This is a genomic window from Pseudomonas citrullilanati (genome assembly GCF_030580855.1).
Classification (GTDB): domain Bacteria; phylum Pseudomonadota; class Gammaproteobacteria; order Pseudomonadales; family Pseudomonadaceae; genus Aquipseudomonas; species Aquipseudomonas citrulli.
The window spans coordinates 1-112189 of record NZ_JAUQOP010000010.1; the positions used below are offsets into that span (position 1 = coordinate 1).

Annotated in this window: 111 protein-coding genes, 1 tRNA gene and 2 pseudogenes (1 of these 114 cut by a window edge); 61 read left to right on the forward strand and 53 right to left on the reverse strand. The window is 62.3% G+C overall.

The window, feature by feature from the left end; translation table 11 throughout:
* Positions 1 to 252 precede the first annotated feature (252 nt).
* Positions 253 to 1275, forward strand: a complete 1023-nt coding sequence (locus Q6A48_RS09495; protein ID WP_304553813.1) for a transporter — start codon at positions 253 to 255, stop codon at positions 1273 to 1275.
* 87 nt (positions 1276 to 1362) lie between these two features.
* Here the strand turns inward: Q6A48_RS09495 and Q6A48_RS26030 are convergent, their stop codons facing one another.
* Both Q6A48_RS26030 and Q6A48_RS26035 read right to left on the reverse strand, forming a co-directional pair.
* Positions 1363 to 2130 carry a methyl-accepting chemotaxis protein gene (locus tag Q6A48_RS26030; protein WP_369811680.1) on the reverse strand — a complete coding sequence of 256 codons (768 nt, stop codon included), beginning with the start codon at positions 2128 to 2130 and terminating at the stop codon, positions 1363 to 1365.
* Between the two features lie 165 nt (positions 2131 to 2295).
* Positions 2296 to 2988, reverse strand: a pseudogene (locus Q6A48_RS26035) (methyl-accepting chemotaxis protein); the annotation flags it as partial.
* Positions 2989 to 3308: 320 nt separating this feature from the next.
* On the opposite strand from Q6A48_RS26035, the gene Q6A48_RS09505 reads away from it, so the two are divergent.
* From Q6A48_RS09505 to Q6A48_RS09515, 3 genes are all read left to right on the forward strand, one after another.
* Positions 3309 to 3452 (forward strand): hypothetical protein, encoded by a 144-nt coding sequence (locus tag Q6A48_RS09505; RefSeq protein ID WP_304553816.1) that lies wholly within the window; start codon positions 3309 to 3311, stop codon positions 3450 to 3452.
* A gap of 36 nt (positions 3453 to 3488) precedes the next feature.
* On the forward strand, positions 3489 to 3719 hold the full coding sequence (locus Q6A48_RS09510) for a hypothetical protein (RefSeq protein WP_304553818.1): 231 nt from the start codon (positions 3489 to 3491) through the stop codon (positions 3717 to 3719).
* A 101-nt stretch (positions 3720 to 3820) separates the two neighbouring features.
* Positions 3821 to 5011 carry an MFS transporter gene (locus Q6A48_RS09515; protein ID WP_304553820.1) on the forward strand — a complete coding sequence of 397 codons (1191 nt, stop codon included), beginning with the start codon at positions 3821 to 3823 and terminating at the stop codon, positions 5009 to 5011.
* Here the strand turns inward: Q6A48_RS09515 and arfB are convergent.
* Positions 5008 to 5421, reverse strand: a complete 414-nt coding sequence (gene arfB, locus Q6A48_RS09520) for an alternative ribosome rescue aminoacyl-tRNA hydrolase ArfB (RefSeq protein ID WP_304553821.1) — start codon at positions 5419 to 5421, stop codon at positions 5008 to 5010. The two genes, Q6A48_RS09515 and arfB, sit on opposite strands and share 4 nt — an antisense overlap.
* A 220-nt stretch (positions 5422 to 5641) precedes the next feature.
* Positions 5642 to 7060 (reverse strand): amino acid permease, encoded by a 1419-nt coding sequence (locus Q6A48_RS09525; RefSeq protein ID WP_304553823.1) that lies wholly within the window; start codon positions 7058 to 7060, stop codon positions 5642 to 5644.
* A 758-nt stretch (positions 7061 to 7818) separates the two neighbouring features.
* Between Q6A48_RS09525 and Q6A48_RS09530 the strand changes: the two genes are divergently transcribed.
* Positions 7819 to 7956, forward strand: a complete 138-nt coding sequence (locus Q6A48_RS09530; protein WP_003178782.1) for a hypothetical protein — start codon at positions 7819 to 7821, stop codon at positions 7954 to 7956.
* Positions 7957 to 8045: 89 nt separating this feature from the next.
* Positions 8046 to 9011 carry a M29 family metallopeptidase gene (locus Q6A48_RS09535; protein WP_304553840.1) on the forward strand — a complete coding sequence of 322 codons (966 nt, stop codon included), beginning with the start codon at positions 8046 to 8048 and terminating at the stop codon, positions 9009 to 9011.
* A gap of 275 nt (positions 9012 to 9286) precedes the next feature.
* Here the strand turns inward: Q6A48_RS09535 and rluB are convergent, their stop codons facing one another.
* The 5 genes from rluB to Q6A48_RS09560 all read right to left on the reverse strand — a co-directional run bounded on the left by rluB (position 9287) and on the right by Q6A48_RS09560 (position 14119).
* A complete protein-coding gene (gene rluB / locus Q6A48_RS09540) occupies positions 9287 to 10522 on the reverse strand; it encodes a 23S rRNA pseudouridine(2605) synthase RluB (protein WP_304553841.1) in 1236 nt (411 codons plus the stop codon).
* Between the two features lie 315 nt (positions 10523 to 10837).
* The gene (gene scpB / locus Q6A48_RS09545; RefSeq protein WP_304553843.1) at positions 10838 to 11770 is read right to left on the reverse strand and encodes an SMC-Scp complex subunit ScpB; all 933 of its coding nucleotides are present in this window, start codon (positions 11768 to 11770) and stop codon (positions 10838 to 10840) included.
* Between the two features lie 11 nt (positions 11771 to 11781).
* Positions 11782 to 12612 carry a segregation and condensation protein A gene (locus tag Q6A48_RS09550; protein WP_501991674.1) on the reverse strand — a complete coding sequence of 277 codons (831 nt, stop codon included), beginning with the start codon at positions 12610 to 12612 and terminating at the stop codon, positions 11782 to 11784.
* Entirely contained in the window at positions 12613 to 13242 is a 630-nt protein-coding gene (locus Q6A48_RS09555; RefSeq protein WP_042729509.1) for an L-threonylcarbamoyladenylate synthase, read from the reverse strand.
* A 13-nt stretch (positions 13243 to 13255) separates the two neighbouring features.
* Positions 13256 to 14119 (reverse strand): PHP domain-containing protein, encoded by an 864-nt coding sequence (locus tag Q6A48_RS09560; protein WP_304553846.1) that lies wholly within the window; start codon positions 14117 to 14119, stop codon positions 13256 to 13258.
* Positions 14120 to 14206: 87 nt separating this feature from the next.
* Here Q6A48_RS09560 and Q6A48_RS09565 point away from each other — a divergent pair, with 87 nt between their 5' ends.
* From Q6A48_RS09565 to Q6A48_RS09615, 11 genes are all read left to right on the forward strand, one after another.
* On the forward strand, positions 14207 to 14803 hold the full coding sequence (locus tag Q6A48_RS09565) for a septation protein A (RefSeq protein WP_304553848.1): 597 nt from the start codon (positions 14207 to 14209) through the stop codon (positions 14801 to 14803).
* Position 14804: 1 nt separating this feature from the next.
* A complete protein-coding gene (locus Q6A48_RS09570; protein ID WP_304553850.1) occupies positions 14805 to 15104 on the forward strand; it encodes a YciI family protein in 300 nt (99 codons plus the stop codon).
* Positions 15105 to 15211: 107 nt separating this feature from the next.
* Positions 15212 to 15622: an SH3 domain-containing protein gene (locus tag Q6A48_RS09575; protein ID WP_304553852.1), complete on the forward strand. Its 411-nt coding sequence runs from the start codon at positions 15212 to 15214 to the stop codon at positions 15620 to 15622.
* A gap of 7 nt (positions 15623 to 15629) precedes the next feature.
* A complete protein-coding gene (locus Q6A48_RS09580) occupies positions 15630 to 16307 on the forward strand; it encodes a response regulator transcription factor (protein WP_304553853.1) in 678 nt (225 codons plus the stop codon).
* A 265-nt stretch (positions 16308 to 16572) separates the two neighbouring features.
* On the forward strand, positions 16573 to 17010 hold the full coding sequence (locus tag Q6A48_RS09585) for a Spy/CpxP family protein refolding chaperone (RefSeq protein ID WP_304553854.1): 438 nt from the start codon (positions 16573 to 16575) through the stop codon (positions 17008 to 17010).
* A 66-nt stretch (positions 17011 to 17076) separates the two neighbouring features.
* Positions 17077 to 18417, forward strand: coding sequence for a sensor histidine kinase (locus Q6A48_RS09590; protein ID WP_304553856.1), 1341 nt, complete (start codon positions 17077 to 17079; stop codon positions 18415 to 18417).
* Positions 18418 to 18645: 228 nt separating this feature from the next.
* A complete protein-coding gene (locus tag Q6A48_RS09595; RefSeq protein ID WP_304553858.1) occupies positions 18646 to 20073 on the forward strand; it encodes a di-heme oxidoreductase family protein in 1428 nt (475 codons plus the stop codon).
* Positions 20074 to 20099: 26 nt separating this feature from the next.
* Complete coding sequence (locus Q6A48_RS09600) at positions 20100 to 21164, forward strand: imelysin family protein (RefSeq protein ID WP_304553859.1); 1065 nt, start codon at positions 20100 to 20102, stop codon at positions 21162 to 21164.
* Between the two features lie 2 nt (positions 21165 to 21166).
* Positions 21167 to 22264 carry a DUF1513 domain-containing protein gene (locus Q6A48_RS09605; RefSeq protein ID WP_304553860.1) on the forward strand — a complete coding sequence of 366 codons (1098 nt, stop codon included), beginning with the start codon at positions 21167 to 21169 and terminating at the stop codon, positions 22262 to 22264.
* Between the two features lie 153 nt (positions 22265 to 22417).
* Positions 22418 to 23566 carry an efflux RND transporter periplasmic adaptor subunit gene (locus tag Q6A48_RS09610; RefSeq protein WP_304553861.1) on the forward strand — a complete coding sequence of 383 codons (1149 nt, stop codon included), beginning with the start codon at positions 22418 to 22420 and terminating at the stop codon, positions 23564 to 23566.
* A gap of 13 nt (positions 23567 to 23579) precedes the next feature.
* Complete coding sequence (locus Q6A48_RS09615) at positions 23580 to 26606, forward strand: multidrug efflux RND transporter permease subunit (RefSeq protein WP_304553862.1); 3027 nt, start codon at positions 23580 to 23582, stop codon at positions 26604 to 26606.
* Positions 26607 to 26731: 125 nt separating this feature from the next.
* Here Q6A48_RS09615 and Q6A48_RS09620 read toward each other — a convergent pair whose 3' ends face one another.
* From Q6A48_RS09620 to colR, 5 genes are all read right to left on the reverse strand, one after another.
* Entirely contained in the window at positions 26732 to 26959 is a 228-nt protein-coding gene (locus Q6A48_RS09620) for a hypothetical protein (RefSeq protein ID WP_304553863.1), read from the reverse strand.
* Positions 26960 to 26961: 2 nt separating this feature from the next.
* Entirely contained in the window at positions 26962 to 27672 is a 711-nt protein-coding gene (locus Q6A48_RS09625; protein ID WP_304553864.1) for a lipopolysaccharide kinase InaA family protein, read from the reverse strand.
* 4 nt (positions 27673 to 27676) lie between these two features.
* Positions 27677 to 28345, reverse strand: a complete 669-nt coding sequence (locus tag Q6A48_RS09630) for a class I SAM-dependent methyltransferase (RefSeq protein WP_304553865.1) — start codon at positions 28343 to 28345, stop codon at positions 27677 to 27679.
* A gap of 109 nt (positions 28346 to 28454) precedes the next feature.
* Entirely contained in the window at positions 28455 to 29738 is a 1284-nt protein-coding gene (locus Q6A48_RS09635) for a sensor histidine kinase (RefSeq protein ID WP_304553866.1), read from the reverse strand.
* Positions 29728 to 30411: a two-component system response regulator ColR gene (gene colR, locus Q6A48_RS09640; RefSeq protein WP_025215158.1), complete on the reverse strand. Its 684-nt coding sequence runs from the start codon at positions 30409 to 30411 to the stop codon at positions 29728 to 29730. The genes Q6A48_RS09635 and colR overlap by 11 nt, the downstream gene beginning before the upstream one ends.
* A 209-nt stretch (positions 30412 to 30620) precedes the next feature.
* On the opposite strand from colR, the gene Q6A48_RS09645 reads away from it, so the two are divergent.
* Together Q6A48_RS09645 and Q6A48_RS09650 are read left to right on the forward strand one after the other, a co-directional pair.
* Positions 30621 to 32570: an LTA synthase family protein gene (locus Q6A48_RS09645; protein ID WP_304553867.1), complete on the forward strand. Its 1950-nt coding sequence runs from the start codon at positions 30621 to 30623 to the stop codon at positions 32568 to 32570.
* A gap of 51 nt (positions 32571 to 32621) precedes the next feature.
* The gene (locus Q6A48_RS09650; protein WP_304553868.1) at positions 32622 to 33365 is read left to right on the forward strand and encodes a phosphatase PAP2 family protein; all 744 of its coding nucleotides are present in this window, start codon (positions 32622 to 32624) and stop codon (positions 33363 to 33365) included.
* 261 nt (positions 33366 to 33626) lie between these two features.
* Here the strand turns inward: Q6A48_RS09650 and groL are convergent, their stop codons facing one another.
* From groL to Q6A48_RS09670, 4 genes are all read right to left on the reverse strand, one after another.
* Positions 33627 to 35273, reverse strand: coding sequence for a chaperonin GroEL (groL, locus tag Q6A48_RS09655; RefSeq protein WP_304553869.1), 1647 nt, complete (start codon positions 35271 to 35273; stop codon positions 33627 to 33629).
* Between the two features lie 51 nt (positions 35274 to 35324).
* Positions 35325 to 35618, reverse strand: a complete 294-nt coding sequence (locus Q6A48_RS09660) for a co-chaperone GroES (RefSeq protein ID WP_042729366.1) — start codon at positions 35616 to 35618, stop codon at positions 35325 to 35327.
* Positions 35619 to 35859: 241 nt separating this feature from the next.
* Positions 35860 to 36336 carry an FxsA family protein gene (locus Q6A48_RS09665; protein ID WP_304553870.1) on the reverse strand — a complete coding sequence of 159 codons (477 nt, stop codon included), beginning with the start codon at positions 36334 to 36336 and terminating at the stop codon, positions 35860 to 35862.
* A gap of 66 nt (positions 36337 to 36402) precedes the next feature.
* Positions 36403 to 37134, reverse strand: coding sequence for a HugZ family pyridoxamine 5'-phosphate oxidase (locus Q6A48_RS09670; RefSeq protein WP_304553871.1), 732 nt, complete (start codon positions 37132 to 37134; stop codon positions 36403 to 36405).
* Between the two features lie 161 nt (positions 37135 to 37295).
* Between Q6A48_RS09670 and Q6A48_RS09675 the strand changes: the two genes are divergently transcribed.
* Entirely contained in the window at positions 37296 to 38054 is a 759-nt protein-coding gene (locus tag Q6A48_RS09675; RefSeq protein WP_304553872.1) for an SDR family oxidoreductase, read from the forward strand.
* A gap of 158 nt (positions 38055 to 38212) precedes the next feature.
* On the opposite strand, the gene apbC is transcribed toward Q6A48_RS09675, so the two are convergent.
* The gene (apbC, locus tag Q6A48_RS09680) at positions 38213 to 39307 is read right to left on the reverse strand and encodes an iron-sulfur cluster carrier protein ApbC (RefSeq protein ID WP_304553873.1); all 1095 of its coding nucleotides are present in this window, start codon (positions 39305 to 39307) and stop codon (positions 38213 to 38215) included.
* 334 nt (positions 39308 to 39641) lie between these two features.
* Here apbC and metG point away from each other — a divergent pair, with 334 nt between their 5' ends.
* The 8 genes from metG to Q6A48_RS09720 all read left to right on the forward strand — a co-directional run bounded on the left by metG (position 39642) and on the right by Q6A48_RS09720 (position 46441).
* Positions 39642 to 41687, forward strand: coding sequence for a methionine--tRNA ligase (gene metG, locus Q6A48_RS09685; RefSeq protein ID WP_304553874.1), 2046 nt, complete (start codon positions 39642 to 39644; stop codon positions 41685 to 41687).
* 130 nt (positions 41688 to 41817) lie between these two features.
* Positions 41818 to 42390: an Rnf-Nqr domain containing protein gene (locus Q6A48_RS09690; RefSeq protein WP_304553875.1), complete on the forward strand. Its 573-nt coding sequence runs from the start codon at positions 41818 to 41820 to the stop codon at positions 42388 to 42390.
* The gene (gene rsxB / locus Q6A48_RS09695) at positions 42387 to 43412 is read left to right on the forward strand and encodes an electron transport complex subunit RsxB (RefSeq protein WP_304553876.1); all 1026 of its coding nucleotides are present in this window, start codon (positions 42387 to 42389) and stop codon (positions 43410 to 43412) included. The genes Q6A48_RS09690 and rsxB overlap by 4 nt, the downstream gene beginning before the upstream one ends.
* Complete coding sequence (locus tag Q6A48_RS09700; protein WP_304553877.1) at positions 43399 to 44385, forward strand: RnfABCDGE type electron transport complex subunit D; 987 nt, start codon at positions 43399 to 43401, stop codon at positions 44383 to 44385. The genes rsxB and Q6A48_RS09700 overlap by 14 nt, the downstream gene beginning before the upstream one ends.
* Entirely contained in the window at positions 44382 to 44990 is a 609-nt protein-coding gene (locus Q6A48_RS09705) for an RnfABCDGE type electron transport complex subunit G (RefSeq protein WP_304553878.1), read from the forward strand. The genes Q6A48_RS09700 and Q6A48_RS09705 overlap by 4 nt, the downstream gene beginning before the upstream one ends.
* A complete protein-coding gene (locus tag Q6A48_RS09710) occupies positions 44983 to 45516 on the forward strand; it encodes an Rnf-Nqr domain containing protein (protein WP_304553879.1) in 534 nt (177 codons plus the stop codon). Before Q6A48_RS09705 ends, Q6A48_RS09710 begins: the two co-directional genes overlap by 8 nt.
* Entirely contained in the window at positions 45513 to 46151 is a 639-nt protein-coding gene (gene nth, locus Q6A48_RS09715; protein ID WP_304553880.1) for an endonuclease III, read from the forward strand. The genes Q6A48_RS09710 and nth overlap by 4 nt, the downstream gene beginning before the upstream one ends.
* Before the next feature lie 107 nt (positions 46152 to 46258).
* Positions 46259 to 46441, forward strand: a complete 183-nt coding sequence (locus tag Q6A48_RS09720) for a PA3496 family putative envelope integrity protein (RefSeq protein ID WP_304553881.1) — start codon at positions 46259 to 46261, stop codon at positions 46439 to 46441.
* A 63-nt stretch (positions 46442 to 46504) separates the two neighbouring features.
* On the opposite strand, the gene Q6A48_RS09725 is transcribed toward Q6A48_RS09720, so the two are convergent.
* Positions 46505 to 47131, reverse strand: a complete 627-nt coding sequence (locus tag Q6A48_RS09725) for a response regulator transcription factor (protein WP_304553882.1) — start codon at positions 47129 to 47131, stop codon at positions 46505 to 46507.
* Positions 47132 to 47582: 451 nt separating this feature from the next.
* Between Q6A48_RS09725 and Q6A48_RS09730 the strand changes: the two are divergent.
* Positions 47583 to 47906, forward strand: a pseudogene (locus Q6A48_RS09730) (hypothetical protein); the annotation flags it as partial.
* Between the two features lie 215 nt (positions 47907 to 48121).
* On the opposite strand, the gene Q6A48_RS09735 reads toward Q6A48_RS09730, so the two are convergent.
* Together Q6A48_RS09735 and Q6A48_RS09740 are read right to left on the reverse strand one after the other, a co-directional pair.
* Complete coding sequence (locus Q6A48_RS09735; protein ID WP_024779511.1) at positions 48122 to 49339, reverse strand: argininosuccinate synthase; 1218 nt, start codon at positions 49337 to 49339, stop codon at positions 48122 to 48124.
* A 127-nt stretch (positions 49340 to 49466) separates the two neighbouring features.
* On the reverse strand, positions 49467 to 50459 hold the full coding sequence (locus Q6A48_RS09740) for a flagellar protein MotY (protein WP_304553883.1): 993 nt from the start codon (positions 50457 to 50459) through the stop codon (positions 49467 to 49469).
* 190 nt (positions 50460 to 50649) lie between these two features.
* Here Q6A48_RS09740 and pyrC point away from each other — a divergent pair, with 190 nt between their 5' ends.
* Together pyrC and rnt are read left to right on the forward strand one after the other, a co-directional pair.
* Entirely contained in the window at positions 50650 to 51696 is a 1047-nt protein-coding gene (gene pyrC / locus Q6A48_RS09745; RefSeq protein WP_304553884.1) for a dihydroorotase, read from the forward strand.
* A complete protein-coding gene (gene rnt, locus Q6A48_RS09750) occupies positions 51693 to 52370 on the forward strand; it encodes a ribonuclease T (protein WP_304553885.1) in 678 nt (225 codons plus the stop codon). Before pyrC ends, rnt begins: the two co-directional genes overlap by 4 nt.
* Before the next feature lie 219 nt (positions 52371 to 52589).
* On the opposite strand, the gene Q6A48_RS09755 is transcribed toward rnt, so the two are convergent.
* The gene (locus Q6A48_RS09755) at positions 52590 to 53192 is read right to left on the reverse strand and encodes a peroxiredoxin (RefSeq protein WP_304553886.1); all 603 of its coding nucleotides are present in this window, start codon (positions 53190 to 53192) and stop codon (positions 52590 to 52592) included.
* Positions 53193 to 53507: 315 nt separating this feature from the next.
* On the opposite strand from Q6A48_RS09755, the gene Q6A48_RS09760 reads away from it, so the two are divergent.
* The gene (locus Q6A48_RS09760; RefSeq protein ID WP_042729348.1) at positions 53508 to 53726 is read left to right on the forward strand and encodes a bacterioferritin-associated ferredoxin; all 219 of its coding nucleotides are present in this window, start codon (positions 53508 to 53510) and stop codon (positions 53724 to 53726) included.
* A 198-nt stretch (positions 53727 to 53924) separates the two neighbouring features.
* Positions 53925 to 54398, forward strand: coding sequence for a bacterioferritin (gene bfr, locus Q6A48_RS09765; RefSeq protein WP_003178701.1), 474 nt, complete (start codon positions 53925 to 53927; stop codon positions 54396 to 54398).
* A 134-nt stretch (positions 54399 to 54532) separates the two neighbouring features.
* Here the strand turns inward: bfr and grxD are convergent, their stop codons facing one another.
* From grxD to plzR, 3 genes are all read right to left on the reverse strand, one after another.
* Positions 54533 to 54874 carry a Grx4 family monothiol glutaredoxin gene (gene grxD, locus Q6A48_RS09770; RefSeq protein WP_304553887.1) on the reverse strand — a complete coding sequence of 114 codons (342 nt, stop codon included), beginning with the start codon at positions 54872 to 54874 and terminating at the stop codon, positions 54533 to 54535.
* Between the two features lie 91 nt (positions 54875 to 54965).
* Complete coding sequence (locus tag Q6A48_RS09775) at positions 54966 to 57074, reverse strand: molybdopterin oxidoreductase family protein (RefSeq protein ID WP_304553888.1); 2109 nt, start codon at positions 57072 to 57074, stop codon at positions 54966 to 54968.
* Positions 57075 to 57205: 131 nt separating this feature from the next.
* Positions 57206 to 57493: a PlzR type 4 pili assembly inhibitor gene (gene plzR, locus Q6A48_RS09780; protein WP_304553889.1), complete on the reverse strand. Its 288-nt coding sequence runs from the start codon at positions 57491 to 57493 to the stop codon at positions 57206 to 57208.
* Positions 57494 to 57898: 405 nt separating this feature from the next.
* Here plzR and argF point away from each other — a divergent pair, with 405 nt between their 5' ends.
* Together argF and Q6A48_RS09790 are read left to right on the forward strand one after the other, a co-directional pair.
* Positions 57899 to 58819 (forward strand): ornithine carbamoyltransferase, encoded by a 921-nt coding sequence (gene argF / locus Q6A48_RS09785; protein ID WP_304553890.1) that lies wholly within the window; start codon positions 57899 to 57901, stop codon positions 58817 to 58819.
* A complete protein-coding gene (locus tag Q6A48_RS09790; RefSeq protein WP_304553891.1) occupies positions 58816 to 59925 on the forward strand; it encodes an ABC transporter ATP-binding protein in 1110 nt (369 codons plus the stop codon). Before argF ends, Q6A48_RS09790 begins: the two co-directional genes overlap by 4 nt.
* Before the next feature lie 74 nt (positions 59926 to 59999).
* Here the strand turns inward: Q6A48_RS09790 and Q6A48_RS09795 are convergent, their stop codons facing one another.
* Both Q6A48_RS09795 and ybaK read right to left on the reverse strand, forming a co-directional pair.
* Positions 60000 to 60782: a PhzF family phenazine biosynthesis protein gene (locus tag Q6A48_RS09795; protein WP_304553892.1), complete on the reverse strand. Its 783-nt coding sequence runs from the start codon at positions 60780 to 60782 to the stop codon at positions 60000 to 60002.
* Between the two features lie 106 nt (positions 60783 to 60888).
* Positions 60889 to 61359 (reverse strand): Cys-tRNA(Pro) deacylase, encoded by a 471-nt coding sequence (gene ybaK / locus Q6A48_RS09800; protein ID WP_304553893.1) that lies wholly within the window; start codon positions 61357 to 61359, stop codon positions 60889 to 60891.
* Between the two features lie 321 nt (positions 61360 to 61680).
* Here ybaK and Q6A48_RS09805 point away from each other — a divergent pair, with 321 nt between their 5' ends.
* The 12 genes from Q6A48_RS09805 (at position 61681) to Q6A48_RS09860 (ending at position 74815) form a co-directional block, all read left to right on the forward strand.
* Positions 61681 to 62532: an MIP/aquaporin family protein gene (locus Q6A48_RS09805; protein ID WP_304553894.1), complete on the forward strand. Its 852-nt coding sequence runs from the start codon at positions 61681 to 61683 to the stop codon at positions 62530 to 62532.
* 77 nt (positions 62533 to 62609) lie between these two features.
* A complete protein-coding gene (gene glpK, locus Q6A48_RS09810) occupies positions 62610 to 64115 on the forward strand; it encodes a glycerol kinase GlpK (RefSeq protein WP_304553895.1) in 1506 nt (501 codons plus the stop codon).
* A gap of 85 nt (positions 64116 to 64200) precedes the next feature.
* Complete coding sequence (locus Q6A48_RS09815; RefSeq protein WP_304553896.1) at positions 64201 to 64956, forward strand: DeoR/GlpR family transcriptional regulator; 756 nt, start codon at positions 64201 to 64203, stop codon at positions 64954 to 64956.
* 315 nt (positions 64957 to 65271) lie between these two features.
* Entirely contained in the window at positions 65272 to 66810 is a 1539-nt protein-coding gene (glpD, locus tag Q6A48_RS09820) for a glycerol-3-phosphate dehydrogenase (RefSeq protein WP_304553897.1), read from the forward strand.
* A gap of 168 nt (positions 66811 to 66978) precedes the next feature.
* On the forward strand, positions 66979 to 67374 hold the full coding sequence (locus tag Q6A48_RS09825; RefSeq protein ID WP_304553898.1) for a hypothetical protein: 396 nt from the start codon (positions 66979 to 66981) through the stop codon (positions 67372 to 67374).
* Between the two features lie 435 nt (positions 67375 to 67809).
* Positions 67810 to 68724: a glutamate/aspartate ABC transporter substrate-binding protein gene (locus tag Q6A48_RS09830; protein WP_042730392.1), complete on the forward strand. Its 915-nt coding sequence runs from the start codon at positions 67810 to 67812 to the stop codon at positions 68722 to 68724.
* 195 nt (positions 68725 to 68919) lie between these two features.
* Complete coding sequence (locus Q6A48_RS09835) at positions 68920 to 69666, forward strand: amino acid ABC transporter permease (RefSeq protein WP_047701169.1); 747 nt, start codon at positions 68920 to 68922, stop codon at positions 69664 to 69666.
* Entirely contained in the window at positions 69666 to 70337 is a 672-nt protein-coding gene (locus Q6A48_RS09840) for an amino acid ABC transporter permease (protein WP_304553981.1), read from the forward strand. Before Q6A48_RS09835 ends, Q6A48_RS09840 begins: the two co-directional genes overlap by 1 nt.
* Positions 70334 to 71068, forward strand: coding sequence for an amino acid ABC transporter ATP-binding protein (locus tag Q6A48_RS09845; RefSeq protein ID WP_003204983.1), 735 nt, complete (start codon positions 70334 to 70336; stop codon positions 71066 to 71068). The genes Q6A48_RS09840 and Q6A48_RS09845 overlap by 4 nt, the downstream gene beginning before the upstream one ends.
* A gap of 163 nt (positions 71069 to 71231) precedes the next feature.
* The gene (gene aauS, locus Q6A48_RS09850) at positions 71232 to 73133 is read left to right on the forward strand and encodes a two-component sensor histidine kinase AauS (RefSeq protein ID WP_304553904.1); all 1902 of its coding nucleotides are present in this window, start codon (positions 71232 to 71234) and stop codon (positions 73131 to 73133) included.
* Positions 73130 to 74458, forward strand: coding sequence for a two-component response regulator AauR (gene aauR, locus Q6A48_RS09855; protein ID WP_304553906.1), 1329 nt, complete (start codon positions 73130 to 73132; stop codon positions 74456 to 74458). The genes aauS and aauR overlap by 4 nt, the downstream gene beginning before the upstream one ends.
* A 27-nt stretch (positions 74459 to 74485) precedes the next feature.
* On the forward strand, positions 74486 to 74815 hold the full coding sequence (locus tag Q6A48_RS09860; protein WP_304553982.1) for a GlpM family protein: 330 nt from the start codon (positions 74486 to 74488) through the stop codon (positions 74813 to 74815).
* Between the two features lie 21 nt (positions 74816 to 74836).
* Here Q6A48_RS09860 and Q6A48_RS09865 read toward each other — a convergent pair whose 3' ends face one another.
* Together Q6A48_RS09865 and Q6A48_RS09870 are read right to left on the reverse strand one after the other, a co-directional pair.
* Positions 74837 to 75451: an NAD(P)-dependent oxidoreductase gene (locus Q6A48_RS09865; protein ID WP_304553907.1), complete on the reverse strand. Its 615-nt coding sequence runs from the start codon at positions 75449 to 75451 to the stop codon at positions 74837 to 74839.
* A gap of 195 nt (positions 75452 to 75646) precedes the next feature.
* Complete coding sequence (locus tag Q6A48_RS09870) at positions 75647 to 76525, reverse strand: MBL fold metallo-hydrolase (RefSeq protein ID WP_304553908.1); 879 nt, start codon at positions 76523 to 76525, stop codon at positions 75647 to 75649.
* Between the two features lie 112 nt (positions 76526 to 76637).
* Between Q6A48_RS09870 and Q6A48_RS09875 the strand changes: the two genes are divergently transcribed.
* The 8 genes from Q6A48_RS09875 (at position 76638) to Q6A48_RS09910 (ending at position 86879) form a co-directional block, all read left to right on the forward strand.
* Positions 76638 to 77543 carry a LysR family transcriptional regulator gene (locus Q6A48_RS09875; RefSeq protein ID WP_304553909.1) on the forward strand — a complete coding sequence of 302 codons (906 nt, stop codon included), beginning with the start codon at positions 76638 to 76640 and terminating at the stop codon, positions 77541 to 77543.
* 208 nt (positions 77544 to 77751) lie between these two features.
* A complete protein-coding gene (gene gcsR / locus Q6A48_RS09880; RefSeq protein WP_304553910.1) occupies positions 77752 to 79260 on the forward strand; it encodes a transcriptional regulator GcsR in 1509 nt (502 codons plus the stop codon).
* Between the two features lie 427 nt (positions 79261 to 79687).
* Positions 79688 to 80071: a glycine cleavage system protein GcvH gene (gene gcvH, locus Q6A48_RS09885; protein ID WP_304553912.1), complete on the forward strand. Its 384-nt coding sequence runs from the start codon at positions 79688 to 79690 to the stop codon at positions 80069 to 80071.
* Between the two features lie 10 nt (positions 80072 to 80081).
* Complete coding sequence (gene gcvP / locus Q6A48_RS09890; protein WP_304553913.1) at positions 80082 to 82931, forward strand: aminomethyl-transferring glycine dehydrogenase; 2850 nt, start codon at positions 80082 to 80084, stop codon at positions 82929 to 82931.
* 229 nt (positions 82932 to 83160) lie between these two features.
* Positions 83161 to 84537: an L-serine ammonia-lyase gene (locus Q6A48_RS09895; protein WP_304553914.1), complete on the forward strand. Its 1377-nt coding sequence runs from the start codon at positions 83161 to 83163 to the stop codon at positions 84535 to 84537.
* Between the two features lie 31 nt (positions 84538 to 84568).
* The gene (gene gcvT, locus Q6A48_RS09900; RefSeq protein WP_304553915.1) at positions 84569 to 85693 is read left to right on the forward strand and encodes a glycine cleavage system aminomethyltransferase GcvT; all 1125 of its coding nucleotides are present in this window, start codon (positions 84569 to 84571) and stop codon (positions 85691 to 85693) included.
* Between the two features lie 392 nt (positions 85694 to 86085).
* A complete protein-coding gene (locus Q6A48_RS09905; RefSeq protein WP_304553917.1) occupies positions 86086 to 86298 on the forward strand; it encodes a cold-shock protein in 213 nt (70 codons plus the stop codon).
* 92 nt (positions 86299 to 86390) lie between these two features.
* Entirely contained in the window at positions 86391 to 86879 is a 489-nt protein-coding gene (locus Q6A48_RS09910) for an RDD family protein (RefSeq protein WP_304553918.1), read from the forward strand.
* Between the two features lie 166 nt (positions 86880 to 87045).
* Here Q6A48_RS09910 and nadA read toward each other — a convergent pair whose 3' ends face one another.
* Complete coding sequence (nadA, locus tag Q6A48_RS09915; RefSeq protein ID WP_304553919.1) at positions 87046 to 88104, reverse strand: quinolinate synthase NadA; 1059 nt, start codon at positions 88102 to 88104, stop codon at positions 87046 to 87048.
* Positions 88105 to 88388: 284 nt separating this feature from the next.
* On the opposite strand from nadA, the gene Q6A48_RS09920 reads away from it, so the two are divergent.
* Together Q6A48_RS09920 and Q6A48_RS09925 are read left to right on the forward strand one after the other, a co-directional pair.
* Positions 88389 to 89576 (forward strand): cyanate transporter, encoded by a 1188-nt coding sequence (locus tag Q6A48_RS09920; protein ID WP_304553921.1) that lies wholly within the window; start codon positions 88389 to 88391, stop codon positions 89574 to 89576.
* Between the two features lie 94 nt (positions 89577 to 89670).
* Positions 89671 to 91104: a hypothetical protein gene (locus Q6A48_RS09925; RefSeq protein WP_304553922.1), complete on the forward strand. Its 1434-nt coding sequence runs from the start codon at positions 89671 to 89673 to the stop codon at positions 91102 to 91104.
* Positions 91105 to 91269: 165 nt separating this feature from the next.
* Here the strand turns inward: Q6A48_RS09925 and Q6A48_RS09930 are convergent.
* From Q6A48_RS09930 to Q6A48_RS10015, 18 genes are all read right to left on the reverse strand, one after another.
* Positions 91270 to 91345: transfer RNA gene (locus Q6A48_RS09930), tRNA-Lys, on the reverse strand.
* Positions 91346 to 91408: 63 nt separating this feature from the next.
* On the reverse strand, positions 91409 to 92083 hold the full coding sequence (gene queC, locus Q6A48_RS09935; RefSeq protein ID WP_304553983.1) for a 7-cyano-7-deazaguanine synthase QueC: 675 nt from the start codon (positions 92081 to 92083) through the stop codon (positions 91409 to 91411).
* Positions 92084 to 92102: 19 nt separating this feature from the next.
* Complete coding sequence (gene queE / locus Q6A48_RS09940) at positions 92103 to 92750, reverse strand: 7-carboxy-7-deazaguanine synthase QueE (RefSeq protein WP_304553924.1); 648 nt, start codon at positions 92748 to 92750, stop codon at positions 92103 to 92105.
* 167 nt (positions 92751 to 92917) lie between these two features.
* The gene (ybgF, locus tag Q6A48_RS09945; protein WP_304553926.1) at positions 92918 to 93757 is read right to left on the reverse strand and encodes a tol-pal system protein YbgF; all 840 of its coding nucleotides are present in this window, start codon (positions 93755 to 93757) and stop codon (positions 92918 to 92920) included.
* A 6-nt stretch (positions 93758 to 93763) separates the two neighbouring features.
* Complete coding sequence (gene pal / locus Q6A48_RS09950; protein WP_003178634.1) at positions 93764 to 94261, reverse strand: peptidoglycan-associated lipoprotein Pal; 498 nt, start codon at positions 94259 to 94261, stop codon at positions 93764 to 93766.
* A 52-nt stretch (positions 94262 to 94313) separates the two neighbouring features.
* Positions 94314 to 95564 carry a Tol-Pal system beta propeller repeat protein TolB gene (gene tolB, locus Q6A48_RS09955; RefSeq protein WP_369811681.1) on the reverse strand — a complete coding sequence of 417 codons (1251 nt, stop codon included), beginning with the start codon at positions 95562 to 95564 and terminating at the stop codon, positions 94314 to 94316.
* A gap of 47 nt (positions 95565 to 95611) precedes the next feature.
* The gene (tolA, locus tag Q6A48_RS09960; protein ID WP_304553958.1) at positions 95612 to 96673 is read right to left on the reverse strand and encodes a cell envelope integrity protein TolA; all 1062 of its coding nucleotides are present in this window, start codon (positions 96671 to 96673) and stop codon (positions 95612 to 95614) included.
* Complete coding sequence (gene tolR, locus Q6A48_RS09965; RefSeq protein ID WP_161796096.1) at positions 96673 to 97125, reverse strand: protein TolR; 453 nt, start codon at positions 97123 to 97125, stop codon at positions 96673 to 96675. Before tolR ends, tolA begins: the two co-directional genes overlap by 1 nt.
* Before the next feature lie 23 nt (positions 97126 to 97148).
* Positions 97149 to 97844 carry a protein TolQ gene (gene tolQ, locus Q6A48_RS09970; protein ID WP_042728759.1) on the reverse strand — a complete coding sequence of 232 codons (696 nt, stop codon included), beginning with the start codon at positions 97842 to 97844 and terminating at the stop codon, positions 97149 to 97151.
* Positions 97834 to 98301: a tol-pal system-associated acyl-CoA thioesterase gene (ybgC, locus tag Q6A48_RS09975; RefSeq protein WP_003205037.1), complete on the reverse strand. Its 468-nt coding sequence runs from the start codon at positions 98299 to 98301 to the stop codon at positions 97834 to 97836. The genes tolQ and ybgC overlap by 11 nt, the downstream gene beginning before the upstream one ends.
* A gap of 127 nt (positions 98302 to 98428) precedes the next feature.
* Positions 98429 to 99490, reverse strand: a complete 1062-nt coding sequence (gene ruvB / locus Q6A48_RS09980; protein WP_304553959.1) for a Holliday junction branch migration DNA helicase RuvB — start codon at positions 99488 to 99490, stop codon at positions 98429 to 98431.
* Entirely contained in the window at positions 99491 to 100099 is a 609-nt protein-coding gene (gene ruvA / locus Q6A48_RS09985) for a Holliday junction branch migration protein RuvA (protein WP_042728757.1), read from the reverse strand. It lies immediately after the preceding gene.
* A gap of 112 nt (positions 100100 to 100211) precedes the next feature.
* Complete coding sequence (gene ruvC / locus Q6A48_RS09990) at positions 100212 to 100736, reverse strand: crossover junction endodeoxyribonuclease RuvC (RefSeq protein ID WP_024776477.1); 525 nt, start codon at positions 100734 to 100736, stop codon at positions 100212 to 100214.
* Between the two features lie 153 nt (positions 100737 to 100889).
* Complete coding sequence (locus Q6A48_RS09995; RefSeq protein WP_018614256.1) at positions 100890 to 101636, reverse strand: YebC/PmpR family DNA-binding transcriptional regulator; 747 nt, start codon at positions 101634 to 101636, stop codon at positions 100890 to 100892.
* 118 nt (positions 101637 to 101754) lie between these two features.
* Positions 101755 to 103530 (reverse strand): aspartate--tRNA ligase, encoded by a 1776-nt coding sequence (aspS, locus tag Q6A48_RS10000; RefSeq protein ID WP_304553960.1) that lies wholly within the window; start codon positions 103528 to 103530, stop codon positions 101755 to 101757.
* 75 nt (positions 103531 to 103605) lie between these two features.
* Positions 103606 to 103827: an FmdB family zinc ribbon protein gene (locus Q6A48_RS10005; protein WP_024776474.1), complete on the reverse strand. Its 222-nt coding sequence runs from the start codon at positions 103825 to 103827 to the stop codon at positions 103606 to 103608.
* Positions 103828 to 103970: 143 nt separating this feature from the next.
* Complete coding sequence (locus Q6A48_RS10010) at positions 103971 to 104315, reverse strand: ribbon-helix-helix domain-containing protein (protein WP_304553961.1); 345 nt, start codon at positions 104313 to 104315, stop codon at positions 103971 to 103973.
* A gap of 218 nt (positions 104316 to 104533) precedes the next feature.
* Complete coding sequence (locus tag Q6A48_RS10015; RefSeq protein ID WP_304553962.1) at positions 104534 to 105007, reverse strand: Dps family protein; 474 nt, start codon at positions 105005 to 105007, stop codon at positions 104534 to 104536.
* Positions 105008 to 105398: 391 nt separating this feature from the next.
* Here Q6A48_RS10015 and Q6A48_RS10020 point away from each other — a divergent pair, with 391 nt between their 5' ends.
* Positions 105399 to 106004, forward strand: a complete 606-nt coding sequence (locus Q6A48_RS10020) for a cold-shock protein (protein ID WP_304553963.1) — start codon at positions 105399 to 105401, stop codon at positions 106002 to 106004.
* Between the two features lie 70 nt (positions 106005 to 106074).
* Here the strand turns inward: Q6A48_RS10020 and Q6A48_RS10025 are convergent, their stop codons facing one another.
* Together Q6A48_RS10025 and Q6A48_RS10030 are read right to left on the reverse strand one after the other, a co-directional pair.
* Positions 106075 to 106281 carry a SlyX family protein gene (locus Q6A48_RS10025; protein ID WP_042728752.1) on the reverse strand — a complete coding sequence of 69 codons (207 nt, stop codon included), beginning with the start codon at positions 106279 to 106281 and terminating at the stop codon, positions 106075 to 106077.
* A gap of 4 nt (positions 106282 to 106285) precedes the next feature.
* Positions 106286 to 106711: an HIT domain-containing protein gene (locus Q6A48_RS10030; RefSeq protein ID WP_304553984.1), complete on the reverse strand. Its 426-nt coding sequence runs from the start codon at positions 106709 to 106711 to the stop codon at positions 106286 to 106288.
* Positions 106712 to 107601: 890 nt separating this feature from the next.
* On the opposite strand from Q6A48_RS10030, the gene Q6A48_RS10035 reads away from it, so the two are divergent.
* Positions 107602 to 108930, forward strand: a complete 1329-nt coding sequence (locus Q6A48_RS10035) for an OprD family porin (protein ID WP_304553964.1) — start codon at positions 107602 to 107604, stop codon at positions 108928 to 108930.
* Positions 108931 to 109024: 94 nt separating this feature from the next.
* On the opposite strand, the gene Q6A48_RS10040 is transcribed toward Q6A48_RS10035, so the two are convergent.
* Entirely contained in the window at positions 109025 to 109858 is an 834-nt protein-coding gene (locus Q6A48_RS10040) for a mechanosensitive ion channel family protein (protein WP_304553965.1), read from the reverse strand.
* 191 nt (positions 109859 to 110049) lie between these two features.
* A complete protein-coding gene (locus Q6A48_RS10045) occupies positions 110050 to 110535 on the reverse strand; it encodes a YajQ family cyclic di-GMP-binding protein (RefSeq protein ID WP_042728748.1) in 486 nt (161 codons plus the stop codon).
* 141 nt (positions 110536 to 110676) lie between these two features.
* On the opposite strand from Q6A48_RS10045, the gene Q6A48_RS10050 reads away from it, so the two are divergent.
* Both Q6A48_RS10050 and Q6A48_RS10055 read left to right on the forward strand, forming a co-directional pair.
* Positions 110677 to 111594 (forward strand): putative 2-dehydropantoate 2-reductase, encoded by a 918-nt coding sequence (locus Q6A48_RS10050; protein ID WP_304553966.1) that lies wholly within the window; start codon positions 110677 to 110679, stop codon positions 111592 to 111594.
* A 45-nt stretch (positions 111595 to 111639) separates the two neighbouring features.
* Positions 111640 to 112189, forward strand: the 5' end (the start) of a protein-coding gene (locus tag Q6A48_RS10055; RefSeq protein ID WP_304553967.1) for a sensor histidine kinase. The gene runs 1487 nt beyond the window's last position; 550 of the gene's 2037 nt are visible here — the first part of the coding sequence; it begins with the start codon at positions 111640 to 111642; its stop codon lies beyond the right edge, outside the window.

A 112189-nucleotide genomic window follows, 5' to 3' on the forward strand; every position in this document is an offset into this window, starting at 1 on the left:
AAAAAGGAAGGAAAGTATTAATATCGCGCATAAGAACGCCGGTTTGTTAGATGTGTTTGCTCGCACGAACATCATCAACCAAATCGGCGTTCTTGTTTCTGTGTTTCCCGGGATTCCGTGAAGAACCTTTTTTTTGCCTGGAAGAAACCCGGCCGCCACCCACACCTGTCACAAAAGCATCAAGAAAGCTTGCGATGATGCCACCCAAGTGAACCTGTAGCCGCGACAGGCACTTGCCGCCAGCGAGCCTTCATGAATCACAGCATCGATCAAAGCCACCGCGATCCGGACCTGTTCGGCCTGCTCTACGGGTTTCGTTTCCGCCCCGGCGAGCGAGGGCAGGAAATCGATTCGGCCCAAGCCCTGCGAAGCCTGCAACAACCGCAAAACGCCGATGAGTTTCTCTGGCTGCACCTGAACCTGGCCCATGCCGCGTGCGAACGCTGGATGAAAAGTCACCTGGCGTTGCCGCAGGAATTCTTCGAAGCCTTGCACGAAGGCTCGCGCTCGACCCGCATCGAACACGTGGATTCAGCACTGCTGGCGGTGGTCAACGATGTGGTGTTCAACCTGAGCAACCTGGTGTCCTCGGACGTCTCCACGTTGTGGGTGTGCGTCCACAGTCGGTTGATCGTCAGTGCGCGCCTGCAACCGTTGCACTCGGTCGATAAGTTGCGCTCGTCGGTCAAGGCCGGCGAATGCTTTCGCTCGCCGTTGGAATTGCTCGTGCACCTGCTGCGCGACCAGGGCGAGGTGCTGACCCAGATCGTGCGCAAGACCAGCCTCAGCGTCGATCAGATCGAAGACCAATTGCTCTCTTCGCGGCTGTCCACCAACCGCGCCGAGCTGGGCAGCCAGCGCCGCGTGCTGGTGCGCCTGCAACGGTTGCTGGCGCTGGAGCCGGGCTCGCTGCTGCGCCTGCTCAACCGTCCGCCGCAATGGTTGCAGAAAGAAGACGTCAAGGAGCTGCGCAAATCCACTGAGGAATTCGCCCTGATCATCAACGACCTGACCGCGCTGGGCGAACGGATCAAGCTGTTGCAGGAAGAAATCGCCGCCAACCTCAACGAACAAAGCAACCGCACCCTGTTCACCCTGACGGTGGTCACGGTGCTGGCCTTGCCCATCAACATCATTGCCGGGTTCTTCGGCATGAACGTTGGCGGCGTGCCCTTGGCCACCGACCCCGAGGGCTTCTGGATCCTCGTGGCACTGGTGGCGACCTTCACCCTGATTGCCGGCCGCTGGGCGTTTCGCAAGCGGCGCGATTATTGAGCCAAGGTTCGCTGGAAAACAGAATGTTCGTGGCGAGGCAGCTTTCTGCCTCGCCACAGGTTCAACGATCAGTCCCTTCGCCTGGTATCAGGCGCTCAAGCGCGCCGTCACTTCATTCAACTGCCCCGACAAGCCGTGCAGGTCGCGACTGGCCGCTTCGGTGCGTTGCACGTTCTCCTGGTTGGTGCTGGCGATGCAGGTGATTTCGGTCAGGTTGCGCGAAATGTCCTCGGCCACCGACGTCTGCTCCTCCGCCGCCGTGGCGATCTGGCGGTTCATGTCGCGGATCGCTTCGACAGCCTGGGTGATGCGTTCGAGCATCGCGCCGGCCTGGGTCACTTGCTCCACGCTCTCTTCGCTGCGCGACTGACCGCTCTCGATGGCCTGGGCCGCGTCCACCGCGCCGGTTTGCACGGTCTGGATGATCTGGTTGATCTCGATGATGGACGAAGCCGTGCGCTGGGCCAGACTGCGCACTTCATCGGCCACCACGGCGAACCCGCGCCCTGCCTCGCCGGCCCGGGCGGCTTCGATGGCGGCGTTGAGGGCCAGCAGGTTGGTCTGTTCGGCGATCCCGCGGATCACTTCCAGCACCTTGCCGATACGACCGCTGTCGGTTTCCAGGCGGCGAATCACCGTGGCCGTGTTGGCGATTTCACCGCGCATCCGGGTGATGGTGTGGATGGTCCCCTGCATGACTTTCTCGCCCTGTTGGGCCGAGTGGTCGGCGTCATCGGCCGCCCGCGCCGCGTCGGCGGCATGGCGCGCGACTTCCTGGGCCGTGGCGGACATTTCGTTCATCGCCGTCGCCACCTGGTCAGTCCGTTCGAACTGTTCGTGGGTGCCCTGGCTCATCAGGCTGGCGATGGCATTGAGTTCACCGCTGGCGCTGTCCAGCTCAGTGGCGCTGCGTTGCAGGCGGGTGAAGGTTTCGGCGAGGAAATCCCGCAGGGTATTGGCCGCGAGAGCCAGGTCACCCAATTCGTCCCGGCGATGGCTCACCACCCGATCGGCGAAACGCCCGCGGCTCAGTTGGGTGACATATTGGATAAGGCTGCGGATCGGCTGCACCAGGTTGCGATTGACCAGCCACAGGCTGAGCAACCCGATCACCAGGCCCGACACCAGCATGATCGCGATGCCCGACAGGATCGTGCGATCGGCACCGGCACTGATCAGCAGCGATTGCTCGTCGCCCTGCTTATGCAGGTCCAGCACCAGTTCGCTCATTTGCTCACTGGTCGCGCGGTCGACGCCCTTGACCGCCGAGTCGCCCGCCGTGGCATCGCCACCGGCGGCCACGAAGGCATCGCGCCCTTTCTGGTAAGCGGCGCCCAACTGGCGGTGCTCGTCGCGCAGGCGTTCGATGCGAGCCCTGAACGAGGCGGAAAGGTCTTTTTGGCCGACCAGCCGGCCCAGGATGTCCTGGACATCGCGCTGGCGCTCCTCGAACTGCGCCCAGTACTTGTCCCGGTCCGCCGGCTGCTTGCCACGCAGCAGGACGTTCTTCCATTCCTGGACTTGCACCTTGAATTGCAGGTTGGCCTCGTCGATCAATTGCGAAGCGCGCAACGGACCGTCGATCAGGCTGCGATAGTTCTGCACGCCTTGGGAAAGGAAATGAAACGAGGCCAGGGCAATCAACAGCATGGCCAGCAAGCTGGCACCGAGCAGGGCAAGAATCTGCGCACGCAAGGATTTTTGTAGAAACATGGGAGAAGTCTCACGGCTATGAAAAGGAGGCGACACGCGTCACGGTACGAACGGACTTCCCTGTTCAGCGTCGCAATCAAATGCGGGCGATACCTAACCCATCGGCCCTGGGCAGGCCTTCTTGAGCCGGTTCGACGATCGGTAATCCGGCCCGCAGTCACCACCGGCCGGCACTGTCCATGACCTGTCCAGACAACCCCTTTTGTCGCCCCGGCGGGATTTAAAAGTCTGTTTGTCATTTCTCTTGGGGTATCCTGCGCCTGCTTTGTTAAAGCGCGGATCTACCAGATCTACCCCACAGACCTTGCGAGGAGCGCGATATGCACGAGATTCCCAATCTCCCCTTCCCAAGCCTGCACAACACTGAGCAGACGTCCACGCTACAAGCCGGGGGGCAGGCAAACGCCCGACAACCCGAACCGAAAGAAGCCACTGAACGCCGCCAGGCCGACAGCGAAGACTGACCCACCGCGTAACCAGACCGTGTGGAAAGCGCTAAGATGCGCTTTCCACACTGCCTGAATGCCGAGCCCCCGATGACCGATGACACCTCCCCCTTCAACGAAGCCCAGGCCAGCGTCCTGATCGGCACGGCCGAGAAAATGGTCGAGATCTGGACTCGCCTGTCGCCCGAGAAACAAGCCACGCTGCTGGCCCGTTTCGGGACCGAGGAAAACGCCCTGGCCGCCCTGGTCACCAGCCACCTGGTCAGCGGACAAGCCACTGACTGAGCCGCCGTTCGGCAAATAGTTTTACTTTTCCACGCCTTGCCCCACGGTCGCCGTTATCATAAGCAGCCTATCTATTACTGCTGCTCCGCGGACCCTTCCCCATGCCAGATTCCCAGCGCCCCTTGGCGGTCACGCTGCAAGTTGTTTCCATCGTCCTGTTCACGTTCATTGGCTACCTGAATGTCGGTATTCCACTGGCCGTACTGCCCGGGTACGTCCATGGCGAGCTGGGTTTCGGCGCGGTCATCGCCGGGCTGGTGATCAGCGTCCAGTACCTCGCTACCCTGCTCAGCCGCCCCTATGCGGGCAGGATCATCGATAACCTGGGGAGCAAGCGGGCGGTCATGATCGGCCTCGCCGGCTGCGGCCTGAGTGGTGTGTTCATGCTGGTGTCGGCCTGGACGCCGAGCCTGCCGATGCTCAGCCTGGCCAGCCTATTCATCGGCCGCCTGGTGCTGGGCAGCGCGGAAAGCCTCGTTGGCTCGGGCTCCATCGGCTGGGGCATCGGCCGGGTTGGCGCGGCGAACACCGCCAAGGTCATTTCCTGGAACGGCATCGCCAGCTACGGTGCACTGGCGATCGGCGCACCGCTGGGGGTGTGGCTGGTGAATACGCTGGGGCTGTGGAGCATGGGTGCCGGCATCATCCTGCTGGCCTCGTTGGGCCTCGCGCTGGCCTGGCCGAAACTGGCCGCGCCCATCGTCGCCGGCGAGCGCTTGCCGTTCATGCACGTGCTGGGGCGCGTCCTGCCTCATGGCTGCGGCCTGGCCCTGGGTTCCATCGGCTTCGGCACCATCGCCACCTTCATCACCCTGTACTACGCCACCCAGCACTGGGAAAACGCCGTGCTGTGCCTGAGCCTGTTCGGCGCCAGCTTCATCGGCGCGCGGTTGCTGTTCGGCAACCTGATCAACCGCCTGGGTGGCTTTCGCGTGGCGATCGCCTGCCTGTCGGTGGAAGTGCTCGGCCTGTTGCTGCTGTGGCTGGCGCCCGATGCCCATTGGGCCCTGGCGGGCGCGGCGTTGAGCGGTTTCGGCTTTTCCCTGGTGTTCCCGGCGCTGGGCGTGGAGGCGGTCAACCTGGTGCCCGCATCCAGTCGCGGCGCGGCGGTGGGGGCCTATTCCCTGTTCATCGATCTTTCCCTGGGCATCACCGGGCCGCTGGCCGGCGCGATTGCCGCAGGCTTCGGCTTCGCCTCGATCTTCCTGTTCGCGGCCTTGGCAGCCTTGGGCGGATTGGCGTTGAGCGTGTACCTGTACCGCCAGGCGCCGAAGTCCCGCGAGGCGCGCTAGAAATCCACCTTGCCGCGCCCCGCCTTGATCGAGCCGCGCTTGGTCTTGGACTCCAGGCGGCGCTTTTTCGAGCCCAGGGTCGGCTTGGTCGGGCGACGCTTCTTCTCGACCTTGGTGGCGCCCTGGATCAGCTCGACCAGGCGCTCCAGGGCGTCGGCCCGATTCTGTTCCTGGGTGCGGTACTGCTGGGCCTTGATGATCAACACGCCGTCGCCGGTGATGCGACTGTCACGCAGGGCCAGCAAGCGCTCCTTGTAGAACTCGGGCAATGACGAGGCCGGGATATCGAAGCGCAGGTGCACGGCGCTGGACACCTTGTTGACGTTTTGCCCCCCGGCCCCCTGGGCGCGGATGGCCGTCAGCTCGATCTCGGCGTCCGGGATGTGCACAGTGTTGGAAATCGCCAGCATGGGAAAGGGTCCGCTATCAGGCCCCACAGGATACCGCGAATCCCTGCACAACCCCCATTCCCTGTGGGAGCGAGCCTGTTCGCGATAGCGGTGTGTCAGTCGTTAAGATATTGGCTGTGGAGCCGCCATCGCGAGCAAGCTCGCTCCCACAGAGGAATACTGTCTTGCCTGAAATACGACAAACCCGGCACTCGGCCGGGTTGTCGTAGTCCAACAGGGCTTACTTGGCAGCTGCCGCCACGGCCAGTTCCTGCCGTGCACTGCGCTTGTTCTTGATCACGTAGCACACCGCCATGAACGCCAGCCACACCGGGATCGCGTACACCGAGACCTGGATGCCGGGGATCAGCAACATCACGCCGAGGATGAACACCACGAACCCCAGGCAGAGGTAGTTGCCGTAGGGATACCACAGCGCCTTGAACAACGGCACCTGGCCGGTCTGGTTCATGTGCTGGCGGAACTTGAAGTGCGAGTAGCTGATCATCGCCCAGTTGATCACCAGGGTCGCGACCACCAGCGACATCAGCAGCTCCAGCGCATGCTGCGGGATCAGGTAGTTCAACAGCACCGCCACCAGCGTGATCGCGGCCGAGGCCAGGATCGAGCGGACCGGCACGCCGCGCTTGTCGATCTTGGCCAGGGCCCGCGGCGCATCGCCCTGCTCGGCCATGCCCAGCAGCATGCGGCTGTTGCAGTAGGTGCCGCTGTTGTACACCGACAATGCAGCGGTCAGGACCACGAAGTTGAGGATGTGCGCGGCCGTGTTGCTGCCCAGCATCGAGAACACCTGCACGAACGGGCTGCCGCTGTAGGCGTCGCCGGAGGCATTGAGGGTGTTCAGCAAGCTGTCCCATGGAGTCAGGGACAACAGCACCACCAGGGCGCCGATGTAGAAAATCAGGATCCGGTAGATCACCTGGTTGATGGCCTTGGGAATCACGGTCTTCGGCTTGTCGGCCTCGGCGGCGGTGAAGCCGAGCATTTCCAGGCCACCGAAGGAAAACATGATGATCGCCATGGCCATGACCAGGCCGCTGACGCCATTGGGGAAGAAACCACCGTGTGACCACAGGTTGGTCACCGACGCCTGCGGCCCGCCATGGCCGCTGACCAGCAGGTAGCTGCCCAGGGCGATCATGCCAACAATCGCCACGACCTTGATGATCGCGAACCAGAACTCGGCTTCACCGAAGACTTTGACGTTGGCCAGGTTGATGGCGTTGATCAGGATGAAGAACGCCGCCGCCGAGGCCCAGGTCGGGATGTCCGGTGCCCAGTAGTGAATGTACTTGCCCACGGCGGTCAGCTCGGACATGCCCACCAGGATGTAGAGAATCCAGCAGTTCCAACCGGACAGGAAGCCGGCGAAACCGCCCCAGTACTTGTGGGCAAAGTGACTGAAGGACCCGGCCACCGGCTCTTCGACGATCATTTCGCCCAGCTGGCGCATGATCATGAAGGCGATGAAGCCGCAGATGGCGTAGCCGAGGATCATCGACGGGCCGGCCGACTTCAGCACCCCCGCCGACCCCAGGAACAGCCCGGTACCGATGGCGCCGCCGAGGGCGATCAATTGGATGTGGCGATTTTTCAGGCCGCGTTTCAGCTCGCCTGAATGCGAGTTTGGTCCACTCATGAAAAGGGTCTCACGCAAGGTTTGATGATGTTCGTAGGACGTTGCCGCTCAAATGGATTTCAAGCAGCGCCCATCAAACCCCAGCGCAGGCACCAGGAATTCAGCGTATTTACAACAGTCATGCGTCACCTGTTTGTTTTTATCTGTGACGAAATCGAACCCGACACGCTTGTGACGTGGCGGAATGAGCAAGGCGGATAGCCTTGAGGGTGCGTGGGTACGCGAAGGGTCACAGTAAAACGCGGCGCATTGTACACCGCCGACCTTTTGCCGCCAGACACCCTCCCAAGGCATGGCAGGCATCTGAACCTGACCAGAAGGCGGATACAAGCCGCTCCATCGCCTCGAAAAACACCGTTTGAGGGCTCTATTGGAAGCTTTTTCTTACATCTGCCGGGAGGTGCGCCTGAGGTCGAATCGCTCGCCGGGTTTCGTAAATATTTCTTTACGACGCGTAACGGGTTTTTTCCATGTAGGAATTTTCTGTCATCCGTCTGGAAATTGACGGTAGGAAGCTAGCTAATGAATAAACCCCACAGCCATTTGTTTTTCATGAGCAAAAAATCCCGCCAGAAATGGAACAAAAAGTTCATCTGAAAAAATAAAAATTATTTTTTGCATTCCAAAAAACCCTCGACTAGGTTTTCACCGACTTGCCCAGGCATCGTGCCGACAAGTTTTGCGGGATCGTTTCCGGCCAGTTTTCCACTCGCCAACCGGCCCGCTCATTTCCGTAAAAGTCCTCTAGGAGATTCACTATGCAAGCACTGGACAAAGACTTGGAAACCGAACTGCAACTGGACGAATGGTTTGAAGCGCCAACCCATGAAGCCGCTGTTGAAATGATGCAAGCCGACGCGGTCGTTCCGTTCGGCACGGCGATGTGGCCTCTGTAGGCACAGCCCGGCGGGGTCGGTCCGGCCGGTCGACTCCGCCACTTTTGCCGTTGTCAGGGAAGCCAACCATTTGTCAGGGAAGAACAAGCATGGACACACAACGAGCCATCTCACATTTCCTTTACTACCTCGAACACCATCCCGCCCTGGCCGGCATCCAGCCCGCCAAGGTACTGCTGGGCCATACCGCCGACTACGAGGCACTGACCGGCGCCATCGCCGAACAGGCTGGCAGCGGTTCGCCCTTCCGGTTCAGCGCCATGCGCCTGGACCTCGAATCCACGGAGCGCCTGTCCAAGGCCATTGCCGACAGCGACCTGTACATTTTCTTCTACGATTCCTCCACCCTGCCCCATCCTCGCCCGGACGGCCCGGACTTCGTTCGCGCCCTGCAAGGGGTGATGGCGGACAACTGGAAGAAATCGCTGCTGTTCAAGGACTACGGCGATTATTTCTACGACACCTTCAGTGTCATCCCCCAGCGGATCGCCGGGCTCAACAGCCACCTGATCCGGCGCATGTCCCAGGCCACGACCTTGAGTTTCCAGGATGAGCACGGTTCATATTTCGACACGCCCCTCGACAGCGTGAAGAAATGGACCGACATCAACGGCGTCGGCAACTATGACCTGGCCCCCGGTGAAATCGCCACCCATAGCGACACGATCAATGGCCGGGTCAAATTCGTCGGCACGTTCCTCAGCACCATCCCGTTTGCACGCAAGTACGGCGTGCTGCAATCGCCGCTGGAGTTGTGGATCGAAGACTCCACCATCCAGAAAATCGCCACCGACGTGCCGGGCCTGGAACACGACTTCAACAAATACCTGGACGCCAATCCGTCGAACCGACGCATCGAGGAACTGGGGATCGGCACCAACGAAGGGGTCAAGAGCCTGTACGCCCGCAACGCCGGCTTCGAAGAACGCCATTGCGGCCTGCACCTGGGGCTGGGCGGCGGGGCCAAGGGCAGCCATCACCTGGACCTGATCTTCGAGAAGGGATTGTTGGCGCTGGACAATGAGCCGGTGTTCGATGGGCGGTTTGTGCTTTAGAGGCAGCTTCAAGTTGCGAGCTTCAAGCGGCAAGAAAGAGATGGGTAACCTTCCGATAGCGAGTGGGATCACCGGCCTCTTCGCGAGCAGGCTCGCTCCCACAGTTGATCTTCAGTGAATGGGCGGTAGCTGTTCGGCGCGGCTCCATTGTGGGAGCGAGCCTGCTCGCGAAGGCGGACTCACCAACACCGCATCCATTAAAGCCAGACAAAAAAACGCCAACCCAACGGTTGGCGTTTTTTCTTGCAGCTTGCAGCTAGAAACTCACAGCTGCCTCACTCCGGCTTGCGACGCCCAAACCCCGGACGCTGGCCCGAACCGGCCGGCGCGCCACGACGCTTGTCCGAAGGTGCATCACGGTCCACCAGGGAAATGCCCGGGCGTTTCTTCGGCGCCGGCTTGGCCGGACGCTTGGTGTCGGCCGGGCGATCGGCGACTGGCGTGCCACGCCCGGCGGGAGCGCCACGGCCTTCGCCGCGCTCAGTCCGACCGTTGGCCGGACGCGGGCTGCGTGGGCCGCGTTCGCCGTCCTGGCGTGGCGCCGGCTTGCGGGCCGGGCGCTCGCCTTCGATCTGCGGCTCGCGCGAGGGACGTGGGCCAGGCGCCGCGCCCTCGACAGGCGGACGCAGGGTACGCACGCGCTCGGTCTTGGCCATCGGGCGCGAGGACTTGCGCTGCATCCGCTCCAGCTTGTCCTTGCTCTTGGCGGTCATCTGCGGCATCGCCACGGGCGCGAGGCCCACTTCGGCGGCCAGGATGTCAACTTCGTACTGGCTCATTTCGCGCCAGCGGCCCATCGGCAGGTCGGAGTTGAGGAACACCGGGCCGAAACGCACGCGTTTCAGGCGACTGACCACCAACCCCTGGGATTCCCACAGGCGGCGCACTTCACGGTTACGGCCTTCCATCACCACGCAGTGGTACCAATGGTTGAACCCTTCGCCGCCGGGCGCCTGCTTGATGTCGGTGAAACGCGCCGGGCCGTCTTCCAGCACGACGCCGGCCTTCAGGCGCTCGATCATCTCGTCATCGACTTCACCGCGCACACGCACGGCGTATTCGCGGTCCATCTCGTAGGACGGGTGCATCAAGCGGTTGGCCAGCTCACCGTCGGTGGTGAACATCAGCAGGCCGGTGGTGTTGATGTCGAGGCGACCGATGTTGATCCAGCGGCCTTCCTTCGGACGCGGCATCTTGTCGAACACGGTCGGACGGCCTTCCGGGTCGTCACGGGTGCAGATCTCGCCGTCGGGCTTGTTGTACATGATCACGCGGCGCACCGTTTCGGCGGCCTCTTCGCGCTTGATCACCTTGCCATCAATGGTGATCGCGTCGTGCATGTCGACGCGCAGGCCCAAGGTGGCGTCTTTGCCGTTAACCTTGATGCGGCCCTGGGTGATCCAGGTTTCCACGTCGCGGCGCGAACCGACGCCGATACGAGCGAGGACTTTTTGCAGTTTCTCGCCGGCTGGACGGATATCCTGGCTATCGTTCTGGTCTTGGTCTTTCATTCTGGGCACCTCCCGGTGTGGTCGGCCAGGCGTGGCCTGACGCTTTGAAAACGGGCCTATGGCGAAGGGATCGCCAAAGGGTCGCGAATCATACGCCTGTTGAGGCGGTTGCGCATCAGAGACTAGCCGATCGATGCACGCCCGGCGGTTTTTCCGCCGACCGGTGAGGCCTATGACCGCCGCAGATCCATTGTGGGAGCGAGCTTGCTCGCGATGGCGTCCTTGCATTCAATATTTCTGTCGACTGACACACCGCTATCGCGAGCAAGCTCGCTCCCACAGGGGATCGAGGCGTGTCCGCGATATTTCAGCGAGTCAGTCGTCCCACTGGCGCCGTTCGTTCTCGATCGCCTCGGCCAGCGCCCGGGCTTCAGCCTCTTCGTCGCTCAGTTCGGGCACCGGCGGCTCGAGGGCGGCGACGGCGGCCAGCAGTTTTTCCCGGGCTTCGGCTACGCCGAGGATGTCGTCTTCAGGTTCGGCCTCGGCCGCCGGTTCAACGTCAGTCTCGGGCATCTCGTCGACGGGCGCCGGACCTTCGCGCAGCAGGTCGTCGAAATCGGTCTTCAGGCCTTCTTCCATGGTGTCCAGTTCCAGCAACAGCGAATGGAAACTGGTCTCTTCCTTGGGCTCTTGCGGCTCGACGCTGGCATCGGCCAGGTCCTGCAAGCGCTGGGGCACCGGTGCATCGTCGAACCCCAGCACCGGCTCGGGCTCGATCTCGCGCAGTTCGGCCAAGGGCGGCAGGTCATCCAGGTTCTTCAGGTTGAAATGGTCGAGGAAAGCCTTGGTGGTGGCGAACATCGCCGGCTTGCCCGGCACGTCGCGATAGCCGACCACGCGGATCCACTCACGCTCGAGCAGCGTCTTGACGATGTGGCTGTTGACCGCCACGCCCCGCACGTCCTCGATCTCGCCACGGGTGATGGGCTGGCGATAGGCGATCAGCGCCATGGTTTCGAGCATGGCCCGGGAATAGCGCTGCGGCCGTTCTTCCCACAGGCGCCCGACCCAGGGGGCGAACTTCTCACGGATCTGCAGGCGATAACCGGACGCCACTTCCTTGAGCTCGAAGGCCCGCCCTTCGCAGGATTTACCCAGCAGCGCCAAGGCTTTCTTGAACACGGCCGGCTCAGGTCGCTCGCCTTCCTCGAAAAGCTCGAACAGGCGCTCCATCGATTGCGGCTTTCCCGAAGCCAACAGGAAAGCTTCAAGCAAGGGGACCAGCTCGCGGGGTTCAGTCAGATTCATTGATTTGCTCGTTATTCGGCTCGTGCCCGCACGTGGATCGCTGCGAACGGCTCATTCTGTACCAGCTCGACCAAGGATTCCTTGACCAATTCCAACACCGCCATGAACGTCACCACCACGCCCAGCCGTCCTTCCTCGGCGGTGAACAGCTCGACGAACGGCACGAAGCTGCCGCCCTTGAGCCGTTCCAGCACGTCGCTCATGCGCTCGCGGGTGGACAACGCTTCGCGGCTGACCTGGTGACTTTCAAACATGTCGCCCCGGCGCAGGACCTCCGCCATGGACATCAACAGCTCTTCCAGGCTGACATCCGGCAACAACTTGCGCGCCCGCGCCTCGGGCGCATCGAGCTTGGGCACCACCACATCTCGGCCGACGCGGCTCAAGCCGTCGATGCCTTCCGCCGCGACCTTGAAGCGTTCGTATTCCTGCAAGCGCCGGATCAGCTCGGCGCGCGGGTCATCCTCTTCATCCTCGACCTCCGCCGAACGCGGCAGCAGCATCCGCGACTTGATCTCCGCGAGCATGGCCGCCATCACCAGGTACTCGGCCGCCAGCTCCAGGCGCACCGACTGCATCAACTCGACATAGCCCATGTACTGGCGAGTGATTTCCGCCACCGGGATGTCGAGGATGTTGATGTTCTGTTTGCGGATCAGGTACAGCAGCAGGTCGAGCGGCCCCTCGAAAGCCTCGAGGAACACTTCCAGCGCATCCGGCGGAATGTACAGGTCCAGGGGCATTTCCATGACCGCCTGGCCGTAGACCATGGCGAACGGCAGCTCCTGCTGCGCACCGGCCTGGCTGTCGACGCCTTCCACAGGGGTTTGCACCGCGGACATTCAGGCCTCGGCCATGAACGGGGCCGGGTCGCCGCAACCGACGCGCACCACCTGGGGCTCGCCGTCGGCCAGGTTGATCACGGTGGACGCCTTCATGCCGCCGAAACCGCCGTCGATGATCAATTCGACCTGGTGTTCGAGCAACTGGCGAATCTCGTACGGATCGGTCATCGGCTCGGTGTCACCCGGCATGATCAGCGTCACGCTCATCAGCGGCTCACCCAGCTCCGCCAGCAGCGCCAGGGCGATGGGGTGGCTCGGCACCCGCAGGCCGATGGTGCGCTTCTTCGGGTGCAGCAACAGCCGCGGGACTTCCCGCGTGGCGTTGAGAATGAAGGTATAGGGCCCCGGCAGGTGGGCCTTGAGCAGGCGGAAGGTGCCGGTGTCGATCTTGGCGAACAGGCCCAGTTGGGACAGGTCGCTGCAGATCAGCGCAAAGTTGTGCTTGTCGTCGAGCTGGCGCAGGCGCCGGACGCGCTCGACGGCATTCTTGTCGCCGATCTGGCAACCGATGGCGTAGGCCGAGTCGGTGGGATAGACCACCACGCCGCCGCTACGGATGATCTCGACGGCCTGCTTGATCAGGCGCGGTTGCGGGTTTTCCGGATGAATCTGGAAAAATTGACTCACGTGTTCTACCTGTTCAGACGGCGGCGGTAACGGGATCATGTTTGAATCTACACCATAGTGGTGGCAGATCTTCCGGCAACGGGCGATATTCGCCGATCTCGGACCAGCCCCCAGGGCCATGGAAATCACTTCCGGCGGTCACCAGCAGACCGAACTCACGGGCCAGGATCGCCAGGCTGCCGACCTGCTCGGCCGGTTGGTGGCCATTGACCACCTCGATGGCATGGCCCCCTGCTTGAATATAGTCGGCCACCAGCCGGCGGCGCTTGCTGCGAGTGAAATCATAGTGCCAAGGATGCGCCAGGCTGACCCAGGCATCCGCCGCCCGCAGGGTCTGGACGGTCTCCTCCAGGGTCGGCCAGTGCTGCTTGACGTCCCCCAGCTTGCCGGCACCCAGCCACTTGCGGAACGCTTCGGCGCGGTCCTTGACGAACCCTTCGCGCACCATCCAGTCGGCGAAGTGCGGCCGGGCCGGGGCGTTGCCGCTGTCGCCCAGTTCCTGCTGGATCTGCCGGGCGCCCTCCAGCGCACCGGGCATGCCCTTGAGGGCCAGCTTGCGGCCGATTTCTTCGGCCCGCAGCCAACGGCCGTCACGCAGTTGCGCGATGGCCTGGACCAGCGCCGGCGCATTCACATCGAAACCATAGCCCAGCACGTGAATGGTCGCCCCGCCCCAGGTACAGGACAACTCGACCCCATTGACCAGTTGCATGCCCAGCGCCGTGGCGGCGCCACGGGCCTCGTCGAGGCCTTCGAGGGTGTCATGGTCGGTCAGGGCCAGGACTCGCACGCCGTGCTCGAACGCCCGCGCCACCAGAATCGCAGGCGCCAGGGCGCCATCGGAGGCCGTGCTGTGGCAGTGCAAATCGACATTCACGAGAGTTTGTTACCTCAAATCAGCTGGCCCTATCGCGGCCAAGGATGTTTGTTATTATGCCGCCACATCCCGCTCCTGGCTGCCACTGTGAAACAATTCATCGATTTCATCCCGCTGCTGCTGTTTTTCGTCGTCTACAAACTTGATCCCCGGAGCGTCGACATCGCCGGTCATTCCTTGACTGTAGGCGGTATCTACAGCGCCACCGCCGTGCTGATCATCAGTTCCCTGGTGGTGTACGGCGCGCTGTTCGTGTCCCAGCGCAAACTGGAGAAGAGCCAGTGGCTGACCCTGATCGCCTGCCTGGTGTTCGGCAGCCTGACCCTGGCATTCCACAGCGAGACCTTCCTTAAATGGAAGGCCCCGGTGGTCAACTGGCTGTTCGCCCTGGCCTTCATCGGCAGCCACTTCATCGGCGACCGCCTGCTGATCAAGCGCATCATGGGCCATGCCCTGAGCCTGCCGGAGGTGATCTGGACCCGCTTGAACATCGCCTGGATCGCCTTCTTCCTGTTCTGCGGGGCAGCCAACCTGTTCGTCGCGTTCACGTTCCAGGATTACTGGGTCGACTTCAAAGTCTTCGGCAGCCTGGGCATGACCCTGTTGTTCCTGATTGGCCAGGGCATCTACCTGTCTCGTCACCTGCACGATACCGACACCACCACGCCAAAAACCGAGGACTGACATGCTCTACGCAATCATTGCCACCGACGTCGCCAACTCCCTGGAAAAACGCCTGGCCACGCGCCCCGCGCACCTGGAACGCCTGCAAAAGCTCCAGGCCGAAGGCCGCGTGGTGCTGGCGGGCCCGCATCCGGCGGTCGACAGCGATGATCCGGGCGCCGCGGGGTTCAGCGGCAGCCTGATGGTGCTCGAGTTCGATTCCCTGGCCGAGGCGCAGGCCTGGGCCGAGGCCGACCCCTTCGTGGCGGCGGGCGTCTACGCCAATGTCGTGGTCAAGCCATTCAAGCAATCCATGCCGTAATCCCCCTGGGCGCGATGAGCCTGCACGGCTCATTGCGCTCAATTGCTCATTGTTCTCGTTTGCCTGCCGACAACCTGTCCAATCTCGATTGGAATTCAGGAGTTGCAATGCGCAAAGGTCCGTTGTGCCTGTTGTGGGTCACGTTGGCGATCGGGGCTCCCGCCCATGGCGAGGAAAGCACCGAGGGCAGTCATTCGGCGCCCTTGTCCCTGAGCGCCGGCAGCCAGATCGCCGAATTGCAGCAACGCTTGAAAGACAGCGAGCGCCAGCGCGAAGAACTGAGCAAACAACTGCAGAACGCCGACGGCGAGCGCGAAAGTGCCTTGCTGGGCCGATTGCGCCAGGAGAACCAGCGCCTGAAGCTGCAACTCAAGGAAGCCCAGGCCAGTCCCCTGCCACGCCTGTTGACCGAACAGCAGCAATGGTTCGTGGTGGGCGCCGGGGTAGCGCTATTGGCCCTGCTCTGCGGTATCTTTGCCAGCGGTGGACGTAGACGACGTCGGCAATGGCTAAATTGAGTGAGTCATGAGCGAGCTGTTACTGATAGATGATGACCAGGAGCTGTGCGAGCTCCTGGTGAGCTGGCTGGGCCAGGAAGGTTTCCAGGTCCGGGCCTGCCATGATGGCCAGAGTGCCCGCAAGGCGCTGGTCGACACCTCCCCCGCGGCGGTCGTGCTGGATGTGATGCTGCCCGATGGCAGCGGCCTGGAACTGCTCAAGCAATTGCGCAACGATCACCCGGAACTGCCGGTGGTGATGCTCTCGGCCCGGGGCGAACCGCTGGACCGCATCCTTGGCCTGGAACTGGGCGCCGACGATTACCTGGCCAAACCCTGCGACCCGCGAGAGCTCACCGCCCGCCTGCGCGCCGTGTTGCGCCGCAGCCACCCGACGGCGGTGTCCAGCCAGATCGAACTGGGCGACCTGACCTTCAGCCCGGTGCGTGGCGTGGTCAGCATCGACGAGCAGGAACAGACCCTCACCGTGTCCGAAAGCCGCCTGCTCGAAGCGTTGCTCAAACAACCGGGCGAGCCGCTGGACAAGCAAGAACTGGCGCAGATCGCCCTGGGGCGCAAGCTGACCCTCTACGATCGCAGCCTCGATATGCATGTCAGCAACCTGCGCAAGAAAATCGGCCCCCACCCCGACGGTCGCCCGCGCATCGTGGCGCTGCGCAGCCGTGGCTATTACTACAGTCTCTGAACACGACACCGATTCCTTTTGGCAAAGGGATGGGCTGCGGGAGCAAAGCTTGCTCGCGATGCAAGCGCCTCGGTTCCTCAGGGACCGCGTTGTATTCATCGCGGGCAAGCCTTGCTCCCACAGGATCTGTCGCCCCTGCGGTTTTGTCAGCCCTGCACCGGAACGTCTTTACCCAAGCTTTACCCAGCCCTGACCGCCGCTGACCTTGATCTCCGTAATCTGCACACATCCGGAACTGACCGGGAATGAGACAAGGAGAGACACCATGCGCAAGACCCTTATCGCTCTGATGTTCGCCGCCGCCCTGCCGACCGTGGCCATGGCCATGCCTGAAGGTCCCGGCCCGATGGGGCCGATGGACGGCCCGCGCCACGGCGGCCAGATGCACGACAAAGGCCCGTACAGCCAACTGGACCTGAGCCGTGAACAGCGCCAGCAGATCCGCAAGATCATGGACGAGCAGCGCCATGAACGCCGCGAGCTGATGGAGAAGTACCTGGCCAAGCTGTCGCCAGCCGACCAGAAAGCCATGCAGGACGAAATCGCGGCCCGCCATCAGAAAGTCGACGCCCAGATCCGCGGGCTGCTCAAGCCTGAACAGCAGAAAGAGTTCGACGCGATCCAGAAGAAACAGGCCGAGCGTCGCGCCGAATGGGCCGAATTCAAGGCCTGGAAAGCGCAACAGCCGCAAAAAGCGCAATAATGCGCTGACGTCACCCAGCCCAACGGCAAACCGCCGTTGGGCTTTCTTTGTTTTCGAGGATTTACCGTGCGTTCATTGTTCTGGCGCATCCTGGCCAGTTTCTGGCTGGCCATCGCCCTGGTTGCCGGGCTTTCGATTCTCATGGGCCACATGTTGAACCAGGACGCCTGGATCCTCAGCCGCCACCCGGGGCTCAACACCCTGGCCGAAGAATGGACGCAGACCTACGAAAGCCAGGGCGAAGACGCCGCCCAGGAGATCCTGCAACAGCGCAAGCGCCAGTACCACATCGATGTCCAGGTGCTCAACGAAAGCGGCGACCCGGTGGTGCGCGGCACCTTTCCACGCCGCGCCGCGGCGTTCGAGGCCCGGCAGAACAACGACGACCGGCGCCTGCCCTGGCGAAGACTGACCGACGAGTTCACCAGCGCCAAGAGCGGCGACACGTACCTGTTCATCTACCGCATTCCTCATCCCGAACTGGACGCCTGGCACCGCGAAAGCCTGCTCTGGCCCCTCAGCGCCCTGGGGATCGCGCTGGTGGTGCTGACCTTGTTCAGTCTGCTGGTGACCCTCTCCATCACCCGCCCGCTCAGTCGCCTGCGTGGTGCGGTGCACGACCTGGGCCAGGCCACTTATCAACAGAACAGCCTGGCCAAGCTGGCCAACCGGCGGGACGAGTTCGGCGTACTGGCCACCGATTTCAATCGCATGGGCGCCCGCCTGCAAAGCTTGATCGCCAGCCAGCGGCAACTGTTGCGCGACGTGTCCCACGAACTGCGTTCGCCCCTGGCGCGCTTGCGCATCGCCCTGGCACTGGCGGAACGGGCCAGCCCCCAAGAGCGCGAAAAACTCTGGCCGCGCCTGACCCGCGAATGTGACCGCCTGGAAGCGTTGATCAGCGAGATCCTGGTGCTGGCCCGGGTCGATGCCGACAACGCCAGCGCCGAAGAAATCGAGCTGAACAGCCTGCTGATCACCCTGCAAAAAGATGCGCAGCTGGCTTCGTCGGAGCAAAGCGTGCAGCTCAATGCCGAGCCGAACCTGAACCTCAAGGGCTGGCCGACCATGATCGAACGGGCGGTGGACAACCTGCTGCGCAACGCCCAGCGCTTCAACCCGATCGGGCAGCCGATCGAAATGCGCGCACAGCGCCAGGGCGAGCGGATCGTCATCAGCGTGCGCGACCATGGGCCGGGGGTGGAGGCCGAACACCTGGGCCAGTTGGGCGAACCGTTCTACCGCGCACCCGGACAGACCGCCGCCGGCCATGGCCTGGGCCTGGCCATCGCCCGGCGTGCGGCCGAGCGCCACGGCGGCGCGCTGGTACTGGGTAATCATCCTGGCGGGGGATTTATCGCGACGCTGGAACTGCCGTTGGTGCCGGGGGCAGTTGTCCAGCCGTGACATGCACTCAACACTGGCCTGTGGCGAGGGGATTTATCCCCGCTGGGCTGCGCAGCGGCCCCAAATGGCCAAGACGTGCATCAGAGAGAACGAGAGGGCCGCTTCGCGACCCAACGGGGATAAATCCCCTCGCCACACTGAATAGAACCAAACGCTAATTCCTCTTATTCAAACTGCCCGGCCCTGTTAGACTTTGCGCCCTTCTTTTACGTATCCCCAGGACGCCCGATGCCGTCGTTGCCTCTTCGTCTATGCGCACTGTTCATGGCCCTGGGCCTGAGTGCCTGTGACGATGCCCCGCGTTTCACCCAGGCCGAGCCCGGTGAAGCGCGATCCGGGGGCGCGACGACGGTCAGAAAGACCGACCAGAACGCCTTCTCCCTGCCCTCGGCCAACCTGCCGCCATCGCGACGGGTGGATTTCAGCGTCGGCAACAGTTTCTTCCGCAGCCCCTGGGTGATCGCCCCGTCGACCACGACCGCCCGCGATGGCCTCGGGCCGTTGTTCAACACCAACGCCTGCCAGAACTGCCACATCAAGGACGGTCGCGGCCACCCGCCGGCGCCGGACGCCACCACGGCGGTTTCCATGCTGGTGCGCCTGTCGATTCCCGACACGCCGGCCTACGCCAAGGTCATCGAACAACTGGGGGTCGTGCCCGAACCGGTGTATGGCGGCCAGTTGCAGGACATGTCCGTGCCCGGCGTGGCGCCCGAAGGCAAGGTGCGGGTCGACTACAGCCCCGTCCCCGTGCGCTTCGAGGACGGCACCCTGGTCGAGCTGCGCAAGCCCACCTTGCAGATCACCCAGCTCGGCTACGGGCCGATGCATCCGGACACGCGTTTCTCCGCCCGCGTCGCACCGCCGATGATCGGCCTCGGGCTGCTGGAGGCGATCCCCGACGACGCCATCCTGGCGAATGCCCAGGCCCAGGCGCAGGCGAAGAACGGCATCGCCGGGCGCCCCAACCAGGTCTGGGACGATGCCCAGCGGAAAACCGTACTGGGGCGGTTCGGCTGGAAGGCCGGGCAGCCCAACCTCAACCAGCAGAATGTCCACGCCTTTTCCGGCGACCTGGGCCTGACCACCCGCCTGCGCCCCTTCGACGACTGCACCGAGGCCCAGGTCGATTGCCGGCGCGCGCCCAACGGCCAGGGCCCCGGCGGTGAACCGGAAGTCAGCGACAACATCCTTAGACTGGTGCTGTTCTACAGCCGCAACCTCGCCGTGCCCGCCCGTCGCGAGGTGAACTCGGCCGAGGTGCTGGCGGGCAAGAACCTGTTCTTCCAGGCCGGTTGCCAGTCCTGCCACACGCCCAAGTACACCACGTCCGCCAACGCGGCCGAGCCGGAGCTGGCCAACCAGGTCATCCGCCCGTACACCGACCTGCTGTTGCACGACATGGGCGAGGGCCTGGCCGACAACCGCAGCGAATTCAAGGCCGGTGGACGCGACTGGCGCACGCCGCCCTTGTGGGGCATCGGCCTGACCGAGGCCGTCAACGGCCACACCCAGTTCCTGCATGACGGGCGCGCCCGCAACCTGCTCGAAGCCGTGCTCTGGCACGGCGGCGAAGCACAAGCGGCGCAGCGCCAGGTTCTATCGTTCGATGCCGGGCAGCGCGCCGCGTTGCTGGCCTTTCTCAATTCCCTATAACGAATTTCCGACAACGGGAGCCCGACATGTTTCGTCCCAAGCTGTTGTTCACCAGCCTCGCCGCCCTTGCCCTCGGCGCCTGCTCGCCCCAGGACCCGCAAGCGGTCACTTCGGCAGCCATCGCCAAGCAGGTGATCCTGCCGACCTACAGCCGCTGGGTCGACGCCGACCGGCAACTGGCGAGCAGCGCCCTGGCGTTCTGCCAAGGCAAGGAAACCCTGGAAACCGCCCGCGCCGATTTCCTCAAAGCCCAGAAGGCCTGGGCCGAGCTGCAACCGCTGTTGATCGGCCCGCTGGCCGAAGGCAACCGCACCTGGCAAGTCCAGTTCTGGCCGGACAAGAAGAACCTGGTGGGCCGCCAGGTCGAGCAATTGATCAACAGCGAACCGCAGATCGACGCCGCCGGCCTGGCCAAGTCCAGCGTCGTGGTCCAGGGCCTCTCGGCCTATGAGTACCTGCTGTTCGACGCCAGGATCGACATGGCCGACGCCGCGCAGAAGGCCAAGTACTGCCCGCTGCTGATCGCCATCGGCGAGCGCCAGAAGCAGTTGGCCGAGGAGATCCTGTCGCGCTGGAACACCAACGACGGCATGCTCGCCCAGATGAGCAAGTTTCCGAACCAGCGCTACGCCGATTCCCACGAAGCCATCGCCGACCTGCTGCGGGTCCAGGTCACCGCCCTCGACACCCTGAAGAAAAAACTCGGCACGCCGATGGGCCGCCAGACCAAAGGCGTACCGCAACCGTTCCAAGCCGACGCCTGGCGCAGCCAGTCTTCGCTGCAAGGCCTGGAAGCCAGCCTGAGCGCGGCTCGGACCGTCTGGGCAGGTGTGGACAACAAGGGCCTGCGCGGCTTGTTGCCAAGCGAACAGAAGCCCCTGGCCGACAAGATCGATGCGGCCTACGATGCATCGCTGAAACTGTTCGCCAGCACCCAGCGTTCGCTGACCGAAATGCTCAACGACGACGCCGGGCGCCAGCAACTCAACGATCTGTACGACAGCCTCAACGTCGTCCATCGCCTGCACGAAGGCGAACTGGCCAAGGCGCTGGGCGTCCAACTGGGCTTCAACGCCAACGACGGTGACTGATCATGCTTCGACGTCAGGCCCTGGCACTGGGCAGCTTCCTGCTCGGCGCCGTCACCCTGGGTGGCTGGACACTGTTCAAGCAAAAGGACAAGCAACCGCTGCTGCTGTCGGCACGGGACGATGGCAATGGCCAGCACTTCGCCGTGGGCTATCGACTGGACGGCACCCGGGCATTCGCCACCCAGGTCGGCCAGCGGTGCCATGACATCATCAACCATCCGACCCGGCCGATCGCCCTGTTCGTGGCCCGTCGTCCGGGCACCGAAAGCTACCTGATCGACCTGCGCGACGGCACGTTGCTGCAAACCCTCACCTCGCGGCCGGACCGGCATTTCTACGGCCACGCGGTGATCCACGGCAGCGGTGAATGGTTGTACGCCACCGAGAACGACACCCGGGATCCGGGGCGCGGCCTGTTGGGCGTGTACCGGTTCGACGGCGAACGGCTGGTCCACAGCGGCGAAATCCCCACCCATGGCATCGGCCCGCACCAGGTGTCATGGATGCCCGACGGCGAAACCCTGGTGGTGGCGAACGGCGGCATCCGCACCGAGGCCGAGAGCCGGGTCGAGATGAACCTTGACGCCATGGAGCCCAGCCTCGTGCTGATGCAACGCGACGGCACGCTGTTGAGCAAGGAAACCCTCGCCCAATCGATGAACAGCGTCCGGCACCTGGGGATTGCCAGCGACGGCACCATCGTTTCCGGCCAGCAATTCATGGGCGACGCCCACGAGTCTTCGCAACTGGTGGCGATCAAGCGGCCCGGCCAGCCATTCCAGGCCTTCCCGGTGCCCGAACAGCAATTGCAGGCGATGGCGCACTACACCGCCAGCGTCGCCGTGCACAGCGAGCTGCGCCTGGTGGCGCTGACCGCACCCCGTGGCAACCGCTTCTTCATCTGGGACCTGGACACCGGCGAAGCCCGCCTGGATGCGCCGCTGCCGGACTGTGCGGGGGTGGGCGCCGTGGCCGACGGGTTCGTCGTGACCTCGGGCCAGGGTCGTTGCCGTTATTACGATTGTCGACAGACACAACTGGTTGCAAAACCATTGGATCTGCCGGCAGGGCTCTGGGACAACCATTTGCATCTGGTCTGAGGCCAACGTGCAAGGTACGGGCGCCAAGCGCCCGTAAACCCAGGAATATTCCCACACGACACGGCGCCCATGTCCGTCTGGAAACCCCGTCGCACTCGGAGTAATGTGCCCGCCTGATTGTCTTTTCTCTCGGGCTTTCCAAGGAAGTGGAACATGCTGCGACGCCGCATGCTGATCATGTTGGGTGTTGTCCTGCTGGTGGTGCTGTTGCTGGCCGGCTACAAGGCCTTCTCCGTCTACCAGCAGATCCAGATGTTTTCTGCGCCGAAACCACCGGTCAGCGTGGCCGTGGCCACGGCGGTCGAGCAACCCTGGCAAGCCCGCCTGCCCGCCGTCGGCAGCCTCAAGGCCCTGCAAGGCGTCGACCTGAGCCTGGAAAACTCCGGGACCGTGCGCAAGGTCCTGTTCCAGTCCGGGCAGAAGGTCAAGGTTGGCCAACCGCTCCTGCAACTGGACAGCGACGTCGAAAGCGCCTTGCTGGAAACCGCCGAGGCCGACCTTGGCCTGTCGCAACTGGACTTCGGGCGCGGCCGGCAGCTGGTCGGCAGCCAGGCGATCTCCAAGGGCGAGTTCGACCGACTCTCGGCACAGTTGAAAAAGAACCAGGCCACGGTCAACCAGCTCAAGGCCGCGCTGGCCAAGAAAGAGATCGTCGCCCCGTTCAGCGGCACCATCGGCATTCGCCAGGTGGACGTCGGCGACTACCTGGCCAGCGGCACGGTCATCGCCACCCTGCAAGACCTCAGCAGCCTGTACGTGGATTTCCATGTGCCCGAGCAAACGGTGCCCAGGCTTGCCGTTGCCCAGCCGGTCAACGTCAGCGTCGCGGCTTATCCCGGGCAAACCTTCATCGGCGCCATCAGCGCGATCAACCCCAAGGTCGAGGACAGCACCCGCAACGTGCTGGTGCGCGCGACCCTGGCCAACCCCGACGGCAAGTTGCTGCCGGGCATGTTCGCCGACCTGCAGGTGATCCTGCCGGATGTGGCCAACGCCGTCGTCGTACCGGAAAGCGCCGTGACCTACACCCTCTACGGCAACTCCATGTACGTGGTGACGCCGAAGAAAGCCACCGACGGCAGCGTCGAGAAGGACGACAAAGGCCAACCGGCGCTGATCGTCGAGCGGCGCTTCGTCGAGACCGGTGAGCGCCGTGATGGCAAGGTATTGGTCCACAAGGGCGTGCAGAGCGGTGAACAGGTCGTGGTTGCCGGCCAGATCAAGCTCGACAACGGTACGGCCATCGCCATCAGCGACGACAAGACCCTGACCGAACAGAACAGCCCGCCGCGCGCGGACTGATCAAGGAATCCCCATGGCCTTTACCGATCCGTTCATCCGCCGCCCGGTGCTCGCCACCGTGGTCAGCCTGTTGATCGTGCTGCTGGGCTTCCAGGCCTGGAGCAAGCTGCCCCTGCGCCAGTACCCGCAAATGGAAAACGCCCTGATCACGGTGACCACCGCCTACCCCGGGGCCAACGCCGAGACCATCCAGGGCTACATCACCCAGCCGATGCAGCAGAGCCTGGCCAGTGCCGAAGGCATCGACTACATGACGTCGGTCAGTCGCCAGAATTTCTCGGTGATCTCGGTCTACGCCCGCATCGGCTCCAACAGCGACCGGCTCTTCACCGAACTGCTGGCCAAGGCCAACGAGGTCAAGAACCAGCTGCCCCAGGACGCCGAGGACCCGGTGCTCAGCCGCGAGGCCGCCGACGCCTCGGCGCTGATGTACATCAGTTTCTTCAGCAAGGAACTGAACAACCCGCAGATCACCGACTACCTGTCACGGGTCATCCAGCCCAAGCTGGCGACATTGCCGGGCATGGCCGAAGCCGAGATCCTCGGCAACCAGGTCTTCGCCATGCGCCTGTGGCTCGACCCCGTCAAGCTCGCCGGTTTCGGCCTGACCGCCAGCGACGTGACCAACGCCGTGCGCCAGCAGAACTTCCTCTCCGCCGCCGGTGAGGTGAAGGGCGAGTACGTGGTCACCAGCATCAATGCCAACACCGAGCTCAAGTCCGCCGAGGCCTTCGCCGCGATTCCGCTCAAGACCGAGGGCGACAGCCGTGTGTTGCTGCGGGATGTGGCGCGGGTGGAAATGGGCGCCGAGAACTACGACACCATCAGCTCCTTCGGCGGCACGCCCTCGGTGTACATCGGGATCAAGGCCACGCCTGGCGCGAACCCGCTGGACGTGATCAAGGAAGTGCGCAAGCTCATGCCGGAGCTGGAGGCCCAGCTACCGACCAACCTGAAAGCCGAGATCGCCTACGATGCCACCCTGTTCATCCAGGCCTCCATCGACGAGGTGGTGAAGACCCTGTTCGAGGCGGTGCTGATCGTCATCGTCGTGGTGTTCCTGTTCCTCGGTGCCCTGCGTTCGGTGCTGATCCCGGTGGTGACCATCCCGCTGTCGATGATCGGCGTGATGTTCTTCATGCAGTTGATGGGCTACTCGATGAACCTCCTGACGCTGCTGGCGATGGTGCTCGCCATCGGCCTGGTGGTGGACGACGCCATCGTGGTGGTGGAGAACATCCACCGGCACATCGAGGAAGGCAAGACCCCGTTCGACGCCGCGCTGGAAGGCGCGCGGGAAATCGCCATGCCGGTGGTCTCGATGACCATCACCCTGGCGGCGGTGTACGCGCCGATCGGCCTGCTCGAAGGGCTGACCGGGGCCCTGTTCAAGGAGTTCGCCCTGACCCTGGCCGGCGCGGTGGTGATTTCCGGGGTCGTCGCCCTGACCCTGTCGCCCATGATGTGCGCCCTGCTGCTGCGCCACGACGAGAACCCCACGGGGCTGGCCCACCGGCTGGACATGGTCTTCGAGCGCTTGAAGGGCCGTTACCAGCGCATGCTCCACGGCACGCTCGATGCGCGGCCGGTGGTGCTGGTGTTCGCGGTGATCGTCCTGCTGCTGATTCCGGTGCTGATCATGTTCACCAAGTCCGAACTGGCCCCCGACGAGGACCAGGGCATCATCTTCATGATGGCCAACTCGCCGAAGACCACCAACCTCGACTACCTGAACGCCTACACCGACCACTTCATCACGGTCTTCAAGGAATTCCCCGAGTACTATTCCTCGTTCCAGATCAATGGCTACAACGGCGTGCAGTCCGGCATCGGCGGTTTCCTGCTCAAGCCGTGGAACGAGCGCAGCCGCACCCAGATGGAAATCCTGCCGGAGGTCCAGGCCAAGCTCGAAAGCATCCCCGGCCTGCAGATCTTCGGCTTCAACCTGCCCTCGCTGCCGGGCACCGGCGAAGGCCTGCCATTCGCCTTCGTGATCAACTCGCCGAAGGATTACACCACCCTGCTGCAAATCGCCGAGCGGGTGAAAAACCGAGCCATGGAGTCCGGCAAGTTCGCCTTCATGGACATTGACCTGGCATTCGACAAACCCGAGGTCGTGGTCGACATCGACCGTGCCAAGGCGGCGCAGATGGGGGTCTCGATGCAGGACCTGGGCGGCACCCTGGCGACCCTGCTGGGGGAGGCCGAGATCAACCGCTTCACCATCGAGGGACGCAGCTACAAGGTCATCGCCCAGGTCGAACGACCGTTTCGCGACAACCCCGACTGGCTGAACAACTACTACGTGAAAAACACCCAGGGCGAACTGCTGCCGCTGTCGACCTTGATCAAGGTCAGCGACCGGGCGCGCCCACGGCAGTTGAACCAGTTCCAGCAGCTCAACGCCGTCACGATCTCGGGCTTCCCCATCGTGAGCATGGGCGAAGCCATCGAGACGGTCCGCCAGATCGCCCGGGAAGAAGCGCCGGCGGGGTTCGCCTTCGATTACGCCGGGGCTTCGCGGCAGTTCGTGCAGGAAGGCAGCGCCTTGTGGGTCACCTTTGGCCTGGCCCTGGCGATCATCTTCCTGGTGCTGGCCGCCCAGTTCGAAAGCTTCCGGGACCCACTGGTGATCCTGGTGACGGTGCCACTGTCGATTTGCGGCGCCTTGATTCCGCTGTTCCTGGGCTGGTCGAGCATGAACATCTACACCCAGGTGGGCCTGGTGACGCTGATCGGCCTCATCAGCAAGCACGGCATCCTGATCGTCGAGTTTGCCAACCAGTTGCGCAAGGAACAGGGCCTGGCCCCACGGGAAGCGGTGGAACAAGCCGCCTCGATCCGTCTGCGGCCGGTGCTGATGACCACCGCGGCGATGGTGTTCGGCATGGTGCCGCTCATCCTCGCCACAGGTGCCGGGGCGGTGAGTCGCTTCGACATTGGCACGGTCATCGCCACCGGGATGTCGATTGGCACCTTGTTCACATTGTTCGTGCTGCCCTGCGTCTACACGCTGCTGGCGAAGCCGGACAAGCCCTAAGACCCGTCCCTGGCGGGCGCTCTTTGGCCTGTGGATGATGGGTGCGGAGGTTCAACGCCAGGGAATCGAAAGCCCAAAGATAAAGGCCTCGCAATAGCGAGGCCTTTATTCCGGCTTCATCATCCTCAACTCTGCGGCCTCATCCCTTGGGAAAGACTGAACATGAACAGCAGCAGATCATCGTCCGGCCGGGTCACTTCGCTGACCTTTGCCACACGGGGCAAAGGACATTGCGCATCCGCCTTGGAAACACCGATGATCTGCGAGCGTGGCTGTTCCCAGACAGCCACCGCCATTGACGCAACTGCCAGGGCACCCACTAAAAACACACCTCTAGCAATTTCTAGTTTCATCGCTATAAACCCTTGATAGCGCTGCCAAACGCCGTCTCGTAAAAGTAGACGAGTTTTTTCCAGTCGGCGTCGCTGAACGACGAATGGCGCCGCAGCTGCTTCATGTCATGGGAGGCCGCCTGGCGAGCCGTCAGGCGCCGGCGACATTTCTCCAGGTCCAGCAGCGCCACCTCGGGCTTAGCCGCCTCGCCCTCCCCGGTCACACGCACGAAGACATGCTTGATGTAGATGCAGCTGTGTTGCCAGCGCCCCCTGTGCATCCGGGCCAGGTTTTCCGCCAGCTCCCGGAGGATCTGGTCATGCACCGCTTCGCCATGGCGCTCGCGGCCGCCGCCGGCGTACCAGTGTTCGATCTCTTCGAAGCCTTCCAGCGCACGGGTCACCAGCAGCGCCCGCCATTTGTGCTCCGGGTCTGGCTGGGCACCGCAGAACACCAGCTCGGGTACCCGGACGTTGAGTCGGGGCAACGCCAGCAGCGCGTCCTGCTCACGCAGCACCGTCGGGCGACCGAACGGGTGCAGCCAACTGCGATAGATGTGTCCGGTCTGGCGCTTGGCATACAGCAACTCGCCGTCCTTGCCGGTGATCCGCTGTACGCCGCTTTCGCCACCACGTCGTACGTTGGGCTCCTCTACCCACTCACCCTGCAAGCTCCAGAAATAATCGAAGCTGTTGCGGGGGATTCCTGATGCCTCTGCTACCTGCACAACCATGCTTTTACCTCTTGCGTAATACATAAACTCGCCACATGGCATAGAGCGGTAGGAAATCCAGTCGTTCCTGAATACGGAACCCGGCCTGGTGAAACTCCTCTTCTACTGTAGCAACCGGTAACACAAATCGATTCTGGTAGTCTTTCTGCCCACGAGTGCGTTCCTGTCGCTTGCGTTTCCAAGCCTTGAAATTACCGTCGACCCACAATGAAACGATCACACTGTCGCGGCTGACCCGCTCGAATTCCTTGAGGATCGTCAGTCGATGCGCGGATTCACCGATGTGATGCAACAGTCGCATGCAAAAAATGCTGTCGACGGCGTTATCAGGCAAGGCGATGTCGAACGCAGATGTGTGCAAGGGTTGTACCCGTTTCACCACATCACTGGGTTGAGACGTCATGGCCGTCTTGAGCATGGCCTCGGAATTGTCTGCACCGATGATCACACGGTTCGGCTTTTCGGCCAGCAAGGGCCAGAAACGCCCGGCACCGCAAGGCAGGTCCAGCACCAGGCCCGGATCGCCGACAAGCGCCAGTGCCCGTCGGGCCAATTGTTGGTCTCGCAGATTGGAAAGGCGGCGACTCAAGCCATTGCGATGCTTGTGAAAGTATTTGCGAGCGTGCTGCTCGTCATATTTTTCGGAAAAATCCAGCTTGATGGGTTTGGACATTGTGGGGGCCTCCAATACAGATGCGCCCCACCTTATGAATCGACATGTCATCTCTTTGTGAAAACAAAGTCATGTACACGCCACCAATAGTTACAAGATTTGTCCACAATCAGGCCCCAACCGTCGGGTTCAACGCCACTTCGAAACGGCAGCCGTTAGGCTCCATGGTGCTGAGGCTCACGGTCCAGCCCTGGTTCTCGCAGATCCGCTGGACCAGCGACAGCCCCAGGCCCAGGCCCTCGCCGCGCTGCTCGTTACCGCGCACGAACGGTTCGAACATCGCCTCGCGCTTTTCTTCCGGAATACCCACGCCGCTGTCTTCGACCACGAAACCGGTGGCGGTCAACGAGAGGCGGATAAAGCCCTGGTCGGTGTAATGCAGGGCATTGCGCAGCAGATTCCCCATCACGGCGGTCAGGAACGTGGCGTTGTACTGCGTCTCCAGGGTTTGCCCCGGCTCGAAGATCAACGTCAGGCCCTTGGATTCGATGGCCGAGCGCCACACCCCAAGAAGATTCTCGGCCACTTGCGCAAGGGTCGCTCGAGGGGACATTCCATTGTCTTCGCGTCGAGCCCTGGCGAGCATCAGGAAGGTCTGCACCAACTCGCGCATTTCCTCGCTGGCGCGGTTGATCCGCTCGACCTGGGTCCGACCGCGCTGGTCCAGTGCCGGGTTTTCCAGCAACAGTTCGCAAGAGGTCGCCAGGACCATCAACGGGGTGCGCAACTCATGGCTCACGTCACTGGTAAACAGTCGTTCGCGGGTCAGTGCCTGGCGCAGTTGACCCAGTGTCGCGTCGAACGCCACGGCCAGTTCGCCCACTTCATCGGCGGCATAATCCGGCGCCAGTGGTGGGGCAAGCCCGAGCAACTGGTCGCGGTGCCGCACTTGCCGAGCCAGGCGAACCACCGGCGCCATCACCCGACGTGCCAGGACCCAACCCAGAAACACCGCCAGCGCCAGGCTGAGCACGAAGCCCACCAGCACCACGGCGAACAGCACCCGTTCGCGCTCCTCGAAGTCGCTCTGGTCCTGGAGCAGGACGTAGTGCCGGCCGTCCACGATCTCGACCATGGCGTGATAGGACAATTGTTCGCGAAACACTTCGTGAAAACCGCGCTCCAGGTGGCGCAGGTCCTTGGGCAGCTCGAAATCCCCGGGGCCGCCGCTGAAATAGAACAGTTGGTCGGGTTCCGGGCGATGGTTCCAGTCCGCGACGCTGTCCATCAGCAACAGGCGTTGCAGGTCGCCGCCCAGCCCGGCGGAAATCAGTTTTTCCTCGACCAGATGGACGGTCGCCACGATGCCCATGGCGAACGCTCCTGCCACCAGCGCGCTCATCAACGCAAAGGCGATGATGATCCGCTGGGCAAGGCTTTGCTTAAACTCCATCGCGGCCCTCGGCCAAGCGATAACCGACGCCGTGCACGGTGTGCAGCAGGGGTTTGTCGAACGGTTTGTCGATGACCTGGCGCAGCTGATGGACATGGCTGCGCAGGCTGTCGCTGTCCGGGCAATCATCGCCCCAGAGCGCTTCTTCGAGGATCTCCCGGCGCAACACGTGGGGGCTTTTCTGCATCAATACCGCCAGCAACTTCAGGCCGACGGGGTTGAGCTTGAGCAGCTTGCCCTCGCGGGTCACTTCCAGGGTGTCGAGGTCGTAGCTCAGGTCACCGACCTGCAACGCCCGTCGCCCCCCGCCCTGGGCCCGGCGCATGACCGCCTCGATCCGCGCCGCCAGTTCCGACAGGGCAAAAGGCTTGATCAAGTAATCGTCGGCCCCGGACTTGAAACCTTGCAGGCGATCGTCCAACTGGTCCCGGGCAGTGAGCATGATCACCGGGGTGTCGCGGCGGGCGTCTTCGCGCAGCCGCTTGCACAAGGTGTAGCCGTCGATGCCCGGCAGCATGATGTCGAGCACGATCAGGTCGTAGTGCTCGGTCGCGGCCAGGTGCAACCCCGACAGACCGTCCTGGGCGCAATCGACGGTGTAGCCCTTGAGCCCCAGGTAATCGGCCAGGTTGGCCAGGATGTCGCGGTTGTCTTCGACCAATAGAATTCGCATGGGCACCTCTGCGTATACAGGTAACGGCCGTCTTGGCCCGCGCAGCTTACGGGCAATAGCCAGCCAGGGCTAGGGCAGGATGCAGCGCGAGTCAAGACTTCCGGGCAATGAAATCAATAATGAGTTTTTCACCGTCGGTTCACAACCTGACTACAGTAAGGGGGCGACACTTTCGCGCTATCGATTTGATCTATAAAGGAATGCGTTAAATGGACTTTATGAAAACGGCGCCGATGCGCTACTTGCTGCTGATTGCCAGTAGTTGGCTACTGGTGTTCCTCCTGACCCGAACGGTGCTGCTGCTGACTCATCTGGATGAGGCCGGCGGCAGCACATTGGCCATGTTCGGCATGGGTTTACTGTATGACCTGGGCTTCCTGGCCTATGCGATCCTGCCCATGGGCCTGTACCTGCTGCTGTGCCCGCCAGCCCTGTGGCGTCGCCGTGGCCATCGCTGGTTCCTCCAGGGGTTGTTGACCCTCAGTGTGTTCGCGATGTTGTTCGTCTCGGTGGCCGAATGGCTGTTCTGGGATGAATTCGGCGTGCGCTTCAACTTCATTGCCGTCGACTACCTGGTCTATTCCGATGAAGTGCTGAACAACATCTTGGAGTCGTACCCGATCGGCACGCTGCTGAGCGTTCTTGCCGTGGTGGCCCTGGGCTTGGGCCTGGCCTTGCGCAAGCCGCTCAATGCCGCGCTGGACGCTCCGTTGCCAACCGTGGGCGGACGCTTGGCCAGCGTACTGGGCCTGCTGCTCGTCGCCGGCCTGAGCCTGCAGTTGCTCAGCCAGGATGCGCCACGTGTGCAAGGCGGTAACGCCTATCAGAACGAACTGGCGAGCAATGGCCCGTACCAGTTCTTCGCGGCGTTTCGTAACAACGAACTGGACTACGGACAGTTCTACAGCAGCTTGACCCCAGCCACGGTCGCCGAGCAGATTCGCACCGAACTGAACGAACCCGACGCTCGCTTCATCGCAGAAGATCCGCAAGATATCCGTCGCATGGTCAACAATCCCGGCACCGCTCGCAAACTGAACATCGTGCTGGTCACCATTGAAAGCCTCAGCGCCAAATACCTGGGTAGCAACGGCGACAACCGCAACCTGACCCCTAACCTGGATGCCCTGCGCAAGCAAAGCCTGTACTTCAGCAACTTCTACGCCACCGGCACCCGCACCGATCGCGGCCTGGAAGCCATTACCCTGTCGATTCCACCGACCCCGGGGCGCTCCATCGTCAAGCGCATTGGCCGTGAAAGCGGCTTCGCCAGCCTGGGTCAGCAACTGACAGCCGTCGGCTACGACAGCGTATTCGTCTACGGCGGGCGCGGTTACTTCGACAACATGAACGCTTTTTTCAGCAGCAACGGCTATCGTGTCGTCGATCAGACCAGCGTCGATGAGTCCGAGATCCACTTCAAGAATGCCTGGGGCATGGCCGACGAGGACCTGTACAAGCAGACCTTGAAACTGGCGGACGCCAATTACGCCCAGCAGCGACCCTTTCTGTTGCAGTTGATGACCACGTCCAACCACCGCCCCTATACCTACCCGGAAAATCGGATCGACATCAAATCCGGCAACGGTCGTGACGGCGCGGTCAAATACACCGACTACGCCATCGGCCAGTTCCTGGAACAGGCCCGGCAAAAACCGTGGTTCGACGACACGCTCTTCGTGTTCGTGGCCGACCACACCGCTGGCAGCGCCGGCAAGGAGGACCTGCCGATCAGCAACTACCAGATCCCGCTGTTCATCTATGCCCCCAAGCTGATCGAGCCTGGCGAGAACCGCCAGCTCGCCAGCCAGATCGATCTCGCACCGACCTTGCTCGGGTTGCTGAACCTGGAGTATCAATCGACGTTCTTCGGCCGCAACGTGTTGCAGAACAACCCATTGCCACCCCGCGTGGTCGTGGGCAACTACCAACACCTGGGGTTGTTCGACGGCAAGGACCTGGCGATCCTCAGTCCGCGCCAGGGGCTACGTCGCCACGACGACGCGTTGACCGAGAGCCGCGAGTACCGGGTCGGCAGCGACGACCCCTTGATCCGTCGAACCATTACGTATTACCAAACCGCCAGTTATGGCTTCAAGCAACAGCTGCTTGGCTGGAAAGCACCCAGGGAAGGTGGCGAGCAAGTCAGCGAACGTTAACCGGGCTGCCCCAGGCCGATACCTGGGGCAGCATTTTGTTCAGGATCTGTCATGTCATCGAATGCTGCACGCGTCACCCCTCGTCCACTGAACCCCTGGCTGTGTCTCGGAATTCCCGCCGTTACAGCGCTGATCCTGATCGTGCTGGAATGGACCGACCTGGACATGGACCTGGCACGAGTTCTCTATGATCCAGCCACTGGTGATTTCATCGGGCGCCACAGTTACTTCCTGGAGAACATTCTTCACGACCGGGCGAAACAAGTGGTCATCGCGTTTTCCGTGCTGGCCATCCTGGGGTTCATCGCCACGTTTTTCGTGGCCCGGCTCAAACCGTTCAAACGGGAACTGGGTTGCCTGGTGTTGTCCCTGGCATTGGCTACCTCCTTCGTCACGCCAATGAAAGCGGTCACGGCCGTGCAATGCCCCTGGAGCCTGAAGGAATTCGGCGGCAAGGAAACCTACAGCGAGTTGCTGAGCCCACGCCCGGCCACCGACAAACCCGGCCGCTGCTGGCCCGGCGGCCATGCCGCCACCGGTTTCACCCTGTTCGCGCTGTTTTTCGTATTGCGTGACCGCCGGCCGCGCCTGGCCCGCCGGGCCTTCATATTCGCCTTCGGCTTGGGAACAGTGTTTTCCATCGGGCGGATGATGCAGGGGGCGCACTTCTTCTCCCACAACGTGTGGACGGCGGTGTTCTGCTGGTTGATTTGCCTGGGTTGCTATTACTTCGTCCTGTACCGCCCGGCCACCAGGGCCGAAGGCATGGCGCTGCCCAAGCCCGTCAACGCCTGAACAGCGCCCCCTGTGGGAGCGAGCCTGCTCGCGATGGCGACGGGGCATTCAATACCTGTGCAACAGGACCGCCGCCTTCGCGAGCAGGCTCGCTCCTACCGATGGATCGGTATCCGGCAGAACAGATAGGCAGCTGTCAGGCCGTCATCGCGAGCAAGCTCGCTCCCACAGGGAGACAGGCGTCGCGTGATGGATTCAAGGCAATAAAAAACCCCGCCTGCTTTCGCAAGGCGGGGTTTTGCGTTACGGGGTAAGGCTGGCTTACATCATGCCGCCCATGCCACCCATGCCGCCCATGTCTGGCATACCGCCGCCAGCTGCACCTTCTTTCTTCGGTGCGTCAGCCACGGCCGCTTCGGTGGTCAGGATCAGGCCGCCGATGGAAGCCGCTGCCTGCAGGGCCGAACGGGTGACCTTGGTTGGGTCCAGGATACCCATTTCGATCATGTCGCCGTACTCGCCAGAAGCAGCGTTGTAGCCGAAGCTGCCTTCGCCGTTCTTGACCTTGTCGACCACTACGCTTGGCTCGTCGCCGGAGTTGGCAACGATCTGGCGCAGAGGTGCTTCAACGGCGCGACGCAGAACAGCGATACCCACGTTCTGGTCGGCGTTGTCGCCCTTGAGTTCGGTCAGGGCTTCCAGTGCGCGGATCAGCGCAACGCCACCGCCAGGTACCACGCCTTCTTCAACGGCCGCACGGGTCGCGTGCAGGGCGTCTTCAACGCGGGCTTTCTTCTCTTTCATTTCAACTTCGGAACCGGCGCCAACCTTGATCACTGCGACGCCGCCGGACAGCTTGGCCAGGCGCTCTTGCAGTTTTTCACGGTCGTAGTCCGAGGAAGTTTCAGCCACCTGGGCACGGATCTGGTTGATGCGTGCTTCGATGTCGCCTTGAACGCCAGCACCGTCGACGATGATGGTGTTCTCCTTGGACAGGGTCACGCGCTTGGCGTTACCCAGGTGCTCCAGGGTGGTGCTTTCCAGGCTCAGGCCGATCTCTTCGGAGATCACGGTACCGCCGGTCAGGACGGCGATGTCCTGCAGCATGGCCTTGCGGCGGTCGCCGAAGCCAGGGGCCTTGACCGCGGCAACCTTGACGATGCCACGCATGTTGTTCACGACCAGGGTCGCCAGGGCTTCGCCTTCGACGTCTTCGGCCACGATCAGCAGTGGGCGACCGGCTTTGGCAACGGCTTCCAGCACGGGCAGCATTTCGCGGATGTTGGAGATCTTCTTGTCGACCAGCAGGATCAGCGGGCCATCCAGCTCGGCCACCATGGTGTCCGGCTTGTTGACGAAGTAAGGCGACAGGTAGCCACGGTCGAACTGCATGCCTTCGACGACGGACAGTTCGTTTTCCAGGCCCGAGCCTTCCTCAACGGTGATCACGCCTTCTTTACCGACTTTTTCCATGGCTTCGGCAATGATGTCGCCGATGGAGTTGTCGGAGTTGGCGGAGATGGTGCCCACCTGGGCGATGGCCTTGAAGTCGGCGCAAGGCTTGGACAGGCCCTTGAGTTCCTTGACGATGGCGATGGTCGCCTTGTCGATACCGCGCTTGAGGTCCATCGGGTTCATGCCGGCAGCGACGGCTTTCAGGCCTTCGTTGACGATCGACTGGGCCAGGACGGTGGCGGTGGTGGTGCCGTCGCCGGCGTCATCGTTGGCACGGGAGGCAACGTCCTTGACCAGCTGCGCGCCCATGTTCTCGAAACGGTCTTCCAGCTCGATTTCCTTGGCTACGGAAACGCCGTCCTTGGTGATGGTCGGAGCGCCGAAGCTCTTCTCGATGATCACGTTGCGGCCTTTCGGGCCCAGGGTCGCTTTTACTGCGTCAGCCAGGACGTTGACACCGGTGAGCATTTTCTTGCGGGCGGAATCGCCGAATTTAACTTCTTTAGCAGCCATGATCGATATTCCTTAAATACTGTGTAGTAGCGGGAAAAATGGGCGGGGAAATCAGCCTTCGATAACAGCGAGGATCTCGTTCTCGCTCATTACCAACAGGTCTTCGCCGTCGACTTTCACGGTGTTGCTGCCGGAGTAAGGGCCGAACACAACCTTGTCACCCACTTTCACGGCCAGCGCACGCACTTCACCGCTGTCCAGCACGCGGCCGGTACCTACAGCGAGAACTTCACCGTGGTTGGCTTTTTCAGCAGCCGAACCTGGCAGGACGATACCGCCAGCGGTTTTCTTCTCTTCTTCGCTGCGACGGATGACGACGCGGTCATGCAGAGGACGAAGCTTCATTGTCGATCTCTCCTAATTTTTGGTTTTCATCGGCCGGTGTAGTCCCGGCGGGTTTAACAAAGCCGGCGAAGCCGGGTGCGGTTCGTCAGTCGAACCGCGGAAGTCTGTCCGGTGTTGCCACCGGAAACCTTGCGGTGACCCATACATAGGGGCGCCCAAGGCGATTACAAGGGCCGGGTGGAAAATTTTTTATGTCCGCGCCTGAACGAACACGGCGCCCGAAGGCGCCGTGTTGGAGGTGTCACTTGGAGTCGCGGTGTTCGAATTCGCCTTCGATCACGTTCGGCTCGCGGCCCACCGGTTCTCGCGGGGCGGGGCCGCCACGGGGCTGGAGGTCATCGGCGAACGCGCGCTGGCGCATCGCCTGTTCCTCGGCGCGCTGGCGCATCTTGTTGGCGAGCATCCGCCGGGTGAATGGCAGCAGCAGGACCAGGCCGAGCACGTCGCTGATGAAACCTGGCAGGATCAACAGGCCGCCACCCAAGGCCAGCATCAGGCCTTCCAGCATGGTCTGGGCCGGCAACTCGCCGCGATTCAGGCTTTCACGGGCACGCAAGGCCGTGGCGAGGCCGGCGATGCGCAGCACGAACACGCCGAGCATCGAGCCGAGAATGACTAGCAGCAGCGCCGGGAAAAACCCGACCGCACCGCTGACCTTGACGAATACGAACAGCTCCAACACCGGGAACAGCAGAAAGAGCAATAAAAAAGGGCGCATCAAAAGGTTCCTCAACGCAAGAATGCCTTGCTATCAAACCCTAAATGACGTCGCCCTTTCGTGAATTCAAGCATCGGCCCCTGCATTTTTCGGCCATTGCTCGGCGTGAGCCAGGTAAACCAAGGCTTCGCGCACTTGTGTCGGCGTGTTGCAAGGCGTGGGAAACGCCAGCCAGTACAGCCCTTGGCCAATGCGCAGGTGCATGCCTTCGCTGTCGATGCCGACCAGCCGCGCCGGTTCGTGGTCCGGCAGCCCGGCCAGGGCTACGTAGTGGGCGATGGCCTTGGCGTGGTCGGCGTTCATGTGCTCGATCATCCCCGCCTCGGCCTTGCCGGCAAAGGGGTTGGCCAAGGTGAGCTGGTCGATCCAGTGGATGGCGCCGAAGCCGCCGATATAGCGGTGACGCACCGGGTTGAGCACCCAGAAATCGAAATCGTGGGCCTGGTGATAGTTCTGGGATTCGGGGAAATAGCGGTAATAACGCTCGGCGGCCGCCTCGATGGCGGCGCCGTCTTCGAGTTGCTGCGCCTGGGCCAGGCAGGTCAGGCGCCCCACGGCCTGCACATCTTCGGCACCACGCTCGCCCACCAGCAGCGAGCATTTGGGATCTTTCTGCAGGTTGTGGGTGTGCTGGGCGATGCGGCTGATCAGGATCAACGGCCGACCCTGCTCGTCCAGGCAGTACGGCACGACGGAGCCGAACGGAAACCCGGGCATGGATTTGGAATGGGTGGAGAGCACTCCACGGTATTCCTTGAGCAACAGCTCTCGGGCATGCTTGGCAGCTTCAACGCTCAATTTATGACTCCTTCAACTAAATTCGTCTTGAATACGATCAAGCAGCTGGACTATGTTCCCAGGTGCCGTCGGACAGGTCTTCGGTGCAGCGGTCCAGTCGCTGCCCGGGAGCGCCCGTCCACCCAACTCTCTCAACCGCTTCGCCATGCCGGGACACGCACATGCAACTCACTGACAAAGTAATCATTATCACTGGCGGTTGCCAGGGCCTGGGTCGCTCCATGGCCGAGTACCTGGCGCGCAAGGGCGCGAAACTGGCCCTGGTCGACCTCAGCCAGGAAAAACTCGACCAGGCGGTGGCCGCTTGCGTGGCCATAGGTGTCGAAGCCCGGGCGTACCTGTGCAACGTCGCCAATGAAGAACAAGTGTGCGACATGGTCGCCCGGGTAGCCGAGGATTTCGGCGCGATCCACGGCTTGATCAACAACGCCGGGATCCTGCGCGACGGCTTGCTGCTCAAGGTCAAGGACGGCGAGATGAGCAAGATGAGCCTGGCCCAGTGGCAAGCCGTGATCGACGTCAACCTCACCGGCGTGTTCCTGTGCACCCGCGAAGTGGCGGCGAAAATGGTCGAGTTGAAGAACAGCGGCGCGATCATCAACATTTCCTCGATTTCCCGCGCCGGCAACGTCGGCCAGACCAACTATTCCGCCGCCAAGGCCGGCGTGGCCGCTGCCACCGTGACCTGGGCCAAGGAACTGGCGCGCTACGGCATACGCGTCGCCGGCATCGCCCCGGGGTTCATCGAGACTGAAATGACCCTGGGCATGAAACCCGAGGCCCTGGAAAAGATGACCTCGGGTATCCCGCTCAAGCGCATGGGCAGGCCCGAGGAGATCGCTCACTCGGCGGCGTACATCTTCGAGAACGACTACTACACCGGCCGGATCCTGGAGATGGATGGCGGGTTGCGGATCTAAGCCCACCGCCTAACAAAATCTGGGAGCGAGCCCTGGGAGCACAGCTTGCTCGCGATAGCGGTTCTACCGCCAACAAATGTGTTGTAGGTAACGCCGCCATCGCGAGCAAGCTGTGCTCCCACGGACTTGCTCGCGCAATGGATTGTGTTACGGCTTATTCAATCGTCACTGACCGTGATGTTCGGCATCGCCGGCATGGCGGCTTCCTGCAGCACGATCCGTGCGCCCACGTGGCGGGCCAGTTCCTGGTAGACCATGGCGATCTGGCTGTCCGGCTCGGCGCTCACGGTGGGCTTGCCGCCGTCGGCCTGTTCACGGATCACCATCGACAGCGGCAGCGAGGCCAGCAGTTCGACGCCGTACTGGGTCGCCAGTTTTTCCCCGCCGCCTTCGCCGAACAGGTGCTCGGCATGCCCGCAGTTCGAGCAGATGTGCACGGCCATGTTCTCCACCACACCCAGCACCGGGATGTTGACCTTGCGGAACATCTCCACACCCTTGCGTGCATCCAGCAGCGCCAGGTCCTGGGGCGTGGTGACGATCACCGCGCCGGCCACCGGGACTTTCTGCGCCAGGGTCAGCTGGATATCGCCGGTGCCTGGCGGCATGTCGATCACCAGGTAATCGAGGTCGCCCCAGGCAGTCTGCGTCACCAGTTGCAGCAGCGCCCCGGACACCATCGGCCCGCGCCAGACCATCGGTGTGTTGTCATCGGTGAGGAACGCCATGGACATGACTTCCACGCCGTGGGACTGGATCGGCACGAACCACTTCTGGTCCTTGACCTGTGGCCGGGTGCCCTCGGCGATACCGAACATGATGCCTTGGCTCGGGCCGTAGATATCGGCGTCGAGGATCCCGACCCTGGCCCCTTCACGGGCCAATGCCAGGGCCAGGTTGGCAGCGGTGGTGGACTTGCCCACGCCGCCCTTGCCCGAGGCTACGGCGATCACGTTCTTCACGTTCGCCAGCCCCGGCACCTGGGCCTGGGCCTTGTGGGCGGCGATCACGCTGGTGATGTCGACCCGGGCGGCCGCGACGCCGTCGAGGCCCTCGATCGCCATCTGCAGCATTTGCGCCCAGCCTTTCTTGAACAGGTCGGCGGCGTAGCCGATTTCCAACTGGACGCTGACGCGATCGCCCTGGACATCGATGGCGCGCACGCATCCGGCGCTGAGCGGGTCCTGGTTCAGGTAAGGGTCGGTGTACTGGCGAAGGACGGCTTCCACCGCTGCGCGATTGACGGCGCTCATGGGCAACTCCGATAGCAAGACTGGGAAAACAGGCCGCTATCCTACGCCGTGCATGCTGTCGTGGCGACCCGATTACCCGGGCAAACCGTTCCTGTGGCGAGGGGATTTATCCCCGCTGGGTGCGAAGCAGCCCTGAAATCCACTCGGTCAGTGTGCCCGGTGGACCGAGTCGACTGACTTTAGGGGCGCTTCGCCCCCCAACGGGGATAAATCCCCTCGCCACAATTGCGCATGACGCAATACTTTCGCCGTTTCGAAAAAGGCTCGCGGGGTGAAATATATTTCCCGGCGCTTTATAGTGGCCGACCTCCGTTTCATCAAGTAGCCGAGCCCCATGTCCGAGCCACGCAAGATCCTCGTCACCAGCGCCCTGCCCTATGCCAATGGTTCGATTCACCTCGGCCATATGCTGGAATACATCCAGACCGATATGTGGACGCGCTTCCAGAAACATCGCGGCAACCAGTGCATCTATGTCTGCGCCGACGACGCCCACGGTTCGGCCATCATGTTGCGCGCGGAAAAGGAAGGCATCACCCCGGAACAACTGATCGCCAACGTCCAGGCCGAACACAGCGCCGACTTTGCCGAGTTCCTGGTGGATTTCGACAACTTCCACTCCACTCACGCCGAAGAAAACCGTGAGCTGTCGAGCCAGATCTACCTGAAACTGCGTGACGCCGGGCACATCGCCACCCGTTCGATCACCCAGTATTTCGACCCGGAAAAGAAAATGTTCCTGGCCGACCGCTTCATCAAGGGCACCTGCCCGAAATGCGGCACCGAAGACCAGTACGGCGACAACTGCGAAAAATGCGGCGCCACCTACGCACCGACCGACCTGAAGGACCCGAAATCGGCGATTTCCGGGGCGACGCCGGTGCTCAAGGACTCCCAGCACTTCTTCTTCAAGCTGCCGGACTTCCAGCAGATGCTGCAAACCTGGACCCGTAGCGGCACGTTGCACGACGCGGTGGCCAACAAGCTCGCCGAATGGCTCGACGCCGGTCTGCAAGAGTGGGACATTTCCCGCGATGCGCCGTACTTCGGCTTCGAGATCCCCGGTGAGCCCGGCAAGTATTTCTACGTGTGGCTGGACGCGCCCATCGGCTACATGGCGAGCTTCAAGAACCTTTGCGACCGCACGCCGGGGCTGGACTTCGACGCGTTCTGGGGCAAGGACTCCACGGCCGAGGTGTATCACTTCATCGGCAAGGACATCGTCAACTTCCACGCGCTGTTCTGGCCCGCCATGCTCGAAGGCGCCGGTTTCCGCAAACCGACCGGTATCAACGTGCACGGCTACCTGACCGTCAATGGCCAGAAAATGTCCAAGTCCCGCGGCACCTTCGTCAAGGCGCGGACCTACCTGGACCACCTGTCGCCGGAATACCTGCGCTACTACTACGCAGCCAAGCTCGGCCGTGGCGTCGACGACCTGGACCTGAACCTCGACGACTTCGTGCAGAAGGTCAATTCCGACCTGGTGGGCAAGGTCGTCAACATCGCCAGCCGCTGCGCCGGCTTCATCCACAAGGGCAACGCTGGCGTTCTGGTCGCCGGTAACGCCGCGCCGGAACTGACCGACGCCTTCCTGGCCGCCGCGCCGAGCATCGCCGAGGCCTACGAGGGCCGCGACTTCGCCCGTGCCATGCGCGAGATCATGGCCCTGGCCGACCGTGCCAACGCCTGGATCGCCGACAAGGCGCCGTGGTCGCTGGCCAAGCAGGAAGGCCAGCAGGAAGAAGTCCAGGCGATCTGCGCCCTGGGCATCAACCTGTTCCGCCAGCTGGTGATCTTCCTCAAGCCGGTGTTGCCGTTGCTGGCCGCCGATGCCGAGGCGTTCCTGAACGTCGCGCCATTGACCTGGAACGATCACCAGACCCTGCTGAGCAACCATCAACTGAACGCGTTCAAGCCACTGATGACCCGCATCGACTCCGCCAAGGTCCAAGCCATGATCGACGCCTCCAAGGAAGACCTGGCCGCCAGCCAGACCGACACCGGTGCCCCGGCCGGCAATGGCGAGCTGGCCAAGGATCCGCTGTCGCCGGAAATCGACTTCGACGCCTTTGCCGCCGTGGACCTGCGGGTGGCATTGATCGTCAAGGCCGAAGCCGTCGAAGGTGCCGACAAGCTGCTGCGCCTGACCCTGGACATCGGCGACGAGCAACGCAACGTCTTCTCCGGCATCAAGAGCGCGTACCCGGACCCCGCCAAGCTCGAAGGCCGGCTGACGATGATGATCGCCAACCTCAAGCCGCGCAAAATGCGCTTCGGCGTGTCCGAAGGCATGGTGATGGCGGCGGGCCCCGGCGGCGAGGAAATCTACCTGCTGAGCCCGGACAGCGGCGCCAAGCCAGGCCAGCGGATCAAGTAACGCCACGGCGCGCTGCACCGATCCCACAGTCGCTTTGCAGGCGGCTGTGGGATTTTCATATCTGGCCCACCCTGCTCCCGTGGCGGATAATGCCTCATCTTGTAACAGGCCCTTTGCCGCCCCTACGTCCATGACCGAACTCTTCCTCACACTGTTCAGCGCGGCCCTGATCAACAACCTGGTGTTGCATTGGCCATTGGGCGTCGATCCGCTGCTGGCCGCCGATGGCAGGCGCCAGGTCCACGCCCTGGGCCTGGCGACGACGGGCCTGATGCTGGCGGTCGGCACCCTGGGTTATCTGCTCGATCATTGGCTGCTGGTGCCGACCCAACTGACGGCGCTGCGCCTGTTGGTCTGGCTGTCATTGAGCGTGTTGCTGATCGGCCCGTTGCTGCGCGCGCTGGCCCGTTGGTTGCCGGCATGGCCGTTCGACGGGTTGTGGCCGCTGCTGCTGGGCAATGCCGGCGTCCTGGGCATCACCCTGCTCAATGGCGAGGATGATTCGGGACTGGGCCACGCCGTCGCCCTGGGCCTGGGGGGCGGGTTGGGTTTCTGGCTGGTGCTGGGCCTGTTCGAGGACCTGCGCCAGCGCACCCTCACTCACCCTGTTGCCCTGCCCTTCCGGGGCCTGCCGATTCAGTTGATCAGCGCCGGACTGATGGCGGTGGCTTTTCTCGGATTGCGCGGGCTGGTCAAGTCATGAGCCTGATTCAAACTATCGACGCCCTGCTGCCGCAAACCCAATGCGGCAAATGCGGGCATCCAGGGTGCAAGCCCTACGCCGAAGGCATCGCCGCGGGCGAGCCGATCAACAAGTGCCCGCCGGGTGGACAGGAAACCATCGCGGCCCTGGCCGAGCTGATGAACGTGCCGGTGCTGGAACTGGACGCCAGCCGCGGCGCGGCGCCGGCGCAAATCGCCTTTATCCGTGAGGCCGAGTGCATCGGCTGCACCAAGTGCATCCAGGCCTGTCCGGTGGATGCGATTGTCGGCGCGGCCAAGCTGATGCACACCGTGCTCATCGACGAGTGCACCGGCTGCGACCTGTGCGTGGCGCCCTGCCCGGTCGACTGCATCGAGATGCGGCCCTTGCCGGCAGCGGGCGTGCTGCCGATTGTCGGCAGCCTGGCATTCAGCCTCGAAGAACAACAGGCCCGCGCGGCCAAACGCAACCATGCCCGCCGGCGCTTCGAACAGCGCAATGCGCGTTTGCGTCGTGAAGAAGAGCAGCGCCAGGCCGAACGCCTGGCACGCACCCAACGCGCCGCCCAGGCCCAAGCTCAACCCCAGGCGCTCGACCCGGTGCAAGCCGCATTGGAACGGGTGCGGGCGCAAAAAGCCGCCAGCGTCGACGCTGCCTTGAAAAAAGCCAAGGTCGACCTGGCCATGAGCCGGGCGCAATTGAACAAATCCTTGAAGGCCTTCGGTCACCCTCCGACCTTCGAGCAGCAATCGCAACTGATCGTGCTGCAACGCCAATTCGAAGCTGCAGAGCAGGCGCTGATGCAACTTGAAAGTGCCACGCCCCAGGCGGCTCCAACGTCCGCTCCAGCCCCCGCACCGACGCAGGACGCCGACCTGAAGCGAGCCAAGATCCAATTGGCGATGCGCCGTGCCGAACTCAGCAAGGCGCGCGCGGCGGCGGCCCCGGCAGACCAGATCTCGGCATTGGAACAAGCGGTGCAAGCCGCCGAGCGCCAGGTGGACACCCATGTCACGCCCTGAGCCCGTAGACGATCGATTGCGCCCAGCCATGCAGCGGGTGCTGCTGGCGACGCTGCCGGGCGTGTTGGCGCTGCTGTGGTTCCAGGGCTGGGGCATCGCGCTGAACCTGTTGCTGGCCGGCCTGACCGCGCTGGCAGTCGAAGCGATGGTGCTGCGCCTGCGCGGCCGACCGCTTGCCCCTGAGCTGTACGATGGCAGTGCGCTGGTCAGCGCCACCCTACTGGCCCTGGCCCTGCCGGCGTATGGCCCCTGGTGGCTGACCGTCACGGCGGTGGCCTGCGCCCTGCTGTTTGGCAAACACCTGTGGGGCGGCGTCGGCACCAACCCGTTCAACCCGGCCATGCTCGGCTACGCCTTGGTCCTGGTGGCGTTTCCTGCCCACCTGAGTCAATGGCCGGCGCCCCACGGCATGGGCTTGCTGGACGGCCTGCACCAGGTGTTCGGCGTGCCACCGGCGCCCGACGCCTGGGCCGGGGCAACCGCATTGGACAGCCTGCGGATCAACCGGAGCCTGACCATGGATGAGCTGTTCGCCCACGACCCGGCGTTTGGCCATTTCGGTGGCCGGGGCGCCGAATGGGTCAACCTGGCGTTCCTGGCGGGCGGCCTGTTCCTGCTGCAGCAACGGGTGTTCAGTTGGCACGCACCGGTGGGCATGCTGGCAAGCCTGTTCCTTGTCAGCCTGCTCTGCTGGAACGGGTCAGGCTCCGATTCCCACGGCTCGCCACTGTTTCACCTGCTCACCGGCGCAACCATGCTCGGCGCGTTTTTCATCGTGACCGAACCGGTTTCGGGCGCCAAGGCGGCGCTCGCTCGCCTGCTGTTCGGCGCCGGCGTAGGGCTGCTGACCTACGCCATACGCACCTGGGGAAGCTACCCCGACGGCGTGGCGTTTGCGGTGTTGCTGATGAACCTCGGCGTCCCGGCGCTGGACCGCCTGGCCGATGCGCGACAACGGCGGCAACCGGTATGAACAACCCCGGCGGCGTGGCCATCCTGATCGGGCTGATTGCCCTCGGCAGCGGTGCCACGTACCTCGCGCACCTGAGCACGGCCGGGCGCATCGAGGCCCAGCGCCAGGCAAAGGAGAATCGCGCCCTGCTCGAAGTATTGCCGCAGGAGCGTTACGACAACCAACCGTTGGCCCAGCCGGTGATGGCGGCTGCGGTGCCCCTGGCCCATAGCACGCTGCTGGCGGCCTACCGGGCCACTCGCGCCGGCCAGCCCAGCGCGCTCCTGATGCGCAGCCAGGCGGCAGGCTACGAAGGCAGCATCGAACTGCTGATCGCGATCGACGTACAAGGCCGCCTGCTGGGCGTAAAAACCCTGCATCAGTCCGAAACACCCGGCCTGGGCGCGGCGATTGCCGGATGGCCGAACGCCTGGTTGCAAACCTTCACCGGCCAATCACGCCAGCAGACGGGCGACAGCGCCTGGGCGTTGAAAAAGGACGGCGGGGCATTCGACCAACTGGCCGGCGCCACCGTGACGTCCCGGGCCGTTCTCGAAGCGGTCCACGACGCACTGCGCTACTTCGACGAGCACAGGGCCCAACTGACCGGAGCGGCGGATGAATAAACCCTGGGCCCTGACACGCGGGCTGCTGCTCGTCCCGTTGATCGGCGCGACCGCCTCGTTGACCGGTGCACTGGGAACAGCGTTGGCCTGGGCCTTGGTCACCATGGTTCATGGCGCGGCGATGGATACTGTGCGACACCGCCTGACCGCGCATCAAGGCTTGCTCGCCTGCGTCGTGCTGGCCGCCACCCTCACCGCGTGCGCAGGCTTGTTCCTGAAGGCCTGGGTACCGGAACCGTACCGGGTGTCGGACCTCTATCTGGGCTGGATCGCCTTGAGCTGCGTGGTGCTGGAGCGACAAGACACCTTCATTGGGCGCCGCCTGCTCGCCCGCCTCGGGCTGGCTGGCCTGTTCGGCCTCTGGATGCTCGGGCTGGGCGCCGCGCGCGAATTGATCGGCCGCGGCCTGCCCCTGGCCTCGCTTGCCCCGGGCGGGTTCATCCTGCTCGGCCTGTTGCTGGCGGCCCGCCAGGCCTGGACGGCCGCCAGACCTCATTCACCCACCAAGGACACGCCGCGCTCATGAACGCCGCAAAACGCCTGGAAATATTTCGTCGCTTTCACGAGGACAACCCGGAACCGAAGACCGAGCTGGCCTACTCCTCGCCGTTCGAGCTGTTGATCGCGGTAATCCTGTCCGCGCAGTCCACCGATGTCGGCGTCAACAAGGCCACGGCCAAGCTGTTCCCGGTGGCCAACACGCCGGAGGCGATCCATGCCCTGGGCGTCGAGGGGCTGTCCGAGTACATCAAGACCATCGGCCTGTTCAACAGCAAGGCCAAGAACGTCATCGAAACCTGCCGCCTGTTGATCGAACGCCACGGCAGCGAAGTCCCGCAGACCCGCGAAGCCCTGGAGGCCCTCCCGGGCGTCGGCCGCAAGACCGCCAACGTGGTGCTCAACACCGCGTTCCGGCAACTGACCATGGCGGTCGACACGCATATCTTCCGCGTCAGCAACCGTACCGGGCTGGCCCCAGGCAAGAACGTGGTGGAAGTGGAGCGCAAGCTCATGAAGTTCGTGCCCAAGGAATTTCTCCTCGATTCCCACCACTGGCTGATTCTTCACGGGCGCTATGTATGCCTGGCCCGCAAGCCTCGCTGCGGCAGCTGCCGGATCGAAGATTTATGCGAATACAAGCACAAGACTTCCGATGATTGAGGCGCTATTGGTTTTATTGATTGGTCGATTGAAAAAATCTTTTTTACCCGCCCGTGGTTTATCGATATAAGGAGCGCCAATGGCAGTCTTAGCCTGGAGTCGAACCCATGAGTACTGGCAAAGAACAACTGGATGTAGAAGACGATTTCATCGCCGTTGAGTCCGACGACGCGGAACCTGTGGTCGTGGAAGTGGCGAAAACCAACCTGAGCAAACGCCGCACCATCGATAACCTGCTGGAAGAACGCCGCTTGCAGAAGCAGTTGGCCGATTACGACTTCGACCTGTGACCCCTGGCACCTAAAAGCCTCCCTGCTGGAGGCTTTTTTATTGGCTACGGATGGCCGCCGGGCTCACACCAACCCATTGCGTTGCGCCAACTCGATCAGGTCCACCAGCGAACGCGCATTGAGCTTCAACAATAAACGTGTCTTGTAGGTACTGACCGTCTTGTTGCTCAGAAACATCCCATCGGCAATTTCCTTATTGGTCTTTCCGCGAGCCAGTTGTTGCAGGACCATCATTTCCCGTCCGGACAAACGATCGACCATATCCGACTCGCTGGCGTTACCCAGGCTGGAACGCACGGTATGCAGCGCCTGGTTGGGGAAATAACTGTAGCCGGACAATACCGCCTTGATCGCACTCAGCAACTCGGTAAGGTCCTGTTGCTTGCATACATACCCGGCCGCCCCCGTCTGCATGCACCGCATGGAGAAATGCCCGGGCGACTGTGAAGTCAGTACCAGGACTTTCATCGCCGAGGGAATGGCGCTCAGGCGGGCAATAACCTCCAGGCCATCCAACTTTGGAATACCGATATCGAGAATAACGATGTCGGGAACAAGGTCCCGCGCAAGTTGCAACGCGTCGACGCCGTTATCCGTTTCGGCCACAACTTCATAACCATGACGCTCCATCAGCAAACGTACAGCAAGACGAATGACGGGGTGATCATCCACGATCAGCACTTTATTCATGGGCAAATCCAACTTCGCTGTTCGAATTTTTAGAGCACGCACAATAGCCTAGTCATTTCTACCTTGGCATGCCGCCCCCCCCTGGCCGCTCGCAGCGAAAGACGAAACCTACAAGCTATACAGAAAAATCCTACAAATTCCCCCCGAAAAAATGTGTCATGAATTTTTCGCCAGCCTGGAAGCGACCTTTCTTAATCTCCCGGTAACCGGTGGACAATGCGTACCCCACGCGTTTCCCCAGGACGCGGCGCTCGTGGCGAGTCATTCCTATAGCGTTGGCGACGAAACGGTTAAATACCCCGCATCTAAAGTGCCCGTCATGCACCTATAACAAACAGGTGAGGACAAGCCCGCTCAATGTCACGTGTTGCCAGCGCCGAAAAATTGAACTAGTTATTAATAACCCTACCCCGTCCCACTCACTCACGAGCCTATTCCATGAGCAACTATCATGAACAAATCCCTGAAGACCATTACCAACCCCATGACCCTCATCGCTGTACTTGCAACGCTGTCGGAAACTTCCGCAGCCCTCTCCCTGCCATTTCTGGACGATGACGATCGCGAGTACTATCTCTGGTTCCTGATCAGTTTTCCGTTCTGTCTGTTATTGCTGTTTTTTTCCACACTCAACTTCAACTACCGCTCGTTATATTCGCCCTCGGACTTTCGCAAGAACAGGCACTTCATCGAGACCCTCGATCGTTCGAACGGTCGACGTAAACGGATATTGCGCCGGGCAAACAAGCGCAAGGCGTCGTCGATGCAACATCATCGACCTCGGCGCAAGTCGCGGCGCCCCCTGTGCGTGCTGTGCAGGCAGCGCCAGCAACCCAAACACGCCAGGCACACGACCTGCATCACCCTGCATGTCATCTGCCGGGGCGCTGGCGACGCGGCGGACAGGCAGGCTGGCTGAGCCCTGCCCGGAAAAAGGATCGCCCAAAAAAAACGGCCTGCACGTGGCAGGCCGTTTTTCTACAGACAGGGTCAGAACAGCTTGCGACCCTTGTTTGCCGCAATGCGCATGCGCAGGGCGTTGAGCTTGATGAAGCCGGCCGCGTCGGCCTGGTTGTACGCACCGCCGTCTTCTTCGAAAGTCGCGATGTTGGCGTCGAACAGCGAGTCATCGGACTTGCGCCCGGTGACGATCACATTGCCCTTGTACAGTTTCAGGCGCACGACGCCGTTCACGTTGACCTGGGACGCATCGATCATCTGTTGCAGCATCAGGCGCTCGGGGCTCCACCAGTAGCCGGTGTAGATCAGGCTGGCGTACTTGGGCATCAGCTCATCCTTGAGGTGAGCGACTTCACGGTCCAGGGTGATCGATTCGATGGCGCGGTGGGCACGCAGCATGATGGTGCCGCCTGGGGTTTCGTAGCAACCACGGGACTTCATGCCGACGTAGCGGTTCTCGACGATGTCCAGGCGACCGATGCCATGCTCGCCGCCGATGCGGTTGAGGGTCGCCAGCACGGTGGCCGGGCTCATCTCCACGCCATCCAGGGCGACGATGTCGCCGTTGCGATAGGTCAGTTCCAGGTACTGCGGGGTGTCCGGGGCCTTCTCCGGGGAGACGGTCCAGCGCCACATGTCTTCTTCGTGCTCGGTCCAGGTGTCTTCCAGCACGCCACCTTCATAGGAGATGTGCAGCAGGTTGGCGTCCATCGAGTACGGCGACTTCTTCTTGCCGTGACGCTCGATCGGAATCGCGTGCTTCTCGGCGTAGTCCATCAGTTTTTCACGGGACAGCAGGTCCCACTCGCGCCACGGGGCGATGACTTTCACACCTGGCTTGAGGGCGTAGGCGCCCAGTTCGAAACGGACCTGGTCGTTGCCCTTGCCGGTGGCGCCGTGGGAAATGGCATCGGCGCCGGTTTCGTTGGCGATTTCGATCAGGCGCTTGGCGATCAGCGGACGGGCGATGGAAGTACCCAGCAGGTACTCGCCTTCGTAAACGGTGTTGGCGCGGAACATCGGGAACACGAAGTCGCGGACGAACTCTTCGCGCAGGTCATCGATGTAGATCTCTTTGACGCCCATGGCCTGAGCCTTGGCGCGTGCAGGTTCGACTTCTTCGCCCTGCCCCAGGTCAGCGGTGAAGGTCACCACTTCGCAGTTATAAGTGTCCTGCAGCCACTTGAGGATCACCGAAGTGTCCAGGCCGCCGGAATACGCCAGAACGACCTTGTTTACGTCCGCCATGCCATCACTCCACGGGTTGTACGGAAAGCCGGGAAGTCTAACGTCCAGCGCGAATAATTTACAGAGGCGCGACAGCTTATGACGACGAAGCGACAGATTATGTCGAACGCGCGACGACCGCGCAGGATCAGGACGTGCGCGCAGCGGTCGCCGCTGGCGCCGCGGCCGGTGTCTTGGCCGGCGCAGCGGCAGGTGCCGGAGCCTTGGCCGGTGCGGCGACCGGCGCTGGCGGTGGCGTGGGTTGCGCTGCCGGCGCGGGAGCCTGGGCAGGTTCCACGCGCGCCAGTTGCACGACCACGCGGCGGTTCTTGGCCCGATTGGCGGCGGTGGTATTGGGCGCCAGGGGGTAGCGCTCACCGTGGAAACGCACAGTGATCTGTGATTCCTGGAAGCCGTTGGCCTTGAAGAACTCCTGCACCGCCAGGGCGCGGCGGCGCGACAGTTCGCGATTGGTCAGGCGATTGCCGCTGTTGTCGGAGTGACCGTCGAGTTCGACATGGTTGACGCTCGGATCGGCCTTGATGAAGTCGAGCATCACCTGCAATTGCGCCTTGGCGCGGGCATCGAGTTCGATGGACTCGCCAGGGAAGGCGATCTGGGTCTGCTTGATCTGTTCGAAATTCTTTGGCAACAGTTTTGCCACGCAGCCCTGATAGTCGTTGAAGGCCTTGTTGAAGCGTACCGGCAGCAGGCGGACTTCCGAGACGCGTCCGTCCTCGCTGTTACGGCGCACCACCGGGCTGCGACCTTCCATCAGCCCGCTGATCAGGCGCCCCGCCTGGGCCTGGGAACTGTTGAACAGCACGTCGCCACTGCCGATCCTGACCGACCCCAGGTTGATGTCGCCACGCCCCGGCTGCCAGGGCGACGCCGCCGCCAACAGGGTGGCGGAACCGCCGCCCAGCATCGGGTTATAGGCCTTGAGGCGGAACGTGGCCTGCTCACCGGCCCGGCGCACGAACTCGCCGCTGCCGAAATCGGCGATCGGCTGGCTCAGCCGGCACTCGAACTTGTCGCCTTCGACCGTCCACTCAATGCTCTCCAGACGGGTCTGGAAAGTGAGCGCCATCGCGGGAAGGCTGGCAAACACACTGAGCAAGGCTAGATAACGCTGGCGCACGGGAGGCTCCACTGGCTTTTTACAAAGTTCGACACCCACTGAGAGTCTGACGCAGGTCCCAGGCACCCCAGGGATTCGTGGCGTACCTGTAGGAGCTATCGGTCGCTGGCGCCAGAACTTGATAGCGGGTGCCTGAATCGGTCTTTTCCGGTAGCATTCCCCAGAGTTTGACCCGCCTGGAAGCCCCCCAATGTCCGACCGCCTGACCCTGCTGCGTCCCGACGACTGGCATATTCATCTTCGCGATGGTGCTGTGTTGACCCATACCGTCGCCGATGTCGCGCGCACCTTCGGGCGCGCAATCATCATGCCTAACCTGGTTCCGCCCGTGCGCAACGCCGCCGAGGCCGATGGCTATCGCCAGCGCATCCTCGCCGCACGCCCGGCGGGCACCCGCTTCGAACCGCTGATGGTGTTGTACCTCACCGACCGCACCCAGCCCGAAGAGATCCGCGACGCCAAGGCCAGCGGTTTTGTCCACGCGGCCAAGCTGTACCCGGCTGGCGCCACCACCAACTCGGACTCCGGCGTCACCAGCATCGACAAGATCTTCCCGGCGCTGGAGGCCATGGCCGAAGTCGGCATGCCATTGTTGATCCACGGTGAAGTGACCCGCGGCGACGTCGATGTATTCGACCGCGAGAAAATCTTCATCGACGAGCACATGCGCCGCGTCGTGGAACGCTTCCCGACCCTCAAGGTGGTGTTCGAACACATCACCACCGGCGATGCCGTGCAGTTCGTCAACGAGGCCCCGGCCAACGTGGGCGCGACCATTACCGCGCATCACCTGCTGTACAACCGCAACCACATGCTGGTGGGCGGGATCCGGCCGCACTTCTATTGCCTGCCGATCCTCAAGCGCAACACCCACCAGGAGGCGCTGCTCGACGCGGCCACCAGCGGCAACGCCAAGTTTTTCCTCGGCACGGACTCGGCGCCCCACGCCCGCCACGCCAAGGAGGCCGCCTGCGGTTGCGCCGGTTGCTACACCGCCTACGCCGCCATCGAGATGTATGCCGAGGCGTTCGAACAGCGCGATGCCCTGGACAAGCTCGAAGGCTTCGCCAGCCTGCACGGCCCGCGTTTCTACGGCCTGCCGGTGAACACCGACCGTATTACCCTGGTCCGCGACGAGTGGACCGCCCCTGTCAGCCTGCCGTTCGGCGAGCAGACCGTCATCCCGCTGCGCGCCGGTGAAAAACTGCGCTGGCGCCTGCTGGAGGAAAACGCGTGAGTGAAGAACATTTCGACGACGAACTGGAAGGCAACGGTGGCCCGGGCGGCGCCCGCCACCCGATGGCGGCCCGGTTCCGCGGCTACTTGCCGGTTGTCGTCGACGTAGAGACCGGCGGCTTCAACTCCGCCACCGATGCCCTCCTGGAAATCGCCGCCACCACCATCGGCATGGACGAAAAGGGCTTCGTGTTCCCTGACCACACCTACTTCTTCCGCGTCGAGCCGTTCGAAGGTGCCAACGTCGAAGCCGCGGCCCTGGAGTTCACCGGGATCAAGCTCGATCACCCACTGCGCATGGCCGTGAGCGAAGAGACGGCCCTGACCGACATCTTCCGTGGCGTGCGCAAGGCGTTGAAGGCCAACGGCTGCAAACGGGCGATCCTGGTGGGTCATAACAGCAGCTTCGACCTGGGCTTCCTCAATGCCGCCGTCGCGCGCCTGGACATGAAGCGCAACCCGTTCCATCCGTTCTCCAGTTTCGACACGGCCACCCTGGCCGGCCTGGCCTACGGCCAGACCGTACTGGCGAAGGCCTGCCAGGCGGCCGACATCGACTTCGATGGCCGCGAGGCGCATTCGGCCCGCTACGACACCGAGAAGACCGCCGAACTGTTCTGCGGCATCGTCAACCGGTGGAAGGAAATGGGCGGCTGGCAGGATTTCGACGACTAAAGAGTGGAGCCTTTGTGGCGGCCAACTTCGTGGGAGCAAAGCTTGCTCGCGACACAGGCAACTCGGTTCCTGGAAGACCGCACCGCTGCCATCGCGGGCAAGCCTTGCTCCCACAGATAAATCCCTCGCCGCACGGCTCTTGTTTCAGCAAATGACCTGGTTGAAACAGGCATAAAAAAACCGGCCTATCGAGGGCCGGTTTTTTCATGCCTTGCGGGCTTACAGCTTGTCGCCGTGCTCGCCCAGGTAGGTGGCAACGCCTTCAGGCGATGCGATCATGCCCTTGTCGCCTTTCTTCCAGTTGGCTGGGCACACTTCGCCGTGCTCTTCGTGGAATTGCAGGGCGTCAACCAGACGGATCAGCTCTTCCATGTTACGACCCAGCGGCAGGTCGTTGATGATCTGCGAACGCACCACGCCTTTGTCGTCGATCAGGAAAGCGCCACGGAAAGCCACGCCGCCTTCGGACTCAACGTCGTAGGCCTTGGCGATCTCGTGCTTCATGTCGGCAGCCATGGTGTATTTCACCTGGCCGATACCGCCATTGTTGATCGGGGTGTTGCGCCAGGCGTTGTGGGTGAAATGCGAGTCGATCGAGACAGCGATCACTTCGACGTTGCGCGCCTTGAAGTCGTCCATGCGGTGATCCAGTGCGATCAGCTCGGATGGGCAGACGAAGGTGAAGTCCAGTGGGTAGAAGAACACCAGGCCGTATTTGCCTTTGATGGCCGAGGACAGGGTGTAGCTGTCGACGATTTCGCCGTTGCCGAGGACGGCTGGCACGGTGAAGTCAGGGGCTTGTTTGCCTACGAGTACGCTCATTGGATATCTCCTGGTGTAGTAACGTGAAAACAAGGTCCGGGCCAGCCTGTCACCCTCGGGCGACAGCCCTGTGACACGAACCCGCTTTGCAAGGACCGACCATCATACACCGGGCATTTGGACTGTCTTCAACGGTTTTTCCACGGCATTGAAAAATCAATGTATCGCTTCATAATCCCGCCACGCCCCTGGCCCGGACCGTTCGTCAGGCAGGTGCCGCTGCAGGCCAAGGGTTCCAGAAACCACTTTGACAATCATTCTCGTTAACATTAAGATCCGTCTCAATTGAGTCACAACCAGCGACGGTTCTCACTTATGTATGTATGCCTCTGCACTGGCGTCACCGACGGGCAAATCCGCGAAGCGATCTATGAAGGTTGCTGCAGCTATCGCGAAGTCCGCCAGGCCACCGGCGTAGCCAGCCAATGCGGCAAATGCGCCTGCCTGGCCAAGGAAGTGGTACGTGAAACCCTCGCCAAGGTACAGACGGCCCAGGCCGCCATTCCCTACCCGGTAGAATTTACCGCGGCGTAACAAACAGCATTTCAAGGAACCGGACGCCATGTCCGGTTTTTTTATGTCTGTAAATCAATTGGTTAGCGTCAAGACGCGGAACACAAACATTCTTATTCCGATTAATTTTCATTTATTATTCAATAACTTAGGTTTGACACTGGTAAATGCGCGGCTCAAACTCTGCCCATACACAGCTATTACAGGGCAGGCCTCAACATGAAAGGCGACATCACAGTCATCCAGCATCTCAACAAGATCCTTGCCAATGAACTGGTCGCGATCAACCAATACTTCCTGCATGCGCGCATGTACGAGGATTGGGGCCTGAACAAGCTGGGCAAGCACGAGTACCACGAATCCATCGACGAGATGAAACACGCGGACAAGCTGATCAAGCGCATCCTGTTTCTCGAAGGCCTGCCTAACGTTCAGGACCTGGGCAAGTTGCACATTGGCGAACACACCCGGGAAATGCTGGAGTGCGACCTGCGCATCGAGCGCACTGGCCATGCCGACCTGAAAGCCGCCATTGCCCATTGCGAAAGCGTTGGCGACTTCGGTAGCCGCGAACTGCTGGAAGACATCCTCGAGTCCGAGGAAGAGCACATCGACTGGCTGGAAACCCAATTGGGCCTGATCGACAAAGTGGGTCTTGAAAACTACCTGCAATCGCAGATGGGCGAAGAGTAACTTCTCGCCCAGCGAGCCACTAAAAAGCCCCGCCCTCTTGTGAGAGGCGGGGCTTTTTGTTGGCCGTTTTCCAGGCCAGACACAAAACGACTGCAAGAGCCCTGTCCAACCGCCGAGGTTGGACAGGGCTTCGATCAGGCTTCGGTCTTGTTCGCTGCCGCTTTTTCCACGGCCGCCTTGATCGTGGCCTGCAGGGAGCCGTCGGCCGCCATCTCGGTCATGATGTCGCTGCCGCCGATCAGCTCGCCGGCCACCCACAGTTGCGGGAAGGTAGGCCAGTTGGCGTACTTGGGCAGGTTGGCGCGAATTTCCGGGTTCTGCAGGATGTCGACGTAGGCAAACTTCTCGCCACACGCCATCACCGCCTGGGCAGCCTTCGCCGAGAAGCCGCATTGCGGAGCGTTCGGCGCGCCTTTCATGTAGAGCAGGACGGTGTTGTTGGCAATCTGGTCTTTGATCGTTTCGATGATATCCATGGAGCACCTCGGCTTGAACTTCTGCGACTTAAGTCGTCGACACGGTGACGCATTGTAACGGAAAGCCGAGCGTGCTGTCCCAGGGACAAATTCACGCAGCCGCGACCTTCACCGGTACACCATTAAGCGCCGCGTTGCCGGACAGCTCGTCCAATTGGCATTCATCGGTCAGGTCATTGGCGCTGGAGCCCGGCTGGCCGCTGGCGATGCTCATCTGCACACCCGGCCGGGCATGCCCCCAACCGTGGGGCAGGCTGACCACGCCCTTCATCATGTCCGCGCTGCCCTGGACCTCGACCTCGATGGTGCCCACCCGGGAGCTGACCTTCACCCGCTGGCCATCGACCAGGCCTCGGCTGGCGAGGTCGTCCGGGTGCATCAGCAATTGGTGACGGGGCTTGCCCTTCACCAGCCGATGGAAGTTGTGCATCCAGGAATTATTGCTGCGCACATGGCGGCGGCCGATCATCAGCAACTCGTCCGCCGCGGGGGCCTGCACCGTGGCAAAGCGCTCGATATCGGCGAGGATCACCGCTGGCGCGGCCTGCACGCGCTGGTTCGCGGTTTTCAGGCGCGAGGCCAGGTTCGGCTTGAGCGGCCCCAGGTCGATGCCATGGGGATGATCGAACAGCGTCGCCAGGGACAACTTGTGGGGCGAGCCATCGCCGTACGCCCCGGCCCTCAAGCCGACATCGATCATTTGCGCCGGCGGCAGGGTGGGCTTGAGTTCCTTGCCGGTCCGCGCCGCGAAGGCCTTGGCCAGGCCGACGAAAATCTCCCAGTCGTGCAACGCACCCTCGGGCTTGGGCAGGATCGCCCGGTTGAACCGGGTGACGTTGCGTACCGCAAACACATTGAACGTGGTGTCGTAATGATCGTTTTCCAGCGCCGACGTCGAGGGCAGGATCAGGTCGGCGTAGCGCGTGGTCTCGTTGATGTACAAGTCGATGCTGACCATGAACTCCAGGCCATCCAGCGCCTGTTCCAATTGCCGCCCGTTGGGCGTGGACAGCACCGGGTTGCCCGCGACGGTGACCAGCGCGCGGACCTGGCCCTCCCCTTCGGTGAGCATTTCCTCGGCGAGGGTCGACACGGGCAACTCCCCTGCGTACTCGGGACGCCCGGACACGCGGCTCTGCCAACGGTTGAAATGCCCGCCCGAGGTGGTCGCCACCAGGTCCACCGCCGGCTCGGTGCACAACGCCCCGCCCACGCGGTCGAGGTTGCCGGTGACCAGGTTGATCACCTGGATCAGCCACTGGCACAAGGTGCCGAAGGCCTGGGTCGAGACCCCCATCCGCCCGTAGCAGACCGCTGACGGCGCGGCGGCGAAATCCCGGGCCAGTTGGCGGATCTGCGTCGCCGGTACCGCACAGAGCGGGCTCATCGCTTCAGCGGTGAAACGCTCGACAGCCTCGCGTACCCGGTCCAGGTCGTCCACTGGCAGGTGGCTGTCACGAGCCAGGCCTTCGCCGAACAGCGTGTTGAGCAGGCCCAGCAACAGCGCCGCGTCGCCACCGGGGCGTACGAAGACATGCTGGTCGGCGATGGCGGCCGTCTCGCTGCGGCGTGGATCGACCACCACCACCTTGCCGCCACGGGCCTGGATGGCCTTGAGGCGTTTTTCCACGTCCGGCACGGTCATGATGCTGCCGTTGGAGGCGAGCGGGTTACCGCCCAGGATCAGCATGAAGTCGGTGTGGTCGATGTCCGGGATCGGGATCAGCAAGCCATGGCCGTACATCAGGTGGCTGGTCAGATGATGGGGCAGTTGGTCCACCGAGGTCGCCGAGAAGCGGCTACGGGTCTTCAACAGGCCAAGGAAATAGTTGCTGTGGGTCATCAGCCCGTAATTGTGCACGCTGGGGTTGCCTTGATAGACCGCCACCGCGTTCTGGCCATGACGGGCCTGGATATCCGCCAGGCGCTCGGCGACCAGGGCGAAGGCCGCGTCCCAGGCGATGGGTTGCCATTCGTTACCGACGCGCTGCATGGGCTGGCGCAAGCGGTCCGGATCATTCTGGATGTCTTGCAGGGCCACCGCCTTGGGGCAGATGTGGCCGCGGCTGAAGCTGTCCAGGGCGTCGCCCTTGATCGAGGTGATCGCCAGGCCCTGGCCTTCGGTTTCGGTGGTTTCGAGGGTCAAGCCACAGATGGCTTCGCACAGATGGCACGCACGGTGGTGAAGAGTCTTGGTCATGGCCAGCCTCTGTTTTATTCGTAGCGGGCCCTGTCGGCCGCGGGAACAAAACTATGGCGCGTGATACCCGCCAGCGCCAGCGACGTTCGTCCCGTGAATTGGCGGGCATCAGGCCCGCCGATGCAGTGCCGTCAAGGCCGGTCGGGCGGCGGCGCCAACAGTTGGATCTCCTCGACGGTCTCCACCAGTTCCTGGGTGATGGGCTCGCCGGTCAATTCGCCGATCAGACGCCAGTGCTCATCGATGCCGCTGCTGATAGTCGCCATGCGATCGATCATTCGGCGGGCCGCGGCCTTGGTCACCTCATCCTCGCTGCGCAACAACTCGAATGACATGGACGTCACCGAAGCAGTCAGGTGCGTCAGCGTACGTGCCGTCAGCCCTAGCAATTCCATCAGTTGCTGCTCTTTCGAATCCATTTCGGGGCTCCAGTGTCACGCGGGGTTCATTTATAACCCACGCCCTTGCATTAGGAAATGTTTCACCGCCACCGGCGGGCAGGCGGACGCGTGCCAGGGCCAGCGAAAACCTCTCCCGGCCCACGCAGGCCCCGTCCCGCTTGATTGCCAAGCGGCGCGACGGCGGTGTACAAAGGCTCGCTGCCGTCACGAAAACGGCCCCGGACCCGCCATTGCAGCCCCGGTGCTGGCCTCGCTGAATCCCCAAGAACCGTAGCCCTATTGGTAAGACGCGACATTTAATGTCAATATCGCGCCTTCCCCTATTTTCGTCGCCCCGTGCGGCTTTTGCCGCAGGTCTCGCCCGTTTTCCTTGAAACATGGCTTTGAGCATCTGCGGTCAGTAACAAAAAAAGGTAGTCAATCATGAGCGCAAGGCACTTTCTCTCCCTGATGGATTTCACGCCCGATGAGTTGCTCGGCGTCATCCGTCGAGGCGTGGAGCTCAAGGACCTGCGTAACCGCGGCGTACTGTTCGAGCCCTTGAAAAACCGGGTGCTGGGGATGATCTTCGAGAAGTCATCGACTCGCACCCGCATCTCCTTCGAAGCCGGCATGATCCAGCTGGGCGGCCAGGCGATCTTCCTGTCGCCCCGTGACACCCAGCTGGGCCGTGGCGAACCCATCGGCGATTGCGCCATCGTCATGTCGAGCATGCTGGATGCGGTGATGATCCGCACCTTTGCCCACAGCACCCTGACCGAATTCGCGGCCCACTCCCGCGTGCCGGTGATCAACGGCCTGTCCGATGACCTGCATCCCTGCCAGTTGCTGGCCGACATGCAGACATTCCTCGAACACCGTGGCTCGATCCAAGGCAAGACCGTGGCCTGGATCGGCGACGGCAACAACATGTGCAACAGCTATATAGAAGCGGCGATGCAGTTCGATTTCCAACTGCGCATTGCCTGCCCCGAAGGCTATGACCCCGATGCCACGCTGCTCGCCAGGGCCGGCGACCGGGTGACGATTGTCCGTGATCCGAAACTGGCCGTGGCCGGCGCACACCTGGTGAGCACCGACGTCTGGACTTCCATGGGCCAGGAAGAAGAAACCGCCAAGCGCCTCGAATTGTTCGCTCCGCTGCAGGTCAACCGCGCCCTGCTCGACCTGGCCGATGCCGACGTGCTGTTCATGCACTGCCTGCCGGCCCACCGGGGTGAAGAGATCAGTGTCGACCTGCTGGACGACCCGCGCTCGGTGGCCTGGGACCAGGCAGAGAACCGCCTTCATGCCCAGAAGGCCCTGCTCGAGTTCCTGGTCGAGCCGGCGTACCACCACGCATGAGCCAGCCCTTGTTGTTGAACTTGCACAACCTGGCCTGTGGCTACCAGGGCCAGCGGGTCGTGCAGAACCTCAACCTACACCTCAACGCCGGCGACATCGGTTGCCTGCTCGGTTCATCCGGGTGCGGCAAGACCACGACGTTGCGCGCCATTGCCGGTTTCGAGCCGGTGCACGAAGGCGAGATCCAGCTGGCCGGGGAAACCATCTCCCGCGCCGGCTTCACCCTCGCCCCAGAAAAACGCCGCATCGGCATGGTGTTCCAGGACTACGCGCTGTTTCCCCATCTGAACGTGGCCGAAAACGTTGCCTTTGGCATCCGCAAGCACCCTGACAAGGCGCGCGTGATCGAGGAACTGCTGGAACTGGTGAACCTGAAGGGCCTGGGCAAGCGCTTCCCCCATGAGCTGTCCGGCGGCCAGCAACAGCGCGTGGCCCTGGCCCGAGCGCTGGCCCCGGAGCCTCAGTTGCTGTTGCTAGACGAGCCCTTCTCCAACCTTGATGGCGAGCTGCGGCGCAAGCTCAGCCATGAGGTCAGGGACATCCTCAAGGCCCGCGGCACCAGCGCGATACTGGTCACCCACGACCAGGAAGAAGCGTTCGCCGTCAGTGACCATGTCGGTGTGTTCAAGGAAGGTCGACTGGAACAGTGGGACACGCCCTACAACCTCTACCACGAACCGCTGACGCCATTCGTGGCCAGTTTCATCGGCCAGGGCTATTTCATTCGCGGCCGCCTCGAGAGCCCGGAATCGGTGCAGACCGAGCTGGGCACCCTGCGCGGCAACCGCGCCTATACCTGGCCGATTGGCGCCGCGGTGGACGCCTTGCTGCGACCGGACGACATCGTCTACGCCCCGGACAGCGCCCTCACCGCCCAGATCGTCAACAAGACCTTCCTTGGCGCGTCGACCTTGTATCGCCTGCAATTGCCGACAGGCGCGCAACTGGAGTCGATTTTCCCGAGCCATGCCGACCATCAGGTCGGCGCCCGGGTCGGCATTCGCGTGGCGGCTGAGCATCTGGTGCTGTTCCAGGCGCCTGGCAGCACGGCGGCCCATATCCCGCCGGTGGACAGCGGTGTACGGCGCTACAGCAACGCCAGCTGAGGCGTTGGATGCGCCGGATCGGCTGTGTGGCGAGAGAGCAAGCTCCCTCGCCACACAAACTCACTCACCACGATTCAACTCAAGGTCAACGTTCCACTGGCCACCAGCCGCGCATCCCCGCCAATCTTCACCCGCTCCCCTTCCAGCCGGCAGAACAGGGCCCCGCCCCGGGTCGAGCACTGGTAGGCCGTCAGCCCCAGCTTGCCCAGGCGCTTGGACCAGTAGGGAATCAGGCTGCAATGGGTCGAGCCGGTCACCGGGTCTTCGTTGATGCCGATCGCCGGGGCGAAATAGCGCGAAACGAAATCGTGCTTGCTGCCCGGCGCGGTGACGATCGCCCCCGGCCAGGGCAGTTTTGCCAGGGCTGCCATGTCCGGCTTGCAATCGAGCACCGCCTGCTCCGACTCCAGCACCACGAACAACTCGTTGCAACTGAGCACGTCCACCGCCTCCACGTTGAGCGCACTCTGCACCGCCAGGGAAACGCCCAGTTCGGCCGGCACGATGGCCGGAAAGTCCAGCCATAGCCGGCCCTGGTCGCGGGTAACGCTCAACGGGCCGGACCGGGAGATGAAATCTAGCTGCGCTACGGTTTCGTGATAGACCTCGAACAGCACATGGGCACTGGCCAGCGTGGCATGCCCGCAGAGCGGGACTTCCGTGGTGGGCGTGAACCAGCGGATGTGCCACTGCTGGCCCTCGCGCACCAGGAACGCGGTTTCCGCCAGGTTGTGCTCGGCAGCGATCTTCTGCATCAAGTCATCGGCGAGCCAGGCGTCGAGCCGATAGACCATCGCCGGGTTGCCGCCAAACGGCCGGTCACTGAACGCATCGACCTGATGAAACGCAAGCTGCATGGCCCTTCTCCTTTTTTATCGATGCGCCAGCATGAAGGGCCGCAACGGCCGTATCCAGTGACAGATCCGGAAAATTTTCACCCTACACCCGCGAACGAGGCGGGGATCAAGCGCGCCCGATCCCGGCGAACTTCGCCCCGGTATGTTCGGCCAGCACCGCAGGCGCCAGCTCCACTTCCAGCCCGCGCCGTCCCGCACTGACGAAGATGCTGTCGAACGACTCGGCAGAGGTATCGATAAACGTGCGCAGGCGCTTCTTCTGCCCCAACGGGCTGATGCCGCCGAGCAAATACCCGGTGGAACGCTGCGCCGCCGCCGGGTCAGCCATTTCCACCTTCTTCACCCCTGCCGCGTGGGCCAGCCCTTTCAGATCCAGGCTCCCCGCCACCGGCACGACCGCCACCAGCAGCTCACCTTTTTCGCTGGCCGCCAGTAACGTCTTGAACACCTGGGCCGGTTCCAACCCGAGTTTTTCCGCCGCTTCCAGGCCGTAGGACGCGGCCTTGGGGTCGTGTTCATAACTGTGGATACGATGTTCGGCACGCACTTTCTTCAGCAGATCCAACGCGGGGGTCATGGCCGCTCCTGGCAAGGCAATCAAAAAGACTGGGACGGATTCTAAGTCATCACCGACCAAAACGCTGCGGGTTGCGCTGCCGCCGTGGGCACCAGCCTGGCGAAGAAGCAGTCATTCACACCGCGAATAGTTTAAATGTGACCGACGGTTCACTTTCGACCTTTGACACCGGCGTTTCTTGTCTATATTTTTTCGAAACTGAAAGTCAAAACGCATGTCTCAAGCAACAACCCGAGTCCAGGAAGGGATCCTGTCTCGGCGGAAATCGCGCTATAGAGCCTGCTCGAACGCGCCCGGAAAAAAACAATAACCGAGGTTCGAATGACCATTGCTTCACAACAGCCGTCCCTTTCCAGCCAATGCCTGGCCGAATTCCTGGGTACAGCGCTATTGATCTTTTTCGGGACCGGTTGCGTTGCAGCGCTCAAGGTCGCGGGTGCGAGTTTCGGCCTGTGGGAAATCAGCATCATCTGGGGCGTCGGCGTCAGCATGGCGATCTACCTCACCGCGGGTATTTCCGGTGCGCACCTGAACCCTGCCGTCAGCATCGCCTTGTGCCTGTTCACTGACTTCGAAAAGCGCAAATTGCCCTTCTATATCTTTTGCCAGGTCGCCGGCGCCTTCTGCGGTGCCTTGCTGGTGTACACGCTGTACAGCAACCTGTTCTTCGATTTCGAACAGTCACGGCACATGATCCGCGGCACCGAGGCCAGCCTCGAACTGGCGTCGGTGTTCTCCACCTACCCGCACCCGGCCCTCTCCACGGGTCAGGCTTTCGTCGTGGAAATGATCATCACCGCGATCCTGATGGGGGTGATCATGTCCCTCACCGACGATAACAATGGCCTGCCCCGGGGGCCCTTGGCGCCGCTGCTGATCGGCCTGTTGATCGCGGTGATCGGCAGCTCGATGGGGCCGCTGACCGGCTTCGCGATGAACCCGGCCCGGGACTTTGGCCCTAAACTGATGACTTTCGTCGCTGGCTGGGGTGAAATTTCCCTCACCGGTGGACGCGACATCCCCTACTTCCTGGTTCCGATTTTTGCACCGCTGCTGGGTGCATGCCTGGGTGCTGCGGCCTATCGCGGGTTGATCGCCCGCCATCTGCCCAGTGCCACGACCGCTATAAAGGATGCAGAACCGGCCATTGATGGCAAGCCCAGAACATCCTGAAACAGTCGGCGCACGTTCCTGCCCGTTCGAACGTGCGCCATGGCCTCAGCCCTTATTTTCGTCCCAAGGCAATCGACATGACCGACCTCCAGAACAAGAACTACATCATTGCCCTCGACCAGGGCACGACCAGCTCGCGCGCGATCATTTTCGACCGCGACGCCAACGTGGTCTGCATCGCCCAGCGCGAATTCGCCCAGCATTATCCCCAGGCCGGCTGGGTCGAACACGACCCGATGGAAATCTTCGCCACCCAGAGCGCCGTCATGGTCGAGGCGCTGGCCCAGGCCGGCTTGCACCATGACCAGGTCGCCGCCATCGGCATCACCAACCAGCGTGAAACCACGGTGGTGTGGGACAAGACCACCGGTCGCCCGATCTACAACGCCGTGGTCTGGCAATGCCGTCGCAGCACCGAGATCTGCCAGCAGCTCAAGCGCGACGGCCACGAGCAGTACATCAGTGAAACCACTGGCCTGGTGACCGACCCGTACTTCTCCGGCACCAAGCTCAAGTGGATCCTGGACAACGTCGAAGGCAGCCGCGCACGCGCCCGCAACGGCGAACTGCTGTTCGGCACCGTCGACAGCTGGCTGATCTGGAAATTTACCGGCGGCAAGGTCCATGTCACCGACTACACCAACGCCTCGCGCACCATGCTCTTCAACATCCACACGCTGGAGTGGGACGCGAAGATGCTGGAGATCCTCGACATTCCCCGGGAAATGCTCCCGGAAGTGAAATCGTCCTCGGAGATCTACGGCCGCACCAAGAGCGGCATCGCCATCGGCGGCATCGCCGGCGACCAGCAGGCCGCCCTCTTCGGCCAGATGTGCGTGGAACCGGGCCAGGCGAAGAACACCTACGGCACTGGCTGCTTCCTGCTGATGAACACCGGCAACAAGGCGGTCAAGTCCAACCACGGCATGCTTACCACCATCGGTTGCGGGCCACGCGGCGAAGTCGCCTACGCCCTCGAAGGCGCGGTGTTCAATGGCGGCTCCACCGTGCAGTGGTTGCGCGATGAACTGAAGATCATCAACGACGCCCTGGACACCGAATACTTCGCCAACAAGGTCAAGGACAGCAACGGCGTGTACCTGGTGCCGGCCTTCACCGGCCTCGGCGCGCCGTACTGGGACCCCTATGCTCGCGGCGCATTGTTCGGCCTGACCCGGGGCGTGCGGGTCGACCACATCATCCGCGCGGCGCTGGAGTCGATTGCCTACCAGACCCGCGACGTGCTCGATGCCATGCAACAGGATTCCGGCGAGCGCCTCAAGGCCCTGCGCGTGGACGGCGGTGCGGTGGCGAACAACTTCCTCATGCAGTTCCAGGCCGACATCCTGGGCACCCGGGTCGAACGTCCGAAAATGCGTGAAACCACGGCCTTGGGCGCGGCCTACCTGGCCGGCCTGGCGTGCGGCTTCTGGGGCAGCCTGGAAGAATTGCGCGGCAAGGCGGTGATCGAGCGCGAATTCGAACCGCAACTGGACGAACCGGCGAAGGAGAAGCTCTACGCCGGCTGGCAGAAAGCGGTCAGCCGTACCCGCGACTGGGAGCCCCACCAAGACGCTGAATAAGGCCTGATAAGGTTCTGTAACTGGTCGGGAGTGGATTCCTGCGGCATCATGGGCAAATTTTGTACGGCAGCCCAAAGGAAGCCCCATGAATCTGCCTCCCCGCCAGCAACAAATCCTCGAACTGGTCCGCGAGCGCGGCTACGTCAGCATCGAGGAAATGGCGCAGTTATTCATCGTCACCCCGCAAACCATCCGCCGCGACATCAATCAACTGGCGGAAGCGAACCTGCTGCGCCGCTACCACGGCGGCGCTGCCTACGACTCCAGCGTGGAAAACACCGCCTACGCCATGCGCGCCGACCAGATGCGCGACGAGAAGCAACGCATCGCCGAAGCCATTGCCGCCCAGATCCCCGACCACGCCTCGCTGTTCATCAACATCGGCACCACCACCGAATCCATCGCCCGCGCGCTGCTCAACCACAACCACCTCAAGGTCATCACCAACAACCTGCACGTGGCGTCGATCCTCAGTGCCAAGGACGACTTCGAAGTCCTGATCGCCGGCGGCAACGTGCGGCGAGACGGCGGCGTGGTAGGCCAGGCCAGCGTCGACTTCATCAACCAGTTCAAGGTCGACTTCGCCCTGGTGGGCATCAGCGGTATCGACGAGGACGGCAGCCTGCTGGATTTCGATTACCAGGAAGTGCGGGTGTCCCAGGCCATCATCGCCAACGCCCGGCAAGTGCTGCTGGCGGCGGACTCCAGCAAGTTCGGGCGCAACGCCATGGTTCGCCTGGGGCCGATCAGCCTGATCGACTGCCTGGTGACCGACCAGCAACCGGTGCCGGCCCTGGTGCAGTTGCTGAACCAGCACAAGATTCGCCTGGAAGTGGTCTGAGATCCCTTCAATATCCTGTGGCAAGGCTGCTGTGGGAGCATGGCTTGCCCGCGATGAAGGCGACACAGTTTTCTAAATAGAACGAGTTGCCTGTTTCGCGAGCAAGCTCTGCTCCCACAAATCCCTCTCACCATAAGAGCGTGCCCAAGCACTGTCTCCCTTCCTTCAATGTTCGAAAATCTTCCTTTCAGTTTCCCTTGATCAGTATTTTCAATCGAAGCGGACTGGCTGTCGTCGTCTTTATGGGCTAGTATTTTCGCAAATGAACATTTATGTTCGAATTCAAATATTACGAAAAGAACCCGAGGCCAGCCGATGCCCACTTCTACCTTGCCTACGCCCCCTCTCGCCGAAGTCTACGATGTTGCCGTCATTGGCGGCGGTATCAACGGCGTAGGGATTGCCGCGGACGCTGCCGGTCGCGGTCTTTCGGTGTTCCTTTGCGAAAAGGACGACCTGGCTAGCCATACATCGTCGGCCAGCAGCAAATTGATCCACGGCGGCCTGCGCTACCTCGAACACTATGAGTTCCGCCTGGTGCGCGAAGCGCTGGCCGAGCGCGAGGTGCTGTTGGCCAAGGCGCCGCACATCGTCAAGCAGATGCGCTTCGTGCTGCCCCACCGCCCGCACCTGCGGCCGGCCTGGATGATTCGCGCCGGCCTGTTCCTCTACGATCACCTTGGCAAGCGTGAACAGCTCGCCGGTTCCAAAAGCTTGAAATTCGGTGCCGACAGCGCGCTGAAAAGCGAGATCACCAAAGGCTTCGAGTACTCCGACTGTTGGGTCGACGACGCGCGCCTGGTGGTACTCAACGCCATGGCCGCCCGGGAAAAAGGCGCCCACCTCCACACGCGCACCCGCTGCGTGAACGCCCGTCGCAGCAAAGGGTTGTGGCACCTGCACCTGGAGCGCGCCGACGGCAGCCTGTTTTCGATTCGCGCCAAGGCCCTGGTGAACGCCGCCGGTCCGTGGGTCGCCAAGTTCATTCGTGACGACCTGAAGATGGAATCGCCCTACGGCATCCGCCTGATCCAGGGCAGCCACCTGATCGTGCCGAAACTCTATGAAGGCGAACATGCGCACATTCTTCAGAACGAAGACCAGCGCATCGTGTTCACCATTCCGTACTTGAACCAGTTCACCCTGATCGGCACCACCGATCGCGAATACACCGGTGATCCGGCCAAAGTGGCCATCACCGAGGGCGAAACCGACTACCTGCTGAAGGTGGTCAACGCCCACTTCAAGAAACAGATCGGTCGCGACGACATCCTGCACAGCTATTCCGGTGTGCGGCCGCTGTGCAACGACGAATCCGACAACCCCTCGGCCGTGACCCGGGACTACACCCTGGCACTCTCCGGCGGTGGCGAGGAAGCGCCCTTGCTCTCGGTGTTCGGCGGCAAGCTGACCACCTACCGCAAGCTGGCCGAGTCGGCCATGGCCCTGCTGGCCCCGTACTTCACCCAGATGCGCCCGAGCTGGACCGCCATCGCCACGCTTCCCGGCGGCGAGAACATGACCACCCCGCAAGCGCTGTGCTCGGCCATCCGCGACAAGTTCGACTGGCTGCCGACCGAGATCGCTCGTCGCTGGGCCACCACCTACGGCAGCCGCACCTGGCGCATGCTGGAAGGCGTGCACACCCTTGCCGACCTGGGCGAACACCTCGGCGCGGGGCTCTATACCCGCGAAGTCGACTACCTGTGCAGCGATGAATGGGCCGTCGATGCCCAGGACATCCTCTGGCGCCGCAGCAAACTGGGCTTGTTCACCACCCCGGCCGAACAGGAAAAACTGCAGCAATACCTGGAAAAGGTCGAGCATAACCGCCGCAAGATCGAAGCGGCGTGAACCTCGTCCTCCCAAGGGAGGACGTCCCCACCGGCCAACAGGAGGTGTTTTCGACCAACGGTAGCTCAGGCGCGTAATACCTGGCATTTCTACCAGTACCCAGCTTCGATAACGACTCTTAGGATGAACGTGCCATGACCGATGGTATTTCATCCCGGAGAGTCTGTTATGTCTGCCAAAGTTGGATCTACCCCACCCAGTGGCCAAAACAAGGCGATCATTCCTTCCCCGCCTCGAGAGCTTACCCAGCAGGGAGGCACCAAATACTCGCTCGTGCTGGGGTGGCTAATCTCGGCGAACGCCGCCCCATCCGACATTATCGCCCACACGTTCAAGGTCGTTGACAAGAATACTGGCCAGGAGCAACCGACCCCGGCAACCACGGTGGCGCCGGGGCCCAATGGATGGTATCGGCATGAAATCAATGTCAGCGGCTTGAATGTCCCCCTATATTACCTGGTTAAAGTTCGGGCACAGGGCACCGACGGGAACTACGGTGAATACTGCCCTGAAGTAGAGTTCCGGACCTACCCGGAATCCACGGACACAGAAACCACCCCGTAAACCTTCGTGGCGATGCAGGAACATTTCGGCGCGCCTCTTCAAAAGGCTGCGCAGGCATTCACTTGGCGCAAGCAACCGAGCAGATGGGGATGACACCTTGCGTGCATCCCCAACCATCTTCATGCCCCCGGCGCCCGCACACTTCAGACACCTCGCGACCCGCCCAGCTGTCGTCGCCATTCGGTTTTCCGAACGAAGCTGAAAGCCTTCATTCGACGAACCGAACAGCAACCCGCTTTCCAGGTCCTGGAAAAATAAAAAATACTTTTAAAATCAATCACAAAGCCTATTGGTAGGCTCCTGGCACGAGTCATGCTCTACACTCCTTCGAGACGAATGCCTGCATGCCAACACAACAGGAGCTGCCAGGCGTTTCGAAGCACTCAGGGCCGACGTACCGGCTGAAATAAAAAAAACAATGTCGAGGAAACATCGATGCGCATCGTTCCCCATCTCCTGGGCGCAGCCATTGCTGCCGCTCTGATCAGCACCCCGGTTTTCGCCGCCGAACTGACCGGCACGCTGAAGAAGATCAAAGAGTCCGGCGTCATCACGCTTGGGCATCGCGACGCTTCCATTCCGTTCTCCTACATCGCGGACGCTTCCGGCAAGCCAGTGGGCTACTCCCACGACATCCAGCTGAAAGTCGTCGAAGCGCTGAAAAAAGACCTGGACCTGCCGAACCTGCAGGTCAAGTACAACCTGGTGACCTCGCAGACCCGTATCCCGCTGGTACAGAACGGCACCGTGGACCTGGAGTGCGGCTCCACCACCAACAACGTCGAGCGCCAGCAGCAAGTCGACTTCTCCGTGGGCATCTTCGAGATCGGCACCCGCCTGCTCTCCAAGAAAGACTCCAAGTACAAGGATTTCGACGACCTCAAGGGCAAGAACGTCGTGACCACCGCCGGCACCACCTCCGAGCGCCTGCTCAAGGCCATGAACGCCGACAAGCAGATGGGCATGAACGTCATCTCGGCCAAGGACCACGGCGAATCCTTCCAGATGCTGGAATCGGGCCGCGCCGTCGCGTTCATGATGGACGACGCCCTGCTGGCCGGTGAAGCCGCCAAGGCCAAGAAGGCCGACGACTGGGCCGTTACCGGTACGCCACAGTCCTACGAGATCTACGGCTGCATGATGCGCAAGGGCGACGAGCCGTTCAAAAAGGCTGTGGATGACGCCATCAAGGCCACCTACGCGTCGGGCGAGATCAACAAGATCTACGACAAGTGGTTCACCCAGCCAATCCCGCCGAAAAACCTGAACCTGAACTTCCCGATGAGCGACGAGCTCAAGGCCCTGATCGCCAATCCGACCGACAAAGCGGCTGACGACAAGAAGTCCTGATTTTTCTGACTAACCTTATCTCCTGAAGGGGCTCCCGCCCTTTCAGGGGATGGTCACTCCCTGCTGGCATATCTGGAAACACTCGAACGGTGGTTGTCGAGCCGATCGCGTGTGCCTGGCCTTCGAAGGCCAGGGAGGGAACGGAGCTTCCCCAGGCGGGCATTTGCATATCGAACGATCTGAGGGGAGACCCTAATGAATTACAACTGGGACTGGGGCGTGTTCTTCAAGTCCACCGGCGTGGGCAGCGAGACGTATCTCGACTGGTACATCGCCGGCCTGGGCTGGACCATCGCCATCGCCGTCGTCGCCTGGATCATCGCCCTGCTGCTGGGCTCGATCCTGGGTGTGATGCGCACCGTGCCGAACCGGCTGGTGTCGGGCATCGCCACCTGCTACGTGGAGCTTTTCCGTAACGTGCCGCTGCTGGTTCAGCTGTTCATCTGGTACTTCCTGGTGCCCGACCTGCTGCCGGAAAACCTGCAGGAGTGGTACAAGCAGGACCTGAACCCGACCACCTCGGCCTACCTGAGCGTCGTAGTGTGCCTGGGGTTGTTCACCGCCGCACGGGTGTGCGAACAGGTGCGCACCGGTATCCAGGCGCTGCCCCGCGGCCAGGAATCCGCCGCCCGCGCCATGGGCTTCAAGCTGCCGCAGATCTACTGGAACGTGCTGCTGCCCCAAGCGTATCGGATCATCATTCCGCCGCTGACCTCGGAATTCCTCAACGTCTTCAAGAACTCCTCCGTGGCCTCGCTGATCGGCCTGATGGAGCTGCTCGCGCAGACCAAGCAGACCGCCGAGTTCTCCGCCAACCTGTTCGAAGCCTTTACCCTGGCGACGCTGATCTACTTCACCTTGAACATGAGCCTGATGCTGCTCATGCGCATGGTCGAGAAGAAAGTCGCGGTGCCCGGCCTGATCTCCGTGGGGGGTAAATGATGGAATTCGATTTCAGTGGTGTCGTCCCGGCCATTCCCGGCCTGTGGAACGGCATGGTGATGACCTTGAAGCTGATGGCCCTGGGCGTCATCGGCGGCATCATCCTGGGGACGATCCTGGCGCTGATGCGCCTGTCCCACAACAAGCTGGTCTCCAACATCGCCGGCGCCTACGTCAACTACTTCCGCTCCATCCCGCTGCTGCTGGTGATCACCTGGTTCTACCTGGCGGTGCCGTTCGTGCTGCGCTGGATCACGGGCGAAGACACGCCGATCGGGGCATTCGGCTCCTGCGTCGTGGCGTTCATGATGTTCGAGGCGGCGTACTTCTGCGAAATCGTGCGGGCCGGCGTGCAGTCGATCCCCAAGGGCCAGATGGGTGCCGCCCAGGCGCTGGGCATGAACTATGGCCAGACCATGCGCCTGATCATCCTGCCCCAGGCGTTTCGCAAGATGACCCCGCTGCTGTTGCAGCAGAGCATCATCCTGTTTCAGGACACCTCGCTGGTCTACACGGTCGGCCTGGTGGACTTCCTCAATGCTTCGCGGGCCAATGGCGACATCATCGGCCGCTCCAATGAGTTCCTGATCGTCGCAGGTCTCGTGTACTTCACAATCAGCTTTGCCGCCTCGCTGCTGGTCAAGCGTCTGCAAAAAAGGTTCGCCGTATGATCTCTATCAAGAACATCAACAAGTGGTATGGGGACTTCCAGGTACTGACCAATTGCAGCACCGAGGTCAGCAAAGGCGAGGTGGTGGTGGTGTGCGGCCCTTCGGGTTCGGGCAAGTCCACGCTGATCAAGTGCGTGAACGCCCTGGAACCGTTCCAGAAAGGCGACATCGTGGTCGATGGCACGTCCATCGCCGACCCGAAGACCAACCTGCCGAAATTGCGTTCGCGGGTGGGCATGGTGTTCCAGCACTTCGAACTGTTCCCGCACCTGACCATCACCGAAAACCTGACCATCGCGCAGATCAAGGTGCTGGGCCGCAGCAAGGAAGAGGCCACCAAGAAAGGCCTGCAACTGCTTGAGCGCGTCGGCCTTTCGGCCCATGCCCACAAGCACCCGGGCCAGCTCTCCGGCGGCCAGCAGCAGCGCGTGGCGATTGCCCGTGCCCTGGCGATGGACCCGGTGGTGATGCTGTTCGACGAACCGACCTCGGCCCTCGACCCGGAAATGGTCAACGAGGTGCTCGACGTCATGGTGCAACTGGCCCACGAAGGCATGACCATGATGTGCGTCACCCACGAAATGGGCTTCGCCCGCAAAGTGGCGAACCGGGTGATCTTCATGGACCAGGGCCAGATCATCGAGGACTGCAAGAAGGAAGAGTTCTTCGGCGACATCAGTGCCCGCTCCGAACGTGCGCAGCATTTCCTTGAGAAAATCCTGCAGCACTAAGCAACACCGCTCCAATCCTGTGGGAGCGAGCTTGCTCGCGATAGCGGACCGACATTCAGCATCCCTGTTGACTGTGCTGCCCTCATCGCGAGCAAGCTCGCTCCCACAAGGGGGTAGTGTTGGCTTTGTCGATTTGTGTTGTGGTTGACCCAAGGCTTCTGTGATGAAATGCGACCCCACCCTCTATCGCGCCGCGCCGCCATCACTTGCCGTGAAACCCCGCCTGATCCGCCATCTGTTCCTGCCGCCGTTGATCATCGCGCTGACGATCGGCCTGGGCTATCTCGGCTTCTGGATCAGCGAGCACTACGGCGTGCGTGGCCTCGCCGAGAACGGCGAACGCCAACTGGAGCTGCACGCCCGGGCGGTGGAGAGCGAGATCAGCAAGTACACCTATCTGCCCAGCCTGCTGGAGCTTGAATCCAGTGTCTCGACGCTGCTCGATGACCCGACGCCCGAGCACCGCAAGACCGTCAACGAATACCTCGAAGGCTTGAACCGCCGCAGCCGCAGCCGGGCCATCTACGTGATGGACACGACCGGCCGGGTCATGGCCACCAGCAACTGGCGCGACGTCGACAGTTACCTGGGGGAGGACCTGTCCTTCCGCGCCTATTTCCAGAACGCCGTGCGCGGCCAGCCGGGTCGCTTCTACGGCATCGGCAGCACCAACGGCGAACCCGGCTACTACCTGGCCCACGGCCTGGAAGAACAGGGCAAGATCATCGGCGTCGCCGTGGTCAAGGTGCGCCTCGAAGCCATGGAGGAACGCTGGCAACGGGCACGCCTGGAAGCGTTCGTCAGCGATGAGAACGGCATCATCATCTTGTCCAGCGATCCGGCGCGGCGGCTCAAGTCGGTGCGGCCGTTGAGCGACGACACCAAGGAGCGCCTGGCCCGCAGCCTGCAGTACTACTGGTTCCCGCTGAACGAACTGGTGCCCCTGGCCCGGGAGCGCCTGGCTGAAGGTATGGAAAAACTGACCTTCCCGGCCAACACCGAGCTGGTGTCCGATGAACGCGCCATCAGCTACTTGTCGCAGACCCGCCCACTGAGCGACACACCGTGGAACTTCACCTTGCTGACCCCGTTGGAAGACCTGCGTCGCCAGGCGATCAACCAAGGCATCCTGGTGGCGGTGGCCTTCGCCCTGGTGGCTTTCCTGCTGATCGCCTGGAACGAGCGGCGCAAGGTCATCGCCACCCGCCTCGCGGCCCGGGAAGCCTTGCAGGAAGCCAACAGCCAGCTGGAACGTCGGATTACCGAACGCACCACCGACCTGCGGGCCAGCAACGAGCGGCTCAAGAGCCAGATCCGCGAGCGCCGGCAGGCCGAAGAGACCCTGCGCCGGGCCCAGGACGAACTGGTGCAGGCCGGCAAGCTGGCGGCCATCGGCCAGATGTCCACCAGCATCGCCCATGAGCTCAACCAGCCGCTGGCGGCGCTGCGCACCTTGTCCGGCAATACCGTGCGCTTCCTCGAACGCGGCCAACTGGACATCGCCAGCACCAACCTCAAGACCATCAACGAATTGATCGACCGCATGGGCCGCATCACCGCCAGCCTGCGCGCCTTTGCCCGACGGGGCGACGACCAGGGCCGGGCAAGCCTGGGCAAGGCCGTCGAGGCCGCGCTGCAATTGCTCGCCGGGCGCCTGGAACACCTGAACATCCAGATCCACGACGGGTTCACCGATGTCCAGTTGCAGATCGACCAGACGCGCCTGGAGCAGATCCTGGTGAACCTGGTCGGCAACGCCCTGGACGCCATGCAGGGCCAGCCCGATCCGCAGCTGTGGCTCGACGGCGAAACCAGCCACGGCAAGTACCGCCTGCGGGTGCGGGACAACGGCCACGGCATCGACCCGCAAGCCCGCAAGCATTTGTTCGAACCGTTCTTCACCACCAAGCCCGGCGAACAGGGCCTGGGCCTGGGCCTGACGCTCTCGGCAAGCCTGGCCGCCGCCGCGGGCGGGCACCTGGGCGTTGAATTCCCGGTCGAGCGTGGCACCACCTTCGTCCTCAGTTTACCGTTGGTAAGCCTTCCTCCAGCCGAGCAGCCATGAACAACGACCTGAGCGTACTGATCGTCGAAGACGACCCCCACGTCCTGCTGGGTTGCCAGCAGGCCCTGAGCCTGGAAGACATCCCGTGCATCGGCGTGGGCAGCGCCGAAGAAGCCCTGGAGCGGGTGGGCGATGACTTTGCCGGCATCGTCATCAGCGACATTCGCCTGCCGGGCATCGATGGCCTGGAACTGCTGACCCGCCTCAAGGCCCGGGACAGCCGCCTGCCCGTGGTGCTGATCACTGGCCACGGCGACATTTCCATGGCCGTTGGCGCGATGCAAAAAGGCGCCTATGACTTCATGGAGAAGCCCTTCTCCCCCGAACGCCTGGTGGACGTCGCCCGCCGCGCCCTGGAACAGCGCAGCCTGGCCCGCGAAGTGTCCTCGCTACGTCGGCAACTGGCCGAACGCGACTCCCTGGAAGGCCGCATCATCGGCCGCTCGCCAGCCATGCAGCACCTGCGCGCACTGATCGCCAATGTCGCCGACACCTCGGCCAACGTGCTGATCGAAGGCGAGACCGGCACCGGCAAGGAACTGGTCGCCCGCTGCCTGCATGACTTCAGCCGACGCCACGACAAGCAGTTCGTCGCGCTCAACTGCGGCGGCCTGCCGGAGAACCTGTTCGAGAGCGAGATTTTCGGCCACGAAGCCAATGCCTTCACCGGCGCCGGCAAGCGCCGGATCGGCAAGATCGAGCACGCCGACGGCGGTACGCTGTTTCTCGATGAAGTGGAAAGCATGCCCCTGCCCCTGCAAATCAAGCTGCTGCGGGTGTTGCAGGAGCGCACCCTCGAACGCCTGGGCTCGAACCAGAGCGTGGCGGTGGACTGCCGGGTGATTGCCGCGACCAAGTCCGACCTGGACGAAATGGGCCGCGCCGGCCAGTTCCGCAGCGACTTGTATTACCGTCTCAACGTGGTGACGCTGGAACTGCCGCCCCTGCGCGAGCGACGCGAGGACATCCTGCAATTGTTCGAACATTTCCTCCAGCAGTCGTCCCTGCGTTTCGACCGCACGGTACCGGCGCTGGACAACCAGACGCTGTCGAACCTGATGAGCCATGACTGGCCGGGCAATGTGCGCGAGCTGCGCAACGTCGCCGAGCGCTACGCCCTTGGTTTGCCCGCCTTCAAGAAATCCGGCGCCAGCAGCGGCGGCCAGGGCCTGGCCTTCGCCGAAGCGGTGGAAGCCTTCGAACGCAACCTGCTGGCGGACGCCCTGCAGCGCAGCGGTGGCAACCTGACCCAGGCCAGCCAGGAACTGGGCATGGCCAAGACCACCCTGTTCGACAAAGTCAAAAAGTACGGCCTGAGCCATTAACAACCGGGGCAAAAACCTGTGGATCTGATTTTCAAGGCGGCGCTGGGGGCCGCCGTGGTGGTGATCCTGGCGATGCTGGCCAAGACGCGCAACTACTACATCGCCGGGCTGGTGCCGCTGTTTCCCACCTTTGCCCTGATCGCCCACTACATCGTCGGCAAGGGCCGCTCGGTGGACGACCTGAAGACCACCATCGTGTTCGGCATGTGGTCGATCATTCCGTATTTCGTCTATCTCGCGACGCTGTACGTGATGATCGACCGGATGCGCCTCGAAGCCTCATTGGCGGTGGCAGCCGTCGCCTGGCTGATGGCCGCGACGGTGCTGGTCAGTGCCTGGGTGAGAATCCACGGCTGATCAGAGGCGCGCAAGCACGGCTCAGTAGCCGACGGTAAACCGGGTCCGCGAAAACCGAGGGGTCTGGACCTCATCGATCATCGCAATGGCATAGTCGGCGAAACTGATCCAACTGCGCCCGGCCTCGTCGAACAGCAGGTGATCCTTGCCAACCCGGAACTGGCCGGTGCGCTCGGTTTCGACGAACTCCGCCGACGGCGAGAGGAAGGTCCAGTCCAGGTCCTGTTCCTTGCGCAGCACGTCCAGGAACAAGGCGCCGGCGCTGGCTTCGGCCAGGTATTCCGCCGGGAAGCCGTCGCTGTCGATCACCCGGGTGTTGTCCGGCAGCAGCAACGAACCGGCCCCGCCCACCACCAGCAAGCGCTTGACCCCGGCGGCTTTCAGCGGCGCGATGATCTTGTCGGCTGGTACGCTGGCAAAGTGCGCGGCACTGATCACCGCATCGTGACCGGCGACAGCGGCGGTCAATGCTTCGCTGTCCAGGACGTCCAATGGTTGGCTGACCACGCCGGGGCGGTCGCCGATGCTTGCGGTGTTGCGGGCAATGGCCGTCACGCTGTGGCCGCGACGCAGGGCTTCTTCCAGCAGTTGGCTGCCGGCACGACCGGTGGCGCCGATGATTGCGATCTTGCTCATGGTGTTCTCCAGTAACTCAGGATGGTTGAAAAGACCTGCTTTTTGTGGCGAGGGGATTTATCCCCGCTGGACTGCGAAGCAGTCCCACGACTTATCAATCGCTGCAATGTGACAGTCAGGACGCAGGGGGTTGCTGCGCAACCCAGCGGGGATAAATCCCCTCGCCACAACGGTGCTCCGATCAACGATCGGTATTCACCACTTCATCTCGCCCTTGGCGACCTTGGCACTCAGTTCCAGGGAGCTGTCTTCACCCAGGTTCGGGTAGCGTTGCTTCATGACGGCGATCAGCGCGGCGGAATCCTTGGCCTTGGCGGTTTCTTCATCGAAGGCCTTGATATAGCCAGCGGTGAATGTCACCGGGGCCAGGGACCGGGCGCTTTCACCCAGGTAGTGGCCTGGAATCACGGTGTCCGGATGCAGCTTTTCAATACCGGCGAGGGTCGCCAGCCAGTCCTTGTGGGACTGCGGCGTCTGGGTGTCAGCCATCCACACATGAATGTTCTCGGCCACCACCACGCCCCCGATCACCGCCTTGATCGACGGAATCCACACGAAACTGCGCGCCGGCTGCGGGCCGTCCAGGCCGACGACCTGCAAACGCTTGCCCTCCAGGGTCAGGCTGTCGCCCTTGAGCACCTGGGGCACGATGGCAGTGTCCGGCGCATCGGCCTTGAGGATCGGCCCCCAATGCTTCAGCTTGCCGTCGACCGTGTGCTTGATGTGTTCGACGGTCGGCGCGGAGGCCAGCACCTTGGCCTCGGGAAAAGCGGCGGTCAGGGTGGGCAAACCAAAATAGTAGTCGGGATCGCCGTGGCTGATATAAATCGTGGTCAGTCGTTTTCCGCTGGCGCGAATTTTTTCCACGACCTGTTCGGCCTGGGACTTGCCGAACTGGGCGTCGACCAGGATGGCTTCGTGCTCGCCGCTGACCAGCACCGAGGTCACCGGGAAAATCGCCGCCGCGCCAGGGTTGTAGACATCCAGCGTCAGGTCGGCTGCCCAGCCGTGGGCCGCGAACGCCAGGGAGGCGGCCGCCAGCAACAGGCGCTTGAGGGGGGTGAAGGGGGTCATGCTGTGCTCCGTTGTCCAAATGCCCGTAGGGATGGAGAAGGAGCTTAGTGACCAGACTCGTTCTAAAAAATGCGATGATCAGACATAGTTTGTTTCTGAAACCGGGCAAATCATGGATCGTCTCCAAGCAATGCAAGTGTTCGTCACGGTGGTGGACCTGGGCAGCCAGTCGGCGGCGGCAGAGCACCTGGACCTGTCGCGACCGGTGGTATCGCGATACCTGGCGGAACTGGAGAACTGGGTCGGCGCCCGGCTGATGCACCGCACCACCCGCAGGCTGAGCCTGACCGCCGCCGGCACGGAAATCCTGCCGCGCTGCCGGCAGATGCTGGACCTGTCCGGCGACCTGCAAGCGGCCGTCAGCAAGCCGGACGACGCGCCCCGGGGCCAACTGCGCATCAGCACCAGCACCTCCTTCGGCCAGGCCCAGCTGACGCGTGCCATGGCCGAATACGTCAAGCGTTACCCCGGGGTGAGCGTGGACCTGCAGATGCTCGATCGCACCGTGAACCTGGTGGACGAGCGCATCGACCTGGCGATCCGCATGAGCAACGACCTGGACCCGAACCTGATCGCCCGCCGCCTCACGGTGTGCCGCTCGGTGATCTGCGCCTCGCCCGATTACTTGAAAGAGCACCCGGCACCGCAGCGGGTCGAGGACCTGAGCCAGCACAACTGCCTGACGCACGCCTACGTGGGCAAGAGCCTCTGGCACTTCGAACAGGACGGCGAGCCGGTCTCGGTGCCGGTGCAAGGCAATATCAGCAGCAACGAGGCCACCACCCTCCTGCAAGCGGCCATGGCAGGCGCCGGCGTGGCCATGCTGCCCAGCTACCAGGCTGGCGCCCATATCAAGCGCGGTGAACTGGTGCGCCTGGTGCCCCACGCCGAACCGCGCCGGATGAACATGTACGCCGTGTATGCCTCACGCAAGCACATGCCGTCGGCGCTACGCAGCCTGCTGGATTTCCTGGTGGTGACGTTTCCCGAGACGCCTGAGTGGGATGTGGGGTTGTAGCTGCCGCCTGGGGAACCTCTGTGGGAGCGAGCTTGCTCGCGATAGCGGTGTGTCAGTCAATAAAGGGTGGCTGACACTCCGCCATCGCGAGCAAGCTCGCTCCCACACGGGGTCACCGTCGCTCTCAAGTATTGCGCCAGGATTTCACCAACCGCCCGCCCCGAGGCATACTGGCCACCCTTCTTGCGCCAGAACCCAGAACCGCTCCATGCGTATCCACGTCAGTTTCATCGACCGCGTCGGCATCACCCAGGAAGTCCTGGCCTTGCTCGGTGGGCGCAACCTCAACCTGGATGCCGTGGAGATGGTGCCGCCCAACGTCTACATCGACGCCCCGACCCTCAGCCCGCAAGTGCTGGATGAGTTGCGCGAGGCCTTGTTCAGCGTACGGGGTGTGCAAACGGTGACGGTGGTGGACATCCTGCCAGGCCAACGCCGGCACTTGCAGCTCGACGCCCTGCTGGCGGCCATGACCGACCCGGTGCTGGCCCTGGACAGCGCCGGCAATGTGTTGCTGGCCAACCCCGCGCTGATTGCCTTGTACGGCCGGGAGCCGGCCGGGGAAAGCGTGGCGGGGCTGTTCGGTGACGAGGCGCTGCTGGGCGCCCTGCTGGAGAACGGCTTTCGCCTGCCGCTGCGGGAAATCACCCTCAATGGCCAGACCTTGCTGCTGGACGCCACGCCCATCACGGACGCTGGCGCCCTGCTGACACTCTATCCACCGAACCGCATCGGCGAACGCCTGTCGGCCCTGCACCACGATCACGCCGAAGGCTTCGACGCGCTGCTCGGCGACTCCCCCGCGATCCGCACCCTCAAGGCCCGGGCCCAACGGGTCGCGGCGTTGGATGCGCCGTTGCTGATCCAGGGCGAGACCGGCACCGGCAAGGAACTGGTGGCCCGTGCCTGCCACGCCATCAGCGCCCGTCACAGCGCGCCGTTCCTGGCCCTGAACTGCGCCGCGTTGCCGGAGAACCTGGCCGAAAGCGAACTGTTCGGCTATGCCCCCGGCGCCTTCACGGGTGCGCAACGGGGCGGCAAGCCGGGGCTCATGGAGTTGGCGAACCAGGGCACGGTGTTTCTCGATGAAATTGGCGAGATGTCGCCGTACCTGCAAGCCAAGCTGCTGCGGTTCCTGAACGACGGCAGCTTCCGCCGGGTGGGCGGCGATCGGGAAATCAAGGTCAACGTGCGGATCCTCAGCGCCACGCACCGCAACCTGGAGAAAATGGTCAGCGAAGGCTCGTTCCGCGAAGACCTGTTCTATCGCCTCAACGTGCTCAACGTCGAGGTCCCGCCGCTGCGCGAGCGCGGCCAGGACATCCTGCTGCTGGCGCGCTACTTCATGCAGCAGGCCTGCGCCCAGATCCAGCGCCCGGTCTGCCGCCTCGCCCCCGGCACCTACCCGGCGTTGCTGGGCAATCGCTGGCCGGGCAATGTGCGGCAACTGCAGAACGTGATCTTCCGCGCCGCCGCCATCTGCGAAAGCAGCCTGGTGGACATCGGCGACCTGGACATCGCCGGCACCTCCGTCGCGCGCCAGGGCGACGTGGAGGTCGAAAGCCTGGAACAGGCCGTGGAAGCCTTCGAGAAGCACCTGCTCGAAAGCCTCTACGTCAACTACCCCTCGACCCGCCAGCTCGCCAGCCGCCTGCAGACTTCCCATACCGCGATCGCCCATCGGTTGCGCAAATACGGCATTTCCGGAAAGCCATAAACCCGCCACAGCCCCCTGTGGGAGCGAGCTTGCTCGCGATGACGGTAGCCCAGTCAGCCCCAGGTTGACTGACACACCGCTATCGCGAGCAAGCTCGCTCCCACAAGGGTTCAGTGTTGTGGTCGGAATAGCGTCAAAAACGACCTCCACCTGTACTGAAAGCGCTACAGTGGAACGATATCGCTACAGACGGACGTAGACTGCGCCAGATAAGGCTTTGATCCAGCAATGATTTTATTCAGGCGCGGCGCTGTAGCGATTTCGCTACAACGCAAGGGACTCATAATCTCCTGAGCCGCCTCAAATCATTGACCCACAAGCACTTTTCAATATTGGCCGCGTTCTTGCTATGGGTATTCCCACACGGCCGGGCCAAGCCCCGCGCCTCCTTTGCGTCCACCAGACGAATCTGGCCCCAGGAGTTTCCATGAGCGAGTTGCGTTTCACTGAAGATCACGAATGGCTGCGCACCGAAGCCGACGGCAGCGTTACAGTCGGCATCACCGCGTTTGCCCAGAACGCCTTGGGCGATGTGGTCTATGTTCAGTTACCGGAACTGCAAAACTACGCCAAGAGGGCCGAAGCCTCGACCGTGGAATCGGTGAAGGCCGCCAGCGGTGTCTACATGCCGTTGGACGGTGACGTGCTGGAAGTCAACCCGGCCCTGGAAAGCAACCCGGAACTGGTCAACGAAGATCCGCTGGGCGAAGGCTGGTTTTTCCGTTTCATGCCAGCCAATCCCGCTGAAGTTGGCCAACTGTTGGATCAGGATGCCTACGACCGCCTGATCAAAGCCAACGCCGAAGCCTGAGGAGCGCCACATGACCGTTAATCTCGGCACCGCCAACGAATTCATCGCCCGCCACATCGGCCCCCGGGCCAGCGACGAGCAAGCCATGCTCGAACGCCTGGGCTATGACTCCCTGCAAGCCCTGAGCGCCAGCGTCATCCCGGAAAGCATCAAGGGCACCAGCGTGCTGGACATGGGCGACGGCCAGAGCGAAGCCGACGCGCTGGCGTCGATCAAGGCCATCGCCAGCCAGAACCAGTTGTTCAAGACCTACATCGGCCAGGGCTACTACAACTGCCACACGCCGGCACCGATCCTGCGCAACCTGCTGGAAAACCCGGCCTGGTACACCGCCTACACCCCGTACCAGCCAGAAATCTCCCAGGGTCGTCTCGAAGCGCTGCTGAACTTCCAGACCCTGATCAGCGACCTCACCGGCCTGCCGATCGCCAACGCCTCGTTGCTGGATGAAGCCACCGCCGCCGCCGAAGCGATGACCTTCTGCAAGCGCCTGAGCAAGAACAAGGGCAGCAACGCGTTCTTCGCCTCCGTGCACAGCCACCCGCAGACCCTCGACGTGCTGCGCACCCGTGCCGAGCCCCTGGGCATCGACGTGGTGGTCGGCGATGAGCGCGAGCTGAGCGACACCAGCCCGTTCTTCGGCGCGCTGCTGCAATACCCGGCCAGCAACGGTGACGTGTTCGACTACCGCGAACTGACCGAACGCTTCCACGCCAGCAACGCCCTGGTCGCCGTCGCGGCCGACCTGCTGGCGCTGACCCTGCTGGTCCCACCGGGTGAATTCGGCGCCGACGTGGCCATCGGCAGCGCCCAGCGCTTTGGCGTGCCATTGGGCTTCGGTGGCCCGCACGCGGCGTATTTCTCCACCAAGGACGCCTTCAAGCGCGACATGCCGGGCCGCCTGGTCGGTGTGTCCGTGGACCGTTTCGGCAAGCCGGCCCTGCGCCTGGCCATGCAGACCCGCGAGCAGCACATCCGCCGCGAGAAAGCCACGAGCAACATCTGCACCGCCCAGGTGCTGCTGGCCAACATCGCCAGCATGTACGCGGTGTACCACGGGCCCAAGGGCCTGGTGCAGATCGCCAACCGTATCCATCACCTGACCGCGATCCTCGCCAAGGGCCTGGACGCATTGGGCCTGAGCGTCGAGCAAGAAAGCTTCTTCGACACCCTGACCCTGCGCACCGGCGCGCAAACCGCTGCCCTGCACGACAAGGCCCGCGCCCAACGCATCAACCTGCGTGCAGTGGACGCCGAGCGCCTGGGCCTGTCCCTGGATGAAACCACCAGCCAGGCTGACGTCGAAGCACTGTGGAACCTGTTGGCCGACGGCAAGGCCCAGCCGGACTTCGCCAGCCTCGCCGCCAGTGTGCAAAGTCGCATCCCGGCGCCACTGGCACGCCAATCGGCGATCCTCAGCCACCCGGTGTTCAACCGCTACCACTCCGAAACCGAGCTGATGCGCTACCTGCGCAAGCTCGCCGACAAGGACCTGGCCCTGGATCGCACCATGATCCCGCTGGGTTCCTGCACCATGAAGCTCAACGCCGCCAGTGAAATGATCCCGGTGACCTGGGCCGAGTTCGGCGCCCTGCACCCGTTCGCACCGGCCGAACAAAGTGCGGGCTACCAGCAACTGACCGACGAACTGGAGGCCATGCTGTGTGCCGCCACCGGCTATGACGCCGTGTCGCTGCAACCCAACGCCGGTTCCCAGGGCGAATACGCAGGCCTCTTGGCGATCCGTGCCTATCACCAGAGCCGTGGCGAAGACCGCCGCGACATCTGCCTGATCCCGTCCTCGGCCCACGGCACCAACCCGGCCACCGCCAACATGGCGGGCATGCGCGTGGTGGTCACCGCGTGCGACGCCCGTGGCAACGTCGACATCGAGGACCTGCGCGCCAAGGCCATCGAGCACCGCGAACACCTCGCCGCGCTGATGATCACCTACCCGTCCACCCACGGCGTGTTCGAGGAAGGTATCCGCGAAATCTGCGGCATCATCCATGACAACGGCGGCCAGGTGTACATCGACGGCGCCAACATGAACGCCATGGTCGGCCTCTGCGCGCCAGGCAAGTTCGGCGGTGACGTGTCGCACCTCAACCTGCACAAGACCTTTTGCATTCCCCACGGCGGTGGCGGCCCGGGCGTTGGCCCGATCGGCGTCAAGTCGCACCTGGCGCCTTTCCTGCCAGGTCACGCGAGCATGGAACGCAAGGAAGGCGCGGTGTGCGCGGCGCCGTTCGGCAGCGCGAGCATCCTGCCGATCACCTGGATGTACATTCGCATGATGGGTGGCGCCGGCCTCAAGCGCGCCTCGCAACTGGCGATCCTGAACGCCAACTACATTGCCCGCCGCCTGGAAGAGCACTACCCGGTGCTCTACACCGGCAGCAACGGCCTGGTGGCCCACGAATGCATCCTCGACCTGCGCCCGCTCAAGGACAGCAGCGGCATCAGCGTCGATGACGTGGCCAAGCGCCTGATCGACTTCGGCTTCCATGCCCCGACCATGTCGTTCCCGGTGGCCGGCACGCTGATGATCGAACCGACCGAAAGCGAATCCAAGGAAGAACTGGACCGCTTCTGCGACGCCATGATCTGCATCCGCGAAGAAATCCGCGCCGTGGAAAACGGCAGCCTGGACAAAGACGACAACCCGCTGAAAAACGCCCCCCACACCGCGGCGGAGCTGGTCGGCGAGTGGACCCACCCCTACAGCCGCGAGCAAGCGGTGTACCCGGTGGCGTCGTTGATCGAAGGCAAGTACTGGCCGCCCGTGGGCCGGGTCGACAACGTGTTCGGCGACCGCAACCTGGTGTGCGCCTGCCCGTCGATCGAAAGCTACGCTTGAGGTGTGAGGGGCGGGTTTGCTCGCCTTTCTCAGATATAGCCACTCCCTGTGAAAGCAATTTCCAAGGGAAACCACAGCCCCTGTGGGAGCGAGCTTGCTCGCGATAGCGCACTGTCAGTCAGCACGTGTGTGACTGTCACACCGCTATCGCGAGCAAGCTCGCTCCCACAAGGGATCTGCTTCAAACCTTGCAACCGTCGATCTCATAAAAAGAAACCGGAGAAACACCATGTCGTTAAGCGTGTTCGACCTGTTCAAGATCGGTATCGGCCCTTCCAGCTCACATACCGTCGGCCCGATGCGTGCCGCAGCCCGTTTCGTCGAGGGGCTGCGCCGTGATGACCTGCTTGAAAGCATCACCAGCGTCAAGGTCGAACTCTATGGTTCCCTCGGCGCCACCGGCAAGGGCCACGGCAGCGACAAGGCCGTGCTGCTGGGCCTGGAAGGTGAACACCCGGACACCGTGGACACCGAGACAGTCACCGCCCGCCTGCAGGAAATCCGCAGCAGCGGACGCCTGAACCTGCTCGGCCAGCACCCCATCGAATTCAATGAAAAGCTGCACCTGGCAATGATCCGCAAGCCGCTGGCCTTCCACCCCAACGGCATGATCTTCCGCGCCTTCGACGGCGCCGGGCTGCAAGTGCGCAGCCGCGAGTACTACTCGGTCGGCGGCGGCTTCGTCGTGGACGAAGACGCCGCCGGGGCCGACCGCATCGTCGAGGACGCCACGCCCCTGACGTTCCCGTTCAAGAGCGCCAAGGACCTGCTGGGCCATTGCGCCACCTACGGCCTGTCCATCAGCCAGGTGATGTTGACCAACGAAAGCGCCTGGCGCCCCGAAGCCGAAACCCGCGCCGGCCTGCTGAAGATCTGGCAAGTGATGCAGGACTGCGTGGCGGCCGGCTGTCGCAACGAAGGGATCCTGCCCGGCGGGCTGAAGGTCAAGCGGCGGGCTGCGGCGCTGCACCGCCAGTTGTGCAAGAACCCCGAGGCGTCCCTGCGCGACCCGCTGTCGGTGCTCGACTGGGTCAACCTGTATGCCCTGGCGGTCAACGAGGAAAACGCCTACGGCGGCCGCGTGGTCACCGCGCCGACCAACGGCGCGGCGGGGATCATCCCGGCCGTACTGCATTACTACATGCGCTTCATTCCAGGGGCCAACGAAGACGGCGTGGTGCGATTCCTGCTGACCGCCGCCGCCATCGGCATCCTGTACAAGGAGAACGCCTCCATCTCGGGCGCCGAAGTCGGCTGCCAGGGCGAAGTCGGCGTCGCCTGCTCCATGGCCGCCGGGGCGCTCTGCGAAGTGCTGGGCGGTACCGTGCAACAAGTGGAAAACGCCGCCGAGATCGGCATGGAACACAACCTCGGCCTGACCTGCGACCCCATCGGCGGCCTGGTCCAGGTGCCGTGCATCGAGCGCAACGCCATGGGCTCGGTGAAAGCCATCAACGCGGTGCGCATGGCGATGCGCGGCGACGGCCATCACTTTGTCTCCCTCGACAAAGTCATCCGCACCATGCGCCAGACCGGCGCCGACATGAAAAGCAAATACAAGGAGACCGCCCGCGGCGGCCTGGCGGTCAACATCATCGAATGCTGACACGCGCCACTTTCACTTTCCTGGAGTCGATATGTCCACCGAACAACTGTTGAAAACCCCGCTGCACGCACTGCACCTCGAACTCGGCGCCCGCATGGTGCCGTTCGCCGGCTACGACATGCCGGTGCAGTACCCCTTGGGCGTGATGAAAGAGCACCAGCACACCCGCGATCAGGCCGGGCTGTTCGATGTGTCCCACATGGGCCAGATCCGCCTGAGCGGCGCGGATGCCGCCAAGGCCCTGGAAACCCTGGTGCCGGTAGACATCATCGATCTCCCGGTGGGCATGCAGCGCTACGCCATGTTCACCAACGAGCAAGGCGGGATCCTCGACGACCTGATGGTCGCCAACCTGGGTAACGACGAACTGTTCCTGGTGGTCAACGCGGCCTGCAAGGAGCAGGACCTGGCCCACCTGCGCAGCCATATCGGCAGCCGGTGCACGATCGAGCCGCTGTTCGAGGCTCGCGCCCTGCTCGCCCTGCAAGGCCCCGCCGCCGTCACCGTGCTCGCTCGCCTGGCGCCGGACGTGGCGAAGATGACCTTCATGCAGTTCCAGCGCGTCACGCTGCTGGGCATGGACTGCCTCGTCAGCCGCTCCGGCTACACCGGTGAAGACGGTTTCGAGATCTCCGTGCCCGCTGCCGATGCACAGAAGCTGGCCCGCGCCCTGCTGGCCGAGCCGGAAGTGGCGGCCATCGGCCTCGGCGCCCGTGACTCCCTGCGCCTGGAAGCCGGCCTGTGCCTGTATGGCCACGACATGAACACCGAGACGACACCGATCGAGGCCAGCCTATTGTGGGCCATTTCCAAAGTGCGGCGTGCCGAGGGTGCCCGTGCCGGCGGTTTCCCCGGCGCCGAAACCGTGTTCGCCCAACAACAGGGCGGCGTGAAGCGTAAACGCGTGGGCCTCCTGCCCCAGGAACGCACACCGGTGCGCGAAGGCGCCGAGATCGTCAACGATGCGGGCGAAATGATTGGCATCGTGTGCAGTGGCGGTTTCGGTCCGACCCTGGGGGGACCGTTGGCCATGGGTTACCTGGACAGCGCCTATATCGCACTGGAAACACCGGTTTGGGCGATAGTTCGTGGGAAAAAGGTGCCTTTGCTTGTAAGCAAAATGCCATTTGTTGCACAACGCTACTATCGCGGTTGATTGATTGTTTCTATAAGTAACGCGATTGCGTTATACGTGCACTAATGTGTAACGCAACCGCCATAAAAAGGTGCATCTAATTGCCAGCGGCCTCTTGCTTATAACAATGAAGAACTCGTCAACTCGCCGATCGAATAAGCCCCTGCCCACGAAGCGCTTATGTACCATCAACGCAAGCAAATACGGGCCCCTCGGGGGGTTGTTTTTTAGTTCGTGGTTGGCGTAGAGTTTGGTCACTGTGTTTGCATGGGTCGCTTGGAATCGTGACCTGGGCAGTAGCTTATGAAGTTCGCTACATCCCGCTCGACGTCTCTTACTTTCCTGCAACCCAGCCCCAGTACTCTTTCATGTGAAAGAGGCTGTCATCAATTAAGCGTCAAGGAAATAAGAAAATGGCTGAACGTCAGAGCGGTACCGTCAAGTGGTTCAACGACGAAAAGGGTTTTGGTTTTATCACCCCTGAAAGCGGTCCGGATCTGTTCGTGCACTTCCGCGCGATCCAGGGCAACGGCTTCAAGAGCCTGAAAGAAGGCCAGAAAGTCACTTTCGTTGCGGTGCAAGGCCAGAAAGGCATGCAGGCTGACGAAGTGATCGGCGAATCCTGAGGCTTCCGAGCACTAAAAAGCCCCTGATTGATCTCAGGGGCTTTTTTATGGGCGCAATTGCGTAGAATGCCTTCTTTTTTTCAGAGGCCTCCATGCCCAAGCACCTGCTCAAACCCCAGGGCGACTTCCCCCCTGTTGGCCTGGGCCGTCGCCTGGCCGCGATGTTCTATGATTTCCTGCTGTGTACGGCGTTGTTGATCGTCACCAGCGGCGCCTACAAGATGATCCAGATGGCAATCATCGGCGAAGAGAAGATGCGCGCCCTGACCGAGGCCGGCGCACTGGACGGCGACCCGCTACTGTCCACCGTGCTGCTGTTCGTGCTGTTCGGCTTCTTCGCCAAGTTCTGGACCCACAACGGCCAGACCCTGGGCATGCAGGTGTGGGGCATCCGGGTGCAGAACGCCGATGGCACCGCCATCAGCCTGTGGCAGGCGCTGCTGCGGTTCGTGGTGTCGATCGCGTCGTTATTGCTGCTGGGGATGGGCTTTGTCTGGTCGCTGTTCGACCAGCAGAAGCGCGGCTGGCATGACATCTACTCGGATACCCGGTTGGTACGGATTCCGAAGAAGACCAAATAAACACACCAAACCAGTCGCTGGAATACATTGTGGCGAGGGGATTTATCCCCGCTGGGTCGCAAAGCGGCCCCCTGTGGTCATCCTGACACGGCTGGTGTCAGGTTTTAGGGCTGCTGCGCAGCCCAGCGGGGATAAATCCCCTCGCCACAATAAGCTTTATCCCAAGTCAGGCGTTGCCCGCCAAGCGCATCCGCGCAGCCTGGGTAAAGTCCAGCATGCGCTTGAGCGGGCGAACGGCCTGGGGAATCAGCGCCGGGTCGACGAAGATCTCATTGGCGCCCTCCTGCAAGCTCTTGAGCGTGCGCTCCAGCGTATTCATCGCCATCCATGGGCAATGCGCGCAACTGCGGCAGGCCGCGCCGTTACCGGCGGTTGGGGCCTCGATGAAGACCTTGTCCGGACACAACTGCTGCATCTTGTAGAAGATGCCGCGGTCGGTGGCGACGATCAACGTCTTGTTCGGCAGGCTCTGCGCCGCGGCGATCAGTTGGCTGGTGGAGCCCACCGCATCCGCCAGCTCGATCACTGACGTCGGCGACTCGGGGTGCACCAGGATTGCGGCGTCCGGGTACAGCGCCTTCATGTCCTCCAGTTGCTTGGACTTGAACTCCTCGTGGACGATACAGGCACCGTCCCAGAGCAGCATGTCGGCGCCGGTCTTGCGCTGGATGTAGGTTCCCAGATGCTTGTCCGGGCCCCAGATGATCGTCTCGCCGTTGTCCATCAGGCTCTCGACGATTTCCAGCGCGCAACTGGACGTCACCACCCAGTCGGCCCGGGCCTTCACGGCCGCCGAGGTGTTGGCATACACCACCACGGTGCGCTCGGGGTGCTGGTCGCAGAACGCCGAGAACTCGTCCACCGGGCAGCCCAGGTCCAGGGAGCAGGTGGCTTCCAGGGTGGGCATCAATACACGCTTTTCGGGATTGAGGATCTTGGCAGTCTCGCCCATGAACTTGACCCCGGCGACGACCACGGTCTTGGCCGGATGGGCGTTGCCGAAGCGGGCCATCTCCAGGGAGTCGGAGACGCAACCACCGGTCTCCTCGGCCAGGGCCTGGATGATCGGGTCACAGTAGAAATGCGCGACCAGTACCGCATCCTGAGCCTTGAGCTCGGCGGCGATGGCGGCGCGGTACCAGGCTTCCTGCTCGGCGGACAGCGGCTTGGGCTGCTTGGCGTCGAGATGGGCCTGGACCAGAAGGCGTTCGGAAATTTGCGTCATGTTCGCAAGACCTGCAAGCGCGTTTAGCGCGAAAGTCGAGTATACACCCGGCTCCGGACCACTCGGGTACCGCCGGGGATTGGGATCAGGCACGGTGCAGCGTGAAGCCGGCAAGGCTACAGAATATCCCGTCGATGCAAAAGATCATTCTGACCTGCGCCCCGGCCAGGGGGCATGCGCTGTCTGGAGCGGTATTTGATTTCTCGATAACCCAGGCCATTTTTCAGTTTGCCTGCGGCCAGCCACGCCAGCCTAATGATGCTTTGCTAAACCAGGGCCCTGTCATGGAAAACATCAGAACCTCAACCACCCATGCCGCCTGGCTCATGCTCGGCATCGTCTTGGTGGCGTTGAACCTGCGGCCTTCGATGGCTGCGGTCGGGCCACTGCTGTCAGCCATCCGAGGCGAAATCCCCTTGAGCTTCAGCACCGCCTCGCTGCTGACCATGCTGCCGGTCATGGCCATGGGCCTGGCGATGTTCCTTGGCATGCGCATCGCCCTGCGCCTGGGCGAACACCGCACCATCGTGCTGTCGCTGGCGATCATCGGCCTCGCCACGGCATCGCGCCTGTACCTGGACAGCGCGACAGGCCTGATCACCAGCGCGATCGTCGCCGGGCTCGGGATCGCATTGATCCAGGCGGCAATGCCGGCGTTGATCAAGTTGCGCTTCGAAGGCAACGTCTCGCTGTTCATGGGGCTGTACGTCACTTCGATCATGGGAGGCGCGGCAATCGCGGCCGCGCTTTCGCCCCTTGTCCTGGCGCAGACCGGTAGCTGGCGCATCGCCCTGGCGATCTGGGCATTGCTCGCCCTGATTGCCCTCGGGGCGTGGTACACCCAGCGCTCGAACATCACACCGCTACCCGCCGCCCCGGCTAGCCGCCGTGAATCATTCTCCAGCAACACCCGGGCCTGGCTGTTGGCAATCTTCTTCGGCCTGGGCACCGCTTCCTACACCTGCGTCCTGGCGTGGCTGGCACCGTACTACGTGGAACAGGGCTGGAGCGAACAACAGGCTGGCCTGTTGCTGGGGTTCCTCACGGCGATGGAAGTATTGTCCGGCCTCCTGGTACCGGCGATTGCCAATCGAAGCCGGGACAAACGCCTGGTCCTGGCAGCCCTGCTGGCGTTGATCATGGCTGGTTTCGTTGGCCTGATCCTCAGCCCGCAAGGGTTCAGCCTGTTGTGGGCTTGCCTGCTGGGCCTGGGTATCGGTGGCCTGTTTCCCATGAGCCTGATCGTCTCCCTCGACCACCTGGACAACCCACGCCGGGCGGGCGGACTGACGGCTTTCGTCCAAGGTATCGGCTACCTGATCGCCGGGCTGTCGCCGTTGATCGCCGGGATGATCCGCGACCAGTCGGGAAGCTTTGAATCGGCCTGGTGGTCGCTCACGGCGGTCATGGTGGTGATGCTGGGGATGGTGATGCGCCTGGACCCGAAACATTACGGACGGCACATCCGCTGAACGCTCCAGGGGGAGGCTCCATAGACGACGTGGGCTGGCGCGACTTGGCGTTACTATACCTGCCAGGATTTTTACCTTGTAAGGGAGCTACGCCTTGTCCGTCACGCCTGACAGAACCTTCGCTGAAGTATTCAAGCGCACCGTCAAACGCATTCTTTGCTACTGGACCCAGATCACCGTCACGCTAGGCCTGCTCGCCACCGGGCTGGGGTTCATCACCCTGTACTTGTATACCCGCACGATCGGACGAATCGACCTGTTCATGCCGTCCATCGATGTGAAGTCCGCGCTATTGGTGTGGGTCGTGCTGGTCCTGCTGCTGATGCTGTCGTATTTGTTCATCCTGGGGGCAACAACCTGGATGTTTGGCTGCTCGGTCTTGCTCTTTTCAAACATCAAGGTCAACCAGCCGAAGATTGTCTTTTACCTGGCGTTCCCCACGATTGTCGGGTTTAGCGCATTCATCGGGATCACCTTCTTCTTGCCCACCTGGTTGAACACCTGGGCAACATTTTCGGCGTTATTCCTGATCGTCTTCGCTACGTGCGTGCTCATGTACGCATTCACGCCGTTCAAGAGAATCATCCGCAAGAGCACCCTTGTCCAGGCCAGGCTGGATCGAGCCCGCTTGAAATGCCTGGCAGCTCGTCAGCAACTCAAGCGAAAAAAGCTGCAGCCGAACAAGGCCGTCCTTTCCCAAAAGGCCTGGTGGCAAAAATGGCTCACCTATTGGCAGGCATTCAAAGACAAGACGGCTCCAACGTGGCTCCGGGCAAAGGAAACCTGGCAGCGACGCCTGTCCTGGATACAGGCGCGCAAAGCGTTCTGGCTCGTCACCCTGGTCTCGATCGCCCTGTTCATCACCGTGATCTTCGCCGCCTTTCCAATCCTGCTGACCATACGTTCATACATGGAGAGAGAAACGCCCGATACCCTGCGCCACATCGCGGGCATTTCCTGGCTGACGCTAATCTTCACCCTGCTACCGGTCATCACGTTTTATTGCTCCAAAGGGGACGTCTTCAGGCGCACCGCCAATGGCCTGGTTGCAACGGTCATAGCCTTCTGCGCCTTCACAGTGATCTCGCCAGGCAGCTTGAGCCAGATCACCTACATCGCAGCGGGAGGCTTATCGGTTCGCCAGCAGACCGCGGAGCGATACGCCTTGCCAGACGATATAAAGCTGCAAGACCTGAGCGCCACCCTGTGGAAAACCCGCCAGGTAGCCTCACAAAAAATAGAGGTCGAGGCCTTCCAGTTGTATTCCTTCGGGGACGTACTGCTGCTGTGCCCAACAGACATGCTGCCCCTTGAGCTCAAGGAGCTGAAAGACTACTCGAGGTTCTGTGTCAGCACGCTCAATAGCAAAGTTGTGCGAAAACCGCGGCTACCGGTTTTCGCCAGCAGACCACCCACTGAATGGGCCTGCCGGGTGCCCGCATGGCGGGTCCATGCAGGACGCTGGCTTGCGTGGGAAGCGTTGGTTCCGGGCATTCACCCTCACGCACCGGGAGGGAGGAAGGGCTGACGGCCCCGCCAAGTCGTAAGCGGGGTGGGCCATCGCTCGCCCTGCGGTTACTTCCACGACAGAGCGCTGATTGCGGCCCCTGGCCGGGGACTTTCTCGCAGGCAAAAAAAAAATCCGGAAATCCTCACTTTCGTGGGCCTTCCAGACTTTTAAAACTGCTAAAAATGGTGGGTCGTGTGGGATTCGAACCTACGACCAATTGGTTAAAAGCCAACTGCTCTACCAACTGAGCTAACGACCCGCTGTGTGGTGGCGCGTATAATACTGATTTCTAAGGACTATTCAATACCTAATTTTAAATAAATCAAAAATAAGGTGTTGGATCGCTGACGCCCGCCGCTGCGAAGCCTTCCGCACGCAGGCGGCAGCTGTCGCATTTGCCGCAGGCACGGCCCTGATCGTCTGCCTGGTAGCAGGAAACGGTCAGTCCGTAGTCCACGCCCAACCGTACACCGGCCTTGACGATGTCGGCCTTGCTCAGGTTCTGCAAGGGCGCCTGGATGCGGAAACCCTGCCCTTCCACGCCAGCCTTGGTCGCCAGGTTGGCCATGCGCTCGAACGCCTCGACGAACTCCGGCCGGCAATCAGGGTAGCCGGAATAGTCCACCGCATTGACGCCAATGAAGATGTCACGGGCGCCCAGCACTTCGGCCCACCCCAAGGCCAGCGACAGGAATACCGTGTTGCGTGCCGGCACATAGGTCACCGGAATCCCTTCGCTCGGCGCCTCGGGCACGTCGATGGAGCTGTCGGTCAGGGCCGAACCGCCAATACCGTTGAGGTTCAGGCCGATCACCTTGTGTTCCACCACGCCCAAGTCCCGGGCGACCCGCTCGGCGGCCTGGAGCTCGGCGCGATGGCGCTGGCCGTAGTCGAAACTCATGGTGTAGCAGCGGTAACCTTCAGCACGGGCCATGGCCACGACTGTCGCCGAGTCCAGGCCGCCGGACAACAGGATGACCGCTCGTTTTTCTGCAATGTTGGTCTGTTCAGTCATCTCAGCGCCCCGGCTCGTCGTTCCAAAGATATTTGTGCAACTGCAACTGCAGGCGCACCGGCAGGTTATCCGCCACCACCCAGTCCGCCAGTTCCCGGGCATTCAGGTCATGGTGACTGGGCGACACCAGGACCTCGCCGGCCCGCTGGTCGAGCCGGTACTGGATCAGCTTGGACACGGCCCAGTCGTAATCTTCCCGAGAGCAGATCACGAACTTGACCTGATCGTTGGGCGTCAGCAGTTCGATATTTTCGTAACGGTTGCGATGGACTTCCTTGGACCCTGGGGTCTTCAGGTCCACGACGCGGCTGACACGGGGATCGACGGCCGAGATATCCAGGGCACCACTGGTCTCCAACGAGACCTCGTAGCCGGCATCGCACAAGCGCTGGAGCAAGGGAATGGCATTGGGTTGCGCCAAAGGCTCGCCGCCCGTGACACAAACATAGCGCGGACGATAGCCGGCCACTTGTTCAAGGATATCGTCGAGGGTGCGCAAGGTGCCGCCGCTGAACGCGTAGGCGCTGTCACAGTATTGGCAACGCAACGGACAACCGGTGAGGCGCACAAATACCGTGGGCAGCCCGGCCGTTCGCGTTTCACCCTGTAACGAGTAAAAGACTTCGGTGATTCTCAATGTGTCTTGCATAGTCGCCACGGGCGTAACAGCTGAACAGGCTGCCCGCCTCCGTCAGGCACTTCAAGCAACCCCGCCAACGCGTAGATCCCAAGAAGCGTGTTTCATAAAAAGGGCGTGAATTCTAACGAAAAAACCCGCGACAAGCGCGGGTTTCTTCAATACGGGGTCAAACCGCCCTACATGCGCTGAAGATCGCGCTGGGCCAATTGGGCGGCGGAGGTACCCGGGTACTGGGCCACCACCTGTTGCAGGATGCCCTTGACCTTGTCGGTGTGACCAAGGCGGCGCTCTACGTCAGCCAGCTTGTACAGCGAATCCGGCACCTTGGCGTGCTTGGGATACAGCTGGGAGACCTTGGCGAACGCCTGACCAGCGCCTTGCAGGTCGCCTTTGGCCAGGTTCACCTCGCCCAGCCAGTATTGGGCATTGCCCGCGTACTGGCTGTTGGGGTACTTGCGCAGGAAAGCGGCGAAGGCCTGGCTGGCCTTGTCGAAATCCTTGGCCTTGATCAGGTCGAAGGCAGCGTCGTAGTAGAGCTTTTCCTTCGCCGGATCAGCCGGTTCGCCACCGGCGGCCGGTGCGGCGGGAGCAGCCGCCCCCGCACCAGCGCCTGCGGCTGCGCCGGGGGCGTTCAAGTCGCCTCCGGCAGGAGAATTCTCAGGAGTCGCGGCAGGTGCAACGCCGGTTCCTATGCGCCGATCAAGATCCTGGTAACGCTCCAGGTTTTCCTGCTTCATGCGCGAAATATCATTCTGCAGAACTTCGATCACGCCTTGCTGGCGCGACAGCTGATCCTGCATTTGCTGGAGCTGGTTGAACAGCTCGCCCTGTGCCGAGACAGGGGCCGAAACCCCTCCCCCGGCATAGGCGCCGTTCGTACCGTAACCTGCAGGCGGATAACTGCTCCCGCTATTGCTATAGCCGGCATCGTTATCGACCACAGGAACCGCAGCCCACGCCGCAAGCGGCGCGAGGCTGAGAGCCAGAACAGTTACAGCACGACGGCACGTTCGCATGACGAATTACTTACGCAGTTCGACGCGACGGTTTTGAGCCCAGGACTGCTCGTCGTTGCCGGTAGCAACTGGACGCTCTTCGCCGTAGGAAACCAGTTCCAGCTGAGCTGGGGAAACACCTTGCAGTACCAGGTAGCGCTGAACGGCTTTCGCACGACGCTCGCCCAGTGCCATGTTGTACTCACGAGTACCACGTTCGTCGGTGTTGCCTTCCAGAACAACGCGAGCGCCGTTGGCTTTCAGGTCCTTGGCGTGAACGTCCAGAGCGCGCATGGCTTCTGGCTTCAGGTCCGAGCTGTCGTATTCGAAGTAGAAGGTGGTGATTGCGCGCAGAGCAGCTTCTTCGCTCAAGGAGCCATCAACAGCACCAGTGTTAGCGCCGTAACCAGCGTTTGGATCAACAGCGCCTTCACCGGCGTTGTCGCCGCCTTTGGACGAGCAACCTACAGCTACAGCCATGGCCAGAGCCAGCGCAGCAAATTTACCAAACTTCAGCATTTCCATCGTGAAACTCCTAATGAACCCCAGTGTGTTAAGTAAAACGTATTGCGCCGCGTCAGTTCAGGTAAGGGGACCAGGACGGTTCTCTGACTTCGCCTTGTGCGGTAGGAAGCGGGAGCCTCACGCGTCCATTAATGGACACGAGCATCAAGACTCCCCGGCCCTGCTGGCGGGTGGCGTAGATTACCATGGTGCCGTTGGGCGCAACAGTAGGTGACTCGTCCAGAGTGCTATCAGTGAGGATTTTTACGCTACCGCGCTGCAAATCCTGGGCCGCCACCTTGAAATTGGTGAAACCGTCCTGGCGATGGATCATCACCAGGGTCTTTTCATCCGCCGACAGTTTAGGGTTGGCGTTGTAGTTACCCACGAACGTCACGCGTTCGGCACCGCCGCCACCGGCACTGGTCTTGTAGATCTGAGGCTTGCCACCGCGGTCGGAGGTGAAGTAGATGGTCGAGCCATCCTTGCCCCAGAACGGTTCGGTGTTGATGCCCGGGCCATTGGTGACGCGGGAGATCGAGCGCGAAGCCAGGTTCATCACGTAGATGTCCGGGTTGCCGTCCTTGGACAGCACGAACGCCAGGCGCGAACCGTCCGGCGACCAGGAAGGCGCGCCGTTCAGGCCTTCGAAGTTGGTGATCTGCTCACGGCGACCGGTGTCGATGTGCTGCACGAAGATCCGGGGACGCTTCTGCTCGAACGAAACGTAGGCGATGCGCTTGCCATCGGGGGCGAAACGCGGCGACAGGATCGGCTCGCGAGATTGCAGCAGGGTCACCGCGCGGGCGCCGTCATAGTCGGAGCGCTGCAGGGTGTAGCGGGTATTGTTTTCGGAGAAGCGCTCGGCGGTCACGTAGAGCATGCGAGTGGAGAACGCGCCCTTGATGCCGGTGAGTTTCTCGAACGACTGGTCGGCGATGTAGTGCGCCATGTCGCGCAACTGGTCGACGCCACCCGAGACGCTGCCGGTCAGCACTTGCTGCTCGGTGGCGACGTTGAACAGGGCGTACTGCACCTGCAGGCGACCGCCAGCCGGGACAATGCTGCCGACCATGATGTACTGGGCGCCCAGGGCCTTCCAGTCACGGTAGATGATTTCGCTGGCCTGGGTCGGCAGGCTGATCATGTTCTGCTTCGGAATCGGCGCGTAGTAACCCGAGTTGCGCAGGTCATTGCCGATGATTTCCGCCATGTCGTCCGGCAGGACGCTACCGCCCTGCCAGCCGAACGGTACGACGGCGATCGGGGTCGCCCGGTCGCTGCCGCTGGTGACCAGAATGTTCTTTTCCTCTGCTACCGCCATCCCTGCCAGGCAGCAGATAACGACAAGCATTGATCGAAGAATGTTTCTCACAAGGCTAGATCCTCAGGTGTGAATGTCATCTTGAACGAACGATAGGGAGCAAAGTCGCTCGGTTTCATTCCTTGCATTTCCGTCAGTCGTCCAATGTTCTTGACCGCCGCGACCGCCGAAGCGTCGAACGGACCGTCACCGCTGGACTTGGCGACGCTGACCGAGGTAACCGTACCGTCGGGCAACATGCCGATTTGCAATACTACCGTCATGCCTTTGCGCGCCGAAGGTGGACGGGCCCAACCTTCTGCCGCCCGGGCACGAATCAGATCGTCGAAACTGCCGGCGACTTCATCGCCCTGCTCGTCGGCCAAGGCCTGCTGGCGCTCCGGCTTGTCGGAAAGCAGGTCCGCCAAGGCCTGGGCCTTCTTGTCTTCAGCGGATTTGCGCGCTGCGTCCTGGGCCTTTTTCTTGGCGGCGTCGGCGGCGGCTTTCTTCTTCGCTTCCTCGGCGACCTTTTTCTTCGCCTCTTCAGCCTCGGCTTTCTTCTTGGCGTCTTCGGCCGCTTTCTTCTTCGCGTCCTCGACGATCTTTTTCTTGGCTTCTTCAGCGGCCGCTTTCTTGGCCTCTTCTTCGGCGGCTTTCTTGGCTTCTTCCTCGGCCTTTTTCTTGGCTATATCAGCCAATTGTTTCTCTTCTGCCTTCTTGGCCTCGGCGGCTTTCTTCGCCTCGTCGGCCTTCTTAGCCTCGTCCGCCTTCTTCGCCTCATCGGCCTTCTTGGCTTCCTCGGCCTTTTGAGCCGCTTCCTCTTTCTTTTGTTCCGCGGCCTTTATCGCTTCCTGCTCGACCTTCTTCTGCTCCATCTGCTCGACTTCGGTCTGGCGCGCGGCGGATTTCTTCGCCTCGCCCGCAAGCTTCTGGTTGGTCTGGGTGGTGGCCTGGCTCTTCGACTTGAGCTGGTACAACGTCGCCTGCACGATCGGCTTGGCCGGCGGCAGCTCCGGCGTCATGGCAAAGCTGACGAACAGCATGCCGAACACCAGCACATGCAGGCCGACAGCCAGGACAGTGGGCCAGAAGTAGCTTTCCGAGGCGGACGGCTCTCGCTGTTGCTGCATCAGGGGGCCTCGGTGATCAAGCCAACATTACCGACCCCGGCTTTCTGCAGACCGCCCATGGCGCCCATCACGGCCCCGTAGTCGACGGTCTTGTCGCCGCGAATGAAGACCTGCGTACGCTTGCCGGCGTCATTGCCGACACGAATGATCTTGGTCACCGCATCGGTCATCTGCGGCAGGGTCATGGCCCGGTCCTGCTGCTTCTCGGTGTCGACTTCGCTGCCAAGGTTCCAGTAGTAGGTCTTGTCAGCCTTGATCGAAATGGTCAGTACCTGGGTGTTGTTGTCCTGCGGCAAGGCTTCGCTGGAAACCTTGGGCAGATCAACCTTCACGCCCTGGTTGAGCATCGGCGCGGTCACCATGAAGATGACCAGCAGCACCAGCATCACGTCGATGTAGGGCACCACGTTCATCTCGGCAACCGGCTTGCGCTTGTTTCGGGCTCGAGCGATTAAAGCCATCGGGAAATACCTGCTTATTCTTCGCTGGTGTGCACTTTGCGGTGCAGGATCGCCTGGAACTCATCGGCGAAGGTGTAGTAGCGGCCGATCAGCGTTTCGCTGCGGGCAGCGAAGCGGTTGTAGGCAATGACGGCGGGGATGGCCGCGAACAGGCCAATGGCGGTGGCGACCAGGGCCTCGGCGATGCCCGGGGCCACGGTGGCCAGGGTCGCTTGCTGGGCCGAAGCCAGGCCGCGGAACGAGTTCATGATCCCCCACACGGTACCGAACAAGCCGATGTACGGGCTGACCGAACCGACGGTGGCCAGGAACGGCAGGCTCTGCTCGAGCTTCTCTTCCTCGCGGGAAATGGCCACGCGCATGGCCCGGGCCACGCCCTCCATCACCGCTTCAGGGTCGACGCCCGGCTGCTGGCGCAAACGGGAGAATTCCTTGAAGCCGGCGCGGAAGATCTGCTCGACGCCCGAATCCGGGTCCGGGTTGCTGCCCGCCTGGCGGTACAGCTTGGACAGGTCGATGCCCGACCAGAAGCGCTCTTCAAAGCTCTCCAGGGCTCGGCGACCGGCGCGCAGCAGGTTGCTGCGCTGAAAAATCATGATCCATGAGGTCACCGATGCGGCTACCAGGGTCAGCATTACCAGTTGCACCACGACGCTGGCATTGCTGACCAGGCTCCACATGGAGGTATGGTCGACGACGTTAGCTTCCACGCTTTATCTCCTGCTCTGAGTGTGTACCCGCGCCGCTCACGCCGGCAAAGGCCGCGCGTAGAGCTTCGGGAATGGCCCGGGGTTTCAAACTATGGGTGCGCACACAGGCCACCAGGAACTGCCCTTCACAGAGCAGCACATTATCCGTAGCCCGCCTGACCTGCTGCTTGAAGCGCAGGCTGACACGGTTCAACTCGATGACATCGGCACTTACCACCAGCTCGTCGTCCAGTCGCGCCGGCGCGTGGTAGCGCGCTTCGCTGGAATGCACGACGAATAACAGGTCCTCCCCTGCCAGCGCGGATTGGGCGAAACCCAGTTCCCGCAGCCGTTCGGTTCGAGCCCGTTCCATAAACTTGAGGTAATTGACGTAGTAAACGATGCCGCCGGCATCGGTGTCCTCGTAATAAACGCGACAGCGATGTGCGAACGACTCCAGCCCGTTTTGCGCGCGCATACTCTAGTGCTTACTCCTCAGGTTGCCAATCGGCCAGGCAACTGTTTTTTCAATCTCGAATGCATTGACGCTCCAGGCGTCGTCTGGGACAGCACGAACCTGAAAAAAGTCAGCTTATCGAGCGTGTTCAATCGTCCACGGCATCGAGAAATTCGTCTACCACCGGCATGTCGCCCATTCGTGTCGGGATGTTTAAGCCGAAGTGCAGGTAGGCATGGCGCGTCACCACGCGCCCGCGGGGGGTCCGCATGATGTAGCCCTGCTGGATCAAGTACGGCTCCAGCACATCCTCGATGGTGTGGCGCTCTTCGCTGATGGCCGCCGCCAGGCTGTCGACACCCACCGGGCCACCGTCGAATTTCTCGATCATGGTCAGCAGCAGGCGCCGGTCCTGGTGGTCGAACCCCCGTTCGTCGATGTCCAGCAGGTTCAACGCCAGGTCGGCGATCGGCTTGGTGATGTGGCCCTTGGCCCGGACTTCGGCAAAGTCCCGGACCCGACGCAGCAATCGATTGGCGATCCGCGGTGTCCCACGGGCCCGCCGGGCGACTTCATACGCGCCGTCCGGGTCCAGCGGCAATCCGAGGATGCCCGCCGAACGGCTGACAATCGTCGCCAGGTCGGCGTTGCTGTAGAACTCCAGGCGCTGGACGATACCGAAGCGGTCCCGCAGCGGGTTGGTCAGCATGCCGGCCCGGGTGGTCGCGCCCACCAGGGTGAACGGTGGCAGGTCCAGCTTGATGGAGCGCGCCGCCGGCCCTTCGCCGATCATGATGTCGAGCTGGAAATCTTCCATGGCCGGGTACAGCACTTCCTCGACGATCGGCGACAGCCGGTGGATTTCGTCGATGAACAACACGTCATGGGGTTCAAGATTGGTCAGCAACGCCGCCAGGTCGCCTGGCCGTTCGAGGACCGGCCCCGAGGTGCTTTTGATCGACACGCCCATTTCCTGGGCGATGATGTTGGCCAGGGTGGTCTTGCCCAGGCCCGGCGGGCCGAAGATCAAGGTGTGGTCCAGTGACTCGCTGCGCCCGCGGGCCGCCTGGATGAACAGTTCCATCTGCTCGCGCACGGTCGGTTGGCCGATGTAGTCGGCCAGGCTGACAGGACGAATCGCGCGGTCCTGGATTTCCTCGCGGTCACGGGGCGCGCCCGTGGCGGCGATCAGACGGTCAGCTTCTATCACTTAGATCATTCCCTTCAGGGCACGGCGAATCATGTCTTCAGTGCTCAGGCCTTTTTCCTTGATGGCGGAAATCGCCTTGCTGGCTTCCTGTGGCTTGTAGCCCAGGGAAATCAGCGCGGTGACCGCATCGTTCTCGGCGCTGACCGCCGGTGCCGGCGCGTCCGGCTGGTTCGGCACCAGCGCGAACATGGCCGGCACCGTCTCCCAGGCCTTGAAGCGGTCCTTGAGCTCGACCAGCAGGCGCTCGGCGGTCTTCTTGCCCACCCCGGGCACCTTGGTCAGGGCCGAGGTGTCCTGGGACTGCACGCAACGCACCAGCTCGTCGACTTCCAGGCTCGACATCAAGGCCAGCGCCAGCTTCGGGCCGACGCCATTGAGGCGGATCAGTTCACGGAAGAAGTCCCGCTCGCGCTTGCCAATGAAGCCATAGAGTAACTGCGCATCCTCGCGCACGACCAAGTGGGTGTGCAGCGTCAGCGGCTCGCCGACCGACGGCAGGCGGTACAGCGTGGTCATGGGCACTTCCAGCTCATAGCCCAGCCCGTTGACATCCAGAATCAGGTGCGGCGGCTGTTTTTCAGCCAGGGTGCCGCGCAAGCGTCCAATCACGTTTCAGATCCTTGGGCGTTGGCCAGCCGTGGGCTGGCGAATAACGGCCCGGCATGAGGGCCGACGACACGGCACACCCCACCCGGGCTCACGAATGAGTGCGCTGATGCTATCAGAGACGCAGGCGCCCGCCACGACTGCGTGCGGTCCCCAGGCCATGGGGCAACAGGCTGGAACGGGTATGCGCATGGCAAATGGCGATCGCCAGGGCGTCGGAGGCGTCGATCTGCGGCTTGCTGACCAGCTTCAGCAGGTGCATCACCATCATCTGCACCTGCTCCTTGTTCGCCGCGCCCGTCCCGACGACCGCCTGCTTGACCTGGGTGGCGGTGTACTCGGCGATCTCCAGGCTTTCCTCGGCCCCGGCGACGATGGCCGCGCCCCGGGCCTGGCCCAGCTTCAGCGCCGAATCGGCGTTGCGCGCCATGAACACTTTCTCGATGCCCATGGTGACCGGGCCGTAGGTCTGGATCACCTCTCTCACGCCGCGATAGACGATCTGCAGGCGCTCGTGCAACTCACCGGCCCCGGTGCGGATACAACCGGACGCCACGTACACGCAGCCGCGCCCGGTATCACGAACCACGCCGTAGCCGGTGATGCGCGAACCGGGGTCGATACCAAGGATTAAAGTCATAACGCCTGCGGTTTGAAGAGGATTGCCTGGACCTGTGGGAGCGGGCTTGCTCGCGAAGAGGCCGTCACTTCCGACATAAGTGTCGACTGATGCAGCGCATTCGCGAGCAAGCCCGCTCCCACCTTGGTACTCATGCTGCTGGATAAATGAATATCAACCGAGCTGCTCAGCCACCGACTCCGGGATATCGGCGTTAGAGTAGACGTTCTGCACGTCATCCAGGTCCTCGAGCATGTCGATCAGCTTGAGCACTTTCTCGGCGCCTTCCAGGTCCAGTTCGGCACTGGTGGTCGGCTGCATGACGATCTCCGCGTCGGCCGGCTTGAACCCGGCCGCTTCCAGGGCGTTGCGCACGGCATAGAAGCTGGCGAACGAGGTGAACACGTCGAACGAGCCGTCCTCGTGGCTGACCACATCGTCGGCGTCGGCCTCCAGGGCGGCTTCGGTCAAGGCGTCTTCATCGAGGCCCGGCGCGAAGCTGATCTGCCCCTTGCGCTCGAACAGGTAGGCCACCGAACCATCGGTGCCCAGGTTGCCGCCGCACTTGCTGAAGGCGTGACGCACGGCCGCCGCGGTACGGTTGCGGTTGTCGGTCATGCATTCGACCATGACCGCCACGCCGCCCGGGCCATAACCTTCGTAGGTCAGTTCTTCGACGTTGTCAGCCTCGGTCGCACCCGCGCCACGGGCGATGGCCCGGTCGATGATGTCGCGGCTCATGTTGGCGCCCAGCGCCTTGTCCAGGGCCAGGCGCAGGCGCGGGTTGGAACCCGGATCGCCGCCGCCCTGGCGGGCCGCGACCGTCAGTTCACGGATCCACTTGGTGAAGATCTTGCCCCTCTTGGCATCCTGACGTTCTTTGCGGTGCTTGATGTTCGCCCACTTGGAATGACCTGCCATAACTCGCTCCGGTTTTTCTTGAAACGTTGCCCGCCCCGCACTGGCGCAGGGGCAGGCAAGCAGAAATATCGACACCAACGAAAAGGCGCATCCGAAGATGCGCCTTCAGGTGTCAGCCTTACTCAGCCTTTGGCTGTTCACGCAGACGGATGTGCAGCTCGCGCAGCGCCTTGGCATCCACCACACCCGGGGCCTGGGTCATGACATCGGCCGCGCTCTGGGTTTTCGGGAATGCGATCACTTCACGAATCGACTGGGCGCCGGTCATCAGCATCACCAGGCGGTCCAGGCCAAAGGCCAGGCCACCGTGGGGCGGTGCGCCGAACTTCAGGGCGTCGAGCAGGAAGCCGAATTTCTCTTCCTGTTCCGCTTCGTCGATGCCCAGCAGGCGGAACACCGCCTGTTGCATTTCCTTGCGGTGGATACGGATCGAACCGCCACCCAGCTCGGTGCCGTTCAGGACCATATCGTAGGCACGCGACAACGCGGTGGCCGGGTTGGCCTCCAGCTCTTGCGGCGTGCACTTCGGCGCGGTGAACGGGTGATGCAGGGCGGTGAAGCTGCCGTCGTCGTTTTCTTCGAACATCGGGAAGTCGACGACCCACAGCGGCGCCCATTCGCAGGTCAGCAGCTCGAGATCGTGACCGACCTTGATCCGCAACGCGCCCAGGGCTTCGCTGACGATCTTGGCCTTGTCGGCGCCGAAGAACACGATGTCGCCATCGACCGCGCCGACGCGATCGAGGATCACGTTCAGGTTGGCCTCGGGGATGTTCTTGACGATTGGCGATTGCAGGCCCTCGACGCCTTTGGCGCGCTCGTTGACCTTGATGTACGCCAAGCCCTTGGCACCGTAGATGCCGACGAACTTGGTGTAGTCGTCGATCTTGCTGCGCGGCATGCTCGCCGCACCCGGGACGCGCAGGGCCGCGACACGGCACTTCGGATCGTTGGCCGGACCGCTGAAGACCTTGAATTCGACGTCCTTGAGCTGGTCGGCCACGTCCACCAGTTCCAGCGGAATGCGCAGGTCCGGCTTGTCGGAACCGTAGCGGCGCATGGCCTCGTCCCAGGTCATGTGCGGGAAGTCACCGAACTCCAGGCCCAGTACTTCCTGGAACAGGTTGCGGATCATGCCCTCGGTCAGGCCCATGATGTCTTTTTCGTCGAGGAAGCTGGTCTCGATGTCGATCTGGGTGAACTCAGGCTGACGGTCGGCACGCAGGTCTTCGTCGCGGAAGCACTTGGCGATCTGGTAGTAGCGGTCGAAGCCGGCCACCATCAGCAGTTGCTTGAACAGCTGCGGCGATTGCGGCAAGGCAAAGAAGCTGCCGGGGTGGGTACGGCTCGGCACCAGGTAGTCGCGGGCGCCTTCCGGCGTTGCGCGGGTCAGGATCGGCGTCTCGACGTCGAGGAAGCCGTTCTCGTCCAGGTAGCGACGGATGCTGGTGGTCATGCGCGAACGCAGGCGCAGCTTCTCGGCCATTTCCGGACGACGCAGGTCGATGAAGCGATAGCGCAGGCGGGTTTCTTCGCCCACGTCGGAAAATTCGTTGAGCGGGAACGGCGGGGTTTCCGCCTCGTTGAGCACTTCCAGCTCATGGCCCAGCACTTCGATCATGCCGGAAGCCATGTTGGCGTTGCCGGCGCCGGCCGGACGCAAGCGTACCTTGCCGGTGATCTTGACGACGTATTCGCTGCGCACGCGGTCGGCGGTGGCGAAGGTTTCAGCGCGGTCCGGATCGAACACCACCTGGGCCAGGCCTTCACGATCACGGATATCGAGGAAAATCACCCCGCCATGGTCACGGCGACGATGGACCCATCCGCAAAGAGTAACTTCCTGACCTTCCAGGCTTTCGTTCAGTTGGCCGCAATAATGGCTGCGCATCATGGTAGTGGTTTCACTTCTCGTAATTCGACATTCGGTTGGAGGCCCTGCCCGTGCAAGAACTCGCGCGTGTTCAACTCAATCTGCTTTGTCGCCACCGGCCAGGTTCTTCTTGGCGCCGGTCTTGAAGTCGGTTTCATACCAGCCGGTGCCGCCGAGGCGGAAACCAGGCATGGAAAGCATCTTTTTCAGTTCTGGCGCCTGGCATGCAGGGCAGTCGACCAGCGGTGCCTCGCTGATCTTTTGAATGGCTTCCATCTGATGACCACAGGAAGCACATTGATAGTCGTACATCGGCATGGGGTTGTCTCGGCGATCAGGTTACTCGCGCAAAGGCGGGCTTTGCGGCAAAGGGCGAGATTATATCCATTAAATGCGGCCTGTGCAGCCGTAAGACCGCACAGGCCGCTCCCGGCCGGTTTCAAGCGTAAGTGCCGGGCGTGTCAGTGAGGTCCGACCGCCTCCTGCCCGGTTTCCTTCAGGCTGTGCACCACACAGACCACGCGCACCAGGCCACTGAAATTGCGCACGCCGCCATGGCGCAGGTGCACTTCCCGGTCCACATGGGACAGCAAGGTGCTGATGGAACAGCGGTTGAGCCGGGCCATGTCGGCGAGGATATCCCAATAGACCTGCTCCAGCCGCAGGCAGGTGGCGAAGCCATTGAGGCGGATGGACCGGGCCCACGGCCTGGCCAGCTGCATGTCGAAGCCCCGGACGAACGGATCGACCTGGATGGACTGACCACGCCCACGCAAACCCTCGCCGGGTTCTTTTCCTTGAATCATACCGTTGACACTCCTTTGCCATACGAACCTGTCAGGTGGAACAACCCACCTGTGGCGCCTATGGAAGCTCAACGGCAGCGGCAGATCCAGACGACTTTATGGCCATCGATGTAGGACAAGCCGACAGCCGGCAGGCGACGAGTTACGCCGTCCTACCCGCTGCCTACAGATCCTGGCGCCGTGCCCACAGGGAGCAGGCGCTGCGGCCCCTGCCCGGCTTACTTATTTTCCAGCAGCGAGCGCAACATCCACGCGGTCTTTTCGTGAACCTGCATGCGCTGGGTCAGCAGGTCGGCGGTGGGCTCGTCGCTGACCTTGTCCAGCAGCGGAAAAATGCCGCGGGCGGTACGCGTCACCGCCTCCTGGCCCTCCACCAGTTGCCGGATCATGTCCTCGGCGCCTGGCACGCCCTCTTCTTCCTTGATGGAAGACAGGCGCGCATACACCGAGTAGGCGCCCGGGGCCGGGAAACCGAGGGCACGAATGCGCTCGGCGATCAGGTCCACCGCCAGCGCCAGCTCGTTGTATTGCTCCTCGAACATCAGGTGCAGGGTGCGAAACATCGGCCCCGTGACGTTCCAGTGGAAATTGTGGGTCTTGAGGTACAACACATAAGTGTCCGAGAGCAGGCGCGAAAGCCCGTCGACGATGGACTTGCGGTCTTCTTCACTGATACCGATATCAATGGCCATGTTGATTGATCTCCTGACGGTGATGAATGAGACAGCGGCCCCTCCACTGTAGTGGTTTTTGCCGCCGGCAGCCTGCGACAGATCGCCAGCCCACCTGAACCGACAAGCCAGGACGCCGGACGGTTCCGACCCCCGTGCGAATTCAACGCGCCTCGCCAAGCCGCAGGCACCACCGGGTTCCTGGCCGACGAACAGCGCGGCACGGGCCCGCAACGAGTTTGAGAAGGCACAGGCTTTACTGTTAAATAGACAGTGTGTCGCTACGCCTATTTTCCCGGGCGCGGCGCATAGGCTGATTCGGGTACGTGTCCAACGCCTCTCCATTTTTCCGAAGCGAACCGCCCTCGACCAGCTCTTCCTTGTGATCTGTCTTAACCGTGAGCCAATTAAAATGTTGAAAATCGTCCACTTGCTAATGGGCGCAGCTGCCTTGCTGCTGTCCTTCATCCCTAGCCTGGGTTCCGAAGCCACACCTTACCTGCAACACCCCGATGCACTGTACCTGGCCTTTTTCGGCCTTCTCAACCTGACCCTCGCGCCCGTTATTCCTAACTGGAACAAAGGTCCACGTCACCAACTGCAAAACCTCGTCAGCGTCCTGCTGGTACTGGCTGTCGCCCTGCAAACCCTGGCGCTGCTGGCCCCCATGCCGGAAATCGCCGGCCAACCGGCCATTGCGTACAGCCTTGCCAGCGCATTGCTGGCCGTGGCCGTGCACCTGGGTGTCAGCTTCTACAAGAAGTCGTCGCCCGCTGCGGCACCACAAAACTACGACATGTCCAACCGCGATACCGGTACCGTGAAGTGGTTCAACACGTCCAAGGGCTTCGGCTTCATTTCCCGGGATTCCGGCGATGACATCTTCGTGCACTTCCGGGCTATCCGGGGCGAAGGCCATCGCGTCCTGGTGGAAGGCCAACGCGTGGAATTCTCCGTGATGAACCGTGACAAAGGCCTGCAGGCCGAAGACGTGATCGCCGCGCTGCCGCGCCGCTGATCCGGCCGTAAAAAAACCGCGATGCAGCCTGGCTGCTCGCGGTTTTTTTTGGCCTGGCAAACGCTGCCGGTCAGTAATGCGGAGGCGGCGCCTCTTCTTCGAAAGACTCGAATTGCCCGGCCATTTCTTCCTGGCGCTTGAGCAGGGCTGCCATCTGTAGCTGCAAACGCTCGACCACGCGCTGTTGTTCCACCAGCACATCGTTCAATGCCTGGATGGTGTCATCCTGAAACGCCAGGCGGCTTTCCAGATCGGTGACACGGTCTTCAAGGTTCATGGTTTCAACCCTCCAGAAACTTGAAATCATCGGTCAACGCCATGCGCAAGCGTTCGCGAATGGCGCTCACCTGCTCGTCATTATAAGGCCGGGCCGGGTGTTTGCCCCAGACTGGCGCCGGCCAGGCGGCATCGTCGCGTTTGCGCACGATGACATGCATGTGCAATTGGCTGACAACGTTACCCAAGGTCGCCACGTTGAGCTTGTCGGCATCGAACGAATCCTTGAGCGTCTCGGCCAACGCTGTGGTTTCTTTCCACAGTTGCCGCTGGTCGGTGTCATCCAATTGAAACAATTCGCTGATATTTTCCCGCCGCGGCACGAGGATGAACCACGGGTAATTCGAATCGTTGGACAAGAGCAGCCGGCACAGCGGGAAATCGCCGATCGGCAATGTGTCTTGTTGCAGTCGTGGATCTAAGGCAAACACCGTGCGCACTCCTGGATATTGATGGGTCCGGCTGGCAGCCATACAGGCCAGCGTCGACACAGACCGGCAGCATACCTGTGAACGGCGGGCGGTTCACGAGGCACTCGCGATTCAGGCATCGTTGCTCTTTTTTCTTCGGCGGATGTTCCAGAATCGGCATGGACGAGGCGGCCTTCGCACCAATTCGGCGCAACACCGCTGATTCGGCCCGACAGCAGCGTCCCAGGGCCCGGGAAACTCGCCCGCGCTGTCAGATTTTCGTACAGCTTGAAAATTTTTTGCACCAAAACAGCACAGTGCGTCTACGCTCAGTGCACGAAGCATCCGGGATTTACTCACTCAATGGGGTGAACCGGTAACGTTTTTGGTTGTCGCGCTCCGCTTCGTGACGTCAAACACGAGAGCCGGACGGTCGTCAACTCTATTTAAAACAAGGCCTTTGGGCCCCGGTTTCATGAGGTTTCACCGCGTCAATCGGCAAGATGTGAAAAAAATGTAAACGAAATTCGGATTTGTGCATGCTTGTTGCATTCATCCCCACCATCGTCCAAGGGGCTCGCCGGAAGCGGAACCCGAAGACTTGAGAATTAAAGTGGCAAGGCTGCCCTCAAGGAGCATCAAGCGCGGTAATGACGGACTCTTTACACCGATGCCGGAACATAAAACGACCTTAAGAAGTTGTGAATCCGATTGCGTTGGGTCAGCCGAAATACGACATGGATCGAGCCATTGGCGACATGGTCGTAAAGAAGCTGAAAGGTTGTATGGGCAAGTATCGCCAATAGGGTCGGCGTGATATAAGTTTGCGCCGACACAAAAAGAAAGAGCCGCCCAGATAATAAAACAGGTGGGACGGCAGTACTCTTCTAAAACCAAAGGAGCAAATCACGATGCGCGTGATGAAGTGGAGCATGATCGCACTGGCCGTTGCTGCAGCAGCCAGTACTCAAATGGCTACGGCCGCACCTTTTGTAACCGACCAGTCTGAAGCCAAGGGCTTTGTTGAAGATGCCAGCGCCAAACTGCTGCTGCGCAACTACTACTTCAACCGTGACCGCAAAGACGGCGCGACCGATCAGAAAGACTGGACCCAAGGCATCTGGGGCAACTTCAACTCCGGTTACACCCAAGGTACCGTTGGCGTCGGCATCGATGCATTCGGTTACCTGGCAGTGAAACTGGACGGTGGCGATGGCACCGGCGGCACCGGCAACATGAGCCGCGATGCCGATGGTGACGTCAACGACAGCCAAGGTAAAGCCGGCGCAGCCGTCAAGTTCCGCATCTCCAAGACCGAGCTGAAAATCGGTGACCAGCAGCCAAGCACCGCTCCAGTGTTCGCTGTCGGTGGTTCCCGCATCCTGCCGCAAACTGCCAGTGGCTTCCAACTGCAGAGCAGCGAGATCAAAGACCTGGACCTCGAAGCCGGTCACTTCTACTCGGCTACCAGCCAGGACCGCAATGCCCGTAACGGCGGCCTGTATGCAACCTACGCCGGCGTGGAAGCCAACTCCATCGACTACGCCGGTGGCAAGTACTCCATCACCGACAACCTGAGCGCATCGATCTACGGCGCCCAGCTGGAAGACATCTGGAACCAGTACTACGGCAACCTGAACTACACCATCCCAATGGGTGGCGATCAGTCGCTGAACCTGGACGGTAACATCTACCGCACCACCGACACTGGTAGCTCCAAGGCCGGTGACATCAGCAACACCGCGTTCTCCCTGGCAGCGGCTTTCTCGTTCCTGAAAGCGCACACCATCACCGTGGCCTTCCAGAAAATCAACGGCGACACGCCATTCGACTACATCGGCGTGGGTACCAACAACCGCGGCGGCGACTCGATCTTCCTCGCCAACTCCATCCAGTACTCCGACTTCAACGCCCCTGGCGAGAAGTCTGCCCAGATCCGTTACGATCTGAAAATGGCCGAGTACGGCGTTCCAGGCCTGAGCTTCATGACCCGCTACGTCAAAGGTTGGGACATCGACGGCACCAACACCCCAGCAGGCAGCCCTTACGCCGGCCTGTACGGTGAAGACGGCAAGCACAACGAAACCAACTTCGAAGCCAAGTACGTTGTTCAGTCTGGCCCGGCGAAAGATCTTTCCTTCCGTGTTCGTCAAGCCTGGCACTACGCTAACGCTGACGAAGGTGAAGGCGATATCAAAGAGTTCCGCCTGATCGTCGACTACCCGATTTCGGTTCTGTAATTGCCGAAAGTGAGTTCGCGGTAATCAAAAAAAAGGCCCATCTTCGGATGGGCCTTTTTCATGGCTGCTTATTCATCGACGCCTGGCCAACAGGTCAGGATTCCTGAACCACTCGAATCACGCGCTGTGGAAACGGAATATCGATCCCCGCATCCTTCAGACGGTCCCGGGCCTGTTCATTCAACATGAACATCACGCTCCAGTAATCCGCTGTCTTCACCCAGATCCGCAACGACACCGTGATCGAACTGTCACCCAAGGTGGAAATCACCGCTTCAGGCGCCGGATCGGCCAATACGCGCTCATCCTTCGCCAGGTCCAGCAGCACCTGCCGGGCCTTTTGCAGGTCCGCCTGGTAATCCACGCCAACGTCGAACACCACCTTGCGGGTGGGCTGGCGATTGGTGTTGGTGATGATGCCGTTCGACAGGTTGCCGTTGGGCACGATGACGGTCTTGTTGTCGCCAGTGCGCAGTACGGTGTGGAAGATCTGGATCGCATCGACGGTCCCGGCAACGCCCTGGGCCTCGATCCAGTCGCCGATGCGGAATGGACGGAACAGCAGGATCAGCACGCCACCGGCGAAATTCGCCAGGCTGCCCTGCAAGGCCAAACCGATCGCCAGGCCCGCCGCACCGATGGCAGCGACGAACGAGGTGGTTTCGACACCGATCATCGAGGCGACACTGACAATCAGCAATATCTTCAAGATGATGTTGGCCAGGGTACTGATAAACCCTTGCAAGGCCAGGTCGGCGTTGCGCAAGGCCAGCAACGCGCCCAATTTCTGCGTCACCTTGTTGATCAACCACCAGCCGATGGCCAGCGTGATGATCGCCAGCAGCACCCGGCTGCCATATTCCATGATCATCGGGATCCAGGCCTGGGACGCCTTGACCAGGTGATCCACTTCAGCGTTCAAGTCCATCTCATTCTCCTTAGTCCTGTTATCGAAAACAGTTCGAATACATTGTGGCGAGGGGATTTATCCCCGCTGGGCTGCGCAGCAGCCCGTCAAAGCCAATTGCATCGAGCTGACACGCCACGGTGGCGGCTTTAGGGCTGCCAGGCAGCCCAGCGGGGATAAATCCCCTCGCCACGGTTATGCGGCAACCGGGATCAGTCGCGGAAGTTGTTGAATTGCAGCGGCATGCCGAATTCCTTGCCGCGCAGCGCCGCAATGGCCTCCTGCAGGTCGTCACGCTTCTTGCCGGTCACCCGGACCTGCTCGCCCTGGATGGCCGCTTGCACCTTGAGCTTGGCGTCCTTGATGTGAGCGACGATCTTCTTCGCCAGTTCCTTGTCGATGCCTTCCTTGAGCACGGCTTCCTGCTTCATCAGCTTGCCCGAGGCGAAGGCGTCCTTGACCTCGAGGCACTGCACATCGATCTTGCGCTTGACCAGCGCGAGCTTGAGGATCTCGATCATCGCCTCGAGCTGGAAATCGGCTTCGGCGGTCAGGTTGACGGTCAGGTCCTTTTCCTTGAACTCGAAACTGCCCTTGCCCTTGAGGTCATAGCGACGGTCGAGTTCCTTGACGGCGTTTTCAACGGCGTTGGTGACTTCGTGTTTGTCCAGTTCGGATACCACGTCGAATGACGGCATGTAGTGTTCTCCAATAAAAAGGCGCGCCGGTAACAAAGGCGCGCGCTTGGCTTGTGGTTAAAATCGGGCTCATTATAACGGGTCTTTCCCGACTGACACTGCGAGCCCCCGGATGCCTGCGCCAAACCGAGTAAAAAACTGATGCCCACCACCTGGCATGTCCTGGGGGCCGGCAGCCTCGGCACGTTGTGGGCCACGCGCCTGGCCCGGGCCGGCCTGCCGGTGCGGCTGGTGCTGCGCAACGAAGACCGCCTCCAGGCCTATCGAGCCGCCGGCGGGTTGACGCTGGTGGAACAAGGCCAGGCGCAGTGTTACCCGGTACCCGGCGAAACAGCGGACCAAGGCGAACCGATCAAGCGCCTGCTGCTGGCCTGCAAGGCCTATGACGCCGAGGCCGCCGTGAGCTCGGTGGCCCACCGCCTGGACGCCGGAGCGGAACTGATCCTGTTGCAGAACGGCCTCGGCAGCCAAGACGCCGTGGCCAATCGCGTGCCCCTGGCCCGCTGCATCAGCGCCTCCAGCACCGAAGGGGCGTTTCGCGACGGCGACTGGCGCGTGGTGTTCGCCGGCCACGGCTACACCTGGCTCGGCGACCCCGCGCACCCGGTGGCCCCGTTCTGGCTGGACGACCTGGAGGCCGCGGGCATTCCCCATGAATGGAGCGCCGACATCCTCATCCGTCTCTGGCGCAAGCTGGCACTCAACTGCGCGATCAACCCGCTGACCGTGCTGCATCGCTGCAAGAACGGCGGCCTGCAGGATCACCGTTGCGAAGTCGCCACCCTGTGTGCGGAGCTCACCGACCTGCTCGAACATTGCGGCCAACCTGCCGCCGCCGAAGACTTGCAGCCGGAGGTCGAACGGGTGATCCAGGCCACCGCCGCCAATTACTCCTCGATGTACCAGGATGTCAGCCATGGGCGCCGTACCGAGATCAGCTACCTGCTCGGCCACGCCTGCAAGGTGGCCCAGCGGCACCAGGTGCCGGTGCCGCACCTGCAACAGCTGCGCCAGCGACTGATTGTCCACCTGGACAACCTCGGATTGCCCAGCGACTGAGCAGCGGCTACGCTGGCCCCGTATTCCTTTTTAGCGACGACCCAGATGCCATTGCGCCAGCGCCTTGAGAACCTTCCGGTCGGCCAGAAACTGCTGGCCGCCCTGTTGGTGTTATTGACCACTGTCCTGCTGGTGGCCAACCTGACCTTTATCAGCGCCGCCTACTACATCTCCCAGGAAAGCATGGCGCCCCAGGCCTTGCAGACCATCGGCCGGCTGGTGGCGAACCCGAGCCTGATCTCCGATGCCGTGCAGTCGCCCCAGAGCGCCAAGCGCCTGCTCGATGAACTCAACAGCTACGCCCCGCTTCGGGCGGCGGCCCTGTATGACGGCCAGGGTGAACGCCTCGCGCAGTTGCAACAGGGTGAAAAGCTCAAGCTGCCGGACCATTTCCGCAAAGTGCAGGCCTGGCAGGCCGGTGAGTTTCGCAGCAACCAGGTCATCACCCTGCCCCGCCCCGGCACGGAGCCCGGACACTTGCTCCTGGTGGCCAGCAGCGAACTGCCCACTGCGTTCTACACCGGGACCCTGACCGCCAGCCTGGGCATCCTGATCTTCAGCGTATTGCTGTGGCTGGTCATCGCCCAGCAGATCA

What these genes read in the sequence shown, in the direction of transcription:
- Q6A48_RS09645 (WP_304553867.1), top strand. Translation starts at nt 30,621, where the DNA reads ATGGACTTTATGAAAACGGCGCCGATGCGCTACTTGCTGCTGATTGCC.
- Q6A48_RS09775 (WP_304553888.1), bottom strand. Translation starts at nt 57,074, where the DNA reads ATGACCAAGACTCTTCACCACCGTGCGTGCCATCTGTGCGAAGCCATC.
- Q6A48_RS09760 (WP_042729348.1), top strand. Translation starts at nt 53,508, where the DNA reads ATGTATGTATGCCTCTGCACTGGCGTCACCGACGGGCAAATCCGCGAA.
- gcvH (WP_304553912.1), top strand. Translation starts at nt 79,688, where the DNA reads ATGAGCGAGTTGCGTTTCACTGAAGATCACGAATGGCTGCGCACCGAA.
- argF (WP_304553890.1), top strand. Translation starts at nt 57,899, where the DNA reads ATGAGCGCAAGGCACTTTCTCTCCCTGATGGATTTCACGCCCGATGAG.
- Q6A48_RS09755 (WP_304553886.1), bottom strand. Translation starts at nt 53,192, where the DNA reads ATGAGCGTACTCGTAGGCAAACAAGCCCCTGACTTCACCGTGCCAGCC.
- pyrC (WP_304553884.1), top strand. Translation starts at nt 50,650, where the DNA reads ATGTCCGACCGCCTGACCCTGCTGCGTCCCGACGACTGGCATATTCAT.
- Q6A48_RS09895 (WP_304553914.1), top strand. Translation starts at nt 83,161, where the DNA reads ATGTCGTTAAGCGTGTTCGACCTGTTCAAGATCGGTATCGGCCCTTCC.
- ybgC (WP_003205037.1), bottom strand. Translation starts at nt 98,301, where the DNA reads ATGCGCGCGCAAAACGGGCTGGAGTCGTTCGCACATCGCTGTCGCGTT.
- gcvT (WP_304553915.1), top strand. Translation starts at nt 84,569, where the DNA reads ATGTCCACCGAACAACTGTTGAAAACCCCGCTGCACGCACTGCACCTC.
- Q6A48_RS10015 (WP_304553962.1), bottom strand. Translation starts at nt 105,007, where the DNA reads ATGGCCATTGATATCGGTATCAGTGAAGAAGACCGCAAGTCCATCGTC.
- ybaK (WP_304553893.1), bottom strand. Translation starts at nt 61,359, where the DNA reads ATGACCCCCGCGTTGGATCTGCTGAAGAAAGTGCGTGCCGAACATCGT.
- metG (WP_304553874.1), top strand. Translation starts at nt 39,642, where the DNA reads ATGTCCGAGCCACGCAAGATCCTCGTCACCAGCGCCCTGCCCTATGCC.
- Q6A48_RS09510 (WP_304553818.1), top strand. Translation starts at nt 3,489, where the DNA reads ATGCGCTTTCCACACTGCCTGAATGCCGAGCCCCCGATGACCGATGAC.
- plzR (WP_304553889.1), bottom strand. Translation starts at nt 57,493, where the DNA reads ATGGATTCGAAAGAGCAGCAACTGATGGAATTGCTAGGGCTGACGGCA.
- gcvP (WP_304553913.1), top strand. Translation starts at nt 80,082, where the DNA reads ATGACCGTTAATCTCGGCACCGCCAACGAATTCATCGCCCGCCACATC.
- Q6A48_RS09515 (WP_304553820.1), top strand. Translation starts at nt 3,821, where the DNA reads ATGCCAGATTCCCAGCGCCCCTTGGCGGTCACGCTGCAAGTTGTTTCC.
- Q6A48_RS09595 (WP_304553858.1), top strand. Translation starts at nt 18,646, where the DNA reads ATGCCGTCGTTGCCTCTTCGTCTATGCGCACTGTTCATGGCCCTGGGC.
- grxD (WP_304553887.1), bottom strand. Translation starts at nt 54,874, where the DNA reads ATGGATATCATCGAAACGATCAAAGACCAGATTGCCAACAACACCGTC.
- Q6A48_RS09610 (WP_304553861.1), top strand. Translation starts at nt 22,418, where the DNA reads ATGCTGCGACGCCGCATGCTGATCATGTTGGGTGTTGTCCTGCTGGTG.
- arfB (WP_304553821.1), bottom strand. Translation starts at nt 5,421, where the DNA reads ATGCTGGCGATTTCCAACACTGTGCACATCCCGGACGCCGAGATCGAG.
- scpB (WP_304553843.1), bottom strand. Translation starts at nt 11,770, where the DNA reads ATGAATCTGACTGAACCCCGCGAGCTGGTCCCCTTGCTTGAAGCTTTC.
- Q6A48_RS09720 (WP_304553881.1), top strand. Translation starts at nt 46,259, where the DNA reads ATGAGTACTGGCAAAGAACAACTGGATGTAGAAGACGATTTCATCGCC.
- Q6A48_RS09630 (WP_304553865.1), bottom strand. Translation starts at nt 28,345, where the DNA reads ATGTCCAAACCCATCAAGCTGGATTTTTCCGAAAAATATGACGAGCAG.
- tolB (WP_369811681.1), bottom strand. Translation starts at nt 95,564, where the DNA reads ATGGCGGTAGCAGAGGAAAAGAACATTCTGGTCACCAGCGGCAGCGAC.
- Q6A48_RS09830 (WP_042730392.1), top strand. Translation starts at nt 67,810, where the DNA reads ATGCGCATCGTTCCCCATCTCCTGGGCGCAGCCATTGCTGCCGCTCTG.
- pal (WP_003178634.1), bottom strand. Translation starts at nt 94,261, where the DNA reads ATGGAAATGCTGAAGTTTGGTAAATTTGCTGCGCTGGCTCTGGCCATG.
- Q6A48_RS09660 (WP_042729366.1), bottom strand. Translation starts at nt 35,618, where the DNA reads ATGAAGCTTCGTCCTCTGCATGACCGCGTCGTCATCCGTCGCAGCGAA.
- nadA (WP_304553919.1), bottom strand. Translation starts at nt 88,104, where the DNA reads ATGACGCAAATTTCCGAACGCCTTCTGGTCCAGGCCCATCTCGACGCC.
- Q6A48_RS09615 (WP_304553862.1), top strand. Translation starts at nt 23,580, where the DNA reads ATGGCCTTTACCGATCCGTTCATCCGCCGCCCGGTGCTCGCCACCGTG.
- rluB (WP_304553841.1), bottom strand. Translation starts at nt 10,522, where the DNA reads ATGAAAGACCAAGACCAGAACGATAGCCAGGATATCCGTCCAGCCGGC.
- Q6A48_RS09605 (WP_304553860.1), top strand. Translation starts at nt 21,167, where the DNA reads ATGCTTCGACGTCAGGCCCTGGCACTGGGCAGCTTCCTGCTCGGCGCC.
- queE (WP_304553924.1), bottom strand. Translation starts at nt 92,750, where the DNA reads ATGCAAGACACATTGAGAATCACCGAAGTCTTTTACTCGTTACAGGGT.
- Q6A48_RS09725 (WP_304553882.1), bottom strand. Translation starts at nt 47,131, where the DNA reads ATGAATAAAGTGCTGATCGTGGATGATCACCCCGTCATTCGTCTTGCT.
- nth (WP_304553880.1), top strand. Translation starts at nt 45,513, where the DNA reads ATGAACGCCGCAAAACGCCTGGAAATATTTCGTCGCTTTCACGAGGAC.
- Q6A48_RS09620 (WP_304553863.1), bottom strand. Translation starts at nt 26,959, where the DNA reads ATGAAACTAGAAATTGCTAGAGGTGTGTTTTTAGTGGGTGCCCTGGCA.
- Q6A48_RS09815 (WP_304553896.1), top strand. Translation starts at nt 64,201, where the DNA reads ATGAATCTGCCTCCCCGCCAGCAACAAATCCTCGAACTGGTCCGCGAG.
- Q6A48_RS26030 (WP_369811680.1), bottom strand. Translation starts at nt 2,130, where the DNA reads ATGAGCCAGGGCACCCACGAACAGTTCGAACGGACTGACCAGGTGGCG.
- Q6A48_RS09650 (WP_304553868.1), top strand. Translation starts at nt 32,622, where the DNA reads ATGTCATCGAATGCTGCACGCGTCACCCCTCGTCCACTGAACCCCTGG.
- Q6A48_RS09505 (WP_304553816.1), top strand. Translation starts at nt 3,309, where the DNA reads ATGCACGAGATTCCCAATCTCCCCTTCCCAAGCCTGCACAACACTGAG.
- Q6A48_RS09875 (WP_304553909.1), top strand. Translation starts at nt 76,638, where the DNA reads ATGGATCGTCTCCAAGCAATGCAAGTGTTCGTCACGGTGGTGGACCTG.
- aauR (WP_304553906.1), top strand. Translation starts at nt 73,130, where the DNA reads ATGAACAACGACCTGAGCGTACTGATCGTCGAAGACGACCCCCACGTC.
- Q6A48_RS09790 (WP_304553891.1), top strand. Translation starts at nt 58,816, where the DNA reads ATGAGCCAGCCCTTGTTGTTGAACTTGCACAACCTGGCCTGTGGCTAC.
- Q6A48_RS09575 (WP_304553852.1), top strand. Translation starts at nt 15,212, where the DNA reads ATGCGCAAAGGTCCGTTGTGCCTGTTGTGGGTCACGTTGGCGATCGGG.
- Q6A48_RS09635 (WP_304553866.1), bottom strand. Translation starts at nt 29,738, where the DNA reads ATGGAGTTTAAGCAAAGCCTTGCCCAGCGGATCATCATCGCCTTTGCG.
- Q6A48_RS09735 (WP_024779511.1), bottom strand. Translation starts at nt 49,339, where the DNA reads ATGGCGGACGTAAACAAGGTCGTTCTGGCGTATTCCGGCGGCCTGGAC.
- Q6A48_RS09825 (WP_304553898.1), top strand. Translation starts at nt 66,979, where the DNA reads ATGTCTGCCAAAGTTGGATCTACCCCACCCAGTGGCCAAAACAAGGCG.
- Q6A48_RS09550 (WP_501991674.1), bottom strand. Translation starts at nt 12,612, where the DNA reads ATGTCCGCGGTGCAAACCCCTGTGGAAGGCGTCGACAGCCAGGCCGGT.
- glpK (WP_304553895.1), top strand. Translation starts at nt 62,610, where the DNA reads ATGACCGACCTCCAGAACAAGAACTACATCATTGCCCTCGACCAGGGC.
- Q6A48_RS09805 (WP_304553894.1), top strand. Translation starts at nt 61,681, where the DNA reads ATGACCATTGCTTCACAACAGCCGTCCCTTTCCAGCCAATGCCTGGCC.
- Q6A48_RS09525 (WP_304553823.1), bottom strand. Translation starts at nt 7,060, where the DNA reads ATGAGTGGACCAAACTCGCATTCAGGCGAGCTGAAACGCGGCCTGAAA.
- Q6A48_RS09910 (WP_304553918.1), top strand. Translation starts at nt 86,391, where the DNA reads ATGCCCAAGCACCTGCTCAAACCCCAGGGCGACTTCCCCCCTGTTGGC.
- Q6A48_RS10035 (WP_304553964.1), top strand. Translation starts at nt 107,602, where the DNA reads ATGCGCGTGATGAAGTGGAGCATGATCGCACTGGCCGTTGCTGCAGCA.
- Q6A48_RS09665 (WP_304553870.1), bottom strand. Translation starts at nt 36,336, where the DNA reads ATGCGCCCTTTTTTATTGCTCTTTCTGCTGTTCCCGGTGTTGGAGCTG.
- Q6A48_RS09535 (WP_304553840.1), top strand. Translation starts at nt 8,046, where the DNA reads ATGGACACACAACGAGCCATCTCACATTTCCTTTACTACCTCGAACAC.
- Q6A48_RS09690 (WP_304553875.1), top strand. Translation starts at nt 41,818, where the DNA reads ATGACCGAACTCTTCCTCACACTGTTCAGCGCGGCCCTGATCAACAAC.
- Q6A48_RS10025 (WP_042728752.1), bottom strand. Translation starts at nt 106,281, where the DNA reads ATGAACCTTGAAGACCGTGTCACCGATCTGGAAAGCCGCCTGGCGTTT.
- Q6A48_RS09840 (WP_304553981.1), top strand. Translation starts at nt 69,666, where the DNA reads ATGGAATTCGATTTCAGTGGTGTCGTCCCGGCCATTCCCGGCCTGTGG.
- Q6A48_RS10040 (WP_304553965.1), bottom strand. Translation starts at nt 109,858, where the DNA reads ATGGACTTGAACGCTGAAGTGGATCACCTGGTCAAGGCGTCCCAGGCC.
- Q6A48_RS09870 (WP_304553908.1), bottom strand. Translation starts at nt 76,525, where the DNA reads ATGACCCCCTTCACCCCCCTCAAGCGCCTGTTGCTGGCGGCCGCCTCC.
- Q6A48_RS10020 (WP_304553963.1), top strand. Translation starts at nt 105,399, where the DNA reads ATGTTGAAAATCGTCCACTTGCTAATGGGCGCAGCTGCCTTGCTGCTG.
- ybgF (WP_304553926.1), bottom strand. Translation starts at nt 93,757, where the DNA reads ATGCGAACGTGCCGTCGTGCTGTAACTGTTCTGGCTCTCAGCCTCGCG.
- Q6A48_RS09845 (WP_003204983.1), top strand. Translation starts at nt 70,334, where the DNA reads ATGATCTCTATCAAGAACATCAACAAGTGGTATGGGGACTTCCAGGTA.
- aauS (WP_304553904.1), top strand. Translation starts at nt 71,232, where the DNA reads ATGAAATGCGACCCCACCCTCTATCGCGCCGCGCCGCCATCACTTGCC.
- tolA (WP_304553958.1), bottom strand. Translation starts at nt 96,673, where the DNA reads ATGCAGCAACAGCGAGAGCCGTCCGCCTCGGAAAGCTACTTCTGGCCC.
- rsxB (WP_304553876.1), top strand. Translation starts at nt 42,387, where the DNA reads ATGAGCCTGATTCAAACTATCGACGCCCTGCTGCCGCAAACCCAATGC.
- Q6A48_RS09835 (WP_047701169.1), top strand. Translation starts at nt 68,920, where the DNA reads ATGAATTACAACTGGGACTGGGGCGTGTTCTTCAAGTCCACCGGCGTG.
- Q6A48_RS09585 (WP_304553854.1), top strand. Translation starts at nt 16,573, where the DNA reads ATGCGCAAGACCCTTATCGCTCTGATGTTCGCCGCCGCCCTGCCGACC.
- gcsR (WP_304553910.1), top strand. Translation starts at nt 77,752, where the DNA reads ATGCGTATCCACGTCAGTTTCATCGACCGCGTCGGCATCACCCAGGAA.
- Q6A48_RS09625 (WP_304553864.1), bottom strand. Translation starts at nt 27,672, where the DNA reads ATGGTTGTGCAGGTAGCAGAGGCATCAGGAATCCCCCGCAACAGCTTC.
- Q6A48_RS10010 (WP_304553961.1), bottom strand. Translation starts at nt 104,315, where the DNA reads ATGATTCAAGGAAAAGAACCCGGCGAGGGTTTGCGTGGGCGTGGTCAG.
- Q6A48_RS09995 (WP_018614256.1), bottom strand. Translation starts at nt 101,636, where the DNA reads ATGGCAGGTCATTCCAAGTGGGCGAACATCAAGCACCGCAAAGAACGT.
- colR (WP_025215158.1), bottom strand. Translation starts at nt 30,411, where the DNA reads ATGCGAATTCTATTGGTCGAAGACAACCGCGACATCCTGGCCAACCTG.
- Q6A48_RS09795 (WP_304553892.1), bottom strand. Translation starts at nt 60,782, where the DNA reads ATGCAGCTTGCGTTTCATCAGGTCGATGCGTTCAGTGACCGGCCGTTT.
- apbC (WP_304553873.1), bottom strand. Translation starts at nt 39,307, where the DNA reads ATGAGCGCCGTCAATCGCGCAGCGGTGGAAGCCGTCCTTCGCCAGTAC.
- ruvC (WP_024776477.1), bottom strand. Translation starts at nt 100,736, where the DNA reads ATGACTTTAATCCTTGGTATCGACCCCGGTTCGCGCATCACCGGCTAC.
- Q6A48_RS09710 (WP_304553879.1), top strand. Translation starts at nt 44,983, where the DNA reads ATGAATAAACCCTGGGCCCTGACACGCGGGCTGCTGCTCGTCCCGTTG.
- Q6A48_RS09530 (WP_003178782.1), top strand. Translation starts at nt 7,819, where the DNA reads ATGCAAGCACTGGACAAAGACTTGGAAACCGAACTGCAACTGGACGAA.
- Q6A48_RS10005 (WP_024776474.1), bottom strand. Translation starts at nt 103,827, where the DNA reads ATGCCGATGTACGACTATCAATGTGCTTCCTGTGGTCATCAGATGGAA.
- Q6A48_RS09920 (WP_304553921.1), top strand. Translation starts at nt 88,389, where the DNA reads ATGGAAAACATCAGAACCTCAACCACCCATGCCGCCTGGCTCATGCTC.
- Q6A48_RS09705 (WP_304553878.1), top strand. Translation starts at nt 44,382, where the DNA reads ATGAACAACCCCGGCGGCGTGGCCATCCTGATCGGGCTGATTGCCCTC.
- glpD (WP_304553897.1), top strand. Translation starts at nt 65,272, where the DNA reads ATGCCCACTTCTACCTTGCCTACGCCCCCTCTCGCCGAAGTCTACGAT.
- Q6A48_RS09865 (WP_304553907.1), bottom strand. Translation starts at nt 75,451, where the DNA reads ATGAGCAAGATCGCAATCATCGGCGCCACCGGTCGTGCCGGCAGCCAA.
- groL (WP_304553869.1), bottom strand. Translation starts at nt 35,273, where the DNA reads ATGGCTGCTAAAGAAGTTAAATTCGGCGATTCCGCCCGCAAGAAAATG.
- aspS (WP_304553960.1), bottom strand. Translation starts at nt 103,530, where the DNA reads ATGATGCGCAGCCATTATTGCGGCCAACTGAACGAAAGCCTGGAAGGT.
- Q6A48_RS09675 (WP_304553872.1), top strand. Translation starts at nt 37,296, where the DNA reads ATGCAACTCACTGACAAAGTAATCATTATCACTGGCGGTTGCCAGGGC.
- Q6A48_RS09600 (WP_304553859.1), top strand. Translation starts at nt 20,100, where the DNA reads ATGTTTCGTCCCAAGCTGTTGTTCACCAGCCTCGCCGCCCTTGCCCTC.
- Q6A48_RS09905 (WP_304553917.1), top strand. Translation starts at nt 86,086, where the DNA reads ATGGCTGAACGTCAGAGCGGTACCGTCAAGTGGTTCAACGACGAAAAG.
- Q6A48_RS09700 (WP_304553877.1), top strand. Translation starts at nt 43,399, where the DNA reads ATGTCACGCCCTGAGCCCGTAGACGATCGATTGCGCCCAGCCATGCAG.
- Q6A48_RS10050 (WP_304553966.1), top strand. Translation starts at nt 110,677, where the DNA reads ATGCCCACCACCTGGCATGTCCTGGGGGCCGGCAGCCTCGGCACGTTG.
- Q6A48_RS09580 (WP_304553853.1), top strand. Translation starts at nt 15,630, where the DNA reads ATGAGCGAGCTGTTACTGATAGATGATGACCAGGAGCTGTGCGAGCTC.
- Q6A48_RS09495 (WP_304553813.1), top strand. Translation starts at nt 253, where the DNA reads ATGAATCACAGCATCGATCAAAGCCACCGCGATCCGGACCTGTTCGGC.
- Q6A48_RS10045 (WP_042728748.1), bottom strand. Translation starts at nt 110,535, where the DNA reads ATGCCGTCATTCGACGTGGTATCCGAACTGGACAAACACGAAGTCACC.
- Q6A48_RS09570 (WP_304553850.1), top strand. Translation starts at nt 14,805, where the DNA reads ATGCTCTACGCAATCATTGCCACCGACGTCGCCAACTCCCTGGAAAAA.
- bfr (WP_003178701.1), top strand. Translation starts at nt 53,925, where the DNA reads ATGAAAGGCGACATCACAGTCATCCAGCATCTCAACAAGATCCTTGCC.